The sequence below is a fragment of the Rhodococcus sp. P4_B6 genome (assembly GCF_056402215.1).
Genome location: NZ_JBFUHV010000018.1, coordinates 1 through 107,220 on the forward strand (window position 1 = coordinate 1; position 107,220 = coordinate 107,220).

The following is a 107,220-nucleotide window of genomic DNA, read 5'->3' on the forward strand; positions in this document are numbered from 1 at the left end:
TCGGAGCCGACCGCGGCCAGCGCCAGCGTCGGAGCCGACCGCGGCCAGCGCCAGCGCGCGGCGCACGCCCAGCCGTTCGAGGAGTTCGCGGTCGCCACCGTGCCCCACGACCGTCGGGATGTTCATCGACCGCACGAGTCGCAGGTTCTTGGCGTGGGGGTCGCGCTCGACGCCCACCACCGCGACCCCGAGCGCCTGCAGTTCCCGGCACAGCCGGAGGCCGACCTGGCCGAGACCCACGACGATGACGTGGCCCGACCGGGGCAGGACCCGGCTGCCCACCAGGCCGACGAGCCGGGGGCCGAGCAGGCGCTCGATGATTCCGGCGGTGAACATGGCGGTGAACACCACGGTGAAGAGCATCGCCACCGACGCGAACACGGCGTAGGCGGGGCTGCCGTGGGTGTCGGCTCCCGGGCCCACGGTGGTCACCACGCGGACGGCTTCGTTGAACGCGTCGAGCGGCGCCACGTGCTGACCGAGGATCAGCCACAGCCAGTCGGCGAACAGGACGGCGAGGAGTCCTGCGAGCCCACCGAGCAGGATGCGCGTACCGATGTCGTGCGACCGCAGCAGACCCGTCGCGCCGGTCGCCACCGTGCGCCACCAGTTCCGCCGGGGCAGGTCGACGTGCGCAGCCTCGGGGTGGCCGTCGATCGTCCGGACCGTCAGCATGTGCTCGCCCGCGTGCCGGGCCGCGACGAGTTCGGGGTCCAGGCACGGACCGGCGAGCGTCGGCGCTGCGAGGTCTGCCGGTGACGTCACCGTGCACTGCGGGAGCAGGTGGGACAGCTGGTCCGCGACCGTGCGGTCGAAGATCGTCACCACCAACGGAATCGACGCCGAGATGTGCGCGGCGGCCAGCGCGTACCGCAGAGCGACGACGTCGTCGCGCACCAGGATCGCCATCCCGCGCGGTTCGTCCGCCATCGCCAGGCGCAGTTCGTCGTCGTCGGGGGCGACGAGATGGCGGACGTCGAAGTCCCTTTCGCGAAGGGATGCACAGACCCGTCGGGCCACGGTGGTTTCGCCGATGACGAGATATGAGTCGTTCACGTGTGGTCCTTCCGGCTCGGGATCACGAGAGCGTACCCGAGAAAAACCACAGATCCCACACGAGAACGTCTACCAACGAGTAGCCGGAACACGTTATCGGCCAATGAGTTTGCGATACATCCACCCTACTCGTCGGTAGGAGCGCCCTGGATCGCCAGACGAGTCCGATCACACCGATCCGGACGAGGCCGCCGAGGGCCGCCGGGAACACCGCCTCGGCGACCGTGGTTGGGTGAGACATGACCCTCGATGCGAATGACGACCGGCGTCCACTTCTCGACCTCGTCGCCACACACAACCGGGCCGTCCTCGCGACGGTCAAACGCGACGGACGCCCCCAAATGTCGAACGTGATCTATGCCTGGGATCCCGACACGCAGACGGCGCGGGTGTCGGTGACGGCGGATCGGGCCAAGACCCGCAACGCCGCGCGCGACCCCCGGGTGTCGCTGCACGTCAGCGCGACCGACTTCTGGAGTTACGCGGTGGTGGAGGGCGACGCGGAACTGAGCGCGGTGGTGACGGACCCGCACGACGCGGCGGCGGACGAACTCGTCGAGGTGTTCCGGCAGGCAGCGGGGAAAGAGCACGACGACTGGGAAGATTTCCGCCGCGCAATGGTGTCCGAGCGCAGGCAGGTGCTCCGGGTCCGCGCGACGAATGTGTACGGCATGGCCCAGCTGCCCTGAGTGCGCGGAACGTAGCTGTGGCAGCGGATCGGAGGCGGTGGGACGATTGAGTCGTGCGCAAGAGGCGGTGGCCGGCGGCACCACCGCCTGCCACGGAGGGAATCGTGGTCCACGGGCCGGTCGAGCTCGTGACGAGCCGCGATGTGAGCCTACGTCTGTCGGAGGTCGTCGCCCACCCGAAGGGCATGCTGCTGCGCATCGAGCTGACGGCGAGAGGCAGATCCGCTGATCTTGCGCGTCACGAGACGCGTCCGCTCGACGATCCCGACGACCCCTCGGCGCGCTGGTCGTATCTCGCGGTGAACGTCCGGGTCGACGACCTCGAGGGCGTCGCCGACGCCCGGCACCCGCATTCGACGTCGACGCCCGCGGCCGCGGACGCGTCCGAATATCACTCCGCGCCGCACTACTGGATCAGCGACTACCCGGAATCTGGGACGATCACGCTGACCGCGGGGTGGAAGGAGATCGGGCTGCTGCCGAGGACCCGGACGATCACACTCGGCCCCAATCCGAGTATGCGGCCCACCCGGTAGCACTACGGCCGGTAGAAATACGGCCGGTAGAAATACGAAGGTGCCCTTCGGCGCCGTGGGAGCGTCGAAGGGCACCTTCGTCCTGTGAGGAAACGCAGATCAGGGCAGCGGAACCCAGGTGCCGAAGAACCAGAATCCGTGCGGGCTCGGCGCCGGTGCCTGCTGCTGCGGAGCGTGCTGCTGCTGCGGCTGGGGCTGCGGTGCCTGCTGCTGCTGGGCGGGGGCGGGGTTGTGGCCCACCGGGTCGGCGCTGGCAACGCCGGCTCCGATGCCGAGTGCTGCGAGGGCGATACCACCGGTTGCGACGGCCTTGGTCACGACAGACTTCATGCGGTTCCTCCTGGAACGTATCGGATGCGGTGTCAGAACTTCCTGACACAGATCAGATTGCTCCCCGTCCCTGCCACAACTCTTCGTTCAGCCTGGCAATCTCCTGCACGTCAGCGAGGCTGCTCCGCCAGCTTGGCGGCGATCACCCCGTTGAGTCGCTGCAGACCGCTCGGCGTGATCCCGTGGATCTGGCCCTCGATGCTGCGCACGACATGGGTGTCGCTGAGGACCTTCTCGCTGGACTGGATCAGAACCGTTCCGGCGCCGGTGAAGTCGAACTGCCGCTCCTCCCCGGAGTTGATACCCATCATGTGGGCGCCCGCGGCGAGGAAGTTGCTGATCCATCCCTGGTCGTAATGGTGGCTCGGGGACGGGCAGTCGGCCCACCCGACGAGCGCCTCGGGGTCGATCCGCAGCGGCGGTTCCGCGAACATCACCGGACCGTTGGACGACGCCAGGAACTTCCCGGTCCCGATGAGGGTCAGGAATCCCGGCACGATGGACTGGTTCAGCGACAGACCCGGTTCGAACGCAAGGAGATTCGATGCCCGGATCGTGAGGTTTCCGTCGTCGAGGTCGTACGAGTTGATGTCGTACCCGCGGTCGCCGATGATCAGTTTCCCGAATCCTTCGGCCACCGCGTAGTCGCCCATGTACAGCGGCGCCGAGAACTGGTTGGCGACCATGTGCAGTGCGGCGCCGTGCAATCCGTGGGTCAGCGCCTGAAACTGCATCTGGCCGTAGTACGCGATCATCGCACCCTTGCGGATGAACCAGGGCGCGGTGAGGTCGATGCAGAACGCGTAGCTGTTGTCGGGAATGTTGTCGCTGGCGCCCAGCGTCGACGGATTGTGGATGGCGGTCACAGTTTCTCCTCCGAGGCCTGAACGTAGACGATTCCCTGACCGGTGCACTGCAGTTGCATCGCTTCTCCGACGCCGCGGCCCATGGCCTCGCGCCAGCCGACGGCGGATTTCAGTTCTACCTGGACGCTCCCGTACGTGCCGACGAACGCGTCGGGGTCGACGAACACCGGATTCGGTCCGCCCACCGGGAGTTCGATGAAGCCGCCGTGCGCGAGCAGGACCGCCGACCCGTACCCGGACAGCTGCGTCGTGAACATTCCGGTGCCGGACAGGGCTCCTGCCGCCGCACCGCGCAGCGCGCCGAGCATGCCGCGCCCGCCGCCACCGCCGCCCTGACTCACCACCGAGACCACTGAACTCTGCAGTCCCGCGTTGTGGGCGAGGAGCCGGGACGCCTCGACGCACAGGGTGCCGCCCTGCGACATGTCGACGACGTGCACCTCGAGCCCGGCGTGGCCGTAGTGCACCTCGCCCTGCCCCTGCGCCAGCATCGTGCGTTCGTGCTCGCCCTGCATCATGCGTCCGGCCATCCGGGTGAATCCACCCATGCCCGCCATCGACTGGGAACCGGGCACCTGGTGCGGAGAGAACTGGACCTGACCGGTGTAGAACAGCATCGCGCCGGTGCGGGCCACCACACCGCCTGCGGCGCCGACGTCGACCTTGACGACCTTCGAGTTCACTTTCGAGAAGACCATGGGGCTCACCGCTCTGCCGGTTGGATGGAGACGACGCCGTGACCGTCCCACTTGAGGGAAAAGGCCTCACCGTTGCCCTGGCCGACGGCGTTGCGCCACGACACGTCGGTCACGAACGACTGCGTCACCTGCCCGCGCGCCGAGACGAACGCGTCGGGATCGACTACGAGGGGGTACTGCGGCGACACCTCGAGGTGGATGAGCGGTCCGCCCGCCGACAGCAGGGCCACCTGACCCTGACCGGAGACGGTCGTGGTGAACAGGCCCTGACCGCCGACCCCGCCGCGCAGTCCGGTGAACGTGACGTTGGTGTTCAGGTTGCCGCTCAGCGCGAGAAGTTGCTGCGATTCGACCTGCAGGGTCTCGTTCGCCAGGTCGACGACCGAGACGTACTGTCCGCCCACGGCGAGATACACGACACCGTGGCCGGAGCACTCCATCAGCGACAGCGCCTCGCCTGTGGCACGCCGCTTCATCCCGGCGAGGACACCGTCGCCGCCACCGAAGCCTGCCGACTTGAAACTGACATTGCCCTCGTAGGCGATCATCGAACCCTGAATCGCCCGGATGGTGGTTCCGGCGAGCTGCGCCTCCACCACCTTCTTCGACTTGCCGAGCAGCCGCCCCATGGTGCCCTTTCCAGTGTCGAGCGGCAGTGCCCGTGACCGAGTCACGTGCACTGCCGCTGGATGTGAGTACAGGCAGAACCTAGCCGACGGACACCGGGTTCTGCTCGTCCACGTCGTCTGCCGCTTCGCCGACCGCCGCGGCGGCCTTGCGGTTGCGGACGATGCTGGAGATGAACGCGGCGCCGATGAGGGCGACACCGACGAGGCCGGTGACGTTCTCGTTGACGTGGTAGCCGATGGACACCAGCAGGATCACGGCCAGTGCGCCGATGGCCCAGTGGGCGCCGTGCTCGAGGTACACGTAGTCCGAGAGCGTGCCCTTGCGGACCAGGAACACGGTGATGGAACGGACGAACATCGCGCCGACGAAGCCGAGGCCGAGGGCGATGATGATCGGGTCGGACGTGATTGCGAAGGCGCCGATGACACCGTCGAAGGAGAACGACGCGTCGAGGACCTCGAGGTAGAGGAAGAGGAAGAACCCGGCCTTGCCGGTGGCCTTGGCCAGCGCGGTCGGGCCACCGGTGGATCCTTCGATCGGTTCGCCGTCYTCGTCTTCCTCGGGGGTGTTGAACAGTTCACCSAGACCGTTGACGGCGATGTAGGTGACCATGCCSAGGACGCCGGCGATCATCACSGTGGACACGGTGTCCTCGGGGGCGATGTAGGCGGCGGTGATCAGCAGCAGGACGCCGGCGAGGATGACGGCCAGCTGGTCGAGCTTGCCSGCGCGGGCGAGGGGCTTCTCCAGCCAGGACAGCCAGGTGATCTCRCGCTCTTCSAGGATGAAGCCGAGGAASAGCATCAGCAGGAACATRCCGCCGAACGCCGCGATCTGCGGGTGCGCGTCGGTGAGCAGGGTTTCGTAGCTGGCGCTGCCGTCGGGGAAGTACGCGGCGCCGTCGGCGGGCGGGTTGAGGGCCAGGTCGAGGGCGGCGACGGGRCCGAGGCCGGASGCSAGCCAGACGATGACGAGGGGGAAGACCAGGCGCATGCCGAACACCGCGATGACGATGCCGACGGTGAGGAAGATCTTCTGCCAGAACTCGCTCATGCGGCGCAGGACGGTGGCGTTGATGACGGCGTTGTCGAAGGACAGCGAGATCTCGAGGATCGAGAGGATCACCACGAGGAGGACGGCCTGGGGGCCCCCGTAGATCGCGGCGATGATGAGGGAGATCACCGTCACGGCGAAGGAGAGACCGAATATTCGCAGAACCACGAAGCGTGGCCTTTCTCTAGTGGGCATGCAGGGTGGTTACTGCAGGGGACGAACACCGGGGGAGGGTTTCACGTCGGTGCCGTGAAACCCTCCCCCGGCTGAAGAACGAAACGACTGTCAGACGTTGACGCCGTAGTCGCGGGCGATACCGGCCAGCCCGGACGCGTAGCCCTGGCCGATGGCACGGAACTTCCACTCCGCGCCGTGGCGGTACAGCTCGCCGAAAACCATAGCGGTTTCGGTCGACGCGTCCTCGGACAGGTCGTAGCGGGCGAGCTCGTTGCCGTTGGCCTGGTCGACGACGCGGATGTACGCGTTGCGGACCTGGCCGAACGACTGCGAACGCGTTTCCGCGTCGTAGATCGAGACGGGGAACAGGATGCTCTCGATGTTCGCGGGGACCGCCGCCAGGTTGACGTTGATCACCTCGTCGTCGCCCTCGCCCTCACCGGTGGTGTTGTCGCCGACGTGCTCGATCGAGCCGTCGGGGGAGCGCAGGTTGTTGAAGAACACGAAGTGCTGGTCCGACACGACCTTCTTGTCGGCACCCGCACCGATGGCGCTGGCGTCGAGGTCGAAGTCGGTGCCGGTGGTCGAGCGGGCATCCCATCCGAGTCCGACAGCCACCGCCGTCAGGTTCGGCGCCTCCTTCGTGAGAGAAACATTGCCGCCCTTGGTCAAGCTGACGCCCATTCAGGGGTCCTTTCGAGAGGAGGTGGGTGGACCCTCGACAGCTGTCGAAGTTCCGAGTTCGTCGTGCGACACCACGATAATGAATTTGTCCGACTTGTCCCATCCGTCGATCTGTCCACAGGTTTGTGCACAGGCAATTCCGGTCCACTCGGAGTTGTCGCCCCGACCAGTACGATTCAGGGCGTGACGAGCGGATGGGCGGGACGCTTCCGAGGAAGAGCCCGGGGCGACGACTCGGCTCGTCGCGCCCACGACACGATGGTCGCAGCGTTTCTCGATATGGACAACCGGCAGAGCATTGCCGCCGCGGCCGTGGACGCCTCCGCAGAGCTGACTCCGGAACGCGGAATCCGCCGGGCGTGGGAACCGGTCCGCGACGGGTGCTACCAGGCCGCGACGGCGTACCTCGCGGCGGAAGACCGGTTCGAGAACGTGGAGACGCCGGCGGCCGCCGCCGCGTACGAGCAGGTGACGCGGCAGTTGGTGGCGGCGACGCAGACCCTCGACGAGTTCTATCGCACACATCGCGGCCATCTCGAGGAGTCGACCGCGATGCTGGCGGCCGTACCCCAGGTTGCCCAGCAGGCACTGCAGGTCGCCGCTGCGGCGCAGCGCCGGGTGCAGACCGAGGGCGCCGCCTACGCCGGCTACCCGTCGGTGCGCGACCGGGGAGCCGCACTCGATGCCGCGGTCGTGGCGCTGCAGGGTGCCCGCGGCGCCAACCCGGTCCGCGCCGCGGCGGCGCGGGTGCGGGAGGAGGCGGCGGCGCTCGAGAAGGCGCTGGCCGCGGCTCCGTCCAAGGAGCGGGATGCCGCGCACGCCGTGTCGTCGGTGTCGACGAGGATCGCCGCGGTGCAGACTCGGGCCGAACGGCTCGCGCCCGCCTACTCGGCCCTGCTCCGCGAATTCAACGCGGCCAGTTCGGCGGATCTCGTCCACAACGACCGCGAGAGCCGCACGCACATCGAGCAGGCGCAGACCGATCTGCAGCAGGCGCAGAAGGCTCTGACCGCGGGAAACCCCGAGGGAGCGCTGGATCTGACGGCCGCGGCGCGGACCCATCTCGTCGACGCGGAGGCGAACGTCGACGGCGTCACCGATCGTCTGCTGTTGCTCCGGGAGGTCCGGGAGAACCCGCGGGCGAAGGAGAACGAGATCAGATTTCGCCTCCGCGACGCCCAGATGTTGGCTGTCAATCGTGGGCTCGTGAGGGAATGGGGGTCGGTCCTCGACGCTCAGCTCGAGCGAATTGACCGAATTGCAGGGACACTGACCGGGCGGCATCCCGACTACTGGGCGTACGTCACCCAGCTCGATGCCGTGTCGGCGTTCATTGCCGAGGTGGTTCAGAAGATGAGAGGACACACAGCGCAGCGATGACACGGGGGGACGATGAGCATTAGCGAAGAGACCATGCCGGCGGTGCGGCACGTTCGGCATTTCCACCACCTCGATACCGAGACGCACGGCCGGCTGTTCCTGCACGCTCCGCAGGCGCTCGGGCCGGACGAGGATCGAACGGTGCTGGCCGTCGCGCTGGGCGCGACGCTGTACGTGCCTGCGACGAGGTCCGACCTCGCGGACACCATCCTGCGCCGGTCCGGTGACGGGGTCTGCTCGATGGTCCTGGACCTCGAGGACGCGGTGGCCGACGACCAGGTGGAAGCGGCGCTGCTCAATGCCGTCGACGCCCTCGATCGGCTCGCGGTCCACGGTGGTGCGCGGATGCAGTTGTTCGTCCGGGTGCGGGCCGCCGAGGACCTTCGGCGGATCGCCGACCTGCTGACCACAGGCGTCGAGGTGTTGTCCGGGTTCGTATTTCCCAAGTTCGGAAGTGCGACGGGCGGTGCGTTCCTCGACGAGCTGGCCGCGGCGTCGGAGCGGCTCGGCAAGCAGTTGTATGCGATGCCGGTGCTCGAATCGCCTGCTCTGGTGCACCGCGAGTCCCGAGACGACGAACTCGCGAAGATCGGCGCACTGCTCGTCGAACACCGCGAGCGGATTCTCGCCGTGCGCATCGGCGCCACCGACATGTGTGCCACGTTCGGCATCCGCCGCGACCGCGACCTGACGATCTACGACGTGCGGGTGGTCGCGGACGCGATCGCTGGCATCGTGAATTTCCTGGGCCGCGCCGACGAGACCGGGCACGTCATCACCGGTCCGGTGTGGGAGTACTTCGCCGATCACGAGCGGATGTTCCGCCCGACCCTGCGCGCCACGCCGTTCGAGGAACACGACGAGGTGCGGTTCCGCCAGCAGCTGGTCAGCCGGGACCTGGACGGTCTGCTCCGGGAGATCGCCCTCGACCGCGCCAACGGCATCCAGGGCAAGACGGTCATCCACCCGACGCACGTCGCGGCCGTGCACGCGCTGTCCGCGGTGACGCACGAGGAGTACCACGACGCGCTCGACATTCTCGGCGCCGAGGGCGTCGGCGGCGTCCAGGCGTCGGGGTACCGCAACAAGATGAACGAAATGCGCCCGCACCGCAGCTGGGCCGAGAAGACACTCGTCCGGGCGAAGGTGTTCGGCGTGACCAACGAAGGAATCACGTTCGTGGATCTACTGACCGCACTGGCCGTCCGATGAGTTCACCCACCGCCGTCCGCGCGGTGCCCTGGGCCACGGAGCATCTGGGGTTGACGCTCGCCCACGTGGATTCGAGTTCGGGGCTGACAATCCCCGAACTCGTCGAGCCGGGTCTGCGGCGCAACCCTCGACGTGCCCACCTGCTCGTCTCGACGGTCCTCGGCAAGCACGTGCCCACCGACCCGACTGCGGTAATCGGCGCCGGCGACCGCCTCGGTGATCTGGTCGCCGATGTCCTCGGACCGGATGCGGACCCCGTCGTGCTCGGGTTCGCGGAGACCGCAACAGGTCTGGGCCATTGCGTCGCCGCGCGGCTGCGCGCCCGGTGCTACCTGCACTCCACGCGCCGGGACGTCCCCGAGATCGGGACGTCCGCCGGGTTCGAGGAGGGGCACTCGCACGCGACCAGCCATCAGCTGCAGCCGACGTCCGTCGAGTTGTTCGCGGGCGATCGTCCGCTCGTCCTCGTGGACGACGAGATCTCCACGGGCGCCACCGCGGTCGACGCGATCCGCGCGCTGCACCGGCAGAACCCGCGCAGCCGGTACGTCGTGGCGTCGCTCGTCGACATGCGCGACCAGGGCCACCGGGACGCCGTCGATGCCGCCGCCGCCGAACTCGGGGTGCAGATCGACAGCGTGAGTCTGGCGCTGGGGCGCACCGAGCTTCCCGACGGGCTGACCGACAGTGTTGGTGCGCTTCCGGATCCCGTGCTCAACCCTGTCGGCGCGCGGACCGGGACCGTGGAGCGGGCCGACATTCCCTGGCCCGCGGCAGTTCCGGAGGGCGGGCGTCACGGCTTCCTGCGGGAAGACACCGAGGGGTTCGATGCGGCCGTCGCGTCGGCGGCCGCCGCGCTCGGTGATCGGCTCGACCCGCAGCGTCCGGTGATCGTCGTCGGACACGAAGAGCTGATGTACCTTCCGCTGCGTCTCGCGGACACGCTCGCCGCATCCGGGTTCCGGGTTCGATTCCAGACGACGTCCCGGTCGCCCGCCTACGTGCTCGACCAGCCGGGATACCCGCTGCGCCGCGGATTCCGCTTCACCGCCCCCGAGGACGGGGAAGAACAGCCGCGGTTCGTCTACAACGCGCAGTGGCCGGACGAGGACGCCGTCGTGGTCGCGGTGATCGACGCCGCCGCCGACACCGACCGGCTCACCGCGCGCGGCGGACTCCTCGACGTCCTCACCGCGGCGGGAACCGATGTGCTGCTGGCCGTCGTGTCCGGCGCCGACCCGCGGTCGCTGCGGGCCGCACGCGCGGGAGCCTCGTCGTGACGGCACCGCTGACCGGCCCGGCGTTCGGTTCGTACGCCGCCGACGAGGTGGGCTGGCTGCTCACAGACCTGTCGCACGTCGACCTCGAGGCCGACGTCGCCGAGCGGGAGCGCCGCATCCAGTCGGGTGCAGCCCACTACGCGGAGACGCTGCCCATCGAATACCAGCCCGACGCGGAGTACCGCGAGCTGTTCGAGAAGGTGCTGCAGGACAGCTCCATCCGGCTGGCGCGGGCCGTGGGGACGGTCACCGACCTCGTGCTGGCCGAGCGCGGCCACGACGTCACCCTCGTGTCCCTGGCACGTGCGGGAACCCCGGTGGGTGTGCTCATGCGCCGCTGGGCGCGGGACGTCCACGGGTTGACGCTGCCGCACTACGCCGTCTCCATTGTCCGGGACCGGGGGATCGACGCCGTCGCGCTCGACTACCTTGCGCGTCATCACGACTCGAAAAACGTGGTGTTCGTCGACGGCTGGACGGGCAAGGGCGCCATCGCCCGCGAGTTGTCGCAGGCACTCGCCGACTACCGCGATGCCGGTGGCGCCGAGTTCGACGACGACCTCGCCGTCCTCGCGGATCCCGGGCACTGCGTCCGCACGTTCGGCACCCGCGACGACTTCCTGATCGCGTCGGCGTGCCTGAACTCCACCGTGTCGGGTCTGGTGTCGCGCACCGTCCTCAACGACACGCTGATCGGCCCCGGCGACTTCCACGGCGCCAAGTTCTACGCGCACCTCGCGGGCGAGGACGTGTCCAATCACCTCCTCGACTCCGTCAGCGCGTCCTTCGCGGACGTGCGCGAGCACGTACCCGGCGACGTCGAGGAACTGCTGCGGTCGGACCGGACACCCACCTGGGACGGCTGGAAGTCCGTCGAGGCGGTCCGGGAGCAGTACGGAATCTCGACTGTGAACTTCGTGAAGCCCGGCGTCGGCGAAACCACGCGGGTGCTGCTGCGCCGGGTGCCGTGGCGGGTGCTCGTCCGCGACCTCGACGCCCCCGAGCACGCACACATCCGGCTACTCGCCGCCGCGCGCTCTGTTCCCGTCGAAGAGGTTCCCGGCCTGGCGTATTCGTGCATGGGCCTGATCAAGGATGTGACATGACCGCGCTGATCGCGACCGACCTCGACCGCACCATGATCTACTCGCGCGCGGCGATGGAACTCGCCGTCACCGAGAGCGACGTGGCCGAGCGGCCCGGCGACGAGAACCTTCTGTGCGTCGAGGTGTACGACGGCAAACCGCTGTCCTACGTCACGTCGGCCGCCGAGGCCATGTTGCGCACGCTCACCGCGTCCGCGGTGGTCGTGCCCACCACCACGCGCACCGTCGCGCAGTTCGAGCGCATCGACCTGCCGGGGGCGCCGTGGCGGTACGCGATCACCACCAACGGCGGGAACATCCTCGTCGACGGCGTCCCCGATGCGGGCTGGCGGTCGGGCGTCGACATCGCGATCGCCGACGGTGGAGCCTCTCTCGTGGAGGTCGGCGCCGAGCTGAGTCGTCGCATCGACGACAGCTGGGTGCGGTCGTCCCGGGTGGCCGACGAGTTGTTCTCCTACCTGGTCGTGGACCTCGACGCGATGCCGGCCGGCTTCGTGGAGGAGTGGAACGACTGGTGCGTCGACCGGGGCTGGGGAGCGTCCCGCCAGGGCCGCAAGATCTACACGATGCCCGACGCGGTGTGCAAGAGCCGTGCGGTGGCGGAGGTCCGGTCGAGGCTCGTCGACGACGGAGTTCTCGAGCCGGAAGCGCCCGTGCTCGCGGCGGGGGACGGGGCGCTCGACGCCAACATGCTCAGTGCCGCCGACGCCGCCATCCGCCCCCGGCACGGCGAACTCGAAACGCTCGGCTGGCAGCATCCGACCCTGTCCGTGACCGGAAGCAGCGGGATCGCCGCCGGTGAGGAGATCCTGCGCTGGTTCGCGGACCGCGTCGGGCGGGGTGCGGGGACGACGGCCACCGGCGCTCTTTTGTAGGTTGTAGGCAAACAGGCCAAACGGGACAAACCCGACGCTCCCACAGTGAAGGAACCACCGCAGTGTCCACTCCGCTAGCCAAGGGCCAGAACGGCCCACTGAGCGTCGACGACGTCATCGTCTCCCTGGAGCTGACGGCCGCCGCCGACCTGTCCGCGCTGCTCGTCACGGACTCGGGGAAGGTCCGCTCGGACGCCGACTTCGTCTTCTTCAACCAGCCGTCCGGTCCCGGTGTGCAACTCGTGCCCGGGGCCCCCGGACAGGCGGCGTCGCTGAAGGTGTCCCTCGGCGCGGTGCCCGCCGACATCGCCCAGGTGCGCGCGGTCATCACCCTCGACGACGCCACCAGCAACTTCGGCCGCTCCGCGCCGCCGACGGCCCGGGTCGTCGACGGCGCCGGAAACGCGCTGTACGAGTACCGGATCGACGGACTGAACTCCGAGTCGATCGTCATCGCGCTCGAGCTGTACCGACGCCAGGGCGCCTGGAAGGTGCGGGCCGTCGGGCAGGGTTACGCCGGCGGGTTCGCCGCACTCGTCACCGATCACGGCGTGTCCGTCGACGACGCACCCGCACCCGCGGCCGCCCCGGTCCAGCAGCCGCCGGCACCGCAGGCCGCCCCCGCTGCTGCCTACCCGCCGCCGGCCGCCGCACCGGTGGCACCGCCTGCACCCCCGGCTCCTGCTGCCCCCGCCGCTCCGGCCGAGGTCAGTCTCACCAAGTCGCGGCCGGTCAGCCTGAGCAAGGGCCAGAAGGTCACGCTCCGCAAGGACGGTGGCGTCGCGCTGACGTACATCCAGATGGGACTCGGCTGGGATCCGATCGAGAAGCGCGGCATGTTCGGAAACCGTTCCGCCAACGTCGACCTCGACGCGTCGGCGGTCCTGTTCGCGGACAACAACATGGTCGACGTCGCCTACTACGGTCAGCTGACGTCGAAGGACGGGTCGATCCGGCACCAGGGCGACAACCTCACCGGCGAGGGCGCGGGCGACGACGAGGTGATCCTCGTGGATCTCACCCGCATTCCGCCGCACGTCTCGACCATCGTGTTCATCGTGACGTCGTACCGGGGGCACACGTTCGAGCAGGTGAAGAACGCGTTCTGCCGCCTGGTGGACACCACGTCGAACGCCGAACTCGCCCGGTTCACGCTGCAGGGCGGGATGCCGTTCACGGGAATGGTGATGGCCAAGGTGTACCGGGTGGGCGGCGAATGGAAGCTGCAGGCCATCGGTGAGGGCATCCAGGCCAAGCATGCCGGTGAGGCCGCGCCTCAACTCGCCCGGTTCCTCGGCGTCTAGGGGCGGTTGGTGACGGTCTACCTCGTTCCGGGGCAGAACGCCCCGCTGCCGTCGCGCGTACTGCGTTTCCGCGCGGTCGGCGCGACACCGGTCGATGTCTCGGCGTTGATCGTCGACGGCGATCTCCGCGCGCTGTCCTCGGACTATTTCGTGTTCTACAACCAGCGGCGCGCCGCCGGCGTGGAACTCGACGCGGATGGAACGGTCCGGCTGCACATGGACGAGGTGGACGCCGCCGCGGCGGGCGTGCTCTGCGTGGTCAGTGTCGATCCGGCATCCCCGACCGGTCCGGCGACGCTGGCCCGCGAGGGCCTGTCGGCCACGCTCACCGATGAAAGCGGCCTTACCGTGGTCGTTTTCGACGTCCCTCTGGTCGGCTCCGAGGCTGCCGCGATCTGCCTGGAGATCTACCGCCGCGGCACCGACTGGAAGGTCCGTGCCGTCGGGCAGGGATACGACGGCGGCCTCGCCGAACTCGTCACCAGGCACGGCGTCGACGTGGACGAACCCGCGAATGCTGTCGCCGAGGAGGTTCCGGCGACGGCCGGCCCGGCGGGCATCCCGCTCGACCCGGCCCACTCGTTCGAGAGAGCGTGGATGATCTTCGAGGACGCCGCCCGGTCGGCGGCCTCGTTCCGGTCCTCCCGCGACTACGCGCAGGCGCGGCTGGACGACGAACTGTCCGCGTCGGTGGCCGACCCGTCCACCCGCAACAGTCCGGCGGTCGCGCAGTCGCAGGCCAGGGCGCAGGAGCGGTCCGACGCCCTCGTCGCCGAGGCACAACGCAAATTCGACGGCGAGACTTCGCAACTGGCCGAGGAACTCCGCGTCATCGACCCGCTGCTGCCGCGGTCGCTGGCGACGTTCGAATCCGCCGCGTGGACGAACCCGGTCACGAGCAGCGCCGTGCCGGACGGCCTGAGGCTCGGTGAGTTGTCCGCACCCGACCTCGGCGAACTGCGGGTTCCGTTCTGCGTCCACTACCCGCTGGGGCGTCCTCTGTGGATCGTCGGCGAACCGGCCGAGGCCGCACCGGTGGTCGCGGCGCTGGCCGCGCGCATGCTGGTGGCATCGCCCGCGGCGGCGGGGCGGCTGGAGGTTGTCGACCTCAGCGGCTCGCTGCGCACGTTCACCGACCCCCTCGGGGCGCTCCTGGCCTCGCCCGTCGTGTCCGCGGCCTCCGACATCACCGCCCGGCTCACCGCGCTGTCCGAGAGTGTCGACCTCGCAGAGATGGCGGCCCGCAGCGGAATCCGGGGCACCCTGCCGGAACCGCGGCTGGTGATCCTCGGCGACTTCCCGCACGGGTACGGCGCCGAGGACGCCGCCCGCATCGTGCACCTCGCCGACCACGGTCCCGCGGTCGGAACGTCGCTGATCATCGTCGGTGACAGCGCCGGCGCCGCTTCGGATCCGGGAGTCGCGGTGCTCGAACGCATCGCCCAGCAGGTTCCGACGTCGGGGGTCCTCACCGTCTCCGACCCGTGGACCGGCAACGACTGGATCCTGACCCCCGACCGGCTCCCGGACCACCCCCTCCACCGGGCGTCGGTGCTGGATTCGCTGACCGGCCACGAAAGGTGAGTGCACCGTGACACGTCTTGCGCGCGGCGAGAACGTCGAGATCGTCTGTTCGCCGACGAGTGTCGCGGTCGCCGGTGCCCGCCGAGGCGAGGTCGCCCTGATGGTCTTCCAACTCGGCGCGAACGGACGGGTGCGGTCCGACGGGGATTTCGTCTTCTTCAACAACCCCAGTTCACCCGAGGGGGCCGTGCGGTTGGCAGCGGCAGACGGCGTCGACCTCGATCTCGCGGCGGTGCCCGCCGACATCGACAAGCTCAGTATCGCCGTCGCCCTCGACGACTCGGTGCCCGGCAGTCTCGCCGATCGCGTCGGGTTGGGCGTTGTGATCGAGAACTCCGGAGTGTCGCTGGGGGCGGACGCGTCCGGGCTGAGCACCGAGCGCGCCGCCGTACTCGTCGAGGTGTATCGGCGTGGTTCCGGATGGAAGGTGCGCAACGTCTCGGCCGGGTGGGACGGCGGGCTCGCTGTCCTCGTCACCGAGCACGGCGTCGACGTGACGGATTCCGACTCCGCCGACGATGTTGCCGTGCGAACGGTGCCGGACGAGCTGGGTCTGATGTTCGAGAAGCGGCAGAAGCTCGACATGCGCAAGCGTGAAGTCGCGAAGGTGTTGCTGCACAAGGGTGCAGGTGAGACGCGCGCCCGGGTCGTTCTGGTGATCGACAAGTCGGGCAGCATGCGGCGTCAGTATTCGACCCGGGCGATCAACCGGGTGGTCGAGCGGATGGTGCCGGTGGCCACGCAGATCGACGACGACGGTCGCCTCGAACCGTATCTCTACGCCAAGAACTTCGCGCGCCTGCCCGACATCGCCGTCCACGAGGTCGACAGTTGGTGCGACACGTTCCTGCATCTCGGCGGCGTCCACGGCGGAATCGACTACAAGGCGATCGGCGGCTACAACGACGAACTGCCGATCATGACCGACATCGTCTCCAGTCTGCCGCCGCGGGGCGGGACCCCCACCCTCGTGCTGTTCTTCACCGACGGCGGATTCCAGCAGCGCGCCAAGATCAGCGAACTCATGCGCCGGGCGTCGAGTCTGCCCGCGTTCTGGCAGTTCGTCGGAATCGGCCGCGCCGACTACGGACTGCTCGAGAAACTCGACACCCTCGACGGGCGGACCCTCGACAACGCCGGGTTTTTCGCCGTCGACGACCTCGACAGGATCGACGACGCCGAACTGTACCGCCGCCTGCTCAGCGAGTTCCCCGACTGGCTGCGCGCCGCGAAGTCGGCGGGTGTAGTCGGGTGACGCAACGACACGAGTCACTCGTCGGGTAGTTCCACTCCGAGTTCGCGGGCCTTCGCGGCGACGGCGTCCGGGAAGACGTTGCGGAACAGGAACAAGTCCTGTCCGATAACCCAGCCGGGCGCGAGTTCGGTGGCGTAGCGCTCGAAGTAGCCGAGTTGCTTCCCGAACAGGACGAGTTCCTCCGGGCTGGCGACGTCCCATTTCTTGCCGATGCCGATCAGCGCCATGATGAGTTCGCTGAGCCGCAGCTCGCCGAGGTCCCGGCCCAGCAGGGGGGCGAGGGCGGCGGCCACCTGGAGGCCGATCTCGTCGTCGGTGGCGTCGTTGTCCTGCGCGTAGCCGAGGCTGCGGATTCCGCGGGCCATCCGGGAGAAGTCGCCGTCGATCAGGGTCGCGTAGAACATGTCGCGCAGGATCTGCCGCCACGATTCGGGTAGCTCACCGACGATGCCGAAGTCGAGCATCGCGATGCGCCCGTCGTCGAGGACCCACAGGTTCCCGGCGTGCACGTCGCCGTGGAACGGGCCGTGCAGGATGACCGACTCGATCCACACCTTGACACCGCGGCGGATCAGCATGCGGGTGTCCATGTGGACGAGGTCGGGGAACCGGTCGAGCGGCAGCCCGTACATGCGTTCCATGCAGATGACGTGGGGACCGCAGTAGTCCCAGTACACCTCCGGGGTGGTGACGCCCTTGTTGTCGCCGAAGGCCCCGATGTTCGTCCTGAACCGGGCCTGCCGGTCGGCTTCCACCGCGCTGTTGAGTTCGGTCATCGTGGCCGCGTGGAGATCGCGGATGATGGCGGTGGCGTTGGCGATGCGGAAGAACTCGAAGAGTTTCTCGAGGATCCGCGCACCCCAGTACGCGGTGCGCAGGTCCACCACCATGCGACGGAAGATGTCGGGGCGCTGCACCTTGATGACGGCTTCCCGGCCGTCGGGGAGCACGCAGCCGTGCACCTGTGCGACGGAGGCGGCGGCGAGGGGGACGTCGTCGAACGACGCGAACAGCGCGTCGACGGGATGTCCCAGGTCTGCCTCGATCACCCGGCGGGCTTCCTGCGCGGACACCGGCGGCACGTCGTCGAGACATCGCAGGCAGGCGTTGGCCAGCGGGGCGGGGAACACGCCGGAGGACGACGCCATCAGCTGCCCGACCTTGACGAACGTCGGGCCGAGCACCTCGAATCCGTTGACCAGGCCTTCCGACGCCGCGTCCGCGAGGGTGCGGCCGCGACGCCGGACGGGCCAGGTGACGAGCGCGAGCAGTGTGTAGGCGACGACGACCACGCCGATGACCAGCGCCCGCCACAACTCCGCCGCGCGGAACCGGTCGAGAGTCGCCGAATGCACGGTCAGGGCTGCAGGTGGCGGCCCCGAAGCGTATGGGCCGACCGGACGTGGCGTTGGCTCGTGCACAGTTCCTACCTTGCGTTCAGTCCTGCCTGCCGTTCAGAAGGGGACCATACCCCGACCGTTTCGGCGAACGCTTTTCAGTATGCGGTACCCGCCATCACACTATTTCGTTAGCAGAACTCAGAGTCCCAGCGCGCCCGCGAGTTCCCGCAGCGCAGGGATGGGATCGTCACCGGCGGGCAGCACCTGGATCGCGACGTGATCGGCGCCCGCGTCCAGATGTTCGCGGAGGCGGCCGGCGATATAGGGGGCGTCGCCGTGGGCGGCGAGGGCGTCGATCAGCTCGTCGCTGCCGCCATTCGCGATCTGCTCGTCGGTGTACCCGAGCCGCTTCAGGTTGTTGACGTAATTGCGCAGGTGCAGGTACGGATTCTCGACCGCCGCACGTCCGACGGGGCGCGCCCGTTCCGAATCGGTGTCCAGCACGACCTTCTGCTCCGGTGCGATCACCGCACCGGGGCCGAGCAGCTCACGCGCTTCCCGGGTGTGCTGCGGAGTGGTCAGGTACGGGTGGGCGCCTGCGGCGCGGGCCGCCGACAGCTCGAGCACCTTCGGGCCGAGCGCGGCGAGCACGCGTCGCCCCGCCGGAACCCCGGCGGCGTCCAGGACGTCGAGATACTCCACGAGCGCGGCGTACGGCTTGCTGTAGTTCAGGCCGGGTTGTTCGGGATGGCCGACGCCGATGCCGAGGAGGAAGCGCCCCGGATGACGGGCCTCGAGCCGGTGGAAGGAGGTCGCGATCTCGTCGGCGGGTGCGGTCCAGATGTTCACGATGCCGGTCGCGACGGTGATGGTGGACGTCGCGTCGAGCAGGCGTTCGGCGACGTCGAGGTCGGCCGGCGGCGAGCCGCCGATCCAGATCGCGCCGTAACCTGCCGATTCGATCGCGACACCCACTTCGGGTGCCAATCCGCCGGCGTGACGCCAGACGCCGAACTGTCCGAGCTGCGGGGTTTCTCCTGAGGTATCCGTCATGTGGCGTGCAACCTTCGCTCGCGGACATTCATTCCGGCATCTCGGATCTGGTGGAGCCACGACCGGAACAGCAGCGCGCTCGGCGCGAACAGGACACGGCGAACGGAGTCGGTGGTGAACGGGTTCACCGTGGTCGAGTAGGTCTGGTCGGCAGACGTGGCTCGACGGTATCGGCCGACTCCGCGGCCGCACATCATCCTGCAGAACGATATTCGCCGCCGCAGGCGGTGAGGTCGATCAGCTGCCGGGCGCCCGGTATTGGGCGTCGCGGCGCACCGCGTCGTCCACCTGCTCCGGTGTCAACAGCACCACCGATTCCGACCGTGCCGCCCCGGAGGCGGTGGTGCGGATGCCGAGCGCGGCGGCGGCCACGTCGTCGGGCACGTCACCGATCACGAACAGATCCCGGCCACCCAGTGCGAAGTAGCAGGATTCGACTGTGCCCCCGACGCTTTCGACCATCTGGGTGATCGCGTCGCGTCGTGCAGTGCCGCCTTCGGTGAGCAGTCCTTTCGCGCCTTCGGGTGAGTACGTGACCTGCCAGAGGTATCTCGGCATCGGTGCCTCCTCGATTGTGGGGTCTTCTCATGGTTCTCCCGGGACGGGCCACATGCAATAGGTTCCGGCGCTAGGGTCGGGAGATGGCGCAGGCCCGCGTAGGTATTTCCGGCTGGACGTATCCCGGGTGGCGCGGCGACTTCTACCCGGAAGGCCTCGCGCATCGCAGGGAGTTGGCCTACGCCGCGGGGCGTTTGACGTCCATCGAGATCAACGGTTCCTTCTATGCGTTGCAACGGCCGACGAGTTATGCGAAATGGCGTGACGAGACGCCGGACGATTTCGTGTTCGCCGTCAAGGGCGGGCGCTACATCACGCACATGAAGCGGCTGGTCGGTGTCGAGGCGGCGCTGGCGAACTTCCTCGCCTCCGGGGTGCTCGCGCTGGGCCCCAAGCTCGGACCGCTGCTGTGGCAACTGCCCCCGACGCTCGCGTTCGACGCGGCGAGCCTCGCAGCGTTCCTGGACCAGTTGCCGCGGACGACCGCGGAGGCCGCGACAGTCGCCGCGCGGCACGACGACAAACTCGCCGAAGACCGGACGTGGACCGAAACCGACGCCGACCGCGCCGTCCGTCATGCGCTCGAGGTTCGCCACCACAGCTTCGAGGCGGAGGAGGCGAAGGAGTTGCTCCGCGCGCACGACGTCGCGTTCGTCGTCGCCGACACGGCGGGCCGGTACCCGTTCATGGAGGCGGTCACGAGTGATTTCGTCTACCTGCGGTTGCACGGTGACAAGGAACTGTATGCGAGCGGATACACCGACGAGGCCCTCGACGAGTGGGCGCGGAAGATCGAGCGGTGGCGCGGGCAGGGGCTCGACTGTTTCGCCTACTTCGACAACGACATGAAGGGGTACGCCCCGTTCGACGCGCTCCGGCTGATCGAGCGGCTGCGCTGACTGTCGGTGCCTCGTGGCACAGTGAGTGCCTGATCGACGGATACGAGAAGAGGATCTACCGGATGTGGCCCACTCACTGGCCCGCTGTCGCGCGTGACATCGCCGAAGCGCTGGATGCCGCCATCGTCGCGGCGCGTGCGTCGGATGCAGCGGCGCTGACCGAGGCGACGGAGGAATTGGCGGCCCTGCCTGCGGAGCAGGTCGGTGCGGTGCTGGCGGGGGTGGTCCGGGAACTCCTCGAGACGTTGCACCCGGACGGTCTGACGGGGGAGGACGTGCAGGACGTGCTCACCCGCTGCGCGCGGGCGGCGGCACTCTGGTTTCCGGCCGTCGACGTCGACTCGCTGGTCACCGTGCTGACCGGCGCCCTCGGTGTGGCCGATGTCGAGGAGAACCCGCGCAGACCGGAGCGTGCGGTGGAGGCCGCGATCCTGGTGATCGCCGATCTGCTGAGTGCGGCGGAGGTGCCCGCCGACGGTTACGTCCGCCGGGCGCTCGACGAGATCGCGCGCGCCGAGACCGTGGAGATGCCCTGAGGCGTCAGAGTTCGGTGCGGATGTGGTCGGCGAGCCGACTGATCCGGTCCTCGTTGCGGCGGTAGTGGGTCCACTGGCCGATCCGATGGCTGGTGACCAGTCCGGCGCTCTGTAGGGCGGCCATGTACTGCGAGGCCGTCGACTGGGAGACCTCGGCCCTCGCCTGAATGTGCTTCAGGCATACGCCCACCTCTTCCGCGGGTTCGAGTTGTGGGGGAAAGCTGTCGGGCTCCTTCAACCACTGCAGGATGCGCACGCGGGTCGGGTTCGACAGCGCTTTGAAGACCAGGGCCAGGTCGGTCGGGTCCGGAAGTTCGCTCACAGGCCCATCGTACCGTCATATCGCGATTTTTCGATATATGTGCTTGACTCGGTATATCGCAACTTCGCGATATACCGATAGGAGTCGAGTGATGTCGAAGCGCAGAGTGGCAGTGGTCGTCGGTGCGCGCGGGGTGATCGGCGGCAATCTGATCGAGCACCTCGAGGCGACCGGAGACTGGGAGATCGTCGGACTGTCGCGCCGAGGCGGACCCGACACCGACCGGGTGCGGCACATCGCGGTCGATCTGCTCGACGAGCGTGACGCCGCCGAGAAGCTGGCCGAACTCCGCGACGCGACCCACATCTTCTACGCCGCCTACCAGGACCGTTCGTCGTGGGCTGAGCTCGTCGCGCCCAACGTCGCGATGCTCGTCAACACGGTGAACGCGCTCGAACCCGTGGCCGCCGGGCTCGAGCACATCAGTCTGATGCAGGGCTACAAGGTCTACGGCGCCCATCTCGGGCCGTTCAAGACGCCGGCGCGCGAGAGCGATCCGCCGCACATGCCGCCCGAGTTCAACGTCGATCAGCAGCAGTTCCTCGAGGACCGTCAGCGCGGCAAGAGCTGGACGTGGTCCGCGATCCGACCCTCGGTCGTGTGCGGATTCGCGCTCGGGAACCCGATGAACCTCGCGCTCGTGATCGCCGTCTACGCCACGATGTCGAAGGAACTCGGAGTGCCGCTGCGCTTTCCGGGCAGGCCCGGCGCGTACACGAGTCTGATCGAGATGACCGATGCCGGACTGCTGGCAGAGGCGACCGTCTGGGCCGCGACCACGCCCGAGTGCGCGAATCAGGCTTTCAACATCAACAATGGCGATCTGTTCCGCTGGGACGAGATGCTGCCGAAGATCGCCGACTTCTTCGAACTGGACGTCGCGCCGCCGCTGCCGATGTCGATGGACGTCGTCATGGCCGACAAGGAACGGGTGTGGAACGACCTGGTCGCGAAGCACGGACTGGCGCCGACGCCGTACTCGGACGTGTCGTCGTGGGCGTTCGGCGACTTCGTCTTCGGCTGGGACTACGACGTCATCGCGGACGGGTCGAAGGCGCGCAGGTTCGGTTTCCACCGTCACGTCGAGACCGAGCAGATGTTCCTCGACATCTTCCGCGACCTGCGGGCGCGGAAGATCATTCCCTGACACGGACTACGGGCGCAGTCCGGATTCGACGTTGGCGGCGATCCGCCGGAGCAGACCCGCCAGCACCGCGCATTCGTCCTCGTCCAGTCCCTCGAGGAATTGCCGGTCGCGTTCGACGCGCTGCGGGAATTCGGTGTCGACGAGGGCGCGTCCGGCCTCGGTCAGATGGAGCAGCACGACCCGGCCGTCCCGTTCGAAGGGCAGCCGTTCCACCAACCCCAGCCTGCCCAGGCGGTCGACGTGCTTGGTGGTGGAGGCGCCGCTGAGCATGGTCACGGCGGTGACCTCGCTGGCCCGCAGGGGTCGATCGCTCCGGGCGAGCACGCACAGGACGTCGAACTCGGCCCTCGAGACCCCGCTCGCGTCGAGGGCACGGTCGAGTTGCTGCAGGGCCTGGGATCCGATCCGGGTGATGCGACCCATCACCTCGATCGGTGACGTGTCCACGTCGGGATGGGTCTCCGCCCATTCGCGTCGTACGCGATCGGTGAAATCCTCATCCGGACGTGGGGCAGGGCTCATGAAAACCATCGTAGCGATCAACTTCACACTATTTCACAACTATTTTACTAGTGAAGTATACGGTACGCTGAGGTCATGCAGGCTTCTCCTCGATACGCACCCGACCTCAGCCGGCTCCATCACTCCCGTGGGGCGCTGGCCCACTCGGTGGCGCCGTCGACGTGGCGCCGGGCGTTCGAGGTCCGGACCGCGGACGCCACCATCGCTCCCGCCCTGCGGGTGGGTGCGGCGACGGCTCTGGTGCTGGTGATCGGCGGCCTGCTTGGGCACGGCAACCTCGCCGGCTTCGCGGCGCTGGGTGCGCTGACCGCCGCATTCGGCCGATACGAGCCGTACCCGCGGCTCGCCCGCAAGACGGGTCTCGTCGGTGTCGCACTCGTCGTCTTCGTCGCCGGGGGAGCACTCCTCGGTGCGGCCGGACTGTCCCTCTGGCTGCAGATAGCGCTCATGGCCGTGGCGTCGGGGATCGCCGCATGGCTGCTGGCGGCGTTCCGGATCGCCGGCCCCGGTCCCGTCATCCTGATCTTCGCGGCCACCGCGGCGGCCGGGTACTCGACGCGGCTCGCCGATCTCGGGCCGGCAGTCGTGGCCGTGGCGACCGGTGTCGTCGTGGGCTGGATCGCCGCCATGACCCCCTGCCTGTTCGTTCCCCTCGGTCCCGCGCGACTGGCGGCGGCGCGGGCGCTCGCCGCCGTCGCAAAGCTGGAACGTGCGCACGACGTCTCCGCGATCGCGGCCGCCCGCAAGGCCATCGACAACGCGCGAGACGTGATCGCGCACAGCGGCCGGGGCCGGGACGGTCACTCCCACCAGTTGTTCGCGCTCCTCGCCGAGGCGGACACAGTGGTCGACCGGTGGGCGCACGAGCGTGACCACGACACCCTGCGTGTGCTCGTCGACCACGAGTCGGAGCTTCGTAAGGTGAAGCGCCGCAGCGACCTTCCGTCTTTCGCTGCGGAGGCCGCGGCGCTGCCGAAGCCGGTCGGCTTCCTCGCGGAAGGTGTCCGGGGGCTGCGGTCGCGTGAGGGGATCGTCAATGCCGCCCGCATCGCCGCCGCTGCCGCGCTGGCCGGATGGATCTGTGTGGCAGTGGGATTGGAACATCCGCTGTGGGCGTCGATGGGTGCGATGGCCGCGATGCAGGGGTTCAACTTCAGTCAGACGGTGCAGCGGGGAATTCAACGTCTCGTCGGCAACGTGGCGGGCGCCGTCCTCGCCGCCGGGCTGATCGCCGCGGCGATGGGGTACTGGCAGACCGTCGTGGTGATCGTGGTGCTGCAGACCGTGACCGAACTGGTGGTCATCAAGAACTACGCGTTCGCGTCCGTCGCCATCACTCCCATGGCGTTGCTGCTGACGGGTCTCGGCTCGGCGGTGGCGCCGGACATCGCGGTGAGCCGCGTCGTCGACACGCTCGTCGGTGTGGTGGTCGGTGTGATCGTCTCGGCCGTCGCGATCAGCCGGACGGACCACCATCACGTGGCCTGAGGGCGCTCAGATTCCGGTCGCGGAAACGTAACCGGCGAATCCGATCGCGCACGCGCCCGCGCAGAGGAGGAGGGTCCCGCACGCCACCGGCCACGCGAGCGTGCGGCGCGCGATGCGGGCGATCGTGACCGCGCCGCCCATCACGGTCACCAGTGCCGCGACCGCGAGTGCGACGCACACCGCGATCCACGCGTTCTCGGCGCTGCAGGATTCGGGCGGGCAGTAGTCCGGGAACAGCAGCCAGAAGAACGCCGCGACCGCGGAGATGCTGGCGACCGCGACCGCGACGACGATCGCTGCCGCCGACACCGCCACGTCCCAGCCGTTCAGTGACGGGCGCTGTTCGTCACCGGTGCGTGGATGATTCCATGGTTGTGGCAGAGGCCCCCCTTGCTGCATGTTCGTCACAGTACATCCGCGGCCGGGGGGATCGGCGGCGGCAGCGGTGACCCGTCCGGGCGCAACCCCGCGAGGAACACCGTGATCAGCCGCGGAACGAGATTGGCCGTCGTGTCCTCGAACATCAGCACGTGCGGCCGGGTGAGCATCGCGATCCCCATGATGATCTCGAGCGGCACGACGTCCTCGCGGATGAGCCCGAACTCCTGGAGCCGGTGAATGAGCTCGGTGACCGAYGCCTTCGTCTGCTCCCGCGTGTCGCGCACGTCGGGCGGTAGTTCGTCGAGGCTGTTGACCAGCGCGGGCACCAACGCTCCCATCCGCAGATCGACCACCGCGTCGACGAATCGTCGCCATGCCGCCTCGGGTTCGTCGGCGCACTCGTCCAGCGCCCGGGCTGCGAGTTCGCGGACCTCGGTGAGCGTCGTGCGGGCGACGGCGTGGGCGAGGTCGTCCCGGCTCGGAAAATTCCGGTAGAGGGTGGCGATTCCGACGCCGGCGTGCGCGGCGATGGCGTCGAGCGGCGCGTCGTGCCCGCGGTCGGCGAACACCGCCCGGGCTGCCTTGATCAGGGTGTTGCGGCGTTCCATCGCGTCGGCTCGCATCGGGGGCACCTCTCTCGTTTGACAACCCAGCATAACCGGAGGAATATTCTCCACAAGTAATGGAGGAATTTCCTCCACTTAGTTGAAGGGGAGTCCGATGAGCGTTGCGGATACCGGGACACTCGACCCGCGCATCGAACCCGCCGGGCAGGCGAGCAACGGCCCGTCCGATCCGGTGAAAATGATCGCCGTCGTGCTGGGACTCACCGCCGTGATCGCCGTGATGCTGCTGGCGTTCGCGCTGCCCGCCGTCCACAGCGGCCCGCACGACCTGCGGCTGGGCGTCGCCGGGCCCGACGCGGCCGTCACCCGGATCGATGCCGCACTCGACGCGGGCCGCCCGGGGGTCTTCGCCACCGAGCGGTTCGCGGACGCCGAGGCGGTCCGGACGGCGATCGAGCACCGGGAGGTGGTCGGCGGAATCGTCGCGACACCGGAGGGCATGAAGGTCCTGTCCGCCGGCGCAGGCGGGGCGCCCATCGCGCAGACGATGAACGGTCTCGCGGCGGGCATGAGCGCGACTGCGGGACAGCCTGTTCCGGTCGAGGACGTCGTTCCGTTGACGGCTGACGACCCTGCCGGGGCCGGCCTCGGCGGCATGGCGCTTCCGCTGGTCTTCGGCGGCATGATCCCCGCGATCGTGCTGGTGCGACTGTTTCCGCACAGCGTCACGAGCAGGGTGGCGGGGGCGGTGCTCTTCGCCGTGAGCGCCGGACTGGCGCTGACCGCAATTCTGCAGTTCGGTCTCGGAAGCGTCGACGGCGACTACTGGACGACGTCCGGTGCCGTCATCGTCGGGATCGCCGCCATTTCCCTGACCGTCCTCGGACTCGATTCCGTTCTGGGCATCGCGGGGTTCGCGCTCGGAGCGGTGACGATGATGTTCCTCGCCAACCCGCTGTCGGGACTGGCGACCTCCCCGGCGTGGCTGCCCTCGGGGTGGGGCGCGTTCGGTCAGCTCCTGCCGCCCGGAGCGGCGGGAACCGTGGTGCGGTCGACGGCGTTCTTCGACGGACACGGAGCCGGCGCGGGCCTGCTCGTGCTGACCTGCTGGATCCTGTTCGGGCTCGGCCTGTGCCTGGTATCCGGACTGCGTGAGCGGCGCGCCCCGCAAGAGCCGGCCGTCGCCTGACCCTGTGGTTTGATGGCGGCATGGGGGAACGACGGATCGTCCGCCGACTGGTCGGCATCGGAGCGGGCCTCGGCGCGCTCGCGGTCCTCGTCGTCGCGGCCTCGACGGTGTGGATCTCGCGCGAGGCCGAGGGGCACGTCTACGATGTCGAGGGCGCACCCGAAGCCCCGGTGGTCATCGTTCTCGGTGCGCAGGTACGCGACGGCAAACCCCGGGAGTATCTGGCCGGGCGCCTCGACGTCGCCGTCCGCCTCGTGCAGGACGGGCGGGCGCGGGCGGTGCTCGTCTCGGGCGACGGCGCGGGCAGGTCCGGCGACGAGATCGCGGCGATGACGGAATACCTGGTCGAGAAGGGCATCGACCGCAGCCGGATCGTCGGCGACCGGTACGGGCTCGACACCTACGACACGTGCGCTCGGGCCGTCCAGACATACGGAGTGACCAAGGCGCTGATCGTCACTCAGGGTTTCCACGTGCCCCGCGCGGTCGCGCTGTGCCGCGGCGCCGGGATCGATGTCGCCGGCGTCAACGCCGGGTGCGAATGCCGCCCGATCACGATGGCCAGGAACACCGTGCGCGAATCGCTGGCCCGGCCCAAGGCCGTCCTCGACCTGCTGTCCCGGCGCGATCCGGTGGTGGTCTCCGAACCCGAGGACTCGCTCGGCAAGGCCCTCGCCGCCGGGGACTGACCTCGAACCGCCGCGGTGCGGTAGTCGCGTCGGTAGGCTTCGACGCGTCGACGATCGGGAGGCTCACGATGGTTGCGGGTGCACGACCGGATCCCGGTCCGCGCGAGGTCCGGAAGTGGCGTCGCTACCTCGCCGACGAACGTGCCGAGGCGGCCGTCTACCGCGATCTCGCGAAACGCCGCACCGGTGAGGAACGCGAGATTCTGCTGGCGCTCGCCGACGCCGAGGGACGGCACGAGGCGCACTGGCGTGCACTGCTCGGCGAGCACGTCGGCAAACCCGTTCGCGGTGACGTCCGCACGCGCATCCTCGGAGTGCTGGCCCGGCGGTTCGGATCGGTGTTCGTGCTCGCCCTCGCGCAACGCGCGGAGACCCGGTCGCCATACCTGACCGACGTCGACGCCACCGTCGCCATGGGCGCGGACGAGCGCATCCACGAAGAAGTGGTGCGGGCGCTGGCGGCCCGTGGGCGAAATCGTCTGTCCGGCACGTTTCGTGCTGCCGTGTTCGGTGCCAACGACGGCCTGGTCAGCAATCTCGCCCTGGTGCTCGGTATCAGCGGCAGCGGCGTCGACAATCACATCGTGCTGCTGACCGGGCTCGCCGGTCTGCTCGCGGGCGCGTTGTCGATGGGTGCGGGCGAGTACGTGTCCGTGCGGTCGCAGCGTGAACTGCTCGAGGCGTCGGCGCCGGGGGAGGGGGCTCGCGCGGCAGTGCCGCTCCTCGACGTCGACGCGAATGAACTCGCACTCGTGTACCGGGCGCGGGGCATGCCCGCCGAAGACGCCGAGAAACGCGCCGCCGACGTGTTGAAGAGAGCTGTTCAGCCCGAGGCTGTTTCGGGTTCGGAGGCCGTCGACCAGCACGAGGCCATCGGCACCGGACTCGGTGCGGCGGCGGCGAGTTTCTGCTTCTTCGCGTCCGGTGCGGTGATCCCCGTGCTGCCGTATCTCTTCGGGATGGAAGGGACTGCCGCGCTCGTGGTCGCCGCCGCGCTCGTCGGCGTCGCGCTGCTCGGAACCGGCCTGGTGGTGGGGTTGCTGTCGGGTGGACCCCCGGTCAAACGGGCGCTACGCCAGCTGGCAATCGGGTACGGCGCAGCCGCCGCCACCTACGTGCTGGGCATGCTGTTCGGAACCGGCGCCTGAGAACGTCATCATCACCACGGGTGTGGAATCCGCTCAGGCGGGTGCGGTCGCCACGGCGTCGAGGAGCCCCGGGAAGCGGGCGTCGATGTCGGATCTGCGCAGCTGTGCCATCCGGGAATTGCCGCGGTCGACCTGCTTGATCAGCCCCGCCTCGCGCAGGACCTTGAAGTGGTGGCTGCGGGTCGACTTGGACACGGGCAGCCCGAACGACGTGCAGTGACGTTCCGCGCCTTCGGCCTCGACCAGGAGCTTCTGCACGACCTCCAGTCGCAGGGGGTCGGCGAGTGCGGCGAGCACGGAGACCAGTTCGATCTCGTCGACTGCGGGATGTCCCTCGGCGTCGGGCACTGCGCACCTCCAGGTTCGGGTCTTCGACCACCAGAGTGAAGGTTCGCCTTGCGTCGAACCTCACTCTGGTGCATGGTTCGTATTGTATCGAACCTCTGGTGCACGGGGGGCAACGCACACTTCAGGAAGGATCGACATGACCTCGGAGCTGACCACGTCGGACGCCACGACGCCGACGTCACCACCCGACACGACACCGGCCGACCCGCGACGCGGAAATCTCACCCTCGCCGCGGTCCTCCTGGCTGTGCTCATCGTCCCGATGTCGATCTCCGGGACCGCGGTGGCGCTGCCCGCGATCTCCGCAGACATCGGCGGCGGCGCATCGGGCCAGCAGTGGGTGGTGAACGCGTTCAACCTGGCGTTCGCCTGCTTCACCCTGGTCTGGGGGTCGCTGTCGGACCGCTTCGGCCGGGGCCGCCTGTTCGCCGCCGGGGCCGCCACATTCGCGGCCGGGAGCATCGCCAGTGCGCTGGCCCCGAACATCGTGGTCCTCGACGTCGCCCGCGGCGTCGCCGGTCTCGGTGGCGCCGCCATCTTCTCGTGCGGCGCGGCGATCCTGTCGTCCGCGTTCGACGGGCCCGCCCGTTTGCGCGCGTTCGCCCTGTTCGGGACGACCGCCGGCATCGGTGTGGCGCTCGGACCGACACTGTCCGGGCTTCTCGTCGACACGGCGGGCTGGCGGCCCATCTTCGTGATCCAGGCCGCCGTGCTGCTCGTGGTGCTGACTGCGACCCCGGTGATCGGCCTGGACCGGCCGGCCGGCGACGCCCCCGCGACGTTCGATCTCCTCGGCACCGTCCTCCTGGTCCTGGGTCTGCTCGCCGCGATGGTGGGCATCGTCCAGGGCGGGCCCTGGGGCTGGGGCAGCCCGGAAGTCGTGGCGTCGTTCGTACTCGCCGTCGCGCTGCTTACCGGGTTCGCCCGCGTAGAATCGCGAGGCCCGGCCCCGCTGCTGGATCTCGAATTGCTCACCCACCCGCGGTTCATGGCACTGTGCCTCGTTCCGGTGGCAGCGTCGTTCGGCTTCGTCACGCTGCTCACCTACTTCCCGACCTTCCTCCAGTACGTGGCCGGACAGTCTTCGGCGAAGGCGGGCCTCGTGACCGTGCTCCTCACGATTCCGGTCGTGGTGGGCCCGCTCGCGGCGGGCCGCGCCGTCGGCGCCGGGGTGAACCCGCTCGTCGTGATCTGGATCAGCCTGGGAGCGTTGATCGCCGGCGACCTGGGGCTGCTGCTGGCGGGCCCCGACACGGTGGTCGCGGTCATCGCGGTGCCGCTGCTGCTCGCGGGATCCGGCATGGGACTGTCCGCCGGTCTCGTCGACGGTCAGGCACTCGCACTCGTCCCCGAGGAAAAGGCGGGTATGGCTGCGGGGGTGGTGAACACGATGCGGCTGGGCAGCGAGGCCCTCGCGGTGGCCGTGTACGCGGCGCTGCTCACCGGCCTCGCCACCCGCCGCGTCGACGAAGGGCTGACCGCGGTCGACGCCTACGACAGCGCGTTCCACACGACGCTCGTCGTGCTGGCCGTCGTCGTCGCCGGGTTGTCGGGTCTCATCGTGGTGCTGCTGCGACCCGGGGCGAGCGCGATCAGATCGCGGAGCCGCCGTTCGGGCTGATGGCCTGCCCGACGAGGTAGTGCTCGTCGCTCGCGAGATGCAGCACCGTGGAGGCGTATTCGTCGACCGACCCGAAGCGCCCCGCCGGGCAACTCTGCCAGAGCCGGTTGCGGCCGGTCTCGCCGATCTGCTCGAGGTAGCCGTTGAAGGCGGGCGTCGCGACGCCGCCGGGCGCCATCGCGTTGACGAAGATGTTCGCGCCTGCCACCTCCAACGCCACGGAGCGGGTGAACGCGACCACCGCGCCCTTGGTGGCGCTGTAGTGCGGACTGTGCGCACTGCGCGCCGAGATGCCTGCGATCGACGCGATGTTGACGATGCGCCCGTACCGCTGCGGTTCCATCAGTCGCAGCGCCTCACGGGTGCAGTAGAACACGCCGTGCACGTTGACGTCCCAGTACCGCAACCATTCTTCGTCGGTGATCTCGCTGGTGAACCGGAGCGAGTCGCGTTCCACCGGGGTCTGCAGGTAGGCGTAGAGCGTGTTGCGACGCTCGGTGTCGATCGGCCGGTTGGGCGTCAGCGCGGCATTGTTGACGAGCGCGTGCACGGTGCCGAACTGCTCGACCGCGGCCGCGAACAGGTCGTGGACCTCCGCACTCGACGACACGTCGCAGCGCACGGCGAGGCAGGTGCCACCGGCTTCCTCGATCTCGCGACGGGCCTCGTCCAACGATGCGTCGCTGACATCGCAGATGACGACCTTCGCGCCCTCGTGGGCCAGGGTGACGGCGATCGCCTTGCCCAGGCCCGGTCCGGCGCCGGTCACCACGGCCACTTTGTCCTTCATCCGCATGTTCTTCTCCTCGTGGGTCAGGAGCGCGAGAACGTCTCGCGCAGCTCTCGTTTCAGTACCTTGTGACTCGGTCCCGTCGGCAGCACGTCCACGACGTGCACCTGTCGCGGGTACTTGTGCATCGCGAGACGGGATCTGCTCCATTCGATCAACGTCGTCGGATCGATTCCGGCGGTCGGATCCGCCGGGACGACCACCGCGCAGACCTCTTCGCCGCGGGTGGCGTCGGGCAGGCCGATCACCGCGACCTGCGACACGGCGGGATGTGCCGAGAGAACATCCTCGACCTCGCGGGGGTAGACGTTGAATCCGCCGCGGATGATCACGTCCTTCTTGCGGTCGACGACGGTGACGAAGCCCTCGGCGTCCTTCGTCCCGAGATCGCCGGTGCGGAACCAGCCGTCGACGACGGCCTCGGCGGTCGCGTCCGGGCGGTTCAGGTATCCGGCGAAGATGTTGTGCCCGCGGATGACGATTTCCCCGACCTCGCCGTCGGGAAGCAGTTCGACGGTGAGTTCCCGTTCGGGGTCGGCGATCTCGACGTCCACACCCCACACCGGCCTGCCGACTGTTCCCGGCCGGGTGCCGAACGCGGCCTGGTTCGCGCACGCCACCGGCGCCGTCTCCGACAGACCGTACCCCTCGTACACGGTCGTCGCGAACGTGGCGGCGAACTCGTCGAGCACGTTCACGGGCAGCGACGCGCCACCCGAGATGCAGGTGCGCAGCGACGGGAGGGCGCAGTCCGCGGCCCGAGCGGCGTCGAGCAGTGCGATGTACATCGTCGGCACCCCGTGGAAGACGTCGACGCCTTTCCGGACCATCATCTCGATCGCGGTGTCGCCGGAGAAGCGGGGCAGCAGGACGATCGTCGCCCCCATCCGAAAGGCGGCGTTCATGGTGGCCGTCTGGCCGAACGCGTGGAACAGCGGAAGGCAGCCGAGCACGATGTCCGACTTGCGGACGTCGTTCGCGTCGAGTGCCGACACCGTGGCGTTCAGGACCATGTTGAGGTGGGTGAGGACCGCGCCCTTCGGCGCGCCCGTCGTGCCGCTGGTGTAGAAGACGACGGCGGCATCCTCGGGCGATCGAGACTCGTAACCGACTGTGGCCGTGCCTCCTTCGGAGAGCGCACCACCCGCCGCGACCGCCACGCCGGCCTCGTCGGCGGCGAGGATGGCCACCTCGGTGGTCGGGCCGTGGCAGACGATCAGCTTCGCTTCGCTGTCGCGCAGCACGTACGCCACCTCGGTGGCGGTGAGGAGGAGGTGGACGGGGACGACCACCGCTCCCGCAGCGAGGATTCCGAAGTACACGACCGGGAACTCGGCGACGTTGCCGATCATCAGCGCGACCCGGTCACCCGGCCGCACCCCCTGCTCGTGCAGGGCGGCGGCCACCCGGCGGGCACGGTCCCACAGGTCCCGGTACGTCAGCCGGGTATCGCCGTCGACGACGGCTACGTCGTGCGGGTACTTCCGGGCGGACTCGGCGACGATCGCCGCCAGCGAGAGAGTGGCATGGGGCGCCGAGACAGGCATGGAAATCGGACCTTTCACAGTTCGGAAGGGGCGGCGGAGCGGTGCTCCTGCAGGACGGTGACAGGGATTCCCTTCACCATGACGACGGCGGCGACCATCAGCAGGGCCGCGATGACGAGCAGGGCGTCGTAGAGGTTCCCCGTCGCCGTGGTGATCTGCCCGATGACGTTGGGGGTGACGAAAGCGGCCACACCGCCGATGCTGCTGATGAGCGCGATCCCGCCGGCCGCGGTGGCCGCGGACAGGTACGACGGCGGCACCGTCCAGAACACCGGCAGGGTGCCGAAGCACATCATGGCGGCCACCGTGAGGAGAGCCATCGACCACAGGACACTCGTCTGGGTCAGTGGCAGGGCCGCGAAGCAGAATCCGGCGACCACCAGGGGCACCGCGACGTGGAACCGGCGTTCCAGGCGGCGGTCGGAACTCCGGCCGTTGACGATCATTCCGATCACGGCACCCGCGGCGGGCAGCGTGCTCAGGGTGCCGATCGTCGTGAGGTCGGTGACACCGAGCCCCTCGAGGATGGTGGGAGTCCAGTACGAGAACACGCTGAACCCCGCGTACATGGCGAAGAACACGAAGCCCGCGATGTACACCCGTCGGTCCCTCAGGAGCCGGCGCAGAACGCTACCGGCTGGCTCGCCGGCGTGCCGGGCGGTGTTCTCGGTAACGAGTTCGCTTGCCGTGACGTCTCGTTCACGCGGGGTGAGCCATTTGGCGTCGGCGGGCCCGTCGGGCAGGAGGAACCAGGCGAGGACGCCGAGCAGGACAGCCGGGATGCCCTCGTAGACGAACAGCACCTGCCAGCCGTGCAGGCCGTGCGCACCGTCGAACGTGTTCATGATCCAGGTGGCGAGGGGTCCGCTGAGGATCCCGGCGGCGGGGACGGCGAGGACGAACATCGACGTGATCCGGCCCCGTCGCGCTGCCGGGAACCAATACGTCAGGTACAGGATGATGCAGGGGAAGAAGCCGGCCTCGGCCGCACCGAGCAGGAATCGGAGAATGTACAGCTGGGTGGGGGCGGTGACGAAACCGGTGGCCACCGTGATCAGGCCCCACAGGATCATGATGCGCATGACGGTCGCCCGGGCGCCGATGCGCTGCATGTAGAGGTTGCTCGGCACCTCGAACAGGACGTATCCGACGAAGAACAGCGACGCGCCCAGTCCGTAGGTGGCGGTGCTGAGCCCGAGGTCGTCCATCATGCGGAGTTTGGCGAACGAGATATTCACCCTGTCGATCGAATTGACGATGTAGGCGACGAAGAGGAAGGGCAGGAGGCGGAATGCGATCTTGCGGTACAGCCGGTCGAGTTCGGCCTTCGTCGCCGGTGGGCCGTCACCCCTGCCCGGGGCGCACGACTCCGTGCTCGCGGCGGCACCGCCGCGGGTTCGTGTGATTCTCATGGTGTCTCTTTCACTGGCACGGAATCGTGCGCGTCGGGAGGGGACGGCGGTGGGCGTGTCAGACGCCGACGGCCTGGTTGCGCAGTTCCTGCTCCAGGATCGGCAGGGCGAATTCGTAGGACTCCTGGCCCTGCTCGGCGACGATCCGCAGGACCTCGTCGATTTGTGCGCGGTCGGCGCCGAGCGCGAGCGCGGTCGCGATGTGCCTGCGTGTGCCCGGGGAGTACATGTGGGTCAGCGCGGCATCGCCGGCGATGCAGAGCAATTCGATCCACAGTGGGGGAAGGATGTTGTCGCGCCAGATGCCGGCGCCCATCGCGAGGAACTTCTCGAGCCAGACCCGGTCCCAGTTGTAGAGGGTTTCCCACAGCGGATTGAACTGGTTCTGTGCCCGCAGCCCGTCGCAGACGGGTGTCGGGTGCGTCGATTCCGGGGGAGCCGACTGGCGACCGGCGTGGACGAGTTCCTGGGCCAGGATCGGCACACCGGTTGCGCAGGAGTGGATCCCGATCACCGCCGACAGCTTGATCACCTCGAGCAGTTCCTCGCGGGTGGCGCCGAGTTCGATCGCGGTCTTGATGTGCCTGCGGACGCCGGGCGCGTACAGGTGCGTGGCCGACACGTCGATCTTCAGTCGGACGAAGGCGGCAAGCTTCGGGTCGAGCGTGGAATGATCCATTGCTGCCTACCGATTCAGGCGACGCCGGGGACGGTGAAGCCCCGCTGGCCGACGCGCCGGTTCGGGGCCATGCCCAGCTTCGCGATCGTCTCGTCGGTGCTGCCGTAGGTCTCGCCGATCTTGTAGATCCTGCGGGCCTCCGTGCCGTCGGCGATGTCACGACCGAGTTCGCGGGCGAGGCGCACGGTCTGCTCGATCTGCTCCACCGACGTGATGCGTTCGCCCTTGCGGCCCCACAGGTTGTCCTCGATGCCGACCCGGACGTGCAGCCCCATCGCGATGGCCATCGCGTTCATCGGCAGCACCGCACGCATCGCGCTCTCCACCGTGAGCACGGCTCCGTCGGGGGTGCGGCGGACGAACTCCATGAGGTCGGCCGGGTTGAACCCGGCCGCGCCGCCGCCGATCGCCACGTAGTTGAGGATCAGCGGGCCCTGGTACAGACCCTTCCGGATGAGCCGTTCCACCGACTCGAGCTGGTGGACGTGGCCGAGCATGAAGTGGGGCTGGATCCCCGACTTGGCCAGCCGTTCGAGGTGTTCGATGTAGAAGGAGGGGCGCGCGTCCGACACCATCTCGGTGTACGCCTGGACGTACTGAGGGTTCTCCAGGATCGTGCCCTGGACGTCGTCCTCGGTGAGCAGTTCGACGATGTTCATCTGGCTGGTGTTGACGGCGACGGTCACCTGGTCGGGCGCCGGGTCCAGCTCGGCCAGCATGTGGCGGGTGTCGTAGTCGAGCCACGTGGCGGCCTGGCCCTCGTTCTCGGGTGCGAAGGAGATTGATCCGCCCACCTGGAGGACCATCTCCGGGACCGCCTCGCGGAGCAGGCCCAGCATCTCGTTGAACTTGGACAGCTTCTTGGAGCCCTTGCCGTCTTCCTCGCGGACGTGGACGTGCAGCACGGAGGCGCCGGCATTGAAACAGTCGACGGCCTTCTGGATCTGGGCGTCCATGGTGACCGCGATGTCGTCGGAGTCGGTCGGCAGCCACTGCGGACCGTACGGCGCGACCTGGATGACCAGCTTCTCCTGGTTTTCGGGGTACAGGCTGTCGTYGAGAAAGTGCATGTTCATCCCTCGGGTTCAGGGGCAGATCTCCTGCTCGTCTGCCCTGTCGAGAACTCAAGGTAATGCGCATCACACCTGACTATTTATCTCTACGTAACTACTATTTACCTATGCGTTGCAGCTGGCGAACGGGCAGTCATGGCCGGTGAGAACACGGGCCTGCGGGCCCGGTCGATTCCCGTGGGCGCGCTCGCCAACCTGCCGAAGGTGATGGGCAGTTTCGGCGCGGACGCGTGGCCCCTGCTCGAGTCGTACGGCGTCACCGCGGAACTCCTGACCGGGCAACCCCTGCGGTCGCTGCCGATCGAGACACACGGCCGGATCCTGCACGCCGCGGCGATCGAGACGGGCTGTGACCACCTCGGGCTGCTGCTGGGGCAGTTCGCGTCGCTCGAGAACACCGGGCCGCTGCGATTCCTCGTCACGAATGCCGACACTGTCGGGCAGGCCCTCGACGCGGTGGCCCGGTTCAGCCCCATCTGGTACCGGGGGATCACCGTGGCGCTGACCGTCGAGCGCGGCTACGCCGGCCTGTCGCTCACTCTCGACGGCCTGTTCCCGGGGCGCGAGCAATTGCTGACGGCGTATCTCGCGGCCTACGTGAAGATCCTCGAAATCCTTCTCGCACGGCCGTGGCGGCCGACGTTGGTCCGCATCTCGTACCGTGAGCCGGCGTCGTCCGACGTCTACCGCCGATTCTTCGGTGCACCAATCCATTTCGACGAACCGCGGCACGAGGTGCTGTTTCCGGAAGAAGTGCTGCAGCAGCCGGTCTCGGGAACCGATCCCACCCTGCAGCGCTTCTTCCACGGGCATCTGCAGCAGTTGCAGACCGGGACGGGGAAGGACGTTGTGGGCCAGGTTCGCCGGGCCGTCGAGGAATCGCTGCACGCCGGAGACTGCAGCGTCGACCAGGTGGCGCAGCTGTTCTCCGTCCACCGCATCACCCTGTATCGGCACCTCGCCCGCGCGGGAACGACGTTCGAGGCGGTGGTCGATCAGACCCGCCGCGACCTCGCGGAACAGTTCCTGTCCCAGACGGACCTGCCGCTCGTCGAAGTGAGCCGGCTGCTCGGGTACCGGAACCAGAGTGCGTTCAGCCGCGCGTTCCGGCGTTGGCACGACATCCCGCCGCTGCAATGGCGCCGCGGTCGTCGGGACGACGGGTCACCCGCGGGCGGGCAGTGATGTCGGACACCGGAGGAGAACTCCCGAAGCCTCTGAACCGCAGTGGCTTCGGGCGGATCGCGGCGCGGTGAACGTGCGCCCGGGGATGGAGTCACAGCGGTTTTCCGGATCGGGACGCAAATGTTACCGCCAGGTATGGCGTGTGGTAACCGGCGAGCGTAGAAGGGCGATGTTATGTTCCCCTCGCCGGGTGTGGCCGGAGTTGACGGAGGGGTCGGGGAATGTCGAAGAGGTGGGTCGCGTCGGTCGCGGCTGTGGCGATCGGTTCAGGCATGATCGCCTACTCCAACCAGAACGCCGCCGTCGCGGAACCCGAGCGGGTATCCAACGGTCTTCCGGGCAGCGGACCCTGCGCGAGCGAGGTGTCGAACGAGACGCACTCGCTCATCCCGGACAAGCTCGAGATCCCGATCCCGTACCCGAAGATCACGACGGTGCCCTATCCCGCCCCGGTCACGGACCCCGTCCGCGTCTCGCAGGCGTTGCCCGCCGACACGTGCACCGATCCGTGCCCCGATCTCACCGACGAGACCGACCATGCCCCGGGAAACCTGTCGAGCGAGCTGAACATCCCGGACGTCAGCGTGAAGTTCACGCCCTTCCACTTCGGCATTCCCGTGCCGGGCGCCGACATCCAATTGCCCCCGCCGCCGCCCCTCGTCCACCCCGCGACCGAGGAGGCACCGCGCCGCGCGGCCCCGGCCACCCCGAAGATCGGCGACGTGACCCGCGTGGCGAAGGTGACCGGCGCCGGCTCGGTCAGCCGCACCGACAAGCGCTACCAGGTCAACGGCACCGACCTCGGCATCATCTGGGAGAGCGCCCCCGACCAGGTCGCCGTCGCGTTCGGTGACACCGTCGGCAAGGGATTCCAGCCGCCCGGCGGCCAGGGCGACGACTGGCGCAGCAACGTCCTCGGTTTCAGCTCCGACCGCAACCTGTCCGATGGCATGAGCCTCGACAGCATGGTCCAGGACAGCCGGTGCCACGCGGCGGAACTGCTCGACAGCCGCAAACTCGACAACATCGAGATCACCACCATCCCGACGTCCGGTTTCGCCGTCGGGAACCGGCAGTACATGAGCTACATGTCGATCCGCACCTGGAACAGCATCCCCGCCACGTGGTGGACGAACTACGGCGGCATCGCTTACTCCGACGACGGCGGATCGACGTGGACCAAGGACCCGTACGCGAAGTGGGACAACATCTTCGGGGTCACCAAGTTCCAGGTCGCGTCGATGGTCCCCGCCGGCGACTTCGTGTACATGTTCGGCACCCCCAACACGAGGCTCGGCGCCATCGGTCTGGCGCGCGTCCCGGCCGCCGACGTGCTCAACACGTCCGCGTACCAGTACTGGCAGAACGGTAATTGGACGCCGGTCGGTGGCTACACGGAGGCGACGCCGATCGTGGACGCCCCCGCCGCCGAACTGTCCGTGCGCTACGAGGAAGCCACCGGCAAGTGGCAGATGACCTACCTCGACACGTCCAAGGCGGCCATCGTGCTCCGTGAGTCCGACTCGCCGCAGGGCGCCTGGTCCGGCGGGGCGCCGATGGTCAGCGCCGCCGAATACCCGGAACTGTACGGCGGCTTCATCCACCCGTGGTCCAGCGGCGACGAACTGTACTTCACGATGTCGACGTGGTCGGACTACAACGTGTTCCTGATGAAGGCGGATCTAGGCGCGTAGCACCCGTGCGCCTTTTTGGTAGCTCCCGCAACCAGAAAGGCGCACGGGCGGCGGAGCCGCCTACAGCAGGCCGTGCCGGGGCGGGACGGTGCCCGACAGCGTCCACCGGCCGATGTGCTGGATCTTCCACCGCGTGGGGTCGTGCAGTGTGTGGGTGCGGGCGTCGCGCCAGTACCGCGACAGGTTGGACGTGTCCGACACACTGCGGGTGCCGCCCAGGTCGAACAGCACGCTCGACGCCTCGAGGGACGCGCGTGCGGCAGCGACCTTGGCCGCGGCGGCGTCGATCGACGCGACGGCGGCGGTCTGCTCGGTCAAATTGCGCCGCGCCGCGTCGATGCTGCGGGCACCCTCCCGGAGCAGTGCCGTCGCGGACCGGACGCCGACCGCGGCCTCTCCGGCCAGTTGGATCAGCAGGGGATCGTCGACGGCGTCGGTGACGCCCGCCTCGAAGTAGGGCCTCGCCCGGCGGGCGGCGCGCACGCCCTCGTTCAACGCGGCCGCGGCGATCCCGGCGTCGATGGCGGCGTGCAGGATCTGCGCCTGCGAGCCGTAGGTGGTCGGTGCGTCGAAGATGGGGGAGAACGGCACGACGTGGAACGCGGGCACCCGGACGGCGTCGAGGGTGACGGTTCCGCTCGCGGTGGTCTTCTGCCCCATGCCGTCCCAGTCGTCGACGATCGACAGTCCGGCGGCGGTCCGCGGCAGGTAGGCGACGGCCTTGGCGGGTTTCCCCGCCGGCGTCGTCTTCCCGGGGACCGTGGCCCGCACCGCGATCCAGTCGGCGAACAGCGCGCCCGTGCTGTAGTACTTGCGACCGTCGACGACGAAGTCCCCGTCCTGTTCGGTGAGGGTCGTGGCGTCGACGTCGATGGTCTTCGTTCCGCGCTCGCTCTGGGCGTTGGCGAACTGGCGCCCCGCAAGCACCTCGGAGTAGAAGAACTCCTGCTGCGCCGGTGTGCCCTGATGCCGCAGCACCTCGAGGAACGTGTAGTGGCTGTGCGGGATCTGGGCGATGCTCGGATCGCCCTCGGCGAGAAGCCGGAACACCTCGGCGAGGGTTTCGGTCCGCGCGTCGATGCCGCCGTGCTCGCGGGGAACGCCGAGCGCGAGCAGTCCGGACGCGGCGAGCGCCCGCACCTGTTCGTGCGGCAGCTGTCGCCCGGAATCGCGCGCTGCCGCCTCCTCGGCGAAGTGTGCGGCGAGATCGGCGGCGACGGTGAGGGCTTCGGCCTCGTCGCTGATGCGGTGGGCGTTCTGGACGGCGGTCATGGTTCTCCGTGGCTCGGTGGTGCGGACGCGCCGAATCCGGCCACCGTCGACGGGTGGCCGGACTCGGGGTTCGGAATCGTTATGTGTACCAGGTGGGTTCGGGAAGTTCGCCGGTCAGCAGGTGGCCGCCCACCTCGCGCCGCTTGTACGCGACGGGATCGTGCAGGGTGTGCGTCCGCACGTTCCGCCAGAAGATGTCGAGACCCACCGTGTTGGACGTGGCACGCGCACCGGTCAGTTCGAACACCTTGGTGCCGATCTCGAGGGCGACGTCGGCGGCGCGGATCTTGGCGGCGGCGATACGGACGGCGAGATCCCCGCGCGCCTGTTCGGTGAGGTTCTCCCGCGCGTCGTGCAGTACCGCGTTCGCCTCGCGGTTCACCTGATCGACGAACGCCTCCGCCGCCCACAGCTTCGACTGCAGGTCGCCGTAGCCCTCGCGCAGGTACCACTCGTCGGTCGCCAGTTCCTTGTCGTCGCCGCCGTACGGCCACGGACGGGTCCGGGTCCGGGTGTAGTCGGCCGCGGTGTCGAGTGCGCCGCGGGCGATGCCGACATAGAAGTTGGCGAACACAATCTCGAGCGCGGGGAAGTTCAGCGTGTTGTAGACGAGGGGCTGGAACTCCTTGTCCACGAACCCGGCCGCCCCGGACCAGTCCACCTCGACGTCGTTGATCTCGACCGTGCCGGAGTCGGTGAGGCGTTGCCCGAGATTGTCCCAGTCACCCCGGAACACGATGCCGTCCTGCGCCGTCGGCACGATCGCGAACACGTGTGTGGCCGTGCCCTCGATGATGCCCTCGAGCACGGTGAGGTCGGTGGCGCGGCCGCCCGTCGAGAACGACTTCTCCCCGTTGTAGACGAGCGTATCCCCGCGGTCGACGATCGTGAGGTCGGTGTCGCGCGGGTTGACCGCCCCACCGAACAGGAAGCGGTTGCTCGTGTACAACTCCTCGACGGCCCCGATCTGCGGTGCGGTGCCCACGAGTCGCACGGCCCACGCCCACAGGTAGTGGTAGCCGAGCAACTGTCCGAGGGAGCCGTCGCCGCGCGCGATCTCGCGGACCACCTGGTAGGCGGTCTCCCACGGCTGTCCGGCGCCACCGAATTCGGTGGGCCCGAGCAGGGTGACGAGCCCGCTGTCCTTGAGGAGCCGGACTTCGTCGAACGGTGCACCGCCGGCGCGGTCGCGTTCGACGGCGTCGCGCGCGAGGATCGCGCTCACCTCACGCGCACGCGCGATCCAGCCGTCGGCGGTGGCCGGGGCGTCCGACCAGATCTTCTGTTCGGTGATGACGGTCATGCCTTGTCTCCCTCTGCGCTCGGTGCGGTGCCGATGGCCCACACGTAGACGGGTTCGGTTCCGTTGATCTCGTAGTCGCCGACCACCTTGGCCTTGAACACCACGGGGTTGTGGCTGGCGACGGTGCGTGCATTCCGCCAGAAGCGGTCGAGGTCCCAGTCGCGGCTGACCCCGGACGCGCCGAGTGCGTCGAAGATCGTGGCGGTGGCGGGGACGACGAGCGCGGTGGCGGAGATCTGGCCCTGGGCCGACGCGATCTCGGCGGCGATGTTGGCTGACTTCTCCTCGTCCGGGCTGCCGGTGAACGCGGCCTCGTACGCCCACTGGGCGGGTTCCGCCGCGTGCAGTGCGATCGCCTCGGCGGCATGCGCCGCGGCCGACACCTCGCCCACCACCTGCTGGATCTGCGCGTCCTGCGCATAGGTGGGGGCGTTGCCGTGGCTGAACGTGCGGGTGCGGGCCGCCACCCGGCGGGCGATCACGTCCGTCGCCGCCCGCGCGATGCCCGCGAGCGTGGCGAGGTGGAACAACTGGTAGAACGCGGTCTGATACTTGAACCGGGTGGAGAAGTCGAAGATGTTCTCCGGCTGGACGATCGCGTTCTCGTACGTCGACGTGCCCGAACCGGTGGTCTGCTGGCCGAAACCGTTCCAGTCGTCGCTGTGCGTGACGGCAGGCTGACGCGCCTCGACCGCGGCGATCACGAACGCGCCGGTGTCGGTGCGCTGCGAGTACAGGTCGATCCAGTCGGCGAAGATCGAACCGGTGCTGTAGTACTTCGTCCCGTTCGCGAAGAAGTGGGCCTCACCGGGGACGGGGGACACCTTGGTGTTCGCCTCGCCGAGCGGAACGTCGCCGATCTCGGTCCACGCGTTGCCGACCAGCTGACCGTCCGCGAATCGCCGAAGCCACGTGTCGCGGTCGGGACCGTCGGCGGCGACGAGGCGGTCCTCGACGAACGCGAAATGTCCGCGCAGGGCCTGCGTGACGTTGGAATCCGCCGCGGACAGTTCGACGAGCAGCCGGAACAGCTGGGGGATGCTCGCGCCCGAYCCGCCGTGGGATGTCGGCACGCGCACCGCCCCGAAACCGGCCTTCTTCAGGGCGTCGATCTGCTCGTAGGGGAGGACGTGGTCGCGTTCGCGTTCCACCACACCTTCGGCGATGTCGGCGAAGAGGGGGCGGAACCGGGCGGCGAGCGTGCCGTAGTCGGTCTCGCTCGCGATGGGCTGTGCAGCTCTTCGTTCCTGTACGGCTGTCATGCCGTCGAACCTCACACGGTCCCGCGAGCCCGGTGAAGGGTTGGACGCGCGCTGATTGGAAGGGTGGGCGTCTGCCGGGCCGGCGGGTTCCATGCTGGGTATGTCAACCGAACACATCGCTGAGCAGATCAAGTTCGCCTACTGGGTGCCCAACGTCAGTGGCGGGCTGGTCACGTCCGACATCGAACAGCGCACCAGCTGGGACTACGAGTACAACAAGAAACTCGCCCAGACCGCCGAGAACAACGGGTTCGAGTACGCGCTCAGCCAGGTCCGGTACGAGGCCAGCTACGGGGCCGAATTCCAGCACGAGTCGACGAGCTTCAGCCTCGCGCTCCTGCTCGCCACCGAGCGACTGAAGGTGATCGCCGCAGTCCACCCCGGTCTGTGGCAGCCCGCCGTGCTGGCGAAATTGGGAGCCACCGCCGACCACCTGTCGAACGGCCGGTTCGCCGTCAACGTCGTGAGCGGCTGGTTCAAGGACGAGTTCACCCACCTCGGGGAGCCGTGGCTCGAGCACGACGAGCGGTACCGGCGCAGCGCCGAGTTCCTGCAGGTGCTCCGCAAGATCTGGACCGAGGACGACGTCGACTTCCGCGGCGACTTCTACCGCATCCACGACTTCACCCTGAAGCCGAAACCGCTGAACACGCCCGACCGCCCGAACCCCGAACTGTTCCAGGGCGGAAACTCCGCCGCCGCGAGACAGAACGCGGGCCGGTACTCCGACTGGTACTTCAGCAACGGCAAGGACTACGACGGCATCACCGAACAGATCGACGACGTACGACGGGTGGCGCGCGAACACGACCGGGAAGTGAAGTTCGGGCTCAACGGGTTCATCATCGCCCGCGACACCGAGAAGGAAGCCCGCGACACCCTCCGCGAAATCATCGAGAAGGCCAACAAACCGGCGGTCGAGGGCTTCCGGTCCGCCGTCCAGCAGGCGGGCGCGTCCACCGCCGACAAGTCGGGAATGTGGGCCGACTCCACGTTCGAGGATCTCGTCCAGTACAACGACGGCTTCCGCACACAGCTGATCGGCACGCCGGAGCAGGTCGCCGAGCGCATCGTCGAATACCGCCGTCGCGGAGTCGACCTCATCCTGGGCGGTTTCCTGCACTTCCAGGAGGAGATCGAATACTTCGGGGCCAACGTCCTGCCGCTGGTCCGCGAACTGGAGGCGTCCGAGAGGCTTGCGCCCGTGAGTGGTTAAGGAGTTCAGGGACTCGTTACGCACGCACGGGCGGCGGAGCAGCCTACAGCCGGCGGGCCAGCGCGCGACCTGCGGCCCGGCCGGAGAAGATGCAGCCACCGAGGAAGGTGCCCTCGAGTGCGCTGTACCCGTGGACGCCGCCACCACCGAATCCGGCGACCTCACCAGCGGCGTAGAGACCCTCGAACGGGGTGCCGTCGGGCCGGATCACCTGCGAGTCGAGGTTGGTCTCGAGGCCGCCGAGGGTCTTGCGGGTGAGCAGGTGCAGCCGGACCGCGATGAGGGGACCGTTCTTGGGGTCGAGCAACTCGTGCGGGCTCACGACGCGGGTGATCTTGTCGGCCAGCAGGTTCCGGGCGTTGCGGATCGCCATGACCTGGAAGTCCTTGGTGTAGGAGTTCTTCACCTCCCGGTCGCGGGCCACGATTTCGCGTTCGAGGTCCTCGTACTTCAGCGGTGCGTCGGGGGTGAGGGCGTTCATGCCGTCGACGAGGTCGCGGAGGTTGTCGCGGACGACGAAGTCGGCGCCGTGCTGCTTGAACGCCTCGACGGGGCCGGGGGCGCCCTTCTTGAGTCGTTCGGCGAGGAGTTTGAAATCGCGGCCGGTGATGTCGGGGTTCTGCTCGGACCCCGACAGCGCGAATTCCTTCTCGATGATCTTCTGGTCGAGGACGAACCAGGTGTGGTGGTGGCCGCTGTTCATGATGTGCTCGAGGGTGCCCATGGTGTCGAAACCGGGGAAGTTGGGGCTGGGCAGGCGGTTGCCGTTGCCGTCGAACCACATCGACGACGGGCCGGGGATGATGCGGATGCCGTGGTTGGGCCAGATCGGGTCCCAGTTCTGGATGCCCTCGGTGTAGTGCCACATGCGGTCGCGGTTGACGATGTTGCCGCCGGCGTTCTCGGTGATCTCGAGCATGCGGCCGTCGACGTGCGCGGGGACACCGGCGAGCATGTTCTCGGGGGCCTTGCCGAGTCGTGCGGGCCAATTCTTCTTGACCAGTTCGGGGTTCCCGCCGATGCCGCCGGACGTGACGACCACGGCCTGCGCGGAGAATTCGAACTCCCCGACCGCGGTTCGCGAACTCTTCACACCGCGTGCCTCGGTGGACGGTTCGAGGACGGTGCCGCGCACACCGGTGGCGGCGCCGTCGGTGACGACGATCTCGTCGACCTGGTGACGGTGCTTGAACGTGACGAGTCCCCGCTTCGACGCGGCGACGACGCGGGTGAGGAAGACCTCGACGACACCCGGGCCGGTACCCCAGGTGATGTGGAAACGCGGAACGGAATTGCCCTGCCCGAGAGCGGATCCGCGTCCGCGTTCGGCCCACCCGACGTTCGGCATCAGGCGCAGTCCGAGGTCGTGGAGGTACTGCCGCTTCTCGCCGGCCGCGAATTCGACGTACGCCTGCGCCCACAGCCGCGGCCACTGGTCTTCGCGCTCGCGGTCGAAGGCGGCGGTGCCCATCCAGTCCTGGATCGCCAGTTCGTACGAGTCCTTGATGCCGAGGCGCCGCTGTTCGGGGCTGTCGACGAGGAACAGGCCGCCGAGCGACCAGAAGGCCTGGCCGCCGAGGTTCGCCGAACTCTCCTGGTCGACGACGAGGACTTTCCGGCCGGACTTGACCATCTCGTAGGTGGCGACGAGTCCGGCCAGTCCGGCGCCGACGACGATCACATCAGCCTGTTCGGTCACGAGGACCCCTCTTTCCGGTGTGTGTGGGTGTGGGTGGTGTCGGGTTCGGTGTAGGCGGTTACGACTCGGGTGAACAGTTCGAGGCGCAGTTCCCGGGCGGCGGCGTTCTCGTCCTCGATCAGGCACTGGACGCTGGTGCCGTCGTGCAGCGCCACGAGCGCGCGGCCGAGCACCCGGGGATCGCCGGCGATGCGGCGCCCGAGTCTGTGCAGAGCTTTCTCGAGGATGGGCACGATGGTGTCGAGAATCGTGTCTTCGCGGGCTGCGAGTGCCTTCTTCAGCGACGGGTTGCGCAGGGCGTGGGCGGTGAATTCCGCGTTGATCCGGTACCACTGGTCGTCGACGGGGACGACGCCGAGCACCAGTTCGGTGCCGGCGCGCAGTTTTTCGGCAGGCGTGAGCCCGGAGAGGTCGATGCTCGACGAGTCGGCGGCCAGCCGGATCTGCGCGAGCATCGCGCTGGAGCGCTGTTCCCACATGGCGAAGAACATCTCGTCCAGCGACGCGAAGTTGGAGTAGAAGGCGCCGCGGGTATAGCCGCCGCGTTCGCAGATCTGCTCGACCGTCGACCGTCCGAACCCGTTTTCGGCGAACACCTCGACGGCGGCGTCGAGCAGTCGCCGCCGAGTCTGGCCGCGCCGTTTCGTCACCTTCCGGGGTGTGCTGGTGGCAGGCTCGGAGGAGTGCGCCGGTGACGTCGGCATGGCCTCTCCTCCGATCGGGTCGACAGCAACCGTCGATACACTAGCGTATCGGATACACTGGTGTATCGAACATGGCCGTCAGAGCCCGTTCGGAAAGTTGGGCGGTCTCAGAGGTAGAGGTCCTGCTTTCGGATCAGGGCGGTCGCCACGACGCTGACGACCGAGGTGGCGGCGAGGTAGCCGCAGGCCAGCCAGGGGGTTCCGCCCCCGACCGCGATGAGGGCGGTGAGGATCATCGGCGTGACGCCCGACGCGTAGATCCCGGAGAACTGATACACGACGGACAGTCCGGTGTAGCGGATCTCGGTGGGGTAAAGGCTCGCGTACAGCGTGCCCTGCGCGCCGTAGAAGAGGGCATGGATGACGCCGAACACCAGCACCATCGCGACGCCGAACAGGACGAGGTTCTCCGTCCCGAACAGGGCGAACGCGGGGAAGACCGCGAGTCCGTAGGCCCCGATCCCGATGAGGTAGATCCGTTTGGCCCCGTACCGGTCGACCAGCAGGCCGGAGAAGGGCAGGAGCACCGCCATGACCGTCGCGGCGACGGTGACGACGAGGAGGACGGGAATCTTGGCGAATTCCAGGTTCTTGGTGGCGTAGGTGATCGCGAAGACGCCCCAGGTGTTGAACGCGGCGCCCTCGCCCCAACGCGAGAGCAGGCCGAGGACGGTGCCCCGGCGCACCCGGCCGCGGAACACATCCTTCAGCGGAGCGGAGGAGCGCTTCGAGAGGTCGTGAACCTCCTGGAACGCGGGAGTCTCCTCGACCTTCAGGCGGACCACGAATCCGACGAAGACGAGGATCAGGCTCAGCAGGAAGGCAATTCGCCATCCGTAGGTGAGGAACTGGCCGTCGTCGAAGATCACCTGCAGTGCGGCGAAGACGCCGGTGCCCAGGGCCAGGCCCAGCGCCAGGCCGATCTGGGGGATGCTGCCGAAGATGCCGCGCTTCTTCGCGGGGCTGTGTTCGACGGCGAGGAGCACGGCGCCCGCCCATTCGCCGCCCAGTGCGAATCCCTGCAGGATGCGCAGCAGGAGCAGCAGGATCGGCGCGATCACCCCGACCTGTGCGGCCGTCGGCAGCACACCCATCAGGGCGGTGGCGACGCCCATGATGAACATGGTGAGTGCGAGCGTCTTCTTCCGTCCGATGCGGTCGCCGATGTGGYCGAAGACGACTCCGCCGATCGGCCGGACCACGAAACCGACCGCGAACGTGGCGAACGCCAGCATGGTGCCGACGAACGAACTCTGATCGGGGAAGAACAGCTGGTTGAAGACCAGGCTGGCGGCCGTCGCGTAGAGGAAGAAGTCGTACCATTCGACAGTCGTCCCCAGCAGGCTGGCGGCGACGACGGTGCGGAGCCGCTTGCGCCGTTCGAGGTCGGATTCGTTCGAGGATGTGTACGGGGCGTCGGACAGCGTAGTCATAGCGCGGCGACCGTAACCTTGCCGGCTGCGGTCGAGCACTACTCTGAATCACGGTGATCGAAACCCTCGCGGCCCGGCTCCGTCGTTGATGAACTGGCCTGCGCTGCCCATCTGTCGTCGACAAGAGGATCGCGCGTGTCTCTGCATTTCCACTGGTTCCTTCCCACCTACGGTGATTCCCGCAACCTGATGGCGGGTGGTCACGGGAGTTCCATGGCAGGAGACCGTCCCGCGACGCTGCGATACCTCAATCAGATCGGCGCAGCGGCGGAGTCGAACGGTTTCGAATCGGTCCTGACGCCCACCGGTGCGTGGTGCGAGGACGCCTGGCTCACCACGGCCATGATGCTGGAGACCACCGAGACGCTGAAGTTCCTGGTCGCRCTGCGCCCCGGACTGCTCAGCCCCACCCTGGCAGCGCAGATGGCGGCGACGTTCCAGTGGCAGTCGCAGGGGCGGCTGTTGCTCAACGTCGTCACCGGCGGTGAGGACCACGAGCAGCGCACCTACGGGGACTACCTCGACAAGAACCAGCGCTACGCCCGCTGCGGCGAGTTCCTCGACGTCATCCGAAAGCTGTGGGAGGGAACCGGACCGGTCGACTACGCGGGCGAGTACATCCGGGTGGAGAACGCCCAGTTGCAGCGCATCCCCGACCCGGTGCCGCCGATCTTCTTCGGCGGGTCGTCGCCGGCGGCGGGCACCGTCGCGTCCCAGTTCGCCGACACCTACCTCACCTGGGGCGAGCCGCCGAGTGCCGTCGCCGGGAAGATCGCCTGGATCCGCGACCTCGCCGACGTCCAGGGCCGCACCCTCGACTACGGCATCCGGCTGCACGTGATCAGCCGCGACACGTCCGAGGAGGCGTGGGCCGAGGCCGACCGCCTGCTGTCCGCTCTCGACCCGGCAACCGTCGAGCAGGCGCAGCAGAGCCTGGCCCGCTCGGGTTCCGAGGGCCAGCGGCGCATGCGCGAACTGCACGGCGGCGGTGCCGCCTATTTGCGCAGCGGTGGGAGCGCCTACTCGAAGGACGCCGGCGCACGCGCCCTCGAGGTGGCCCCGAACCTGTGGTCCGGGGTCGGCCTGGTCCGCGGCGGCGCGGGCACCGCGCTGGTCGGCTCCCACGAGGAGGTCGCCGACCGCATCGCCGAGTACGCGGCGCTCGGACTCGACCACTTCGTCCTCTCCGGCTACCCGCACCTCGAAGAGGCCTTCAACTTCGGCGAAGGGGTGCGGCCGATCCTCGAACGCCGCGGGGTGGTGCAGTCCCGCACCCACCGTCCCGGCGATCTGTCGGGGTCGACGGCGTTCCTGTCCTCGAGTCGGTAGTCGAGAAGCGGGAGTACACGGGGAGGATTTCGCACACGAGTCAGCGCGCCCGGTGACGTCGTACGGCGTCCCGGTTCGCGCACTTGGGTGAGCAGTACCGTTGACGGCCGTTGCGCGAGGTGTCGGCGTAGATGGCGGTGCACTCCTCGAGCGCGCAGCGGCCGAGACGATGCATGCCGCGGCCGACGAGGTGCAGCGCGGTGCCGACGGAGAACAGTGCCTCGAGGACGCCGGCGAGGGACTGCTGGTCGTCGCGGTAGTGGAGGTGCCAGCCGTCGCCGGCGTGGTTGGTCAGCCGCGGGTAGGCGGACGCCTTCGTGAGCAGGAGGTTGACCTGTTCGGCCCGGGTTTCGTCGCTCGTGGCGTCGGCGATCGCCGACCACCGATCGAGCATGGCGAGCACGTCGGCGAGGTCGGCGTCGGTGACGGGGAAGTCGACGACGATGCCGGCGTCGACGCATCGGCCGACGAGTTCGCCGGTCGAGGCGGGCGGGTGATTCGCGAGGTCGGCGGCGAGCGTGACCGCATACTCCCCGTAAGGGTTGAGATGCACAATGCCATTACATCACGCTGGGTGCATGAGCGAACATCACGAACACGACTGGCAGGAAGTATCCCGGCATCGAACGAGCACGGGCGTGGTCACCTACCTCGGCTGCGCGTGCGGCCGGTGGCAGTTGTCGCTGGTCGAGGCATCGCTAGGGGAATCTAGCCGTATCTACGTTCGATCGCAGATCTGAATAGATTTGCATACGGTCCGCGGGTTTCCGGGTCGAGGGTCTGGCATTTTCGGCACGAGGCGCACATAATCACCCCGTGAGCCAAGTTACTGTTACTCCGAGTTCACTCATTCTCGCCCAGTCGGGCGGAGAGGGTGGCGGTGCGGCATTCGACCAGATCATCGGAATCACGGTGGCGACGGCGATCATCACCGTGGGTCTGCTGTGGATCGCGTACCTGCATCGCACACGCAAGATCACGTGGCTGCAGACGACCGCCGACGCGGCGTCGCGCGCACTCGACCGGCCCCCGTGGGTGGCCCTGCCCCTGGTGACGTTCGTCGGGACCATCCTGACGGCGTTCTTCGGTTTCATCTGGGACGTCAGCCTGCACATCGGGCGGGGCCGCGACGACGGGCCGCTCGCGAACCCCGCGCACTACTTCATCCTCGTCGGGCTGTTCCTGCTGTTCATCACCGGAATGCTGGCGATGATCCTGCCGCGCGACGAGAAACCCGGTCCGGCGGCGATCAAGATCACCCGCACCTGGTACGTCCCGGTCGGCGGCGTCCTCGTGGCCGGAGCGGGTCTGTATGCCCTCATAGGGTTCCCGCTCGACGACGTCTGGCACCGGATCTTCGGTCAGGACGTCACGCTGTGGGGACCGACGCACCTGATGCTGATCGGCGGTGCGGGACTGTCGCTGATCGGCGTCCTGCTCCTGGACTACGAGGGCCGGATGGCGACCCCCGGGGAGGTCAAGCCGGACAGCAGGCTCATCTGGTTCCTGCGGTGCGGCACGTTCGGCGGCCTGCTCATCGGCCTGTCCGTCTTCCAGATCGAATACGACTTCGGCGTCGAGCAGTTCCGGCTCGTCCTGCAACCGATGATGATCGCCGGAGCGGCCGCCTTCACCCTGGTGGCGGCGCGCATCGTTCTCGGACCGTTCGCGGCGATCGTGGCCGTGGCGGTGGCAGGCGTCGTGCGCGCCATCACGGCGCTGATCGTCGGACCGGTTCTCGGTGCCCCCACCAACGTGTTCGAACTGTGCCTCGGCGCCGCGGTGGTGATCGAATTGCTCGCGCTGACACCGCTGATCAAGAATCGGGTGGCGTTCGGTGCCATCGGCGGACTGCTCGTCGCGACGGTCGGGCTGTGGCTCGAGTCGCTGTGGATCGACGCCGTGTACATCTACCCCTGGCCCACCAGCATGTGGCCGGAGGCCCTGGCCATGGCCGTGCCCGTCGCCATCGCGGCCGGAGCCTGCGGCGCCCTGCTCGGGCGGGTGCTCCGATCCGAGGGGCTTCCGCGCCCGGCGATCAGCCGCACCATCGTCGTCGCCACCGTCGTGGTGATCGCCGGCGCCACGGCCAACGGCCTCGTCGCCACGGTCCCGGACAACGCCACCGCGGCGATCGCTCTCACGGAGGCCACCCCGGACGGCGGCCGCATGGTCGACGCGGAGGTGCGCATCGACCCACCCGATCTCGCGAGCGACGATCCGGCGTGGGTGTCCATCCTGTCCTGGCAGGGCGGCCCCGGACTGGGCAACGGTTTCACGGTCGACCGGCTCGAACGCACCGGTCCCGGCACCTACCGGACGCACGAGCCGGTCCCGGTTCACGGAACATGGAAGACGTTGCTGCGCGTGCAGGACGGGCGCACGATGACGGCCGTCCCGATCTACCTGCCCAGCGACCCGGGCATCGGCGCGGAGGAACTGCCCGCAGTCGCGTCCTCGACCCGCGACTTCGTCCCGGAGATCACCATCCTGCAGCGGGAGCGGAACTTCGACCACCCGTCCTGGCTGTTCGGCGCAGCATCGCTGGTGGTGCTCGTGTGCACCCTGGCGCTGATCACCGCGCTGGCGTGGGGAGCGGGCCGGATCAGCAAGTACACGCAGGGGCAGGCGGCCACCGGCACCCGCGAGGACGTGACGGTGACATGAACCCGGTGCACGATCCGGACGTCGTCTACCTCGCCGATCATTCGGTGCTGCTGGCGATTCCGGCGTTCGTCCCGGCGTTCCTGGTGGCCGGACTGGTCATCTACCTGGCGGTCCGGGACCGCAAGGCGGAAGCCGCCGAGAATGCCGAGAACGCGAAGCACGCACCGAGCGAGAACGAAGAGGAGAACTAGGTGATCAGGCGGTGGGCCGGAATTGTGGTGATACCCGCTGTCGTCGTCGCCCTGGTGTCGGGCTGCGGAGGCGACGACGACACACCGGCCACGGAGGACGGCGTCGTGATCGACGTCGTGATCGAGAACGGCACGGTCACACCGGGCAACGAACGTATCGAGGCCACGGTGGGGGAGAACATCACGGTGCGGATCGACRGCGACGCCGACGACGAGTTGCACGTGCACGCCGTTCCGGAGCACTCGTTCGAGATTCACCCCGGAACGCAGGAAACCCAGTTCTCCGTTGATGTTCCGGGTCAGGTGGCGATGGAATTGCACGACACGGGTAAGACGGTGGCCACCCTGCTCGTGCGTCCATGACCGCTGTTCTCGCGCACGGGCTCGGCGGATCCGCCGACCTTCCCATCCCGTTCACGTATGCGCTGGTCGGGGCGAGTTGGGCGCTCACCGTCTCCTTCGTTGTGCTGGCGTTCGCGTGGCGCACCCCGAAGCTGGATCCGGACAACCCGGGGCGCGAGCTGCCCCGCTGGGTGACCCGGTTCGCCGACGCGCCGGTCACGCGGAACGTGCTGGCCGCGGCCGGTGTGGTGTTCGCGGTGTGGGTGGCCCTCGCCGCCTTCTTCGGACCGTCGGCGTCGTCGGAGAACGCACTGCCGGGCGTGTTCTACGTGCTGCTCTGGGTGGGGCTGGTCGCGGCGTCGCTGGCGTTCGGGCCGGTCTGGCGGGTGCTGTCCCCGGTCCGCACCGTGCACCGGTCGGTGTGCGCGGCGATCGGCCGCTCACCGGCGGAAAATGATGCGCGGTACCGCAACTCGTGGGGTTACCGGCCCGCGGTCGCGGGACTGTTCGCCTTCGTCTGGCTCGAACTCGCCTCCGGCGACCCGGGTTCCGTGGCCGCGGTGCGCACGTGGCTGCTCGTGTACGTCGTGGTCACGACGGCCGGGGCGTTTCTGTGCGGCGAGCGCTGGTGCGAGCGGGGCGATCCGTTCGAGGTGTACAGCACGCTGGCGTCGCGGCTGTCTCCGCTGAGCCGGGACCGGCCGAGCGGACGGATCGTGCTGCGCAACCCGCTGGACCACCTGGGGTCGATGCCCGTCCGGGCCGGCTCGGTCGCATTGATGGCAACCCTGCTGGGGTCCACTGCCTTCGACAGTTTCTCCGCGTTCCTCTGGTGGTCGCGTCTGGTGGACGGGATCGGTTCCCCGATCGGCGCCACCCTCGTGCGCACGGCCGGGCTCCTGGTCTTCGTCGGCTTCGTCGGGGTGTCGTTCTGGGTGGCCTCGCGGGCCACCGGGGGACTGCGGCCCGAGCAGCGCGCCGCTCTCCCGGGGCAGCTGTCGCATTCGCTGATCCCGATCGTCATCGGCTACGTCTTCGCGCACTATCTGACGTATCTGGTGGAGAAGGGGCAGGCGACGGTGATCCTGCTGGCCGACCCGATGGGGCGGGGCTGGAACCTGCTGGGACTCGGCGACGCCGAGGTCTGGTACGTGCTGTCCGAGCACCCCGCCGCCTCGGCGTCGATCAAGGTGCTGTTCGTCCTCGCCGGGCACGTGCTGGGAGTGATTGCGGCGCACGACAAATCCATGAGGCTTCTGCCGCGGGGCCATCAGCTGACCGGGCAGCTGGCACTGCTGCTCACCATGGTCACCTACACGTTCGGTGGGCTGTACCTGCTGTTCGGTGGCTGACGGCCCCCAGTGTGCGTCAGCGTGCGAGGACGACTGCCGCCTCCGCGGTGAGCGAGGCGAACGTGAACGTCTCCTCGAGGTAGAGCGTGACTTCGTCGGCGGTGTGGCTGTCGTAGCCGATCGACAGGTCCGTGCCGAGGGTCAGCTGGTTGTCGCCACCACGCGTGGACAGCACGTATCCACCGCTGATCGCGGGTGCCCAGATGATGTCCCCGGTGACCAGGTCGCGCAGGTGGTGGAACACCGGATGTCCCTCGTCGCGGGTCTCGCTGACCGCGGTGTACGCGTCGGCGTCGAGCACCACCGAGTACGGTCCCTCGACTCCGGCGAGTCGCAGCGCCGACAGCGCGGAGGCGACGGCGTCGGGGATCAGCAGCGGATCCTCCGGCAGGCTGAGAACCGGGTTGTCGCTGGACGGTCCGAGTCCGCGGATGCCCGCCTCGTCGAATCCCTGGAAGATCGACTGGTCTTCCGCGAACGCGACCGCCTTCGCGGCGTCCTTGACGGGCTGCCAGTCGGAGTCGAGGGAACCGCGGGCGACGTCGTCGACCTCGGCGCGGCTCAGGGTGAACGGGAACCGGAGTTCGACGAGCGGGTCGACCTGCCGCTGCTGGGCGCGGATCCTGCTGTCGGAAGTGTTGATCGGGTTGACCCGGCCGAGGTTGTGGGCCGAATAGGAGTATCCGAACGGTCCCGCGACGTCGACCACGCGCCGGCCCGCGACGTGGCGCTTGAACGTGCGGGTGGCCTCTTCGCCGATCTGCTGCCAGGCCGCCTCGGTGACGGGTGCCAGGTTGCGGTGCAGATTGCTCGAATCACTCATTGCGATACTCCTTTGAGACCACCGATTTTCAGGGACAGGTCGTACGGGTCGGCCGCGGYGGGCTCGACCGGGTCTTCGGGCGCCGACTCCGCGACGGCCGGTGCGTCGCCGAGCGATTCGAGCACGTCCCGGCTCGGCACGAAGAACAACGTGCCGGTGGCCGCCGTCGAGAAGTCGAGGATGCGGTCGTAGTTTCCGGGCGGCTCACCGAGAAACATTCTTCGCAGCATCAACTCGGTGACGGCGGGGTCCTTCGCGTACCCGATGAAGTAGGTCCCGTACTCGGCCTCGCCGAGGCTGCCGAATGCCATGTTGTCCCGCAGGATCTCGTGCTCGACGCCGTCTTCGTCGACGATGCTGTTGAGGGTGACGTGCGAATTGCTCGGCTGGACGTCGTCGTCGAGTTCGATGTTGTCGAGCTTGGTGCGCCCGATGACCCGTTCCTGTTCCTCGGTGCTCAGCGTGCTCCACCCACCCATGTCGTGCAGGTACTTCTGCACGATCACGTAACTGCCGCCCCGGAAGTCGGGGTCCTCGTCGCCGATCAGCGCAGCGTCGGATGCGTCGTCTTCGGTGGGATTCTCGGTGCCGTCGACGAATCCGAGGAGATCGCGGGAATGGAAGTAGCGGAAGCCGTGCACCTCGTCGACGACGGTGGCGGCGGACCCCAGCGCGGAGACGATCTGGCGGCCCAGTTCGAAGCACAGGTCCTTGCGCGAGGCTTTGATGTGGAACAGCACGTCACCGGGTGTGGAGGGCGCGCTGTGGGCCGGTCCGGACAGTGTGACGAACGGGTGCAGGTGGGCAGGCTTCGACGACGCGCTCACGCGGTCCCAGAACTCCGCGCCGACACCGACCACGCAGGACAGGGAGCCGGCGAGTTCGCGGAATCCCACGGCCTTGAGCGGTCCGTCGATGCCGGAGATCACGTCGCACACCGTCGCGCGGTCTTCGTCGGAGGGGCCGGCGAGGAGCACCAGGAACAGGGCGGCAGGGCTGGGCGGAGTGAGGACTGCTTGGGGTGCCAATCTCGCGACTGGGCCTGGCATCTGTGTCTCCGTTCACTCCGACGTACGACGCTGCACTGTCCGGAACCTCAGGTCCCATCTAACCGTTTCGGACCGCCAGGTTCCATTCGATCGGCCCGCGCGCCGCCGCGGACCTCCGGAATCTGTCGGCGGTGACTCCGAGTGCTACCTCGCGCCGGAGAAGGTCGACGCCTCCCACCTGAACGCGAGGCCGGTTCCGGCCCGCGACCGGAAATGAAAGCGGTATCTACCCGCATGTAGCCGGGAAACATCGGTCATATTGCTGTGAACTGTGTGAACGGGAATTGCGCCGCCGGAGCTGAGAAAGCGTTTACAAACTCGGTGACGTGAGTCATAGTAGTCGGGTTCCGGCAGTTCCTTTCCACAGTCAGGAGTTCTCGATGGGCATGACCGAACTCGGCACCGAGCGGTCGACCGCGGTGCCGCACGGGTCGGCGGGACAGCAACGCCGCCGGGTGATCAAGGCGAGCGCGGCGGGAACCGTGATCGAGTGGTATGACTTCACGCTCTACGGTCTCGCGGCCGCCCTCGTCTTCGGGCCCCTCTACTTCCCCGGGGCGGGATCCCTCGCCGGCACGATGGCCGCCTTCGGGACGTTCGCCGTCGGCCTCGGCGCCCGCCCGATCGGTGGGCTGGTCTTCGCGCACTTCGGTGACCGGATCGGCCGCAAGCCGATGCTCCTCATGACCCTGCTCGTGATGGGCGCCTCGACGACGCTGATCGGGGCACTGCCCACCGCGGACGCGATCGGCATCTGGGCGCCGATTCTCCTGATCGTCCTCCGCCTGTTCCAGGGCGCAGGCGCGGGCGCCGAGTTCGCCGGGGCGATCACGATGGTCACCGAATCCACCGACAGTTCCCGGCGAGCCCTCTCCAGTGCGTATCCAGGCGCCGCGATCTACGTCGGAACCGGCGGCGCCACCGCGATCTTCGCGTTGCTCACGCTGATGCCCGACGACCTCTTCCTGTCCTGGGGCTGGCGTATTCCGTTCCTGGCCAGTGCCGTCATCGTTCTCGTCGCCGGCTACCTGCGACTGAAGGTGAACGAGACGGCGGTGTTCGAGGAGGCCGCCCAGCACGGTGAGGTCGACCGTGCACCGCTGGTCGAGGCGGTCCGCAACCACTGGCGGCAGATCCTGTGCGGACTCGCCCTGTTCAGCTTCGTGATTCCGTGGGCCTACGTCATGCAGGTCTTCGCGCTGTCGTTCGTGACCAAGACCCTGGGGGTCGATTCCACCCAGGCCCTGATCGGATTGATCGTCGCCGAGTTCTGTGCCATCCCCGTCATCCTCGGCTTCGGCCGCCTGGCCGACCGGATCGGCCGCAAGCCGGTCCTGTTGTCCGGCGCGGTCTTCGGCATCGTCTTCCCGTTCCCGATGTTCATGATGCTGGACACCCGGTCGCCGTGGATGGTCGGGCTGGCGCTGATCCTCGGTATCTGCCTCGTCCAGGGCACGACGTCGGGCCCGGGCGGCGCGCTGCTCTCCGAACTGTTCCCCACCAAGATCCGCTGGAGCGGTATCGCGATCTCCCGGGAGATCCCCGCCGCGGTGGTCGGCGGCACGATCCCGCTGGTCGCCACGGCCCTCGTCGCCGTCGCGGGCGGAACACCCTGGCTCGTCGCGAGCTACCTCATGGGCCTGAGCGTGGTGGGTCTGATCGGCATCGCCCTGCTCCCCGAGACTCTCGGCCGGAGCGTGGGTGCGCGCACCCACGTCGAGGCGGCATCGTGACCCGTCGTGTCGTGGTGGTCGGCGCCGGTCTCGCGAGCGCCGCGCACCTCACGGCCCTGCGGGCGGTCGGCGCCGACGTGGTCGGTGTGGTGACGCGCGACGAGACGAGGGCGGCCGCCGCCCACCGGCTGGCACCGGAGGCGCGGATCCTCCCGAGTCTCGACGCGGCAGCGGCCCTGGACGCCGACACGGCGGTGGTGGTCACGCCGCCCTCGAGTCACCTCGCGGTCGCGTCGGCGCTGGCCGAACGCGGTCTGGACCTGGTGATCGACAAACCGTTGGCGGCCTCGCTGCCTGATGCGCAGGCGATCGTGGACGTCGCGGAGCGGGCCGGTGTCCGGGCCGCGGTCACGCTGCAACACCGCTACAAGGAGGCGGCCGTCCGCGCACGGCAACTGCTCGCCGACGGCGCGATCGGCACGCTCCGCTCGGCGACCGTCACCGTCCCGCTGTGGCGGCCGGACTCCTACTATGCCGAGGCCGGGCGCGGCACCTGGGACCGCGACGGCGGCGGAGCGCTGATCACCCAGGCCATCCACACCCTCGACCTCTACCTGTCGCTGACCGGACCGGCGCGCAGTGTCGTGGCCGCGTCCTCGACCAGCCGTGGGCGGCTCGAGGCCGAGGACACGATCCACCTGCTGATCGACCAGGGCACACATGCGGCGTCGGTGACGGCGAGCACGGCGGCCTGGCCGGGCGGGGCCGAGACGATCCACCTCTTCGGCGACGCGGGACAGCTTCGGCTGGTGGGCGATTCGCTCGTCCGGATCGGCGACGGTGCCCGCACCCTCGTCGACGGGACCGTCGACGCGTCCGGACCCGACCCGCTGTCGATGTCGGCGTGGTTCCGGTCGTTGTACGAGGACGTCTTCACCAGTTGGGCGGCAGGGGCAGCGCCGCTGTCCGACGCCCGGTCCGGGTTGCGCGTGCAGTCGGTGATCGACGCCGCCTACCGGTCCGCCGCTGCCGGCACGACACCGGAAATCGTCTCCGAGGAAAGGGAAAGTGCATGTCAGTCTTGAGTATTCGGGTCGACGGTCCGAACTCCTATCGTCTCGACCGCGGTGACGTCGCGGAACCCGGTGAGGGGGAGGTGCTCGTCGCTCTCGACTCGGCCGGGATCTGCGGCGGCGACCTGTCGCATCTGCGTGGCCGGAACGCCGTCGCCGCGTACCCCACGGTGCTGGGCCACGAATGCGCCGGACGCGTGTCGCGGGTGGGCCCGGGAACGAGTCTCACGGTCGGGCAGCCGGTGATGGTCTACCCGACGACGGGATGCGGCCGATGCCGCGCCTGCCGCGACGGCAGGATCAACAACTGCCCGAGTATCCGGGTGTTCGGGCTGTCCGATCCGCGCGGGTGTTTCAGTGAGGAATTCGTCGTCCCCGAGACGCAGTGCGTGCCCGTCAGCGACGCGGTGCTGGTCCGTTTCGGGGCCCTCGTCGAACCGCTCGCGGTCGGCGTTCACGTCGTCCGCCGCGCCGCCGTGTCGGCGGGGGACACCGCGCTGGTCGTCGGGACCGGGGCGATCGGTCTCGCGACCACGCTGGTGGCCCGGAGCCGGGGCGTCCGGGTGCTCGGCGTCGATCGCTACGCCGAACGGGAGCGGCCCGCCCTGGCATGCGGGATGAGCGATTTCACGACGGAGTCGGGCGACGCGCTCGAGGGCTGGCTCCGAGACCGGACGGAATCGGTCGACCTCGTCTACGACACGGTGTGCTCCCAGGAATCCGCTCGGCTGGCGCTGCGGGTCCTCGCTCCGGGCGGCCGGTACGTGGCGATCGCGTCCGCGAAACCCGGGCACGAACTGACGCTCGACTACAGCGCGCTCTACGCCCGCGAACTGTCCGTCGTGGCCTGCCGGAACTATGTGCGGCAGGACTTCGTCGACGCGGCCGAACTGCTCGAGTCGGGGCAGGTGGACGCGTCGCCGCTGCACACCGCGACGTTCGCGCTGGACGAGTTCGGCCGCGCGGTCGAGGAGCTCGAATCGAACGGCAGCAGGCACGTCAAGGTGCTGCTGACGTCGCGGAAACTGCTCGGAACGCGCGCGTTGTTGCACGGGGAGTGAGCGTCCGCGTGATCCGGGGCCGCCTTCGCGCTACGCTGTAAGCGTTTCCACCCTTCACTGGGTGGACGAGGCAATGGCGACGAGAGATGCAGAGGCAACGATGGCGGATCAGACCCGAGTGCCCGCGAGCCGTCGCGTCACGATCAACACCGTAGCGAAGGCCGCCGGCGTCTCGATCGCGACCGTCTCCCGCGTCATGAGCGGCAGCTCGTCGGTGACCCCGGACCTCGCGGCCCGGGTGCACAAGGTCGCCGACGAGCTGTCCTACCGGCCCAGCAGCGCCGCCCGCGGACTCGTCCTCGGGTCGCTGAGAAACATGGGCGTGATCCTGCCCGACCTGGCCAACGCGTACTTCTTCGACGTCGTCAAACAGATGCACCACGGCGCCACCGCCGACGGATACCGCATGCTCGTCGCCGACTACTCCGGTGACGCGGCCGACGAACTCGCCACCGCGCTCGACCTGCTCGGCCAGGTCGACGGTCTCGTGCTGCTCTCGTCGAGGATTCCGACGAGCGGGCTGAAGGAACTCGCCAGGCAGTCGACGCCCGTCCTGCTCGTCAACCGGGTGGAGCTGGGGGTCGATCTCCCCATGGTCGCGGTCGACAACTTCACCCCGATGATGGAGCTGTGCGGGCACCTCGCGAAGCTCGGCCACCGCCGGATCGTCTACGTCAAGGGTTCGGACCTGGCCTGGCAGAACCGCGAGCGGTGGCGGGCCATCGAAATGGCGAAGGTGCTCGGGATCGAGGCGACGGCGGTGCCGTCGGACGGGACCATCGAGGGTGGCTACGACGTGGTGGAGGAAGCGCTCACGCACGAGCCGACCGCCCTCGTGTGCTTCAACGACCTGACGGCGCTCGGCGTCATCTCGAAACTGCGGGAGCGGGGACTCCGTGTCCCCGAGGACATTTCGGTCACCGGTTTCGATGACATCGACATGGCACGCCACCTGGCGCCGCGCCTGACCACGGTCGTGAGCCCCAAGATCGATCTGGGCGACCAGGCGTGGTCGCTGATGCGCGCCGCCCTGAACAACGAGACCACCACGTCTCCGCCGCTGATCTCCGCGGACGTCGTCATTCGCGAGTCGACGGGCCCCGTCCCGAGCTGACCCCGGCGTTTTCGCTCGGACGATAGAGGCGGGGTCGGCGACAGAGCCGTCGATCATCCAGGTCACCCCGGCGCACAGTGCTGCGCCGGTGCGGTGAAGCAGCCCGACGCGGCAGTCGTCGGCGAATCGTGTTCTTCCGATAGCCGGATCAGTCTCGGGAAAATTCTGTAACCGCTTTCTTGATGTTGTTCAGCTCACAATATAGTGTGTCAATAACCGAGGTACATGGCGTTCATGGACCGATTGGCCAAATGTAAGCATTTACAGGAGCGGATATGACACATCCCGGACCGGGTGCCGCGGCGAGGCGCTGGACACCGACCACCGCGACACGAGCCGTGAGCGGCATCGCACCAGGATCGACGATCGCCCTCACCGGTTCGGGCGGCGGAATCCTCGAACCGGACACTGTGCTGAAGGCGCTGGAGGAGTGCTTTCTCGCGACCGGATCGCCCAGGGACCTCACGATCGTGCACGCTCTGGGCATCGGTGACCGGGTGCGCCGCGGAACCAACCACCTCGCGCACAAGGGCATGATCAAGCGGGTCATCGGCGGGCACTGGACGTGGTCGCCGACGATGATCGAACTCGTCCGCAACGACGAGATCGAGGCGTACGCATGGCCCGGCGGCGCGATCAGTCAGCTGCTGCGGGAGATCGGCGCGCGCCGTCCCGGCCTCGTCACCGCCACCGGTCTCGACACGTTCGTCGACCCGCGGCACGGTGGCGGCAAGTTCACGCCGTCCGCCACCGAGGACCTCGTCGAACTCCTCGCGCTGGACGGTCGTGAGTATCTGCGCTACAAGCCGTTTCCCGTCGACGTGGCCATCGTCCGCGGCGATTCCATCGACCCGTCCGGCAACGTCACGTGCTCGGGGGAGGCCGCGCAGCTCGACGCGCTGGCCGTCGCTCAGGCGGCGAAGGCCTGCGGTGGCCGGGTCATCGTCCAGGTGAAGAATCTGCTGGACCGGCCGATCGATCCACGGCTCGTGCACATCCCGGCGGTCCTGGTCGACGACGTGGTCCACGCGCCAGCCCAATGGCAGACGTACGCAGGCGAATTCGACCCGGAACTGTCCGGCGACGCGGCGAACGCCGGCTTCGACGCGACGGACCACGACCCGATCCGCATGCTGATCGCCCGGCGGGCCGCCGCCGAGGTTCGGGACGGCGACGTCCTGAACGTCGGCTTCGGGGTGTCCGCGCTGGTCGTGGACGCGCTCGCCGAACAGGACCGCCTGGACGACGTCACCCTCGCCATCGAGCAGGGGCTGATCGACGGCATCCCCGTCTCCGGCGACCTGTTCGGGGCCGCACGAGGACCGAAGGTCGTGCACTCGTCGACCACCCAGTTCGACCTGTTCTCGGGCGGATTGCTCGACGTCAGCTGCCTGGGCATGGCCGAGGTCGACGTCACCGGCGCCGTCAACGTCAGCAAGATCGGCGGCGGCATCGTCGGACCGGGCGGGTTCATCGACATCTCCCAGAACTCGCCGCGCGCCGTGTTCTGCGGAACCTTCACCGCGCGCGGACTGGACATCGAGATCGTCGGGGGAGAACTGGTGATCCGGCGGGAAGGGTCGGTGCCGAAGTTCGTCGACCGCGTCGACCAGGTCACCTACTCCGGCGCTCTCGCCGTCCGTGAGGGACGCGAGGCGGTGTACGTCACCGAACGCGCCGTCTTCGTGCTCACCCGGGACGGCCTCGAACTCACCGAGGTCGCTCCCGGAATCGACATCGATCGGGACATTCTTCCGCACATGGGATTCCGTCCGATCATCAAGAACCCACGCCTGATGGACGCGGGGCTGTTCGCCCCCGTCGCCGTACACATCTGAGGAGAGAACCACATGCCAACCGGAAACAGTGTCATTCCGTCGTCCGTGCTCGGAACCGACGAACGCAAGCTCGTCGCGGAGTTCGTCGACGAACGGATCCGGCCGGTCGCCGGCGAACTGGACGAGACCGAACGATTCCCCGAAGAGATCTACGCCGAGATGGGCAAGATCGGGCTCTTCGGCATCACCGTGCCCGAGAAGTTCGGCGGATTCGGCGGCACCGCCCTCGACTACCTGTTCGTCATGGAGTCGCTGTCCTACGGTTATGCGTCGGTGGCCGACCAGTGCGGGCTCGTCGAGATCCTCGGCAGCCTGCTCGGCAACTACGGCACCCCCGAGCAGCAGGAGCAGTACCTGCGCCCGATGCTCTCCGCCGAGAAGCGCTGCGCCTACGCGCTCACCGAGCCGGGTTCCGGTTCCGACCTCGGGTCGATCACCACGCGGGCGGTGCGCAGCGGCGACGGCTGGGTGCTCAGCGGCGAGAAGATCTACATCCACAACGCCCCGGTCGCGGACTTCGCGGTCGTGCTCGCCGTCACCGACCCCGAACTGGGGAAGCGCGGTGGCATCTCGGTGTTCCTGGTGGATGTCGACCAGCCCGGCGTCAGCCGCGCCTACCACGAACACAAGATGGGGCAGCGGGCGTCCCAGGTCGGCGGTCTGGTGTTCGACTCCGTCCGGCTGTCGTCCGACGCGCTCCTCGGTGAGGAGGGCAAGGCGTTCGGTTACATGATGAAGGTGCTTGCCAAGGGCCGTCTCGGGATCTCGGGACTGAGCCTCGGCATCAGCCGCGCCGCACTGGACGCCGCCACCCGGCAGTCCCTCGACCGCAGCCAGTTCGGCAAGCCGATCTCCGCCAACCAGGGCATCTCGTTCTCCCTCGCCACCGTGGCCACCGAACTGCGGGCCGGCACCGCGCTGTCGGTCGAGGCGGCGCGGGCCCTCGACACCGGCGCGGCGGACGCCGAGACACTCTGCTCGATGGCCAAGCTGTACGCGTCCGAGGGATGCGTGCGCCACGCCGACGCCGCCGTGCAGGTGTTCGGCGGCAACGGCTTCATCCGCGGGTACGAGGTGGAGCGCCTCTACCGCGACGCCCGCATCACGAAGATCTACGAAGGCACCAGCGAAATGCAGCGGCTCATCATCAGCCGGGCCGTGCTGAAGGGTGCCGCGGGCACCGGCTCGGACGAACGATGACACCGGCGAACCGATCGGTCAGGGCGGCGGCCCGGGCCGTCGGCGTTGCCGCGGCCATCTCCGTCATGGCGAGTTCCGCCGTCGCCTGCTCGACGGGATCGGAACGGACCGAGCGGGAAGGCGCCACCGTCGACCGCGGCGACATGGTGATGGTCTCCGAGGTCCGGTCGCTGACCAACCCGTACGAGGCCGCGTGGGTCCAGGGCAGCCGCGCGTACGCCGAATCGCTGGGGATCGAACTGAAGGTGATCGTCTACGGCGGCGATTCGCAGAACGCGCTGTCGCAGTTGCAGTCTGTGCTCGCCGCGGGAAAGACCGTCCTGCTCAACATCAATCCGAACACGAGCGCCGACACCCCGGCGATCGTGCGTGCCGTGCAGAACAGCGGCGGGTGCGCGGTCACCCAGTGGAGCAAGCCCTCGGACCTGCACCCCTGGGACGTCGGCAACGGGTGGGCGTCCTACGTCGCCTACGACGGGGTCCAGCAGGGCGCCGACACCGGGAAGGCGCTCGTCGATTCGCTCGGCGGCACCGGCGGCGTGATCGCGCTGCAGGGGTTGCTCGCCAACGAGATCAGCCAGACCAGGTTCCAGGGCCTCCAGCAGGCCATGGACGGACAGTCCGGCGTCACCCTGCTCGACGACCAGCCCGCCGACTTCGACCGCAACAAGGCGTACACCACCACGCAGACCCTGCTCAACAAATACGGCGACCAGGTGAACGGCATTTGGGCCGCAACCGATTCCATGGCCCTGGGTGCGCTGCAGGCGGTGCGTGAAGCGGGCCGGGCGGGCGAGATCAAGATCGCCAGCGCCGCGGACGCCACCCCGGAAGGGCTGGGCGCCATCGCCGACGGCGAACTGCTCTCCACCTACACGACCGACCCCTATTTCAACGGAGCGATGGGCCTCGCCATCTGCTACCAGGCCATGACCGGGGAGATCGACGTCGCGTCGCTGCCCCGCGAGAACCGCGAATTCTACGTCGAGCAGTCGCTGATCACCGCGAGCAACGTCGACCGATTCCGCACCGTGCCGAGTGACGAGGAGATCGTGCGGTCCGTGCAGGATCCCTTCTCCCGCATCACCGGCCCGGTCGCCCGGTAACCCCTCACCATTCACGAACCACACAATCTTCCGAAGGAGTGACGATGTCGACGACCGAAATGACGGGGGAGGTGACGACTCCCGCCGAAACTCGCCCGCCCACGCGCACCACCAGACCCCGCGTGCGACGGTTACTGTCCACCGCAGGCCCGCTCACCGCCCTGCTCGGACTGTGCGCCGTGTTCGCCGCACTGGCTCCCGGGTTCGCGACGGCGAGCAACGCGATGGCGATCGTGGAGCAGGCCGCCATTCCCGTGGTCCTCGCGATGGGCGCCACGCTGGTGGTCCTGGTGGGCGGCGTGGACCTGTCGATCGAGGGCGTGATGGCGGCCAGCGGGCTGACGTTCGTCCTGCTCGCCGCGAACAGCGTCAACGGCAACGACCTCGGACTCCTCGCGGTCCTGATCGCGCTGGGCGTCGGTCTGCTCTTCGGGGTGGCCAACGGGGTGCTGCACGTCGTCGCGCGGGTGCCGTCCTTCCTCGTCACCCTGGGAACCTGGTTCGTCGGGCTCGGTGTCGCCACCGTGCTCTTCGGCACCGCCACCCCCCAACTCGCCGACCCGTCGCTCGCCGCCTGGGCGGGTGGCCACTGGCTCGGACTTCCCGTCGTCGTGGTGTTCGCGCTCGCCGCCGTGGCCGTGACAGTGGTGCTGTGCAAGGGAACCCGGCTGGGCATGCACACCTACGCGATCGGCGGCGACGAGTCGACAAGCCGCCTGGCGGGCGTCCCGGTCGGGCGCACCAAGGTCATCCTGTTCGCGGTGGCCGGACTGCTGTCCGCGCTCGGGGGAGTGCTGGCCACCATCCGGCTGGGTGTCGGCGACGTGAGCGTCGGATCGGGAAGCCTGTTCCTCACCCTGTCCGCGGTGGTCGTCGGCGGCACCCTGCTGTCCGGTGGTCGCGGTGGGCCCCTGCACTCCCTGGTGGGTGTGCTGCTCCTCGTGGTCCTCGGCAACGGGCTTCTCCTCTCGGGCGCCAGCCCGTACATCCAGCAGGGCGCGCAGGGACTCATCATCGTGGTCGCGGTGATCGCGACCGGGTGGCCCGCCCGCAGTCGATTGAGGGTCGTGAAATGACATCTCTCCTGGAACTCCGCAACGTCACGAAGAAGTTCGGGCCCAACACCGTCCTCGACGACGTGAGCCTGTCCATCGCTCCGAACGAGGTGGTGGGACTGATCGGCGAGAACGGCGCCGGCAAGTCGACACTGCTCAAGATCCTCGCGGGAGTGCACCGCCAGGACGGCGGCCGGATGGTGCTCGGGGGGCGCGAGGTGAGCTTTTCGAGCCCGGCCGACGCCGCCGGCCACGGGATCGGGGTCGTGCATCAGGAGCAGTCGCTGCTGCCGAACCTCACCGTCGGCCAGAACCTGATCCTCGGGCACGAGGGCGACACCGCCCGTGCCGGATTCCTCCGCCGGCGCCGGATCCGCGCCCGCGCCCAGGACATGTTGTCCGTGGTGGAGTCGACGGTCGACCCCGGTGCGCTCACCGAAACGCTCGGTTTCGCGCAGCGACAGATGGTGGAGGTGGCGCGCGCCGTCGCGTCCAGGCAGTCCGAACACCCGCCGCTCCTCATCCTCGACGAGCCGACATCGGTGCTCGAACCCGAGGATGTCGAGGTGCTCCACCGCCGGGTCACCGCTCTCAAGGAGCGTGGTTCCGTCATCTTCGTCTCGCACCGTCTCGACGAAGTCCTCCGCTTCTCCGACCGCGTGTACGTGCTGCGCGACGGCAAGGTCGTCGGCGAGCGGATCGCCGCGGCGGCAACCGAATCCGAGCTGTACCAGCTGATGATCGGCAAGGGTGCGGCCGAGGAGATCTACTCGTCGGAGCGCAAGCGCGCCGTCTCCCGGACCGGCACGCCTACGCTCTCGGTCCGCGACCTCACGTGTGGCGGCAAGGCGACGGGCGTCTCGCTCGACGTCCACGCCGGCGAGATCGTGTCGGTGGTGGGGGTGGTCGACTCCGGCCGCGAGGAGGTGGCCCGCGCCGTGTTCGGCGCCGTCCCCATTGATTCCGGAACCGTCGAGATCGACGGGCAGCGTTCGGCGCCCCGATCACCGGCGGACGCCGTGCTGTCCGGTGTCGCGTACGTTCCCGCCGAGCGTCGCGTCGAGGGCATGATCGCCGGGGCGACCGTCGCGCAGAACATCGCGACGGTGCATCCGGTGAAGGCGGGCGGCGGCCGCATCTCCTCCGGCGCCCGAGTGCAGGAGACGGCGCGCACCTGGATCGACACACTCGGCATCCGGCCCGCCGACCCCGACGCCGACATCGCGCGACTGTCGGGCGGCAACCAGCAGAAGGCCGTGGTCGCCAAGTGGATCCTGGGCGACGGCCTGAAGGTGCTGGTGCTCGACCACCCCACCCGCGGGCTCGACATCGGCGCGAAGGAAGACCTGTACGCACTGTTCCGCGATCTGTCCGAGCGGGGAGTGGCGATTCTGGTGCTCGCCGACACCCTGGACGAGGCGATCGGCCTCGGCCACCGCGTGATCGTGATGCGCGACGGTGAGATCACCGCCGAGTTCGACTCGCCGCCCGGAAACCCACCCAGCAAACTCCAACTCCTCGAGAAGATGATGTGATCGCCGTGGCAACAGAAACTTTCACCGAGAGGACTTCCGCCGAGACGCGCGCACCCGGGGGTGCGGCGGCCGCGGTGTCCCGGACGACGCGGGACCGGCTGCGCCTGGCGGGACCGTCGGTCGTGCTGGTCGCGCTCGTCCTCCTCGTCGCGCTCGCCGAACCGAACTTCCTGTCCGTGAACGCCCTCGCCGTGGTCTCGGCGCAGGCGGTCCCGATCCTGCTGCTGGGGCTGGGGCAGATGTTCGTCATCCTCACCGGCGGCATCGACCTGTCGGTAGCGGCGCTCGCGTCGCTCGCCACGGTGATCCTGGCGACGGCGATCGGGTCGCTCGGCCCGCTCGCGGTCGTCGTCACCCTCGTGGCGCTCACCCTGATCGGTGCGCTGACCGGTCTGCTGATCGTGTTCGGGCAGGTCCCGTCGTTCGTCGTCTCGCTCGGTGCGCTGGGATTCTGGGGTGCGGTCGCGCTCGTCGCCTCGGGATCGACCACCATCTACATCAGCGAAGGCTACGACGCGATCTTCTGGCTCAGTTCGTGGACGGTGCTCGGACTGCCGATGGCGGTGTGGGCGGGCGTGGCCGCGGTCGCCGCGGTGTTCTGCGCGATGCGGTTCTCGCCGCGGGGCAACGTCTTCCACCTCGTCGGGCTGGGGGAGATCGCGGCGATGATGAGCGGCGTCCGGACCCGGGTCGTCCGGGTCGGAGCCTTCGCCCTGTCCGGCTTCTTCGCGGGAGCCGCGGGTATCGTGTTGTCGGCCCAGCAGCAGAGCGCCGCACCGCAACTCGCGGATTCGCTGCTGCTTCCCGCGATCGCGGCCGTGCTGGTCGGCGGTTGCGCCATCACCGGTGGAATCGGTGGCGCGTGGCGGGTGCTCGTCGGCGCCCTGGTGGTCACCGTCCTCCGGGTGGGCGGTTCGGTGGCCGGCATCGATCCCAGCTTTCAGCAGATCGTGTACGGCGTGGTCGTCATCGTCGCGGTCGCCGTCACGCTCGACCGCAGCCGGCTCTCGATCATCAAATAGGACTCTGTGTGAGTGTGAGATTCGAAGGAGAACGATGAGTACGACGGCACGCGGTGCGGTGATTCACGAAGTGGGCGGCAAGTGGGAGGTCGACGATCTCGTCCTCGCCGAGCCCGGTCCCGGAGAGGTGCGGATCAAGGTGATGGCGTCCGGGCTGTGCCACTCCGACGATCACCTCGTCACCGGCGACATCCCCAACACGCTGCCGCTGGTCGGCGGTCACGAGGGTGCCGGGGTGATCGACGCGGTCGGTCCCGGGGTGACCCGGCTCGCCGTCGGTGATCACGTCGCCACCGCCTACCTCCCCGCCTGCGGAACTTGCGCCTGGTGCGCGCAGGGGATGCAATATATCTGCGATACGGGGGCCGGTATGGAGGCTGGTTTCATGCTCGACGGAACGGCGCGGTTCGCCACACAGTCGGGGCGGCCGATCGGCGCCATGCAGCGCCTCGGCACGTTCGCGAACTACCTCGTCACCTCCCAGGCCCAGGCCGTGAAGATCGACGCGGACATCCCGTTCGACGTGGCCTGTCTCGTCTCGTGCGGGGTTGCGACCGGCTGGGGCTCCACCGTGAACGGCGCGGGCGTCCGTCCCCGGGACACGACGCTGGTCGTCGGGGTCGGCGGTGTGGGGATCAACGCGGTGCAGGGTGCCCACCACGCGGGGGCCGCGCACGTCGTCGCCGTCGACCCGGTGGCGTTCAAACGCGAACGTGCCCTCGAACTCGGCGCCACCCACGCGTACGCGTCGATCGACGAGGCCATGCCGTTCGTCCGCTCGGTCACCAACGGCCAGGGCGCCGACAACGCCGTCGTCACCGTCGGCGTGGTGGACGGTCAGCTGATCGCCGACGCGTTCGGCGCCGTCCGCAAGGAGGGCACCGTCGCGGTCGTCTCGATCGGCCAGAACGCACCGGGGATCCCGATCAGCCCGCTCGAACTGGTGGTCTACGCCAAGCACCTGCGCGGGGTCCTGTTCGGCAACTGCAACCCCACCCGGGACATCCCGGCGCTCCTCGACTACTACAAGTCGGGACGATTGAAGCTCGACGAACTGATCACCAGGCGATACGCCCTGGACCAGGTGAACGACGCCTACGCGGACCTGCACGCAGGGCTCAACCTGCGCGGCGTCCTCATCCACGAACACTGACAAGGAACGGCTCCAGATGTCGACAGTCGAAGCAACACACCTCCGCACCTACGGGCACTTCATCGGTGGCCGGGCGGTGCCCCAGTCGGACACCACGTTCGAGCGGATCAGCCCGGCCGACGGCCGCGTACTCGCGACGTACACCGCGGGCACGCGCGCCGACGCGCTCGACGCCGTCGCCGTCGCCCGCACGGCGTTCGACGAGGGTGAATGGCCGCACTGGACCGCGATGGACCGCGGCCGCGCGCTCCTGCGCTGCGCTGGGCTGATGCGCGAACACGAGGAACACCTCGCCCGCATCGACGCCGAGGAGACCGGCAAGCCGATCACCCTCGCCCGCGGTGACGTCGCGGCGAGCATCGAGTTGTTCGAATACGCGGCGGCCCTGGCCATGACGATGCACGGTGAGGCACACACGGCGCTGGGCGACGACTGCACCGCCATGGTGGTCCGCGAGCCGGCCGGTGTGGTCGGCATGATCATTCCCTGGAACTTCCCACTGCTCCTGCTCGCGCAGAAGCTGCCGTTCGCGCTCGGCGCCGGCTGCACCGCGGTGATCAAGCCCGCGGAGTTCACGTCCGGCACCGCACTCGAACTGGCCCGGTTGCTCACCGAGGCCGGCGTCCCCGACGGCGTGGTGAACGTGGTCACCGGTGCCGGTTCGGTGGTCGGCGCACCCCTCGCGGAGAGCCCGTTCGTCGACATCCTGTCGTTCACCGGGAGCACCGAGACGGGCAAGCGCATCGTGGAGGCGTCCGCGGGCAGCGTCAAGAGGCTGTCGATGGAACTGGGCGGCAAGGCCGCCAGCGTCGTGTTCGCCGACGCAGACCTCGACGACGCCCTCGACGGGGTGCTGTTCGGGGTGTTCTTCAACCAGGGCGAATGCTGCGTGTCGGGCGCCCGGCTCCTGATCCAGGATTCGATCGCGGACGCTTTCCTGAGCCGCCTCGTCGAGGCCGCCGGCCGCATCACGGTGGGCGGTCCGCTCGACGAGGCGAGCGAACTGGGTCCGATGATCGACGCGGGCCACCTCGCGAACGTGCTCGGCCACATCGACGCGGCGCGGCGCGACGGTGCAACCGTCCTGACCGGTGGTGGACGGCTCGACGGCGAGAACTGGGGACGAGGGCATTTCGTCGCTCCCACGATCCTCGACGGCGTCGGCGAAGAATCCGCCGCCTTCCAGGAGGAGATCTTCGGCCCCGTCCTCACCGTCACCCGGTTCAGCGACGTCGACCACGCCATCCGGCTCGCGAACGCCACGGAGTACGGACTGGCCGGGTCGATCTGGACCAAGAACATCGACAAGGCACTGCGGGTGGCCCGCGAGATGCGCAGCGGCCGGGTGTGGGTGAACACCACCATCGACGGCGCCCCGCAACTGCCTGCCGGCGGCATGAAGCAGAGCGGGTTCGGCCGCGAGATGGGCCAGGCCGGCTTCGACGAGTTCACCGACGTCAAGACCATTCAGATCCGCACCGGACCACGCACCCGCGTGTTCCCGAACTGGACCGGAGGCAACCGATGAGTGCAGGCACCTACGACTACGTCATCGCGGGCGGTGGCACGGCGGGCTGTGTGCTCGCCGGGCGGCTGACCGAGGATCCGACGGTTCGGGTTCTCCTGCTCGAGGCCGGCGGCAACGACCGGCATCCGTTCATCCACGTGCCCGCGGGATTCGCGAAACTGACCGCGAGCAAATACGACTGGGGATTCTCGAGTGTCCCCCAGGAGCATTGCAACGGGCGCGTCATCCCGCTCGCTCAGGGCAAGGTCATCGGCGGGGGCGGCTCGATCAACGCCCAGGTGTTCACCCGCGGCGCGCACGAGGACTACGACGAGTGGGCGCTGAAATACGGTTGCGCCGGATGGTCGTTCGACGAGATCCAGAAGTACTTCCTCCGGTCCGAGGACAACGAACGACTGTCGGCGCCGTACCACGGGACCGACGGGCCGCTCGGAGTGTCCGACCCGATCAACCCGCACCCGCTGTCGAAGTCGTTCGTCCAGGCGGGGCAGGAATTCGGCCTGCCGTTCAACGGCGACTTCAACGGCGATCACCAGCACGGTGTCGGCCTCTACCAGACGACCACGAAGAACGCCCGCCGGTGCAGCGCCGCGGTCGGGTACCTCGCACCCGCCAGGAAGCGTCCCAACCTGACGGTGCGGGAGAACGTCGCCGTGTCGCGGGTTCTGCTCGACGGCGGACGCGCCACCGGGATCGAGGTGCTCACCCCGCACGGTGTGGAGACGTTCCGCGCGTCGCGCGAGGTGCTCGTCGCCGCCGGCGCGTTCGGATCGCCGAAGATCCTGCAGCTGTCCGGGATCGGGCACCCGGACGATCTGCGGGACGCGAATGTCGAGGTGGCCCATGCCCTTCCGGGGGTCGGCCGGAACCTGCACGATCACTGCGATCTCGACGTCATCTACGAACTCCGCGAGTACCAGAGTCTCGACCGCCTGAACCTGATCCGTCYGGCCACGGCCAAGGCGGGACTCGAGTACGCCGCCTTCCGGCGGGGCCCGCTGGCGTCGACGGTCGTCGAGGCCGGTGGGTTCAGCTTCGGGCACGCGCAGGAGTCGATCCCGGACCTGCAGTTCCACTTCCTGCCCGCCGCCGGCGTCGAGGCAGGCGTCGCGGCGGTCCGCCCGGGGTACGGCTGCACCCTGAACTCGTACGCGCTGCGGCCGGAGAGCCGCGGTACCGTGAAGATCAGGTCGAACGATCCCACCGCCCAGCCGCTGATCGACCCGAACTTCCTCGCCACCGACTTCGACCTCGAGTCGAGCATCGAGGGGCTGCGGCAGAGCCGGGAGATCATGGCGCAGTCGTCGATGGCCCGGCACATCAAGGCGGAGCACCTGGCAGGCGGCCTGTCGGTGAACACCAAGGACGACTACGTGAAGTTCGTTCGCGCGTACGGCCGCACCTCGTACCACCCGGTCGGCACGTGCGCGATGGGCGTCGGCGACGACGCCGTGGTCTCACCGGAACTGAAGGTGAGGGGCATCGAGGGTCTGCGGGTGGTCGACTCGTCCGTCATGCCGCGGATCGTCAGCTCCAACACGCAGGCTCCCACCGTGATGATCGCCGAGAAGGCCGTCGATCTGATCCGTGGGGAAGGATGACCGGATGACCACATTTTCCGGACTGACCGCAGACGTCGCCCGTGAGGCCGTCGAACTCGCCCTCCCGTCGATCGAGAACCTGTCCCACGGAAGCCCGGGGCACCTCGTCGTGCTCCGGCCGGGCGTCGCCCCGTCCGCCGATGCGGAGTTGCCCGTCATCTACCGCCGCAGCTGGGGTGAGAAGAAGGACTGGCGAGGGCCGTACGACGCGATCGCCGAGTCGAAGGCGCGGATCAGCTGGACCACCGGACTGCCCTCGCACGCCGTGCAGCAGCTGCACCCGTACCTCTACCAGCAGGGGTGGACCAAATGGGGTGGCAGCGCCGTGGGCGAGGGCGGGCTCGTCGTGGCGTACAGCGGCGACAAGTGGTTCCACGACCAGTTCTACTCGGAGCTCGTCGTTTCGGCGATCAAGGTGGTGTGCCTCCGCGAGATGGACGCCGTGCTGCGCGACCCGGGCACCCTGTTCCTCGGCAACGGAAGTGAGAATCCATGAAGGTGAACGACACTCGGAGATTCGGGCGCGCCGGCTTCGGCGTCACCCTCCTCGGCTACGGCGGTGCGCCCATCGGCAACATCTTCCGGCCGATCCCCGAGGTGGACGCCCAGGCGCAGATCGCCGAGACGTGGAACATGGGTGTGCGGTCGTTCGACACCGCACCCATGTACGGGCACGGACTGTCCGAGCACCGATTGGGCCACGCACTGCTGACGGAGGACCGCGAAGGCTACGTGTTGTCCACGAAGGTCGGGCGCACGCTGACACCCGCGGCGCGTGGGTCGTTCGACACCGGGATCTGGGTGGACACCCCGCCGTTCCGGGCCGACTTCGACTACTCGTACGACGCGGTCCTGCGGCAGGTGGAGGACAGTCTGCAGCGCATGTGCCAGGACCGGTTCGACATCCTCTACGTGCACGACGTCGACCGGTACACGCACGGCGACGCCCAGCCCGCGCGGTTCGCGGAGGCGCTCGCGGGTGCGTTTCCCGCACTGATCCGGTTGCGGGACGAGGGTGTGGTCCGGGCGATCGGTATCGGGGTCAACGAGGCCGACGTCTGCGTCGACGCCCTCGAACGCGTCGACCTCGACTGCGTCCTCCTCGCGGGAAGATACACACTGCTCGAGCAGGATCCGGTGAAGGGCCTGCTGCCCCTCGCCGCGGAACGCGACGTCGCGATCGTGCTCGGCGGTGTGTTCAACTCGGGTGTCCTGGCCACCGGCGCGGTGCCCGGCGCCAAGTTCAACTACCAGCCGGCGCCGGAAGAGGTGCTCGGCCGGGTACGCGACTTCGAGAAGTTCTGCGCGCGCCACGGGGTTCCGTTGGCGGCCGCGTCGATTCAGTTCGCGGCCGCGCATCCCGCGGTGCGGGAACTCCTGCTGGGCGCCAGGAGCTGCGACCAGTTGCGGCAGAACGCGGCCTGGCTCGAACACCCGATCCCGGCCGAATTCTGGCAAGACCTGCGCGCTGCGGGGCTGATCCGGGAGGAGGCGCCCACCCCGACCTGACCGCCGGTCACATCGTGTACGGAGACGTCGAGTTCTGCAGTTCCTCCAGGAAGTCGGAGGGGACCGTCGGCCGGTCCGGGGGCCAGTCGCCGGCCAGTTGATCGGCCCGCAGATCCGCGACCAGTGCGACGACGAAGGGCCCGCCGTCGGGAAGTACCCGGTGGAGTCCGCGCGCCGCGCAGATCGAGGCGATGGACGCGAGTGCCTGCTTCGCCTCGTCTTCGCGGCCCGCCGCGGCGAGGCACGCCACCCGGAGGCGTTCGGCCAGCAGGTGGCCGCGGTTGCGGCCGGTGCCTGCCAGCCGGTCGGTCCACTCCTGCGTCCACGCGCACGCCGTCTCGATGTTCTCGCGGGCCCCGGTGGCGAGCAGCATCCGGACCGCGGTGGCCTCCTCCACCTGCGCGACGATCTCGTCGATGCCCGCGACCGGGCGCCGCCGGTTCTCGTAGCGGACCGGGTCCGGTGCGCCGAGGGTCGGATGCGGGGCGATCCCGAGTCGCCGGCGTTCGTTCTCGACGCGGGCCCGCAGGCGGGCGAGGGAGAAGGTCCCGGCCACCTCGAGTCCGGCGTGGAGGCGTTTCGTCGCTTCCTCCCGGTCGCCGCGCAGCGCCTTGACGTGCGCTCCGGAGACGAAGCGGGCGACCTTGAAGTCCACCCCGCCGGTCTCGATAGCCAGGGTGTATCCGTCGTCGAGGAGACGCTCCGCCTCCTCGACGTCCCCGCGTTCGTAGAGCACCTCACCGAGCAGCGACCCCGCGAGCCGGGCGGACGGTGCGCGCGGCCCGCCCAGTTTCCGGCCTGCGCGGCGGGCGCGCCGGAAACGGTCGACGGCATCGTCGATGTCGAGTTGCTCGTACGATGCGACACCCAGATAGCTCTGGCCGTGAACGACGTTGTGCGGTCCCTTGTTCCGCTCGTAGAAGGGCCGCGCGACCTCCTGGATCCTGCGCACTTCCGCGAAGTCGAAGCGGTACACGGCGGCGAACGTGGTGACGTTGAACGCGGCGCACACCACCCACGGGTGCAGCGACTCCGGCCGGGCGAGGCAGTCGCCGACGAGTTCGTCGATCCGTTCGGTGCGGTCGTTGCGCAGTTCCGCCACGGCACGCACGACGCCCGCCTCCGCCCGCAGATCCGCCGTGTCGCCCGCGCTCGCGTCGCCGTGGGCGAGCGCCCGTTCGGCTCGTTCGAGGGCCCGTTCGGCGGCCGTGGTCCGGTTCGCCATCGCGTTCGCCCACGCCGTCGTGACCTGCAGCCGGGCGCTCGCGGCGACGAGACCCGGCGGCAGCATGTCGACCACCGCGGACAACGTCGCCGACTGCGACTGCTCGAGCAGCAACAACCCGTCGGCCTCGACGAGTTCCACGGCACGTTGCTCTTCGCCGCCGGCGAGGGCGTGCTCGACGGCTTCGCGGAGCAGGCTGTGGTCGCAGAACCAGCGGGACGCGGCGCGGTGCAGTTCCCGGATGCGGTCGGGCTGGTCGCGTTCGAGCCTGCGGCGCAGGAACTCGGCGAACAGGGTGTGGTAGCGGAACCACGTTCGCTCGTCGTCGATGTGGCGCAGGAACAGGTCCCGGTCCTCGGCCGCCTCGAGCAACGCCTGCCCACGGGCGGTGCCTGCGAGCGTGCCCGCGAGACTGCCGCACGTGCGTTCGGTGATCGAGGTGGCCAGCAGGAAGTCGAGCATCTCGGGTTCGAGGGTATCGAGGACGTTCTCGGCGAGGAATTCGCCGATCGCGTGGTGGCGCCCGGACAGTCCGGCGATCAGCTCCGACGGATCGGCCCGCCCGCGCAGCGACAGCGACGCCAGTTGCAGCGCCGCCACCCAGCCGTCCGTGGAGTCGCGGAGTTCGGTGACGTCCTCGCTGTCGAGGGGCAGGCCGCCGAGGTCGACGAGGAACGACTGTGCCTCGGAATCGTCGAAACGCAGTTCCGAATAATCGATTTCGACGAGTTCGTCCTTGACCCGCATCCGGCTCATCGGCAACCCGGCCCGGGTCCGGCTCGTCACCACGACCTGAAGGTGGTGGCATCCGTTGTCGAGGAGGAACTCCAGGGCGGCGATCGTCGCGGGTTCCGACACCCGCTGCCAGTCGTCGATGATCAGGGCGATCCGTTCGCCGCTCTCGTGGATCTGGTTGACGAGCGAGGTGAGCACGTACCGTTCGGCCTCGTCGTCGTGCTCCTCGAGGACTTGGCCGAGTTCCTTCGCCAGGTTGGGGCGCACGCGGCGGATCGCCTCGATGAGGTGCGCGACGAACCACACCACGTTGTCGTCGTCGCTGTCGACGGTCAGCCACGCGACCGCGACCCCCTCGTCGGCGAGGACGTTCCGCCACTGGGCGGCGAGGGTGCTCTTGCCGAATCCGGTGGGACCGTGGATCACGGTCAGCAGGCGACGGCGGCCGGCCCGCAGCAGGTCGATCAGCCGGCCGCGCTCCACGAGTTGCCGGGTCGCGGCGGGCGGCCGGAACCGGGTGGCAGGTGCGGGCGGCGGCGTCGACGTATATTTCGCCCTTCCGGTCGTGGAGGTCCGGAACGGACCGGAGACGGTCGAGACCGTGCCGTGCGAGGGGTCCTCGCCGTGATGGACACCGGGGTCGACGGGCATCGCCATCTCGTCCACGGCCAGACCGTGGTGGCGCTCGACCTCCCGCAGTTCGTCTCCGAAGGCGGCGGCGGACGCGGGGCGATCTTCCGGTTTCCCGGCCATCGCCCGCTGGATCACGGCGCTGAGGTCCTCGGGGAATCCCTCGCTGCGCAGGTCCGGGACGGGCTGGGTGGTGATGCGCAGGAACTGCGCGATCACCTCCTCGCCGTTGTGCCGTTCGAACGCGGCGTGCCCGGTGATCGCGCTGAACAGGGTCGCGCCGAGGCTGTACACGTCGGACGCGGCGGTCGGGGTCCGCCCCGACAGCACCTCCGGCGCGGTGAACGCGGGGGACCCGGTGACGGTGCCCGCCGTCGTCTCGAACGCCCCCGACATCCGGGCGATCCCGAAATCGGTGAGTTGGGGTTCGCCGTACTCCGTGAGCAGGATGTTTCCCGGTTTGACGTCCCGGTGGAGAATGCCGACCCGGTGCGCCGTTTCGAGGGCGCCGGCGAGTTTCACCCCGATGCGCACGGCGTCGCTCCAGGGGATGGGACCGCGCCGCCGGATCTGCGCGTCCAGCGAATCGTGGGGGTGGTACTGCATCACGATGTACGGCCTGCCGGTGTCGGTGGTCCCGACCTGCATGATGTTGACGATGTGCGGGTGGCCGCTCAGCCTGCCCATGGCGCGCTGCTCCCGCAGGAAGCGCTCGAGGTTCTCGGCGTCGAGCGCGGAGGTGAGAACCTTCACCGCCACCGTGCGGTCGAGTTCCGGTTGCGCGCACCGATATACCACCCCGAACCCACCGTGCCCGATCTCCTTGGCGTCCTCCAGCCCGACCGCGGACAGCTCGGCCGTGAAGGTCGCAGACACCGACTCACGCTGGGTGGCGAGCGGGTCGAAATCGGTCATGCCACCACCTCTTCGCTCGCCATCGAGCATATCGCGGCAGGGGTGACGCCGAGGCCGGACAATCGAGCGATGCCACACGTGCGGAAAGTCGTGGATCTGTCCCACACCATCGGGCCCGGGATGCAGGTGTATCCCGGCGACCCGGTGCCGACCCTGATCCGGCACTGCACCCTCGAGCGCGACGGCTACAACGTCCTGGACGTCCGGATCGGTTCGCAGTCCGGGACGCACGTCGACGCCCCGGCGCATCTGAAGGCGGGGGCGGCGACCATCGACCTGCTGGCGCCGGAGTTGTTCGTCGGCCGCGGCGTCGTGTTCGACGTGCGCGGGGTCGGTGCGCGGCAGCGGATCACCCCGGACCTGATCGGGTCCCGGACGGACGACGTGCGGCCGGGCGACATCGCCGTGTTCCATACCGGGTGGTCTCGCCTTTACGGCACGGATGCCTATTACACGCATCCGTTCCTGGACCCCGCGCTGTGCGCACTGCTGCTCGACCGGGGAGTGCGGACGTTCTGCCTCGACGCCCCGAGCGTCGACGAGACACCGGACGATGAGCACACCGATGCCGGATATCCGGTTCACCATCTGATCGCCGACGCAGGCGGCGTGATCGGCGAGAACCTGTGCCGGCTCGACCGGATCGACTTCCCCGACCCGCTCGTCAGCCTCCTACCGATCGCGCTGGAGGCCGGCGACGGAGCCCCCACCCGGGCCGTGGCGATGCACCTGGCCGACTAACGTGCTCAACCACCGGCGACGGACTGCAGAATCTGCAGTTCCTGCCCGGGGGTCACCGCGGTGCCGACGCCGCCGAGGAGCCGGACGTCCTCGCCGTCCACGTAGACGTTGACGTACCGCCGCAGGGCGCCGGTCTCGTCCCGAATCCGGCGGCCGAGAATCGGGAACTCTCCCGCCAGGACGTCGAGCACCTGGGAGACCGTCGAAGCGGAGTCGAGGGGCACGTGCACGGAGCGCTCCCCGCCGACGATCGACGCCAGCGCCCGCGGAACCCGAACGGTGACACCCTCGCTCATGATTCGATCACCGCGGCCCGCACGCACAGCACGTCGGGCAGGTGCGCCGCCACCGTGCGGAAGGTTGCGCCCTCGTCGGCGCTCCCGTAGACCTCGCCGCCGCGCGTGCCGAAATACACGCCGACCGGGTCGGCGGTGTCCACGGCGGCGGCGTCGCGGAGCACCACGTTGTAGTCGCGGTCCGGCAGCCCGCTGTCGAGGCGCGTCCAGCTGTTCCCGGCGTCGTCGCTCCGGTAGACGGCCGGCCGGCCGTCGGGCGGGATGCGTTCACCGTCCGCCTCGATCGGAACCACCCACACCGTTCCCTCGCGGCGGGGATGGGTGAGCATCACGAACCCGAAGTCCGTCGGCAGTCCGTCCGCGATCGACTTCCACGTGTCGCCGCTGTCGTCGGAGCGGTAGACCCCGTGATGGTTCTGGGCGTACAACCGGTCGGGGACGACGCCGTCGCGGGCGATCTTGTGGACGCACTGGCCGAACTCCGGGTTCGGGTCCGGGAGGAAGTAGGCGGTGATCCCGGTGTTGCGCGGCTCCCAGGACACACCCCCGTCCGTGGTGCGGTACACGCCTCCGGTGCTCATCGCGACGTGCACGGTGTTCTCGTCCTGCGGATGCGGGACGACGGAATGCGCTGCGGCGCCGCCGTATCCGGCCCCCCACTCGGGCCGGTGCGGATGGTCCCACAGTCCGCGTTCGAGGTCGAAATGCTCGCCGCCGTCGACCGACCGCCACACCGAGATGGGCTCACACCCCGCCCACACGACACCGGGACGGTTGTCCGTGTCGGGCCGGATCTGCCACACCCGCTCGAGTGCGGCGCCGTCGCCGTCGCCGAAGTGGATGGCGCCGTGGTCCGGTTCGGTCCAGGTGGCGCCCAGATCGTCGGAATGTGCGACGGTCGGACCCCAGTGTTCGGACCGGACCCCGACCAGGATGCGGGTGCGTCCACTCCGTGTGTCGATCCCGATGCTCGGAATCTCGTTCATCAGGAAATGCGGGCCTGACAGCGACCAGGTGTCGCGGTCGCAGCTGGTGGCGAGCCACAGGCCCTTCTTCGTTCCGATCGCGAGCAGGACGGTGTCGGCTGCGCTCATGAATCCATCGGACCACTCGGTCCGCCGGATGGCAACGACCGGGCGGGAACCTCTCAGCGCGAGGGTCCGTGCCCGATCCGCGCCCGCAGGTGGCTCAGTGCCCGGTGCTGCGCGACGCGGACGGCGCCCGGTGTGGTGTCCAGGACTCGCGCGGTCTGTTCGGCCGACATTCCCACGATGACGCGCATGAAGAGGATCTGCTGGTGCCGGACCGGGAGGGTCTCGACGAGCAGTCCCATCTCGCCGCGCAGTTCGTCGCGCAGGACGTGATGCTCGGGGCTGTCCTCGACGTCCACCACGTGATGCGCCGCGGCGGCGCGCGCGGTCGGCGGTACGGACATCCGGGTGGCGCGTCGCCGCGCGTCGGACACCTTGTGTGCGGCGATGCCGAAGATGAACGACAGCAACGACTTTCCCTGGTTCTGATACGTCCGCAGGGCGCTCATCAACGCGAGGCACACGTCCTGGGTGACGTCGTCGGCGGTCGTGTGCGGGTGATCCACCGATTCGAGCCGGGTGGTGCAGTAGCGGTGCACGAGCGGGTGCGCAATGCGGAGAACCTCTTCGACGGCGTCTTCGTCGCCCGTCGCTGCGTACGGCGCGAGTCGTTCCAACTCGGCTCTGGCGTCCAATTCGATCATGGTGTTCTCCCTGTTCCTGCGGCTGTATCCAGCCTCGGGGGAACACGCGATCGTCGATAGGCACCGCAGGGTGCGGAAGTCACCACCCCGGCTACGACTTCATAGCGGGATCTAGGACACGCGCTAGATGAGCGCAGATTCGGCAACAGAGGTTGTTACCTTCGTGGTCATGGACCCTGTCCGTAACCCCTATGCACCCGGCGCGGGGCAACGCCCGCCGGAGCTCGCGGGACGAACCAGGCAGCTCGACGCGTTCGACGTGGTGCTCGAGCGGATCGCGCGCGCTCGACCGGAACGCAGTGTGATGCTGACGGGTCTGCGCGGGGTCGGGAAGACGGTCCTGCTGAACCACCTGCGGTCGGCCGCCATCTCTCGGCGGTGGGGAACCGGGAAGATCGAGGCCCGCCCCGATCAGGATCTGCGGCGGCCGTTGTCTTCGGCGTTGCACATGGCGATTCGGGAGATCGCGGGCTCGCACCGCGACCCCGACCGGGTGGAGGAGTTCCTCGGCGTCCTGAAGTCGTTCGCCCTGCGTGCGACAGCCGACAAGGGCATGCGGGAGCGGTGGCAACCGGGGATCGACGCGCCCGCGGTGAAGGGTCGCGCCGATTCCGGGGACATCGAGATCGATCTGGTGGAATTGCTGCTCGACGCGTCGTCCCTGGCCCGCGACGTCGGGGTCGGGATCGCACTGTTCATCGACGAGATGCAGGACCTCGGCGCCGCGGACGTCTCCGCGGTGTGCGGGGCCTGCCACGAACTCAGCCAGGACGCGGCCCCGCTGATCGTGGTCGGCGCCGGACTGCCGCACCTGCCCGCGGTGCTGTCGGCGTCCAAGAGCTATTCGGAGCGGTTGTTCAGCTACCACCGCATCGACCGGCTGGACCGGGTGTCCGCGGACCGGGCGCTGATCGCGCCCGCCGAGCGCGAGGACGTGAAGTTCACCGACGAGGCGCTCGACGCGTTGTACGCGGCGGCCGACGGCTACCCCTACTTCGTCCAGGCGTATGGCAAGGCGACGTGGGACGTGGCCGCGGCGACGCCGATCACGGAGGAGGACGTGCGGGTGGCCGAGCCGACCGCGGAGGAAGAACTGGCGGTCGGGTTCTTCGGTTCGCGGTACGAGCGCGCGACGCCGGCCGAGCGGGAGTACATGCGTGCGATGGCCGATCTCTCCGGGGACGACGGCCCGGTCGCGACGGCGGCGATCGCGTCCGAACTAGGCCGCAAACCCGCGTCGCTGTCACCGGCGCGGGACGGGCTGATCAAGAAGGGCCTGATCTATTCGGCCGAGCGCGGGTCGATCGGATTCACCGTGCCGCACTTCGGCAGATATCTGCGTGCGCAGAACGACTAGCAGAATCTAGCTCTCTCTACGGATTTCAGTAGAGAATCGAAGATTGTCCTGTCGAGTCCCGGACGTGTGGTTCGGGCGCTGGCCCTCGCCGTGGCTCCGGCGCATGCTGGAGGTACGACGAAGGGATCAGCGATGTCGGACACTGTCGCCCGCAAGGTCATCGGTGCACACCTCCTCGACGGCCGGATGGAACCGGGAGAGGAGATCTCGATTCGGATCGATCAGACCCTCACCCAGGACGCCACCGGAACCCTGGTGATGCAGGAACTCGAGGCGCTCCACCTCGATCGCATCAAGACCGAGTTGAGCGCGCAGTACGTCGACCACAATCTGCTGCAGGCCGACGAGAAGAACGCCGAGGACCACGAGTTCCTCCGCACCGCCGCCCTGCGGTACGGGCTGTGGTTCTCGAAGCCGGGCAACGGGGTCTCTCATCCCACCCACATGCAGCGCTTCGGTGTTCCCGGCAAGACGATGATCGGTTCCGACTCGCACACCCCGGCAGCCGGATCGCTGGGCATGCTCGCGATCGGCGTCGGTGGGCTCGAGGTCGCCATGGCGATCGCGGGTCAGCCCCTGCACCTGCGGATGCCTCAGATCTGGGGTGTGGAGTTGACCGGCAGGCTCCCCGACTGGAGTTCGGCGAAAGACGTCATCCTCGAGATGCTCCGCCGCCATGGGGTGAAGGGTGGGCTGAACAGGATCATCGAATACCACGGGGAGGGGCTTGCGACGTTGACGGCGATGGATCGTCACGTCATCGCGAACATGGGCGCCGAACTGGGCGCCACGACGTCTATCTTTCCCGCAGACGACGCCGTCCGCGATTTCCTGCGCTCCGAGAGCAGGGAGGACGACTTCGTGGAACTGCTCGCCGATGCAGGCGCGGAGTACGACGTACACGAGTACCTCGACCTGTCGACGATCGTGCCGCTGATCGCGAAACCGTCTTCGCCGGGAAACGTGGTGCCCGTCCGGGAGGTCGCCGGTGAGGACGTCAGCCAGGTGGTGATCGGGTCGTCCGCCAATCCCGGACTGCGCGACTTCGCGATCGCTGCGGCCATGGTGTCGGGTAGGCAGACCGATCCGAGCGTGAGCTTCGACGTCAATCCGAGTTCGCGGGAGATCCTGGCCGATCTGACCAAGATGGGCGCCACGCTCGAACTCGTCGTAGCAGGCGCGCGAATTCACCAATCCGGGTGCATGGGCTGTATCGGCATGGGCCAGGCGCCGGCGACCGGGCGGAATTCTCTCCGGACGATGCCCCGCAATTTCCCGGGGCGTTCGGGCACCCGCGAGGATTCCGTGTGGCTGTGTTCACCGGAGACGGCGGCCGCGTCGGCTCTGACCGGGGTGATCACCGACCCGCGGGACTGGGCGGAGAAAGAGGGGATGCCGTACCCGGAGATCACACTTCCGGACCACGCGACGGTCAACACGGCCATGCTGGTGGCTCCGCTGCCGGAGGAAGAGGCTCGGCACGTCGAACTCGTGAAGGGACCCAACATCTCGTCCCTGCCCGAGTTTCCACCCCTGCCCGAGCGCATCGAGGCTCCGGTACTCCTGAAGGTCGGTGACAACATCTCCACCGACGAGATCTCTCCGGCCGGGGCACGGGCCCTGCCGTTCCGCTCCAACATTCCCAAGCTGTCCCGGTTCACGTTCACCCAGGTCGACGAGACCTATCCGGCGCGCGCGGAGGAGACGGCGAAGACCACCGGGCATTTCATCGTCGGCGGCGACAACTACGGGCAGGGGTCCTCGCGCGAGCACGCCGCGATCACCCCGCGCTACCTCGGATTGCATGCGGTGATCGCCACCTCGTTCGCCCGTATCCACTGGCAGAACCTCGCCAACTTCGGTGTGCTTGCGCTCGAATTCGAGAACCCGGACGATTACGACACGATCCGGCAGGACGACGTGCTGGTCCTCGACGGAGTGCGGGAGGCCATTCGTTCCGGCCCCCATCTGACCCTGTTCGACTCGACCCGTGACGTGGAGATCCCGGTGCGTCATCGGCTGTCCCCACGTCAGGTCGACGACGTGCTCGCGGGCGGATTAATTCCCCAGCTGGCACGCAGGGAGTGATCAGCCGGTCGCCGTACACTCGGCGCCGATGAATGGACTTCACTCGTTGTGGGAGCGCATGAGCGCCGTCAGCCCCGCGCCGGCTCCCTGGATCGTTCAGGTCACGGCGGTGGTGGCCGTGATACTCGTCCTCGAACCACACGCCTGGCGAATCACCCGCAATGTGGTGACCATCGTGCACGAGGGTGCGCACCTGGTGGTCGCCCTGCTGTTCGGTCGCACGTTGAAGGGGGTGCGGCTGCACTCGGACACGTCGGGTGTGGCCATCTCGTCCGGTAAACCGACCGGGATCGGCGTGGTCCTCATGACGTTCGCCGGCTACGTGGGTCCCGCCGTTCTGGGTCTCGGCGCGGCCTGGGTGCTGGGCACCCAGCACGCGGTCGCTGTGCTGTGGATCGGTGTCGTGGCTCTCGCGGCCATGCTGGTCCTCGTCCGGAACCTGTACGGATTGTTCTCCCTCACGGTGGTCGGGGCGCTGCTGTTCGGGCTCGTGTGGTTCGGCACGCAGGACCAGCAGGTGGCCGCGGCCTATCTGATCACGCTGTTCATGCTCGTCGCCGCCCCGAGACCGGTCCTGGAACTGCAGCGTCAACGGGCCCGCGGCGCGGCCCCGGAGTCGGACGCGGATCAACTGGCGCGGCTCACCCACGTTCCCGGCATCGTGTGGGTGGGATTGTCCCTACTCGTCACGCTGAGCTGTCTCGCGCTGGGTGGCTGGTGGATTCTCCGTCCCGTCGGCGGCTGAGATGCAGTCGAGGTAGCCGGCCAGGATCGGTCCGATGACGGCCAGCGCCTCCGGGTCGGTCATCTGCGCGTGCGGGCGGTCGACGGTGTGGGCGATCACGTCCCCGCCGATCCACGGGCGCCACGTCGCGCACGCGGCCGTGGGCCGGGAGCCGTCGCCGGCCGCGCCGAAGAACAGCAGGCTGCCGTCGAAGTGCCCGGGCACGAAGTCGGCGGCGGCGTCGATAACGTCGACGTAGTCCTCGTACAACCGGGCCAACTGTTCCGGACCCAGCTGTTCCGATGCGCCGCCCCCGAATTCCGCGAGCAGTTCCGGCAGTGTCGGTACCGGGACGTCCCGCTCCGCCGACGCGTAGCTGTCGATCATCGCGAGCACGCCGACGTCCTCGCCGCACGAGCGCAACTCGACCGCCATCGCGTGCGCGATCACGCCGCCCACGGAGTACCCGAGCAGGTGGTACGGCCCCCGCGGCTGCACGCGGCGGATCTCCCGCACGTAGCGGGCGGCGCGAGCCGTGATCGTCGTCAACCGGTCGCCGCCTTCGGTCACGGCGGGGGATTGCACACCCCAGACCGCGCGGTCGGGGCGCAGATGCGCGGTCAATCCCGAATAGCACCAGGCCAACCCGACGGCCGGATGGATGCAGAACAGCGGCTCCCGTTCGCCGTCCGCTCGCAGCGGCAGCAGCACCTCGAGCGCCGCGGAGGCGTCGGAGGCCGCGGCGAAACTCGACGAGATCCGCGCGGCGATGCTCTCCGCGGTCGCGTCGGTGAAGAACCAGTCGAGGCGGACCTCGACGTGCGTCGATGTGTGCAGCCGCGACGCCGCCCTGGTCGCGGACAACGAGTTGCCGCCCAGCTCGAAGAAATTGTCGTCCAGCCCCACCAGACCGGTGCCCAGCACGTCCGCGAACACCGCGGTGACCAGTTTCTCGGTGCGGGTCGTCGGGGGACGGAACCGCTGCGCCCGTGGCACACCCGGATCGGGGAGCGCCCGCCGATCCAGTTTGCCGTGGGGTGTCGACGGCAGTGCCTCCAGCACCACGATCTGGTTGGGCACCATGTACCGGGGCAGTCGCTGTGCCAGTTCCGCCGACACGGCACGGGTGTCCACGTCCGCGCCCGGACGCGGCACGACGTAGCCGACCAGCCGGGACCCCGTGGCCGGGGATTCGTAGACGGCCGCCGCGGACTGCGCGACGGCGGTGTTGCGGCGCAGCGCCGTCTCGATCTCCTCGAGTTCGACGCGCTGACCTCGGATCTTCACCTGGAGATCCCGCCGGCCGAGGTAGTCGATCGTGCCGTCGCGCCGGCGACTGACCACGTCGCCGGTCCGGTACATCCGCTGACCGGGCGGTCCCCACGGATTGGCCGGGAATCGGGAGGCCGTCGTCCCCGGCTGTCCGAGATACCCACGGGCCAACTGGGCGCCCGACAGGTAGAGCTCACCCGGGACGCCGGCAGGCACCGGATGCAGCCGCGAATCCAGCACGAGTGCACCGACACCGTTCTGCGGCACACCGATCGGGACGGTCGTATCGACAGGACCGACGACCGTGCGGGTCACGGCGACGGCCGTCTCGGTCGGGCCGTACTCGTTGTAGAGCACCGTGTCCGGGCACCGGGCGTGGAAACTGTGGGCGGTGTCCGGCGGCAGAACCTCGCCGCCGCAGGACACCTGCCGCAGTGACGTGAGATCCGCGTCGGGGATCGCGAGGATCTCGGCCAGCATCAGCGGAAGGAAGTATCCGGCGGTCACCCGGTGCCGACCGATCAGCTCGGCGAGATGCCGGGGGTCGCGGTGGCCGTCCGGGCGGGCGATCACCAGCCGCGCACCGGCGATCAGCGGCCACCAGAATTCGCGGACCGAGGCGTCGAACGTGTACTGCAACTTGAGCATCACCGTGTCGCCGGCGCCGAGCGGGTCGGTTTCCTGTCGCCAGGTCAGGAAGCTCACGACGGCCGCATGGGTCACGACGACCCCCTTGGGGGTGCCCGTCGATCCCGACGTGTGGATCACGTACGCGGGGTTCTGCGCCCTCAGGGGAGCGGTCCGGTCGACGTCGGAGACCGGCGACGGATCGACCCCGGACAGGTCCACCCGGTCGACGACGACGAGCCGTGTGTCCGCGGGCAGGACGTCGGCGAGGTCGAACCGATCGCGTTCGGTGGTGAGGACGACCCGCGCGTCCGAGGCGCGGATGATCTGGGCGTTGCGCTGCGCGGGCTGGTCGGGGTCGATCGGCACGTACGCCGCGCCCGTTTTCGCGACGGCATACATTGCGACGAGGAGGTCGGCGGAGCGGCGAATCGCCAATCCCACCAGAGACTCCGGGCCTGCACCTGCGTGGATCAGGTGGCGGGCGAGCCGATTGATCTGACGGTCGAGTTCACTGTAGGTGAGCACGCGGTCGCCGGCGACGACGGCGTCCGCGTCCGGCGACGTGGCGACGTGGCGTTCGAACAGATCGACGAGGGTATCACCGGGGGACGGCGCCGCGGCGGGGACATCCGGGTCCGGACCGACGAGGGCGAGGTCGCCGACAGCCCGATGCGGGTGCGCGACAGCCTCGCTCAACGTCCGGAGGAAACGTTCCCCCAGGTCCACGACCGTGTGATGGTCGAACAGATCGGTGGCGTAGGTGAACACGGCCGTGCGCCGGGTGCGTTCCGTCGACGGGCCGGGATCGGCGGTCACGGTGAGTTGCAGGTCGAATCGGGCCGACCGGGTGGGGGGAGTCGTCGCCGACACCCGTAGTCCGGGCAGGGTGAGCGGGGTGTGGTCGAGGTTCTGAAACGCGAGGGCCACCTGGAACAGGGGATTGCGGGCGCGTGACCGGGTGGGGTCGAGCGCCTCGACCACGGTTTCGAACGGGACGGTGGAGTGCGCGAACGCGTCGAGGTCGTCCTCCCGCACCCGGCCGAGCAGGTCCGCGAAGCTTTCCGCGGGACTCACCTCGGTGCGCAGAACCAGGTTGTTGACGAACATGCCGACCAGTTCGTCGAGCGCCTGATCTCCGCGTCCGGCGACGGGGGTACCGATCACGATGTCCGTGGACCCGCTCAGCTTCGCGAGCAGCACGGCGAACACGGCGTGCACCACCATGAACGGGGTGACGGCGCACGTCGACGCGGTGTGCTCGACGGCGCGGTAGAGCGCGTCGTCGAGCGCGAATTCGACGGTGCCGCCGCGGTGCGACGCGATGGCCGGATGCGGCCGGTCGGTGGGTAGCGACAACTGTTCCGGCGCACCGGACAACGTGTCCTTCCAGTACGACAGTTCCCGCGCCGCGACGGACCGCGGATCGTCGCTCTCGCCCAGCAGTTCGTGCTGCCACAGGGTGTAGTCCGTGTACTGGACGGGCAGTGGGGCCCACCGCGGCGCCTCGCCCGCGACCCGGGCCTTGTAGGCGGTCATCAGATCGTGGACGAGCAGCGCCACCGAGAACCCGTCCGCGCTGATGTGATGGACCATGACGGCGAGCACCCACTCGTCGGTGGCGAGAGCGAACAGCCGGGCGCGGATCGGCGGTTCGGCGCCCAGGGTGAAACCCTGCGACGCGAACGTCGCGACCCGCGCGGCGACGTCGCCCCTGGCCACGGATATCGGCCGGAGGGACGGGGTGGCCCGAGCAACCGGGACCACCTGCTGGTACGCGACGCCGTCACTGTCGGGATACAGGGTGCGCAGCGGTTCGTGCCTGCCGACCACATCCGCCACGGCCGCGGTGAGGGCGGCGACGTCGAGTGTTCCGTCGAGCCGCAGCGCCATCGGGATGTTGTATTCGGGGGAGCCGGGTGCGAGGCGGGCGAGGAACCACAGTCGTTGCTGCGCAGGCGACAGCGGCACGCGGGGCGGGCGCGGACGCACGGTCAGGGGCAGGTGCGCCGCGCCGTCGGTCTGCTCGGTGACGGCCGCCGCGAGTGCGGAGACGGTCGGGGTGTCGAAGACTGCGCGCACCGGCACCGACGTCTCCAGCGCGGCACCGATCCGGGAAACGGCGCGTGTCGCGGACAGCGATGTGCCACCGAGGGCGAAGAAGTTCTCGTCGCGTCCCACGAGGTCGAGCCCGAGGACCTCGGCGAACGCTGTCGCCACCACCCGCTCGGCGGGTGTGTGCGGGGCCTCGAAGTCGGTTGCGGCCGGAACGGGGTCGGGCAGCGCCGAGCGGTCCAGTTTCCCGTTGACGGTGAGCGGCACGGCGTCCACGACGACCACGATCGCGGGTACCAGTAGTGCGGGCAGGCGCGTCGACGCAAAGCGGATCAGCTGCTCCGGATCGACCGTCTCGCCCCGCTCCGGGAGCACGTACGAGACGAGTGCGTCGACACCGTCGCGCAGTTCGCGCACATCCGTCGCCGCGAACCGCACGCCCGGGTGGGTGAGGAGGGTCGCGTCGATCTCGCCGAGTTCGATTCGCACACCCCGCAGTTCGATCTGGGCGTCGTTGCGGTACAGGTACTCGATCGACCCGTCGCGGCGCCACCGGCCCACGTCGCCCGTCCGGTACATCCGGTCCCCGGCGCTGCCGAACGGGCAGGCGACGAACCGTGCGGCGGTGAGCGCGGGCCTGCGATGGTAGCCGCGCGCGACGCCGGGACCGCAGATGTAGAGTTCGCCGGCCACCCCCGTCGGAACCGGGTGCAGGCGCGCATCCAGCAGGACTATCGCGGCGCCGCGGACCGGGTGGCCGATGGTGACCGGCTGATCGGCCACCAACGGGTCGCTGATCGTCGTCATCACCGTCGTCTCGGTCGGGCCGTATCCGTTGAACAACGACATGTGTCTCAGCGGCGCCCACACTTTCACGAGGTCCGGCGGGCAGGGTTCGCCGCCCACCACGACCACCTGCAGGTCGTGCAGGCCGCGGGGGTCGACCGTCGCCAGCACCGTCGGCGTGGTGAACACGTGGCTGACCCGCTCCCCGGCCAGCACGTCCGTGAGCGGATCGTCGCCCTGCACCGTCGGAGGTGTGAGCACCATGCAGGCGCCCGCACCGAGAGCGAGCAGAATCTCCAGCACCGCGCCGTCGAAGCCGGGGGACGACGCATGCAGTGTCCGCGAGGCCGCCGTCACCGCATAGCGCTCCCGCTGTTCCACCGTGAAATCGGCGAGACCGGTGTGGGTCACCGCCACGCCCTTGGGTTTTCCCGTCGAACCGGACGTGTAGATCACGTACGCGGGGTGGCGCACCTCCAGCGGCCGCGAACGTTCGGAGTCCGCGATCGCGGCCGAAGAGTAACCGCGACATTCGGTTCGGAAGTCCGGGGAGTCGAGCAGCAGCCAGTCCGTCCCGTCCGGCGGGGCCGCGCGCTCCGCGACGGTGGTCAGCCCGAGTGCGGCGCCGGAGTCGCCCAGCAGGTACTCGATCCGCGCGGCGGGGTAGCGCGGGTCCACGGGCACGAACGCGGCCCCCGTCTTCGCGACGGCCCACACCGAGACGACGGACAGCGCCGAGCGCGGCAGCGCGAGAGCGACGATCGTCTCGGGTCCGGCCCCGCGCCGCATCAGCGCCCGGGCGAGACGATTCGACGCGGCATCCAGTTCGCGATACGTCATGGTCCGGCCGTCCGCCGTCAGCGCCGGACCCGCCGGATTCCGTTCGGCGGCCGCCGACATCAGGTCGGGCAGCGTCCGCGGCGGCAACGACGGCGCACCGGCGTGGCGTGTCGCCTTCTCCTCGCCGCCCCGGACGTCGATGTCACCGATCACCACGCGCGGATGGGCGAGTGCGGTGTGGAGCACCCGCCGGAAGCGGTCCGCGAACCCGGAAACGGTGGCCTCGTCGAACAGGTCGGTGGCGTAGGTGAAGACGCAGGAGAGGGGTCCGGGGCCGCCGTCGCCGTCGAGCGATTCGGAGACGGTGAGCTGGAGGTCGAATTTCGCCGTGTGCGTGTCGATCTCGACGACAGCGGCGGTGACCTCCGGCAGATCGACCACGACCGGTGCCGTGTTGTGATAGGCGAGCGCCAGCTGGAAGAGCGGATTGCGACCACGCGACCGCTCCGGCGCGACCGCCTCCACGATCTCCTCGAACGAGACGTCCGAGTGGGAGTAGGCGGCGAGGTCGACGTCCCGCACGCAGGCGAGGGTGCCGGCGAAYGAGTCGTGGAGTGCGAGGTTCGTCCGCAACACCAGGGTGTTGACGAACATCCCGACGAGGTCGTCGAGTGCGCGCGGCCCGCGCCCCGCGATCGGAGTGCCGATCACGACGTCCGCGGTACCGCCGAGCCTGGCCGCGAGAACGGCCAGCGCCGCGTGCACGACCATGAACGGAGTGGCGTCGTGGGTGCGCGCGAGGGCACGAATCTGCCGGTGTGTCTCCGCGTCGAGGGTGAACGCGACGTCGGCGCCGCGGTGCGTCGCGACCGGCGGGCGGGGACGGTCGAACGGCAGGGTGAGCAGTTCGGGCATCCCGGACAGGGTCTGTCTCCAGTACGCCAGACCCGGTTGCCGGTCCCGCAGTTCACGCTGCCAGAGGGCGTAGTCGGCGTAACGGACCGGCAGTGGCGTCCACACCGGTGTGCCACCCTGCACCCGCGCGCGGTACGCCGTCATCACGTCCCGGGCGAGCGGTCCCAGCGAGAACCCGTCGGCACTGATGTGATGGACGACCAGGGCGAGCACCCACTCGCCGGCACCGACCGTGAGAAGTTCGGCGCGTACCGGGGGTTCGGCGGTGAGGTCGAATCCCGCCGACAGCAGTTCCCGCACCCGGCCGGCCGGGTTCGGCGTCTTCCACACCGTGCACGGCGGAACGGCGGTCGCGGGGAGAACGTGCTGGCACGGTATCCCGTCGTGCTCGGGATAGACGGTGCGCAGGGGTTCGTGGCGGTCGATCACGTCACGCACGGCCGCACACAACGCCGTTTCGTCCACGGTGCCGGTGAGGCGGAGCACGACGGGAATGCTGTCGGTGGCCGAGAGTCCGTCGAGCCGGTTCAGGAACCACAGACGTTGCTGGGCGAGGGACAGCGGCACGTGGGCGGCCGGGGCGCGGGCGACCAGCGGAGCCTGCGCGGTCTCGTGTGCGCGATCCGCGAGATACGCCGACAGTTCCGCGACCGTCGGGTGGTCGAACAGTGCACGGAGGTCGACGGTGGTTCCCAGCGCCGCTCCGACGCGGGCGGCGGCCTGCGCCGCGGTCAGCGAGTTTCCTCCGGCGGCGAAGAAGTTGTCGCACCGTCCCACGGACGCGGTGCCGGTCACCTCCGCGAACACGAACGCGATCACGTCCTCGGTGGGTGTGGCCGGCGGATCGGACGCAGGCCTCGCGGGCGAGGGTTCCGGCAGGGCGGCGCGATCCAGCTTTCCGCTGGACGTGACGGGCAGTTCGGGAAGCGGGACGAAGGCGGACGGAATCATGTAGGCCGGGAGCAGTCCGGCGAGACGGCCGGCGATCCGCCGCTCGTCCGGCGGTGCACCGTCCGCGGCCACGATGTACGCGATCAGCCGGTCTCCGGCGTCCCGGTCGCGGTGCACGGTGACCGCCGCTCGGGTCACCGCCGGGTCGGACGTCAACGCGGTTTCGATCTCGCCGGGTTCGATGCGCTGGCCGCGAAGTTTGACCTGGAAGTCGCTGCGCCCGAGGTACTCGAGCCTGCCCGCCCCGTTCCACCGCACCACGTCGCCGGTGCGATACATCCGCCCGCCCGTTCCGCCGAACGGTTCGGCGACGAAGCGTTCGGCCGTCAGGTCGGGGCGTCCGGCGTAACCGCGCGCCAGGTACGCACCGGCAAGATACAACTCGCCGCTCGTCCCGACCGGCACCGGTCGCAGCCGGCGGTCGAGCACATACGTACGTACGTTGTGGACGGGACCGCCGAGGGAGACCACCGCGCCGATCTCGTTGCCGTCGATCGACTCCGACGTCGCCACCGCGACCTCGCACGGGCCGTACCAGTTGTACAGCGCAGCCGCACTGCGTTCCGCGAATCGTGCTGCCGTCGCCGCGGACAGCGACTCGCCCGCCGAATACACGCGACGCACAGTCGAGGGCACCTGCGGCCCGCACTGCGCCAGGAAGGCGTCGAGCATCGACGGAACGACGTGGAGCGTCGTGATCGACTGCTGCGCGACGGTCCGCGCCAGATAGGCGGGGTCCTGGTGTCCGCCGGGTTCGGTGACCACCACCCGTGCGCCGGTGTGTAAGGGCCAGAGCAGTTCCCACGCGGAGATGTCGAACGTGAGCGGGGTCTTGTGCAGCACCGCATCGGTGCCGTCGAGCGGCGTCAGCGTCTGCGCCCACCGAAACTGGTTGACCATCATCTCGTGCGTCACCGTCACGCCCTTGGGCCGTCCCGTGGAACCGGACGTAAAGATGACGTACGCGGCGTTCGCCGGGCGCAACGGTGCACGTCTCTCGGAATCGGTGATCGGTCGTGGGTCGTACCCGGCGACGTCCAGCCGGTCGAGGTCCACGACAGCGACTCCGTCCGGGACCGTGCCGTTCCCGGCACCGGACGTGAGGACCAGTGCTGTCGAGTCGAGTACGAGGGCGGTCCGTCCGGGCGGGTGCCCGGGATCCACGGGTAGATAGGCGCCGCCGGCCTTCAGCACCGCGTGCAGCGCGACGAGAAGCCGAATCGAACGGGGAACCGCCACCCCGACGACGCTTTCCGGTCCGACGCCCCTCGCCACGAGATACCGGGCCAGCCGGTTCACCCGTGCGTCGAACTCCGCGTACGTCAACCGATCCGCGCCGAACTCCACCGCCACGGCACCGGGCGAACGCTGGACCTGCGCGTCGACCAGATCCACCAGGGTGGTCGAGGGCACCGGTGCGTCCGTCGCGTTCCAGGTGCGCAGCACCCGCTCCCGCTCCGCCGCACCGAGAAGGTCGAGGCTGCCGAGGGCGACGTGCGGATCCCTGCCCATGCAGTCGAGCACGCGGCCGACCCGTGCGAGCAGGGCCGCGCCGTCGTAGCGCGGTGACCGGCATTTCGCCGTCAGCCGCAGGGTCGGGGCCGCCGTCACCGCGAGCGTCACGGCGTAGTGCGAGGCGTCGTGTGCGTGAACGCCGTCCAAGGTCAGTCCGTCCGTGGGTTCCGGCAGCGCGGTGCGGTCCACAGGGTACGACTCGAACGCGACCAGTGTGTCGAACAGGGGCGCGACCCCGACCGCCCGCTGAATGTCTGCGAGGCCCAGCCAGTGGTGTTCGAGCAGGTGAACGTGCTCGGCCTGCAGGCGGGTGAGCAGCGCGGCGACGTCGATGCCGGGATCGAGGGGGATCCGCACGGGGACGGTGTTGACGAACAATCCCACCGCGCTCTCCACGCCGGCGAGTTCCGGGGGCCTGCCGGAGACGGCCTCGCCGATCACGACGTCGTCGCGTCCGGTCGCCCGCCCGAGGACGATTCCCCAGGCCGCCTGGACGATGGTGCTCAGCGTGACTCCGAGTTCGCTCGCGCGGGCCGTCAGCCTGCGGGTGTCCTGCTCACTCAGTTCCAGCACCGACTCGGACGTGGTGGGGGTGTCGTCCGCCGGCGCGGCCGGCTCGGTGATGCCGTCGAGCGCCGCGACCCACGCCCGCGCCGAGGCGTCGGTGTCCCGCGCCGCGAGCCACTCCAGGAAGTCGCGATAGGGGCTCGAATCCGGCCGCTCGGTGCGGGAGTCACCGCCTCGATAGGCGGTGAGGAGTTCACGCACCAACAGCGGCATGGACCAGCCGTCCAGCACGATGTGGTGGGCGGTGATCGCCAGTTCGGCACGGTCCGGACCCCGCGACAGCAGTGTGAACCGAATCAGCGGTGGGGCCGACAGGTCGAAGCGCGCGGCGCGGTCGTCGAGCAGGATCTGCTCGGCACCGGTATCGGTGACGTCGACGTGCCGCCACCGCGGCGGCACGTCGCCGAGTACGAGTTGCACCGGGACGCCGCGACCGTCGCGCACGAAGGCGGTGCGCAGATTCGCGTGCCCCGCGAGGACGGCGCCGCACGCGCTTCGGAGCCGGTCCCGGTCGAGGTGCCCGGACAGGGTCAGGACCACCTGCATCGCGTAGGGATCGCCCTCCGCGCCTGCGAGCGCCGCGTGGAACAGCAGCCCCGACTGCAACGGTGTCAGCGGCCACACGTCGAGCAGACCCGGACGGTCGCGTTCCCATTCCTCGATGTCCTCGCGGTCCACGGCGACCAGCGACAGGTCGGACGGCGTGAGCCCACTCGTGTGTGGGGAACGCGCCACCGCGGCGAGGGCTGTCAGCGCCTGCTCCCACAGATCGGCCAGAGCCCGTACGTCTTCTGCCGCAATCGCACCCGTCGGAAAGGCGAACGTGGCGTCGAGGGCGCCGTGGGTGGTGAACGCGGTGATGTCGATCAGCGCGGTGACCGGCATCGACGGTTCGGCGGAGGAGAACACGGCGGGGCCGTCCCGCACCGGCCGCCAATCACGCTCGGAATCAGTGTTGTCGAGCCGTCCGAGGTAATTGAACGCGATCTGGCCGGTCTCGTCCCCCGGACGACGCAGCAGGCCGTAACCGATGCCCTTGTCGGGCACCGCCCGTAACTGTTCCTTGACCACCGTGATGGCGGTGCCGGCGTCGTCCAGGTCGAGGTCCCCCAGGTCGAGGCGGATCGGAAAAATACTGGTGAACCACCCGACGGTGCGGGACAGATCGGCGCCGGGCAGCACCGCCTCCTCGCGGCCGTGGCCCTCGAGCCGGATCACCGGCACCGTGGCCGGTCGTCCGCGGCGGCGTTGCCACTGCGCGAGGGCGAGGGCGAGGGCGGTGAGCAGTGCGTCGTTGACCTCGCAGCGGAAGGCGGCCGGAACGTCGGTGAGCAGCGCGTGCGTTGCCGATGTTCTCGTGTGGATCCGGTCCACCGTCGAATTCATGTCACGTCGTGGGTCGAGTGGCCGGGTGCCGAGCGGCGGATCCTCGACCGACGTCGTGGCGCGCCAGAACGACAGTTCGGACCTGCGGCCGGGGCGCTGCGCCTCCTCGGCCAGTCCGTGTGACCACCGGCGCAGGGACGTGCCGACAGGAGAAAGGCTGGGCGACGCTCCGGCTTCGAGTTGCGCCCACGCCGCGGCGAGGTCGCCGATCAGGATCCGCCACGAGACCCCGTCGACCACCAGGTGATGCGCGACGAAGAGCAGCCGTCCACGACGCACGGTCTCTTCCGGTCCGGGATCGAGCCAGACGCACTGCATCATCACGCCCGCAACCGGATTCAACCGTCGAACCGCCGCCTCGTGCTGGTCCCGCGTCCGCTGCGCGGGGTCCGCGTCGGCGGGCAGCGTGACCCGCGTGATCGTGCCGTCCGGCAGCGGTGCGCCGGCCGGGCTCACCGTGAGGAACGCGGTCCCGTCGGAGTGGCGTCCGAGGCGCGCCCGCAGCGCGTCGTGCCGATCGACGACGGCGCCGATCACCGTGTGCAGTTTCTGCGCGTCCACACCCCGCGGCAATTCCACCACCACAGCCTGTGCGTACCGGTCGACGACCCCGACGCGGTCGAAGAGGAACCGGGCCGCCGGGGGGAGTGGCATCTCGCCGATCCCACCGCCGGGGAGTTCCTCGAGGGTCGGTCCACTCGGGTCGTCGCCGGCGACGACGCCGAGTCGGGACACTGTCCGCTGCTCGAACACGTCGCGCGGGGTGAACGACATTCCGGCGCTCCGCGCCCGGGCGGCCAGTTGAATCGCCATGATGCTGTCGCCGCCGAGCGCGAAGAACGACTCGTCCACACCGAAATCGGACGTCCCGAGGATGTCGGCGTAGAGGGCGTGGAGCGTCCGTTCCCGGGCGCCCTCGGGAGCGACCCTGATCGACGGCCGGGCGTGCGGCTCGGGAAGGGCAGCGCGATCCAGCTTGCCGGACGGGGTCAGCGGAAGGTGGGGGAGCACGACGACGTCGGCAGGCACGAGATGCGGGGGCAGTTCGGCGGTGAGGAACGACAGCAACTCCCGCTCCGCCACGGCGTCGGCGCCCACGTACGACACGAGCTGATCACCGGTGGCCTGCGAGCGAATCACGGTGACGGCGAACCGAACCGCCGGATGTCGGCGGAGCGTGGCGTCGATCTCTCCKGGTTCGACGCGCAGGCCCCGCAGGTTCACCTGCGCGTCACTGCGGCCGAGGTACTCGAGTTCGTGGTCGCGGGTCCAGCGGACCGTGTCGCCGGTGCGGTACATGCGGGTACCCGGTGGTCCGTACGGATCGGCGACGAACCGTTCCGACGTCTGCCGGGCCCTGCGGTGATACCCGCGGGCGAGGGCCGGTCCCGCGACGTACAGTTCGCCGGCCACGCCGACGGGAACCGGGCGCAGCCGGTGATCGAGGACCACTACCCTCGTGCCGTCGATCGGCCGGCCGACGGTGACCAGTGCGGAGCCGCGGAGGGGACCACTGACGGTCGCCATCACGGTGGTCTCCGCCGGGCCGTAGGCGTCGATCATCCGGCACCGGGACGCCCACCGCGACACCAGTTCCGGTGGGCACGCCTCCCCGGCGACGACCAGGGTGCGCAGACCTTCGACCTCGGCGGGCTCCATCGACGCCAGCACCGACGGGGTGAGGACCGCGTGGGTGACTGTTTCGGCGGTCATCAGCCGCGCCAGCGGGGATCCGCCGTATGCCGCGGGCGGGGCGACGACCAGTGCGGCACTGGAACCGAAGGCCATCAGCATCTCGAAGACCGAGGCGTCGAAACTCGGCGACGCGACGTGCAGAACTCTCGCCGACCGGTCGAGGTCCAGTCGGGTGCGCTGCGCGGAGACCAGATTCGCGATCCCACGGTGCGTGACCACCACCCCCTTGGGGGCGCCGGTCGACCCGGAGGTGTAGATGAGATACGCGGCGTCGTCGAGTCGTGTTGCCGGCGTGCCGAAACTGGGGCTTCCGGAGCGGGCGGCCTCGTCGAGCAGCAGCCATTCGGTGCCGTCCGGCAACGTGGAGACGAACTCCGCGGAGGTCAGCCCGATCGCCGCGCGGGAGTCGTCGAGCATGTGCCGAACACGCGGCGCCGGGTACGTCGGGTCCACCGGCAGGAATGCGGCACCCGTCTTCGCGACGGCCCAGACCGCGCAGAGATAGTCGAAGGACCGTGGGAACGCCAGCGCCACCACGTCGCCGGACCCGACGCCGAACCGTGCCAGCGTCGATCCGATCCGATCCGACCACTCGTCGAGTTCCCGGTAGGTGACCTCCCGGCCGGCGTCGACGACGGCCGTCGCGTCCGGGTCCCGGGCGGCAGCAGCGCGGAACACGTCGGCGAGAGTGACCGGCACACTGCCCGGCGGTCCGGGGCAGGGGACCAGCGCCGCGGTTTCGTTTTCCATGAGGACGGGGAGATCACCGATCGGGTGCGCGGTCTCGGCGTCTAGGAAGCGCTCGAAATACCGCAGGAATCTGGTGTGGTGACCGTCCAGCTCGTCCTGCGAATACAGTCGCGGATTCGCCTTGAAGTCGAGATGCACGCGTCCGTGGGGACCGGAGCGGTACAGGTTCACCAGCAGGTCCTCGATCGGACCCGAAGACAGCACGTGCAATTGACTCCGCAGGGAACCGAGTTCGAGTTCCTCCGGGAACAGCATGATGTTGACGGCGGGGCCGAACAGCCGCGGCCCGGACAGAGCGTCTCCCACATCGGCGCGGATGTCCTCGTGCCGGTACCGCTGATGCCGCAGGGCACCCGACATCACGAGACGCGTGCGGGCCACCAGATCACCGACGGTCGCCGTCCCCGCACCCGGGATCCGCAGCGGCACAATATTGGACACCATCCCGCCGGACCGGCGCAGCGCCGCCGTCGTGCGAGCCGACACCGGCAGGCTGAGCGTGACGTCGTCCTGGCCGGTCGTGCGCGCCAGAAAGCCGGCGACCGCGCAGACCGTGAGTGTCGCAGGATTGACCCCGTGCGCCGCCGCGCATTTCTCGAGCCGATCGACCAGTTCGGTGGACAATATTCCGCTGACGTCCCGGGAACCGGCGGCCGCAGGCGCGGGGCCGCGCGCGAGGGTGCTTGGGTGGGTGACGCCACGCATGGTGTCGGTCCAGTACTCCCGGTCGGCGTCGCGGCGCGCCGAGTCGCGGTAGTCGATCTCGAGGTCGTGAATGCGTCGCAGGCCGAGGGTCCTGCTCGCGGGCGGCGGCAGTCCGTGCACCGCGGCCGTGTAGAGCGCGGCGATCCGGTAGACCAGCGTGATGGACCCGAAACCGTCCATCGCGACGTGGTGGGCGCGCGAATACCAGAAGTAGTGATCGTGCCCGACGTGGAGAACGTACGAGACGGTCAGGCGGTCGCGCCGGACGTCGATCGGTTCGGCGGACTCGGCGCGCATCCACGCGTGCGCCGACGTCTCGGGGTCCGGGACGTCGCGGAAGTCGACGTAGCCGACGGTCGCGTCGAGGTTCGGGTCCACCCATTGCCGCGGCTGACCGCCGACCTCGGTGATCTGCAGGAAGAACGACTCGAACTCGGCGGCAGCGCGAGCACACGCCGACGCGAGAGCGCTACGGTTCAGCGCGCCGCGGATGTCGACGTACTGGGCGACCGACACGGGAACGGCAGGGTCGACGCGCTGCGCGAGCCACATCCCCATCTGTGCGGGCGACAGCGGATAGGCGCGCGCCGGCGAGTCTCCGGGACCAATCGGGGTCGGTGAACTCATCGCTGACTTCTCTCACGCATCCGTCCCCGCACGACGCTGCTCGCTGGGGTGCCTCCCTTCAGGAGTCTGCCCCAGTTTTCTAGGAGATTGCTTAGAAACGTCTAGATAGTGCTACTTCCGGTTGCAGTTGTGCGATCACGCCACCTCGTCCTCACTGCCGGCAGCGACTTTCCGCAGGCCACGGTAGGCGCCTTCCGGCGTCTGCCGTCCGGCGACGACCGCCTCGACCTCCGCGGCGATGGGCATGTCCACGTTGTAGTCGCGGGCCAACTCCATCACGGTGGGGGCGGTCTTGACGCCCTCGGCCACCTGCCCCAGCTTGGCGACAGCCTCCTCGACGGTCATGCCGCGGGCAATGAACTCGCCCACCCGCCGGTTGCGGGAACTCGGGCTCATACACGTGGCGATGAGGTCTCCGACCCCGGTGAGCCCGGCGAACGTCCGCGGGTTCGCGCCCATCGCCTCACCCAGCCGGGTCATCTCGGCCAGCCCGCGTGCGAGGACCATCGCGCGCGTGTTGTCGCCGACATCCAGCCCATCGGCCATCCCCGACGCGATGGCCACGATGTTCTTCAGCACACCGCCGAGTTCGCAGCCCAGCACATCGGTGTTCCGGTACACGCGGAACACCGCCGACGCGAACAACGGCTGCAACGCGGTCRCCACCCGCACGTCCTGGGTGGCGACGACCGACGCCGCCGCAAGTCCGTCGACGATCTCCCGCGCAATATTGGGACCGGCGAGAAGCCCGACCGGATGCCCCGGCAGGCACTCGGCGATCACCTCGGTGGGCCGCAACCGTGTTCCCGGCTCCAGCCCCTTCGCCAGCGACAAGACCGGCACCCACGCCCGCACCTCGTTGGCGATCTGAGTAAGCGTGCTGCGGACCGCGTGCGACGGCACCCCGACCACGAGAACGTCGGCTTCCTGCGCCGCTTCCACCAGGTCGGCCGTCGAGCGCATTGAGTCGGGGAGTGCCCGCTCGCCGAGGTAGCGGGAGTTGCGATGCGCGGTATTGATCTCGTCCGCGGTATCCGAATTCCGCGCCCACAGCAGGGTCGGTGTGTTGTGGGCGGCGAGACCGGCCACCGTCGTTCCCCACGAACCGGCGCCGAGCACGACGACGCGCACCGGCCGGGCCATTACCGATCACTCATCGACTTGATGCTGTCCATGGTCTCAAGCGTGGCACTTGTGAAGCGTTCACGAAGCTGATTCGGCAAGTCCCGGCGGTCGGTGTCGTCCAGGCGTGATCGCGCTGTCACGACGCACGCACGTGTGCGATGAGCACCGCCTCGACCTCGGATTGCCGCGCGGCGGCCGGGAGTGGTGGTGCCGCAGATCGGTAGTGGTGCCCGGTCGGGGTGCCCAGGTCGACGAGGTGGGTGCGGCCGGGTCTGTGGACGGGGCGGGCCGTCCAACCGTCGCCTTCCTTCGCGTAGTTGCACGCCTCGCAGAGGCCGGATCCGTTGTCCGCCGTCGTGGCACCCCGCCGCCGCCGTGAGCGGATGTGGTCGTGGTGTCGGATCGGCGCGTCACACCACGGGGTGCGGCACGTCTGATCCCGCAGATCGATCAGTTTTCGCAGACCTTTCGGGAACGTACGGGACTGCGATTCCATCGCCGTCAACGACCCCGACTGCGGGCACGAATACACGCGCTGCAACGACGTCTCGGTGTCATCATCGAGGGCGTCGGCCACCAGCTGTCGCGCGATCCCGGCCGGCACCGGCCCGAACCCCTGAAGCTGCGCCGCCTCGTGGCCGCCTGCCAGCAGCGTCTCGTCCGAGAGCACCAGGTTCACCGTCACCGGCACACCCGACGCCACCGACGCTCCGGTGCCGCGTTCGAACAACAAGTCCACCATCAGCTGATTTCGGCTGAGACCCCGCCCCTTTCCGGTCGCGATGAGACTGTCCGCATCCCGACCCAGCGTGGCCTGCAGGCACACCGCTTGCTCCACCGGCATCAGCGCACTCAGATAGGCCATCGAATCCGGGGCCGGACGGGTCGTGACCCGACGCTCGGACACGGCCTTGCGATGCCGCCGGACGACCGAGGCGGCGTCGAGTTCGACCGCCAGGGCCTTGGCCCGCGCGATCAGACCGCGGTCGCCGACGCCGTCGAGTGTTGCTGGGTCCGAACATAACTGACGATCGACGATAGCCCGATCGGTCGCGGACAGGCAGGCTGTCTCCCGGACCAACAGAGTGGCTCGCCATTCGTTCAGCCGACCGGTCTGCAGCATGGCCAACGTATGGGGCATTTCGTGCACCAGCGCCTGCGCGAACCCCAGATGCCGGCCGCCCCGGTTCGGGGATTCTCTGCGCGCCAGCGCAATCTGCGACGCGATACCCCGACCCCACTCGGATCGTGGACGTTTCCGAGCCCTGCGGTCCGCACGGATGCTCGTCGCGACATCGTCGGTGATCACCGCCTGTACCGCGCACCCGACCGATTTCAACGTCTCGATCGCATCGAGCAGGTCGATGCCCAACCCCGGATCCCCACTCGCCGCCTCGGCGCACTGCAGTCGCGCCGTGAATGTGCGCAATTCCTCGAGAAGCATTGCCCCCACAACCAACCTCCCCCAAGGTCATTCGAATATACGTTCGATTGTAGCTGGAGACGCGAGGCAGGGCAATACCCGAATCGCAGGCGCTGCCCCCGCGGAGGGGCAGGCGCTGACCGTCGGCCCACGCGGATGCCCTTGTCGGCGAGGAATTGGCGGGCTCTACCCGGAACACCGAAGAGGGCGGTCATCCGGGTCAAGAGCCGGGTCATGGTCCGCAACGGTGCCGACGAGGGATGCGAGAACAAGGGCTTCGACATGTACTGCAACCAATTTCGGATTCCACTTCGACCACATCGACTCCGTCCACATCGACTGGATCTGACTACTAGTCGATTCGGCCACCGGTCGCCGGCGCAGGCCGCCGCCCGGCCCTGTGTGTCGCGGCGTTGACGTCTTCGGTCAGGGGGTGTTCGGCCTGGGCAGGGCGTAGCCGAGTTTGTGTAGGGCCCTGCGGAACTTCGGTTCGTGTTCGACGGGGACCGCGAGGTGGCGGTCGCCGATCGGACGGCACAGTGTGCGGAGTGCGCGGTCGCGGGTGATGAGCGCAGCGAGTGCGGCATCGGTGCATTCGATCACCCGGGCGTGGCCGTGGTCGGTGAGCTGGGTGGCTCGGCGGGTGACGTCGTCGATGACGGTCCGCAGCGTGCCGGGCAGCTCATGGTCGGTGCGCGCGGCGAGGAAGGTAGTGAGGTCCTCGAGGTGGTGGCCACCGTCGATCGCGGCCAGCAGGCTCGCGGCGGAGAGGGTCCAGACCCGGTCCGCGGTGTGCTCGGCGTAGCCGGACAGCAGTAGCTGATCGCCGGGGGACAGGGTTCCAGTGGCGACGATGTCGAGGTTGGGCAGGACCTTCAGAACCCGGGGTGGAGGTAGTCGAGGTCGAGCAGGCCCAGCGTGCCGGCGTACTCGAACAGCACCGCCATCGTGTAGCGGCCCTCGAGGATCTCCCACCGGTGGTAACCGTCGTAGCCGAGACTGCCGTACTGCGGGTCGACGAGATAGAGCTTCCACAGTGCGCGCTCGCTGCGTGCGACGTTGGGGCTCATGCCTTTCCGTCGCATTGCCGTGAACAGTGAATCCATGCCGATCCACTCTCCGGGTGGGCAGCCGGCCAAAGCTGCAGCGACGGTCTGCCGGCGGGTCCGGGCCGAGGTGAGGACGTTGTGTGCGCGCTGACCCTTGATCTGTTCGATTCGGCTGAACTCGTCGATCACCGCGTGGGTGAGCCAGCGCCGCCACAGTTGGGAGATGGCCTCGGCCGCCGGCCGACGCAGGGCGGTACGGCCCTTCGGGGTCAGCCGCAGGCGCCCGCTCTCGATCGTGGCGAGCCCACCGGCCTGGATGATCAGCGGCCACGCGAACGACGCGATCGGGTCGTCGAGGTAGAAGTCGCCGTGCGCGAGCTGTGAGCCCACGGCAGCGACCGTCGCCGCGGAGGGGCGGTGGGTCTTCTCGCTGCACCGCAATTCACCGGCCGCGCAGAGGTGCAGCACCGTGTGCAGATTCGATATGGCCTCCTGTTCGGTCATTCGTATCCGGTGCTCCCCGGTCGCGCTCGGGGGTGCGGTGTCGCCGGTGTTCATGCTCGTGTCCTCACCTATCTCAGCCAGTGGCGGTATGCCTCGATCCACTCGGCACCGTCGGGTGGCGGTGCCGGCAACGGCAGGTCGAGAATTCGAAGGCGTTGTCGTGACCGGCCGCGGGTGCAGATCACAACGATGTGGTCGTCGATCAGGTCGATGCCGGACACGGTGACCTGGGCACCGAGCACACGGGTGTGGAACGGCAGGTCGAGGTTCTCGTGGAGCATGGTGTAAAAGCCGGTGACGCATTCGCTGTCGTTGTAGCAGTCGATCGTCGCCTCCGCGACCATGGCCTCCAGTGCGTCGCGGTTGGGTGATCTCACGGCGACGAGGATAGCCCGAAGCAACCCGGAGTCGGACTCGCGTTCCCGCTGCTGCCGGGTTCGCGGCGCGCGCTGGGGGTGTTCGCGTTGCCCGATGACCTGCGGATCCTCGACCTGGATGATCCGGTGGAGTTGGTGCCTCCAGCGCTTCGTGATGTAACCGGTCACGGGTGCGCGGTCCGGTGTTTCGCCAGCTGGTGGTCCAGGGCGCGGGACCGGCCAGTGCATCGTCGAGGTGTATGACATTCGGCAAGTCCCGGCGGCGGCTGCCACCGGGACTTGCCGAGTTGATGTGGTCCGGCGAGACCTAGACCTTCGCCGCGGCGGCGGCGCTCTGCGCCGCGAGCTTCGCGAGCCCGGCCGGGTACATCCGCTTGCCGAGGAACAGGGCCACGATCGCCAGCACGTACACCAGCGGTGCCAGCTGCAGTGCGCCGAGCAGGCCGAGGCGGTCGGCGAGGATGCCGATGACGAAGGGTCCGGTGGCCAGGCCGAGGACGTTGTTGGTCACGGTCAGGCTGCCGAGGGCCGAGGCCCGCACCGACTGGTGGGTCAAACCCGCGACCATGGCGGCGGTGGGGCCGGACGAGCCGGCAGCGAAGAAGGCGCCGATACCCAGCAGAATCAGCTGGGATGCACCGGTTTCCAGCTGGAGTGCGATTCCGAGCGAGACCAGCGAGATCGTGCAGTAGGTGATCGCGCTGGTCCACTTCGCGGCCGCGTTGTTGCGTCCGACCCGGTCTGTGATCATGCCGCAGACGATCATGCCGATGGCGATCAGCAACACGAACCCCGACGCGACGGCACCGGCCTTGTCCGGGGCCATGCCGTAGTAGCGGTTGAAGTAGCTCGGGGCCCAGGCGAGCAGCACGGCCGCGTTGAACATCTGCAGTCCGCCGCCGAGGTACGCGCACCACACGGTCGGGTTGGTGAACAGTGTCGACACCGGGACGCGGATCGCGGGTTCGTCGGGGCGGGCGGATTCGGAGGTGTCGTCGGTCGCGGCGTGCTCGGCCAGGCGGCGTTCGGTGACAATCGTGCGGAATGCCAGGACCAGGATGAGTCCGAGGACCGCCATTGCGGCGAACGACCAGCGCCAGCTCAGGTGTACGGCGATGACCGCGCCGAGCGAGACGCCGACGACCGAGCCGAAGGAACCGCCGGCCATGAACGCGCCGCTGAGTGTGGAGTGGACCCGTGGCGCGAAGACGCTGAGAACCACGGCGATTCCGACACTTCCGTACGCGGCCTCGCCGACACCGACGAGGAAGCGCGCGGCGAGCATCTGCTCGTAGCTGGAGGCGATCGCGCACAGCAGGGTCGCGACACTCCACAGCGTGGCCATAAGCACCAGGGACTTCACGCGCCCCCATCGGTCGGCCAGCAGGGACAGCGGGAGGGTGAGCAGCCCGACCATCAGCGCGACGATGCTGGTGAGGGATGCGAGCTGGGAATCCGTCAGTGCCCAGTCGGCCTTCAGGAACGGGAAGACCGCACTGAGAACCTGGCGGGACATGTAGTCGGAGAGCAGCAACGCGAACGCGAGGGCGAAAACGAGCCAGGGGTAGAACGAGGAGCGTCGGGTGCGGCGGTCGGCGGTCGGCACGGAACTCGACGGGGCGGCGACTGCGATCTCGAGTTCGGACGTGGTGGGATTCGGTCCCATGGATGCTCCTGAGGGTGCGGGTGGAGAGGGAGAGAGTGTGGGAGCGGCGTTCAGTGTGCCGGGCGCCGGGACTCGTACGCGTCGAGTTCCTCCGCGAGGATCGGCACGCCGAGGTTGCAGGCGTGGATCCCGAGGACGCTCACCATCTCGAGGACGGTGAGGATCTCCTCCTTGGACACACCGAGTTCGAGTGCGGCCCGGATGTGCCTGCGCACTCCCGGCGCGTACATGTGGGTGGCGGCGGCATCGATGGCAATGCTGAGCAGTTCGACGAACTCGGGCGTGAACACCCCACGCTGCACGGGAGTGGCGTTCATGGCCATGAACTGCTCGGTCCACTCCGGATCCCACTGGGACAAGGTGTCCCACAGAGGATTCCAGCTTCCCGCACTCTTCATTCGGTCGAGTGTCGGGGTGGGTATCGGCTCAGCGGTCATGGCGGCTCGTTTCACGGAGAACGAATCGGGTGTGATGCGGGCTACGGCCCGACCCGATAGTGGCCTGCATCACGCTACGTGGCCGGTGAGGTGATTAGTTGCCCCTACGGGACGGAATTCTTTGCATTTCGGGACATCGGTCGCACGGCCACCTATCCCGTGGTTTGTTTGCGCCACTCGCGAGGACTCATGCCGAACTGCTGATGGAACCACCGGGAGAAACTGCTCGGCGTCGAGAAGGCGAGCATCTCGGAGATTTCCGTCAACGAGTAGCGCCGCCCGGTGACCATGCGTTTCGCGAGTTCGGCGCGGGTGGAGTCGAGGACCGAGGTGAAGGTCTCTCCCGATTTCGCGAGGTGCCGATGCACCGTCCGGCGGTCGACGCCGAGGCTGCGGGCGACCTGCTCGATCGAGCAGCGCCCGCTCGGCAGCAGCAGTTCGACGAGTTCGCGCACGCGATTGGTGAGGGTGGGTTCCTCTGGCGTGGTGAGCGTGTCGAGGATCTGTTGCGCATAGGACCGCAGCAGCGGGTCGGACAATCTGTTCGGCTCGTCCAGATCGCCTGTGTAGACCAGGATTCCGGAGTACTCGCCGTCGAAGTGGAGTGGCGCGCCGAAAACCTGCCGGTGCGTCGAGTCGTCGGCCGGTCGTCCGTGTTCGAAGCTGACGGACACCGGATGCCACCGCTCGCCCAGCAGCTGCCGCAACAGCTGGTGGGTCACCGCGACCGCCAGTTCGACGGACTGCCGCACCGGCACGGGTTCGCCGGGGTCGAAGCGGATTCGTATCGTCGCGACGCCGTCGCGCTCGGAGAGCCGGATGTGCAGCGCTTCGTTGTACGTGTGCTGGAAGCGGATCAGCATCCGGAGTGCGCTTCGCGCGTCGGGCTCGTCCCGGATGCCGACGCTCAGTGGGCCGAGGGTGGACAGGCGCCGCCGCTCGGCCAGCTTCAGGGCGAAGTCCTGGCGACCCGACGTCGCCGCGGACAACTCCAGCAGACGGGCGACCGACGACGCGGGCACCCAGCGGTCCTGCAGGTCCAGCCCGGCCGGGTCGAGTCCGACGCTCGTCAGCAGCTTCACCGGGTCGAGTGAGAGTGTGCGGCCCAGTTCGACGAAGCCGGTCAGCGCGGCATACCGGGCGAGGGGCTTGGCCATTCGCGTCACCTTCCGTCGCAGGCGTCCCACTCGGCCGGGGTGTCCCGAACAGGAAACAAATATGTCCCGTCAGGGTAAGTCTGGATGGCATCCCGTGGCTACCGTTATGTCAGCTGAGTCACAGTCCCGCCGTCCGCAATCTTTTCGAACGGAGAACACCCATGCATTTCCACGACGACGCCCTCTTCCCCGAGAACCAGGAGAAGTTGGTCATCACGTGTGCCCCGTACGGTCCGGAGTGGGAGCCGGACGACTTCCGCGAGGACCTGCCGCTGACGATGGACGAGCACGTGCAGAAGGCGGTGGACTGCTACGAGGCCGGCGCCACCGTGCTGCACATCCACGTCCGTGAACTCGACGGCAAGGGCTCCAAGCGGCTGTCGAAGTTCAACG

Annotated in this window: 88 protein-coding genes; 46 read left to right on the top strand and 42 right to left on the bottom strand. The window is 68.8% G+C overall.

All coding sequences use genetic code 11. The annotated features are described in order from the left end of the window. Window positions 1-1,056, bottom strand: a 1,056-nt coding sequence (locus AC1DWT_RS11410) for an NAD-binding protein (RefSeq protein WP_477920620.1), incomplete at its 3' end; no start/stop codon positions are given. Window positions 1,057-1,295: 239 nt separating this feature from the next. Here AC1DWT_RS11410 and AC1DWT_RS11415 point away from each other — a divergent pair. Both AC1DWT_RS11415 and AC1DWT_RS11420 read left to right on the top strand, forming a co-directional pair. Beyond that, complete coding sequence (locus AC1DWT_RS11415) at window positions 1,296-1,745, top strand: PPOX class F420-dependent oxidoreductase (protein ID WP_206013409.1); 450 nt, start codon at window positions 1,296-1,298, stop codon at window positions 1,743-1,745. Window positions 1,746-1,798: 53 nt separating this feature from the next. Further along, the gene (locus AC1DWT_RS11420) at window positions 1,799-2,281 is read left to right on the top strand and encodes a hypothetical protein (protein ID WP_206013408.1); all 483 of its coding nucleotides are present in this window, start codon (window positions 1,799-1,801) and stop codon (window positions 2,279-2,281) included. Window positions 2,282-2,380: 99 nt separating this feature from the next. On the opposite strand, the gene AC1DWT_RS11425 is transcribed toward AC1DWT_RS11420, so the two are convergent. From AC1DWT_RS11425 to AC1DWT_RS11450, 6 genes are all read right to left on the bottom strand, one after another. Then, complete coding sequence (locus AC1DWT_RS11425) at window positions 2,381-2,611, bottom strand: hypothetical protein (protein ID WP_072946376.1); 231 nt, start codon at window positions 2,609-2,611, stop codon at window positions 2,381-2,383. 110 nt (window positions 2,612-2,721) lie between these two features. Then, window positions 2,722-3,477 carry an AIM24 family protein gene (locus tag AC1DWT_RS11430; protein WP_012689382.1) on the bottom strand — a complete coding sequence of 252 codons (756 nt, stop codon included), beginning with the start codon at window positions 3,475-3,477 and terminating at the stop codon, window positions 2,722-2,724. Beyond that, entirely contained in the window at window positions 3,474-4,175 is a 702-nt protein-coding gene (locus tag AC1DWT_RS11435; RefSeq protein ID WP_072946374.1) for an AIM24 family protein, read from the bottom strand. The genes AC1DWT_RS11430 and AC1DWT_RS11435 overlap by 4 nt, the downstream gene beginning before the upstream one ends. 5 nt (window positions 4,176-4,180) lie before the next feature. Beyond that, entirely contained in the window at window positions 4,181-4,804 is a 624-nt protein-coding gene (locus AC1DWT_RS11440; protein WP_072946373.1) for an AIM24 family protein, read from the bottom strand. Window positions 4,805-4,883: 79 nt separating this feature from the next. Beyond that, entirely contained in the window at window positions 4,884-6,026 is a 1,143-nt protein-coding gene (locus tag AC1DWT_RS11445; protein ID WP_072946372.1) for a DUF475 domain-containing protein, read from the bottom strand. A gap of 117 nt (window positions 6,027-6,143) precedes the next feature. Beyond that, window positions 6,144-6,719 carry a TerD family protein gene (locus tag AC1DWT_RS11450; RefSeq protein WP_072946371.1) on the bottom strand — a complete coding sequence of 192 codons (576 nt, stop codon included), beginning with the start codon at window positions 6,717-6,719 and terminating at the stop codon, window positions 6,144-6,146. 258 nt (window positions 6,720-6,977) lie between these two features. Between AC1DWT_RS11450 and AC1DWT_RS11455 the strand changes: the two genes are divergently transcribed. The 8 genes from AC1DWT_RS11455 (at window position 6,978) to AC1DWT_RS11490 (ending at window position 16,715) form a co-directional block, all read left to right on the top strand. Further along, window positions 6,978-8,099, top strand: a complete 1,122-nt coding sequence (locus tag AC1DWT_RS11455; protein WP_072946370.1) for a hypothetical protein — start codon at window positions 6,978-6,980, stop codon at window positions 8,097-8,099. Between the two features lie 12 nt (window positions 8,100-8,111). After that, entirely contained in the window at window positions 8,112-9,311 is a 1,200-nt protein-coding gene (locus AC1DWT_RS11460; protein WP_072946369.1) for an HpcH/HpaI aldolase/citrate lyase family protein, read from the top strand. Further along, a complete protein-coding gene (locus tag AC1DWT_RS11465; RefSeq protein WP_206013406.1) occupies window positions 9,308-10,591 on the top strand; it encodes a phosphoribosyltransferase family protein in 1,284 nt (427 codons plus the stop codon). Before AC1DWT_RS11460 ends, AC1DWT_RS11465 begins: the two co-directional genes overlap by 4 nt. Continuing rightward, window positions 10,588-11,697, top strand: coding sequence for a cysteine protease StiP family protein (locus AC1DWT_RS11470; protein WP_206013404.1), 1,110 nt, complete (start codon window positions 10,588-10,590; stop codon window positions 11,695-11,697). The genes AC1DWT_RS11465 and AC1DWT_RS11470 overlap by 4 nt, the downstream gene beginning before the upstream one ends. Then, window positions 11,694-12,572: an HAD family hydrolase gene (locus AC1DWT_RS11475; RefSeq protein WP_095862332.1), complete on the top strand. Its 879-nt coding sequence runs from the start codon at window positions 11,694-11,696 to the stop codon at window positions 12,570-12,572. The genes AC1DWT_RS11470 and AC1DWT_RS11475 overlap by 4 nt, the downstream gene beginning before the upstream one ends. Window positions 12,573-12,634: 62 nt before the next feature. Next, on the top strand, window positions 12,635-13,876 hold the full coding sequence (locus AC1DWT_RS11480; RefSeq protein ID WP_206013402.1) for a TerD family protein: 1,242 nt from the start codon (window positions 12,635-12,637) through the stop codon (window positions 13,874-13,876). Between the two features lie 9 nt (window positions 13,877-13,885). Beyond that, a complete protein-coding gene (locus AC1DWT_RS11485) occupies window positions 13,886-15,460 on the top strand; it encodes a TerD family protein (RefSeq protein ID WP_072946364.1) in 1,575 nt (524 codons plus the stop codon). Between the two features lie 7 nt (window positions 15,461-15,467). Further along, a complete protein-coding gene (locus AC1DWT_RS11490; protein ID WP_206013400.1) occupies window positions 15,468-16,715 on the top strand; it encodes a vWA domain-containing protein in 1,248 nt (415 codons plus the stop codon). Window positions 16,716-16,729: 14 nt separating this feature from the next. Here the strand turns inward: AC1DWT_RS11490 and AC1DWT_RS11495 are convergent, their stop codons facing one another. The 3 genes from AC1DWT_RS11495 to AC1DWT_RS11505 form a co-directional block, all read right to left on the bottom strand. Then, a complete protein-coding gene (locus AC1DWT_RS11495; protein ID WP_095862334.1) occupies window positions 16,730-18,136 on the bottom strand; it encodes an ABC1 kinase family protein in 1,407 nt (468 codons plus the stop codon). A 117-nt stretch (window positions 18,137-18,253) separates the two neighbouring features. Then, window positions 18,254-19,108 carry an LLM class F420-dependent oxidoreductase gene (locus AC1DWT_RS11500; RefSeq protein WP_095862335.1) on the bottom strand — a complete coding sequence of 285 codons (855 nt, stop codon included), beginning with the start codon at window positions 19,106-19,108 and terminating at the stop codon, window positions 18,254-18,256. A gap of 237 nt (window positions 19,109-19,345) precedes the next feature. After that, on the bottom strand, window positions 19,346-19,666 hold the full coding sequence (locus tag AC1DWT_RS11505) for a GYD domain-containing protein (protein WP_072946360.1): 321 nt from the start codon (window positions 19,664-19,666) through the stop codon (window positions 19,346-19,348). A gap of 83 nt (window positions 19,667-19,749) precedes the next feature. Here AC1DWT_RS11505 and AC1DWT_RS11510 point away from each other — a divergent pair, with 83 nt between their 5' ends. Continuing rightward, window positions 19,750-20,565 carry a DUF72 domain-containing protein gene (locus tag AC1DWT_RS11510; protein WP_206013398.1) on the top strand — a complete coding sequence of 272 codons (816 nt, stop codon included), beginning with the start codon at window positions 19,750-19,752 and terminating at the stop codon, window positions 20,563-20,565. A gap of 62 nt (window positions 20,566-20,627) precedes the next feature. Beyond that, window positions 20,628-21,101: a hypothetical protein gene (locus tag AC1DWT_RS11515; protein WP_011595172.1), complete on the top strand. Its 474-nt coding sequence runs from the start codon at window positions 20,628-20,630 to the stop codon at window positions 21,099-21,101. 4 nt (window positions 21,102-21,105) lie between these two features. On the opposite strand, the gene AC1DWT_RS11520 is transcribed toward AC1DWT_RS11515, so the two are convergent. Next, window positions 21,106-21,423, bottom strand: coding sequence for an ArsR/SmtB family transcription factor (locus AC1DWT_RS11520; protein WP_206013396.1), 318 nt, complete (start codon window positions 21,421-21,423; stop codon window positions 21,106-21,108). Window positions 21,424-21,514: 91 nt separating this feature from the next. Between AC1DWT_RS11520 and AC1DWT_RS11525 the strand changes: the two genes are divergently transcribed. After that, complete coding sequence (locus tag AC1DWT_RS11525; RefSeq protein ID WP_373560144.1) at window positions 21,515-22,570, top strand: SDR family oxidoreductase; 1,056 nt, start codon at window positions 21,515-21,517, stop codon at window positions 22,568-22,570. 6 nt (window positions 22,571-22,576) lie between these two features. On the opposite strand, the gene AC1DWT_RS11530 is transcribed toward AC1DWT_RS11525, so the two are convergent. Beyond that, entirely contained in the window at window positions 22,577-23,101 is a 525-nt protein-coding gene (locus AC1DWT_RS11530) for a MarR family winged helix-turn-helix transcriptional regulator (RefSeq protein ID WP_072946355.1), read from the bottom strand. A gap of 66 nt (window positions 23,102-23,167) precedes the next feature. Here AC1DWT_RS11530 and AC1DWT_RS11535 point away from each other — a divergent pair, with 66 nt between their 5' ends. Further along, a complete protein-coding gene (locus AC1DWT_RS11535) occupies window positions 23,168-24,580 on the top strand; it encodes an FUSC family protein (protein ID WP_206013395.1) in 1,413 nt (470 codons plus the stop codon). 6 nt (window positions 24,581-24,586) lie between these two features. On the opposite strand, the gene AC1DWT_RS11540 is transcribed toward AC1DWT_RS11535, so the two are convergent. Both AC1DWT_RS11540 and AC1DWT_RS11545 read right to left on the bottom strand, forming a co-directional pair. Continuing rightward, entirely contained in the window at window positions 24,587-24,979 is a 393-nt protein-coding gene (locus tag AC1DWT_RS11540; protein WP_241031331.1) for a hypothetical protein, read from the bottom strand. A 5-nt stretch (window positions 24,980-24,984) separates the two neighbouring features. Further along, the gene (locus AC1DWT_RS11545) at window positions 24,985-25,584 is read right to left on the bottom strand and encodes a TetR/AcrR family transcriptional regulator (RefSeq protein WP_206013393.1); all 600 of its coding nucleotides are present in this window, start codon (window positions 25,582-25,584) and stop codon (window positions 24,985-24,987) included. Between the two features lie 97 nt (window positions 25,585-25,681). Between AC1DWT_RS11545 and AC1DWT_RS11550 the strand changes: the two genes are divergently transcribed. From AC1DWT_RS11550 to AC1DWT_RS11560, 3 genes are all read left to right on the top strand, one after another. Then, a complete protein-coding gene (locus AC1DWT_RS11550; protein WP_206013391.1) occupies window positions 25,682-26,716 on the top strand; it encodes a GumC domain-containing protein in 1,035 nt (344 codons plus the stop codon). 20 nt (window positions 26,717-26,736) lie between these two features. Further along, the gene (locus AC1DWT_RS11555; protein ID WP_072946351.1) at window positions 26,737-27,405 is read left to right on the top strand and encodes a SanA/YdcF family protein; all 669 of its coding nucleotides are present in this window, start codon (window positions 26,737-26,739) and stop codon (window positions 27,403-27,405) included. 68 nt (window positions 27,406-27,473) lie between these two features. Next, complete coding sequence (locus AC1DWT_RS11560) at window positions 27,474-28,553, top strand: VIT1/CCC1 transporter family protein (protein ID WP_095862345.1); 1,080 nt, start codon at window positions 27,474-27,476, stop codon at window positions 28,551-28,553. A 33-nt stretch (window positions 28,554-28,586) separates the two neighbouring features. Here the strand turns inward: AC1DWT_RS11560 and AC1DWT_RS11565 are convergent, their stop codons facing one another. Beyond that, a complete protein-coding gene (locus AC1DWT_RS11565; RefSeq protein WP_072946420.1) occupies window positions 28,587-28,901 on the bottom strand; it encodes an ArsR/SmtB family transcription factor in 315 nt (104 codons plus the stop codon). 136 nt (window positions 28,902-29,037) lie between these two features. Between AC1DWT_RS11565 and AC1DWT_RS11570 the strand changes: the two genes are divergently transcribed. After that, entirely contained in the window at window positions 29,038-30,522 is a 1,485-nt protein-coding gene (locus AC1DWT_RS11570; RefSeq protein WP_206013388.1) for an MFS transporter, read from the top strand. On the opposite strand, the gene AC1DWT_RS11575 is transcribed toward AC1DWT_RS11570, so the two are convergent. The 5 genes from AC1DWT_RS11575 to AC1DWT_RS11595 are packed head-to-tail and all read right to left on the bottom strand — an operon-like array spanning window position 30,494 to window position 36,020. Beyond that, the gene (locus AC1DWT_RS11575) at window positions 30,494-31,318 is read right to left on the bottom strand and encodes an SDR family NAD(P)-dependent oxidoreductase (protein WP_072946349.1); all 825 of its coding nucleotides are present in this window, start codon (window positions 31,316-31,318) and stop codon (window positions 30,494-30,496) included. The two genes, AC1DWT_RS11570 and AC1DWT_RS11575, sit on opposite strands and share 29 nt — an antisense overlap. A gap of 17 nt (window positions 31,319-31,335) precedes the next feature. Beyond that, window positions 31,336-32,859 (bottom strand): long-chain-fatty-acid--CoA ligase, encoded by a 1,524-nt coding sequence (locus AC1DWT_RS11580; RefSeq protein WP_206013386.1) that lies wholly within the window; start codon window positions 32,857-32,859, stop codon window positions 31,336-31,338. Between the two features lie 14 nt (window positions 32,860-32,873). Beyond that, complete coding sequence (locus AC1DWT_RS11585; protein WP_206013384.1) at window positions 32,874-34,271, bottom strand: MFS transporter; 1,398 nt, start codon at window positions 34,269-34,271, stop codon at window positions 32,874-32,876. Between the two features lie 58 nt (window positions 34,272-34,329). Then, on the bottom strand, window positions 34,330-34,950 hold the full coding sequence (locus tag AC1DWT_RS11590; protein ID WP_072946348.1) for a carboxymuconolactone decarboxylase family protein: 621 nt from the start codon (window positions 34,948-34,950) through the stop codon (window positions 34,330-34,332). 14 nt (window positions 34,951-34,964) lie between these two features. Then, complete coding sequence (locus AC1DWT_RS11595; protein WP_477920632.1) at window positions 34,965-36,020, bottom strand: beta-keto acid cleavage family enzyme; 1,056 nt, start codon at window positions 36,018-36,020, stop codon at window positions 34,965-34,967. A gap of 138 nt (window positions 36,021-36,158) precedes the next feature. Between AC1DWT_RS11595 and AC1DWT_RS11600 the strand changes: the two genes are divergently transcribed. Both AC1DWT_RS11600 and AC1DWT_RS11605 read left to right on the top strand, forming a co-directional pair. Then, window positions 36,159-37,208 carry an AraC family transcriptional regulator gene (locus AC1DWT_RS11600; RefSeq protein WP_072946347.1) on the top strand — a complete coding sequence of 350 codons (1,050 nt, stop codon included), beginning with the start codon at window positions 36,159-36,161 and terminating at the stop codon, window positions 37,206-37,208. A gap of 221 nt (window positions 37,209-37,429) precedes the next feature. Beyond that, a complete protein-coding gene (locus tag AC1DWT_RS11605; RefSeq protein WP_072946346.1) occupies window positions 37,430-38,902 on the top strand; it encodes a DUF4185 domain-containing protein in 1,473 nt (490 codons plus the stop codon). A gap of 60 nt (window positions 38,903-38,962) precedes the next feature. Here the strand turns inward: AC1DWT_RS11605 and AC1DWT_RS11610 are convergent, their stop codons facing one another. From AC1DWT_RS11610 to AC1DWT_RS11620, 3 genes are all read right to left on the bottom strand, one after another. Then, on the bottom strand, window positions 38,963-40,174 hold the full coding sequence (locus AC1DWT_RS11610) for an SfnB family sulfur acquisition oxidoreductase (protein WP_206013383.1): 1,212 nt from the start codon (window positions 40,172-40,174) through the stop codon (window positions 38,963-38,965). A 79-nt stretch (window positions 40,175-40,253) separates the two neighbouring features. Next, window positions 40,254-41,477, bottom strand: coding sequence for an acyl-CoA dehydrogenase family protein (locus AC1DWT_RS11615; protein WP_072946344.1), 1,224 nt, complete (start codon window positions 41,475-41,477; stop codon window positions 40,254-40,256). Then, window positions 41,474-42,739 carry an acyl-CoA dehydrogenase family protein gene (locus AC1DWT_RS11620; protein ID WP_072946343.1) on the bottom strand — a complete coding sequence of 422 codons (1,266 nt, stop codon included), beginning with the start codon at window positions 42,737-42,739 and terminating at the stop codon, window positions 41,474-41,476. The genes AC1DWT_RS11615 and AC1DWT_RS11620 overlap by 4 nt, the downstream gene beginning before the upstream one ends. Window positions 42,740-42,839: 100 nt before the next feature. Here AC1DWT_RS11620 and sfnG point away from each other — a divergent pair, with 100 nt between their 5' ends. Then, complete coding sequence (gene sfnG, locus AC1DWT_RS11625; protein ID WP_072946416.1) at window positions 42,840-43,955, top strand: dimethylsulfone monooxygenase SfnG; 1,116 nt, start codon at window positions 42,840-42,842, stop codon at window positions 43,953-43,955. A gap of 43 nt (window positions 43,956-43,998) precedes the next feature. Here the strand turns inward: sfnG and AC1DWT_RS11630 are convergent, their stop codons facing one another. The 3 genes from AC1DWT_RS11630 to AC1DWT_RS11640 form a co-directional block, all read right to left on the bottom strand. Continuing rightward, on the bottom strand, window positions 43,999-45,654 hold the full coding sequence (locus tag AC1DWT_RS11630) for an FAD-binding dehydrogenase (protein ID WP_206013381.1): 1,656 nt from the start codon (window positions 45,652-45,654) through the stop codon (window positions 43,999-44,001). Further along, a complete protein-coding gene (locus tag AC1DWT_RS11635; protein WP_095862353.1) occupies window positions 45,651-46,358 on the bottom strand; it encodes a TetR/AcrR family transcriptional regulator in 708 nt (235 codons plus the stop codon). The genes AC1DWT_RS11630 and AC1DWT_RS11635 overlap by 4 nt, the downstream gene beginning before the upstream one ends. A 107-nt stretch (window positions 46,359-46,465) precedes the next feature. After that, window positions 46,466-47,791 (bottom strand): MFS transporter, encoded by a 1,326-nt coding sequence (locus AC1DWT_RS11640; protein WP_477920638.1) that lies wholly within the window; start codon window positions 47,789-47,791, stop codon window positions 46,466-46,468. Between the two features lie 135 nt (window positions 47,792-47,926). Between AC1DWT_RS11640 and AC1DWT_RS11645 the strand changes: the two genes are divergently transcribed. Further along, a complete protein-coding gene (locus tag AC1DWT_RS11645; protein WP_206013380.1) occupies window positions 47,927-49,120 on the top strand; it encodes an LLM class flavin-dependent oxidoreductase in 1,194 nt (397 codons plus the stop codon). A 40-nt stretch (window positions 49,121-49,160) separates the two neighbouring features. Here the strand turns inward: AC1DWT_RS11645 and AC1DWT_RS11650 are convergent, their stop codons facing one another. Then, on the bottom strand, window positions 49,161-49,673 hold the full coding sequence (locus AC1DWT_RS11650; RefSeq protein WP_095862355.1) for a CGNR zinc finger domain-containing protein: 513 nt from the start codon (window positions 49,671-49,673) through the stop codon (window positions 49,161-49,163). 263 nt (window positions 49,674-49,936) lie between these two features. On the opposite strand from AC1DWT_RS11650, the gene AC1DWT_RS11655 reads away from it, so the two are divergent. The 4 genes from AC1DWT_RS11655 to AC1DWT_RS11670 are packed head-to-tail and all read left to right on the top strand — an operon-like array spanning window position 49,937 to window position 53,672. Continuing rightward, the gene (locus tag AC1DWT_RS11655) at window positions 49,937-51,787 is read left to right on the top strand and encodes a hypothetical protein (RefSeq protein ID WP_206013378.1); all 1,851 of its coding nucleotides are present in this window, start codon (window positions 49,937-49,939) and stop codon (window positions 51,785-51,787) included. Further along, a complete protein-coding gene (locus AC1DWT_RS11660; protein WP_206013376.1) occupies window positions 51,784-51,978 on the top strand; it encodes a hypothetical protein in 195 nt (64 codons plus the stop codon). Before AC1DWT_RS11655 ends, AC1DWT_RS11660 begins: the two co-directional genes overlap by 4 nt. Next, window positions 51,979-52,341 carry a hypothetical protein gene (locus AC1DWT_RS11665; protein ID WP_477920641.1) on the top strand — a complete coding sequence of 121 codons (363 nt, stop codon included), beginning with the start codon at window positions 51,979-51,981 and terminating at the stop codon, window positions 52,339-52,341. Beyond that, window positions 52,338-53,672 carry a hypothetical protein gene (locus tag AC1DWT_RS11670; protein WP_206013373.1) on the top strand — a complete coding sequence of 445 codons (1,335 nt, stop codon included), beginning with the start codon at window positions 52,338-52,340 and terminating at the stop codon, window positions 53,670-53,672. Before AC1DWT_RS11665 ends, AC1DWT_RS11670 begins: the two co-directional genes overlap by 4 nt. A gap of 16 nt (window positions 53,673-53,688) precedes the next feature. On the opposite strand, the gene AC1DWT_RS11675 is transcribed toward AC1DWT_RS11670, so the two are convergent. Beyond that, a complete protein-coding gene (locus AC1DWT_RS11675) occupies window positions 53,689-54,495 on the bottom strand; it encodes a family 1 encapsulin nanocompartment shell protein (protein ID WP_206013371.1) in 807 nt (268 codons plus the stop codon). Beyond that, window positions 54,492-55,544 (bottom strand): Dyp-type peroxidase, encoded by a 1,053-nt coding sequence (locus tag AC1DWT_RS11680; protein ID WP_477920643.1) that lies wholly within the window; start codon window positions 55,542-55,544, stop codon window positions 54,492-54,494. Before AC1DWT_RS11680 ends, AC1DWT_RS11675 begins: the two co-directional genes overlap by 4 nt. A 380-nt stretch (window positions 55,545-55,924) precedes the next feature. Here AC1DWT_RS11680 and AC1DWT_RS11685 point away from each other — a divergent pair, with 380 nt between their 5' ends. The 15 genes from AC1DWT_RS11685 to AC1DWT_RS11755 all read left to right on the top strand — a co-directional run bounded on the left by AC1DWT_RS11685 (window position 55,925) and on the right by AC1DWT_RS11755 (window position 74,012). Next, the gene (locus tag AC1DWT_RS11685; protein ID WP_072946331.1) at window positions 55,925-57,277 is read left to right on the top strand and encodes an MFS transporter; all 1,353 of its coding nucleotides are present in this window, start codon (window positions 55,925-55,927) and stop codon (window positions 57,275-57,277) included. Further along, entirely contained in the window at window positions 57,274-58,302 is a 1,029-nt protein-coding gene (locus tag AC1DWT_RS11690) for a Gfo/Idh/MocA family protein (RefSeq protein ID WP_072946330.1), read from the top strand. The genes AC1DWT_RS11685 and AC1DWT_RS11690 overlap by 4 nt, the downstream gene beginning before the upstream one ends. Next, window positions 58,299-59,351, top strand: coding sequence for an alcohol dehydrogenase catalytic domain-containing protein (locus AC1DWT_RS11695; protein WP_206015994.1), 1,053 nt, complete (start codon window positions 58,299-58,301; stop codon window positions 59,349-59,351). Before AC1DWT_RS11690 ends, AC1DWT_RS11695 begins: the two co-directional genes overlap by 4 nt. A 100-nt stretch (window positions 59,352-59,451) precedes the next feature. After that, complete coding sequence (locus tag AC1DWT_RS11700) at window positions 59,452-60,465, top strand: LacI family DNA-binding transcriptional regulator (RefSeq protein ID WP_072946328.1); 1,014 nt, start codon at window positions 59,452-59,454, stop codon at window positions 60,463-60,465. A gap of 275 nt (window positions 60,466-60,740) precedes the next feature. Continuing rightward, the gene (locus tag AC1DWT_RS11705; RefSeq protein WP_095862360.1) at window positions 60,741-62,303 is read left to right on the top strand and encodes a CoA-transferase; all 1,563 of its coding nucleotides are present in this window, start codon (window positions 60,741-60,743) and stop codon (window positions 62,301-62,303) included. 12 nt (window positions 62,304-62,315) lie between these two features. Continuing rightward, window positions 62,316-63,503, top strand: a complete 1,188-nt coding sequence (locus tag AC1DWT_RS11710; protein ID WP_072946326.1) for an acyl-CoA dehydrogenase family protein — start codon at window positions 62,316-62,318, stop codon at window positions 63,501-63,503. 65 nt (window positions 63,504-63,568) lie between these two features. Next, window positions 63,569-64,609, top strand: coding sequence for a sugar ABC transporter substrate-binding protein (locus tag AC1DWT_RS11715; protein ID WP_206015992.1), 1,041 nt, complete (start codon window positions 63,569-63,571; stop codon window positions 64,607-64,609). A gap of 44 nt (window positions 64,610-64,653) precedes the next feature. Further along, a complete protein-coding gene (locus AC1DWT_RS11720; protein WP_206013368.1) occupies window positions 64,654-65,685 on the top strand; it encodes an ABC transporter permease in 1,032 nt (343 codons plus the stop codon). Then, window positions 65,682-67,199 (top strand): sugar ABC transporter ATP-binding protein, encoded by a 1,518-nt coding sequence (locus AC1DWT_RS11725; RefSeq protein WP_072946325.1) that lies wholly within the window; start codon window positions 65,682-65,684, stop codon window positions 67,197-67,199. Before AC1DWT_RS11720 ends, AC1DWT_RS11725 begins: the two co-directional genes overlap by 4 nt. 5 nt (window positions 67,200-67,204) lie before the next feature. Further along, entirely contained in the window at window positions 67,205-68,221 is a 1,017-nt protein-coding gene (locus tag AC1DWT_RS11730) for an ABC transporter permease (RefSeq protein WP_072946414.1), read from the top strand. 34 nt (window positions 68,222-68,255) lie between these two features. After that, on the top strand, window positions 68,256-69,374 hold the full coding sequence (locus AC1DWT_RS11735; RefSeq protein WP_095862361.1) for a Zn-dependent alcohol dehydrogenase: 1,119 nt from the start codon (window positions 68,256-68,258) through the stop codon (window positions 69,372-69,374). A 16-nt stretch (window positions 69,375-69,390) separates the two neighbouring features. Next, window positions 69,391-70,902 carry an aldehyde dehydrogenase family protein gene (locus AC1DWT_RS11740; protein ID WP_072946323.1) on the top strand — a complete coding sequence of 504 codons (1,512 nt, stop codon included), beginning with the start codon at window positions 69,391-69,393 and terminating at the stop codon, window positions 70,900-70,902. Next, the gene (locus tag AC1DWT_RS11745) at window positions 70,899-72,503 is read left to right on the top strand and encodes a GMC family oxidoreductase (RefSeq protein ID WP_477920646.1); all 1,605 of its coding nucleotides are present in this window, start codon (window positions 70,899-70,901) and stop codon (window positions 72,501-72,503) included. Before AC1DWT_RS11740 ends, AC1DWT_RS11745 begins: the two co-directional genes overlap by 4 nt. Before the next feature lie 4 nt (window positions 72,504-72,507). Beyond that, window positions 72,508-72,999: a hypothetical protein gene (locus AC1DWT_RS11750; protein ID WP_206013364.1), complete on the top strand. Its 492-nt coding sequence runs from the start codon at window positions 72,508-72,510 to the stop codon at window positions 72,997-72,999. After that, window positions 72,996-74,012 carry an aldo/keto reductase gene (locus AC1DWT_RS11755; RefSeq protein ID WP_206013362.1) on the top strand — a complete coding sequence of 339 codons (1,017 nt, stop codon included), beginning with the start codon at window positions 72,996-72,998 and terminating at the stop codon, window positions 74,010-74,012. The genes AC1DWT_RS11750 and AC1DWT_RS11755 overlap by 4 nt, the downstream gene beginning before the upstream one ends. A 7-nt stretch (window positions 74,013-74,019) precedes the next feature. On the opposite strand, the gene AC1DWT_RS11760 is transcribed toward AC1DWT_RS11755, so the two are convergent. Then, complete coding sequence (locus AC1DWT_RS11760; protein ID WP_477920648.1) at window positions 74,020-77,517, bottom strand: protein kinase domain-containing protein; 3,498 nt, start codon at window positions 77,515-77,517, stop codon at window positions 74,020-74,022. A 69-nt stretch (window positions 77,518-77,586) separates the two neighbouring features. Here AC1DWT_RS11760 and AC1DWT_RS11765 point away from each other — a divergent pair, with 69 nt between their 5' ends. Further along, window positions 77,587-78,258, top strand: a complete 672-nt coding sequence (locus AC1DWT_RS11765; protein WP_206013356.1) for a cyclase family protein — start codon at window positions 77,587-77,589, stop codon at window positions 78,256-78,258. 5 nt (window positions 78,259-78,263) lie between these two features. Here AC1DWT_RS11765 and AC1DWT_RS11770 read toward each other — a convergent pair whose 3' ends face one another. From AC1DWT_RS11770 to AC1DWT_RS11780, 3 genes are read right to left on the bottom strand one after another with little or no spacing between them, the layout of a single operon-like run. Continuing rightward, complete coding sequence (locus AC1DWT_RS11770) at window positions 78,264-78,554, bottom strand: MoaD/ThiS family protein (protein WP_072946317.1); 291 nt, start codon at window positions 78,552-78,554, stop codon at window positions 78,264-78,266. Then, window positions 78,551-79,648 carry a WD40/YVTN/BNR-like repeat-containing protein gene (locus AC1DWT_RS11775; RefSeq protein ID WP_206013355.1) on the bottom strand — a complete coding sequence of 366 codons (1,098 nt, stop codon included), beginning with the start codon at window positions 79,646-79,648 and terminating at the stop codon, window positions 78,551-78,553. The genes AC1DWT_RS11770 and AC1DWT_RS11775 overlap by 4 nt, the downstream gene beginning before the upstream one ends. Window positions 79,649-79,701: 53 nt before the next feature. Further along, complete coding sequence (locus AC1DWT_RS11780; RefSeq protein WP_206013353.1) at window positions 79,702-80,289, bottom strand: sigma-70 family RNA polymerase sigma factor; 588 nt, start codon at window positions 80,287-80,289, stop codon at window positions 79,702-79,704. Between the two features lie 169 nt (window positions 80,290-80,458). On the opposite strand from AC1DWT_RS11780, the gene AC1DWT_RS11785 reads away from it, so the two are divergent. From AC1DWT_RS11785 to AC1DWT_RS11795, 3 genes are all read left to right on the top strand, one after another. Further along, on the top strand, window positions 80,459-81,646 hold the full coding sequence (locus tag AC1DWT_RS11785; protein WP_206013351.1) for an AAA family ATPase: 1,188 nt from the start codon (window positions 80,459-80,461) through the stop codon (window positions 81,644-81,646). 132 nt (window positions 81,647-81,778) lie between these two features. After that, window positions 81,779-83,734 (top strand): aconitate hydratase, encoded by a 1,956-nt coding sequence (locus AC1DWT_RS11790; RefSeq protein WP_072946313.1) that lies wholly within the window; start codon window positions 81,779-81,781, stop codon window positions 83,732-83,734. A 28-nt stretch (window positions 83,735-83,762) separates the two neighbouring features. After that, window positions 83,763-84,479 (top strand): M50 family metallopeptidase, encoded by a 717-nt coding sequence (locus AC1DWT_RS11795; RefSeq protein WP_206013349.1) that lies wholly within the window; start codon window positions 83,763-83,765, stop codon window positions 84,477-84,479. On the opposite strand, the gene AC1DWT_RS11800 is transcribed toward AC1DWT_RS11795, so the two are convergent. The 9 genes from AC1DWT_RS11800 to AC1DWT_RS11840 all read right to left on the bottom strand — a co-directional run bounded on the left by AC1DWT_RS11800 (window position 84,414) and on the right by AC1DWT_RS11840 (window position 106,827). Next, window positions 84,414-99,089 carry a non-ribosomal peptide synthetase gene (locus AC1DWT_RS11800; protein WP_206013347.1) on the bottom strand — a complete coding sequence of 4,892 codons (14,676 nt, stop codon included), beginning with the start codon at window positions 99,087-99,089 and terminating at the stop codon, window positions 84,414-84,416. The two genes, AC1DWT_RS11795 and AC1DWT_RS11800, sit on opposite strands and share 66 nt — an antisense overlap. Window positions 99,090-99,224: 135 nt before the next feature. Continuing rightward, window positions 99,225-100,232, bottom strand: a complete 1,008-nt coding sequence (locus AC1DWT_RS11805; protein ID WP_477920653.1) for an NAD(P)H-dependent glycerol-3-phosphate dehydrogenase — start codon at window positions 100,230-100,232, stop codon at window positions 99,225-99,227. A 118-nt stretch (window positions 100,233-100,350) separates the two neighbouring features. Next, the gene (locus tag AC1DWT_RS11810) at window positions 100,351-101,667 is read right to left on the bottom strand and encodes an HNH endonuclease (RefSeq protein WP_420855113.1); all 1,317 of its coding nucleotides are present in this window, start codon (window positions 101,665-101,667) and stop codon (window positions 100,351-100,353) included. Between the two features lie 396 nt (window positions 101,668-102,063). Next, window positions 102,064-102,612: a helicase-associated domain-containing protein gene (locus AC1DWT_RS11815; protein WP_241031329.1), complete on the bottom strand. Its 549-nt coding sequence runs from the start codon at window positions 102,610-102,612 to the stop codon at window positions 102,064-102,066. Next, window positions 102,513-103,244: a hypothetical protein gene (locus tag AC1DWT_RS11820; protein ID WP_241031328.1), complete on the bottom strand. Its 732-nt coding sequence runs from the start codon at window positions 103,242-103,244 to the stop codon at window positions 102,513-102,515. Before AC1DWT_RS11820 ends, AC1DWT_RS11815 begins: the two co-directional genes overlap by 100 nt. A 14-nt stretch (window positions 103,245-103,258) precedes the next feature. Continuing rightward, complete coding sequence (locus tag AC1DWT_RS11825; protein ID WP_241031327.1) at window positions 103,259-103,735, bottom strand: calcium-binding protein; 477 nt, start codon at window positions 103,733-103,735, stop codon at window positions 103,259-103,261. A 139-nt stretch (window positions 103,736-103,874) separates the two neighbouring features. After that, complete coding sequence (locus tag AC1DWT_RS11830) at window positions 103,875-105,233, bottom strand: MFS transporter (protein WP_206013344.1); 1,359 nt, start codon at window positions 105,231-105,233, stop codon at window positions 103,875-103,877. 50 nt (window positions 105,234-105,283) lie between these two features. Then, entirely contained in the window at window positions 105,284-105,670 is a 387-nt protein-coding gene (locus AC1DWT_RS11835) for a carboxymuconolactone decarboxylase family protein (RefSeq protein ID WP_072946305.1), read from the bottom strand. A 152-nt stretch (window positions 105,671-105,822) separates the two neighbouring features. Then, window positions 105,823-106,827, bottom strand: coding sequence for an AraC family transcriptional regulator (locus AC1DWT_RS11840; protein ID WP_206013342.1), 1,005 nt, complete (start codon window positions 106,825-106,827; stop codon window positions 105,823-105,825). 161 nt (window positions 106,828-106,988) lie between these two features. On the opposite strand from AC1DWT_RS11840, the gene AC1DWT_RS11845 reads away from it, so the two are divergent. Further along, the coding region (locus tag AC1DWT_RS11845) for a 3-keto-5-aminohexanoate cleavage protein (RefSeq protein ID WP_477920658.1) at window positions 106,989-107,220 on the top strand (232 nt) is incomplete at its 3' end.

Coding starts and splice junctions, on each gene's coding strand:
- AC1DWT_RS11415 (WP_206013409.1), top strand. CDS start 1,296: ATGACCCTCGATGCGAATGACGACCGGCGTCCACTTCTCGACCTCGTC.
- AC1DWT_RS11425 (WP_072946376.1), bottom strand. CDS start 2,611: ATGAAGTCTGTCGTGACCAAGGCCGTCGCAACCGGTGGTATCGCCCTC.
- AC1DWT_RS11435 (WP_072946374.1), bottom strand. CDS start 4,175: ATGGTCTTCTCGAAAGTGAACTCGAAGGTCGTCAAGGTCGACGTCGGC.
- AC1DWT_RS11440 (WP_072946373.1), bottom strand. CDS start 4,804: ATGGGGCGGCTGCTCGGCAAGTCGAAGAAGGTGGTGGAGGCGCAGCTC.
- AC1DWT_RS11450 (WP_072946371.1), bottom strand. CDS start 6,719: ATGGGCGTCAGCTTGACCAAGGGCGGCAATGTTTCTCTCACGAAGGAG.
- AC1DWT_RS11455 (WP_072946370.1), top strand. CDS start 6,978: ATGGTCGCAGCGTTTCTCGATATGGACAACCGGCAGAGCATTGCCGCC.
- AC1DWT_RS11460 (WP_072946369.1), top strand. CDS start 8,112: ATGAGCATTAGCGAAGAGACCATGCCGGCGGTGCGGCACGTTCGGCAT.
- AC1DWT_RS11465 (WP_206013406.1), top strand. CDS start 9,308: ATGAGTTCACCCACCGCCGTCCGCGCGGTGCCCTGGGCCACGGAGCAT.
- AC1DWT_RS11475 (WP_095862332.1), top strand. CDS start 11,694: ATGACCGCGCTGATCGCGACCGACCTCGACCGCACCATGATCTACTCG.
- AC1DWT_RS11500 (WP_095862335.1), bottom strand. CDS start 19,108: ATGACGGATACCTCAGGAGAAACCCCGCAGCTCGGACAGTTCGGCGTC.
- AC1DWT_RS11505 (WP_072946360.1), bottom strand. CDS start 19,666: ATGCCGAGATACCTCTGGCAGGTCACGTACTCACCCGAAGGCGCGAAA.
- AC1DWT_RS11510 (WP_206013398.1), top strand. CDS start 19,750: ATGGCGCAGGCCCGCGTAGGTATTTCCGGCTGGACGTATCCCGGGTGG.
- AC1DWT_RS11515 (WP_011595172.1), top strand. CDS start 20,628: ATGTGGCCCACTCACTGGCCCGCTGTCGCGCGTGACATCGCCGAAGCG.
- AC1DWT_RS11525 (WP_373560144.1), top strand. CDS start 21,515: ATGTCGAAGCGCAGAGTGGCAGTGGTCGTCGGTGCGCGCGGGGTGATC.
- AC1DWT_RS11530 (WP_072946355.1), bottom strand. CDS start 23,101: ATGGTTTTCATGAGCCCTGCCCCACGTCCGGATGAGGATTTCACCGAT.
- AC1DWT_RS11535 (WP_206013395.1), top strand. CDS start 23,168: ATGCAGGCTTCTCCTCGATACGCACCCGACCTCAGCCGGCTCCATCAC.
- AC1DWT_RS11540 (WP_241031331.1), bottom strand. CDS start 24,979: ATGCAGCAAGGGGGGCCTCTGCCACAACCATGGAATCATCCACGCACC.
- AC1DWT_RS11550 (WP_206013391.1), top strand. CDS start 25,682: ATGAGCGTTGCGGATACCGGGACACTCGACCCGCGCATCGAACCCGCC.
- AC1DWT_RS11555 (WP_072946351.1), top strand. CDS start 26,737: ATGGGGGAACGACGGATCGTCCGCCGACTGGTCGGCATCGGAGCGGGC.
- AC1DWT_RS11560 (WP_095862345.1), top strand. CDS start 27,474: ATGGTTGCGGGTGCACGACCGGATCCCGGTCCGCGCGAGGTCCGGAAG.
- AC1DWT_RS11570 (WP_206013388.1), top strand. CDS start 29,038: ATGACCTCGGAGCTGACCACGTCGGACGCCACGACGCCGACGTCACCA.
- AC1DWT_RS11575 (WP_072946349.1), bottom strand. CDS start 31,318: ATGCGGATGAAGGACAAAGTGGCCGTGGTGACCGGCGCCGGACCGGGC.
- AC1DWT_RS11580 (WP_206013386.1), bottom strand. CDS start 32,859: ATGCCTGTCTCGGCGCCCCATGCCACTCTCTCGCTGGCGGCGATCGTC.
- AC1DWT_RS11585 (WP_206013384.1), bottom strand. CDS start 34,271: ATGAGAATCACACGAACCCGCGGCGGTGCCGCCGCGAGCACGGAGTCG.
- AC1DWT_RS11590 (WP_072946348.1), bottom strand. CDS start 34,950: ATGGATCATTCCACGCTCGACCCGAAGCTTGCCGCCTTCGTCCGACTG.
- AC1DWT_RS11600 (WP_072946347.1), top strand. CDS start 36,159: ATGGCCGGTGAGAACACGGGCCTGCGGGCCCGGTCGATTCCCGTGGGC.
- AC1DWT_RS11605 (WP_072946346.1), top strand. CDS start 37,430: ATGTCGAAGAGGTGGGTCGCGTCGGTCGCGGCTGTGGCGATCGGTTCA.
- AC1DWT_RS11610 (WP_206013383.1), bottom strand. CDS start 40,174: ATGACCGCCGTCCAGAACGCCCACCGCATCAGCGACGAGGCCGAAGCC.
- AC1DWT_RS11615 (WP_072946344.1), bottom strand. CDS start 41,477: ATGACCGTCATCACCGAACAGAAGATCTGGTCGGACGCCCCGGCCACC.
- sfnG (WP_072946416.1), top strand. CDS start 42,840: ATGTCAACCGAACACATCGCTGAGCAGATCAAGTTCGCCTACTGGGTG.
- AC1DWT_RS11635 (WP_095862353.1), bottom strand. CDS start 46,358: ATGCCGACGTCACCGGCGCACTCCTCCGAGCCTGCCACCAGCACACCC.
- AC1DWT_RS11660 (WP_206013376.1), top strand. CDS start 51,784: ATGAACCCGGTGCACGATCCGGACGTCGTCTACCTCGCCGATCATTCG.
- AC1DWT_RS11670 (WP_206013373.1), top strand. CDS start 52,338: ATGACCGCTGTTCTCGCGCACGGGCTCGGCGGATCCGCCGACCTTCCC.
- AC1DWT_RS11675 (WP_206013371.1), bottom strand. CDS start 54,495: ATGAGTGATTCGAGCAATCTGCACCGCAACCTGGCACCCGTCACCGAG.
- AC1DWT_RS11685 (WP_072946331.1), top strand. CDS start 55,925: ATGGGCATGACCGAACTCGGCACCGAGCGGTCGACCGCGGTGCCGCAC.
- AC1DWT_RS11700 (WP_072946328.1), top strand. CDS start 59,452: ATGGCGGATCAGACCCGAGTGCCCGCGAGCCGTCGCGTCACGATCAAC.
- AC1DWT_RS11705 (WP_095862360.1), top strand. CDS start 60,741: ATGACACATCCCGGACCGGGTGCCGCGGCGAGGCGCTGGACACCGACC.
- AC1DWT_RS11710 (WP_072946326.1), top strand. CDS start 62,316: ATGCCAACCGGAAACAGTGTCATTCCGTCGTCCGTGCTCGGAACCGAC.
- AC1DWT_RS11715 (WP_206015992.1), top strand. CDS start 63,569: ATGGCGAGTTCCGCCGTCGCCTGCTCGACGGGATCGGAACGGACCGAG.
- AC1DWT_RS11720 (WP_206013368.1), top strand. CDS start 64,654: ATGTCGACGACCGAAATGACGGGGGAGGTGACGACTCCCGCCGAAACT.
- AC1DWT_RS11725 (WP_072946325.1), top strand. CDS start 65,682: ATGACATCTCTCCTGGAACTCCGCAACGTCACGAAGAAGTTCGGGCCC.
- AC1DWT_RS11735 (WP_095862361.1), top strand. CDS start 68,256: ATGAGTACGACGGCACGCGGTGCGGTGATTCACGAAGTGGGCGGCAAG.
- AC1DWT_RS11740 (WP_072946323.1), top strand. CDS start 69,391: ATGTCGACAGTCGAAGCAACACACCTCCGCACCTACGGGCACTTCATC.
- AC1DWT_RS11750 (WP_206013364.1), top strand. CDS start 72,508: ATGACCACATTTTCCGGACTGACCGCAGACGTCGCCCGTGAGGCCGTC.
- AC1DWT_RS11755 (WP_206013362.1), top strand. CDS start 72,996: ATGAAGGTGAACGACACTCGGAGATTCGGGCGCGCCGGCTTCGGCGTC.
- AC1DWT_RS11760 (WP_477920648.1), bottom strand. CDS start 77,517: ATGACCGATTTCGACCCGCTCGCCACCCAGCGTGAGTCGGTGTCTGCG.
- AC1DWT_RS11765 (WP_206013356.1), top strand. CDS start 77,587: ATGCCACACGTGCGGAAAGTCGTGGATCTGTCCCACACCATCGGGCCC.
- AC1DWT_RS11770 (WP_072946317.1), bottom strand. CDS start 78,554: ATGAGCGAGGGTGTCACCGTTCGGGTTCCGCGGGCGCTGGCGTCGATC.
- AC1DWT_RS11775 (WP_206013355.1), bottom strand. CDS start 79,648: ATGAGCGCAGCCGACACCGTCCTGCTCGCGATCGGAACGAAGAAGGGC.
- AC1DWT_RS11780 (WP_206013353.1), bottom strand. CDS start 80,289: ATGATCGAATTGGACGCCAGAGCCGAGTTGGAACGACTCGCGCCGTAC.
- AC1DWT_RS11785 (WP_206013351.1), top strand. CDS start 80,459: ATGGACCCTGTCCGTAACCCCTATGCACCCGGCGCGGGGCAACGCCCG.
- AC1DWT_RS11790 (WP_072946313.1), top strand. CDS start 81,779: ATGTCGGACACTGTCGCCCGCAAGGTCATCGGTGCACACCTCCTCGAC.
- AC1DWT_RS11795 (WP_206013349.1), top strand. CDS start 83,763: ATGAATGGACTTCACTCGTTGTGGGAGCGCATGAGCGCCGTCAGCCCC.
- AC1DWT_RS11820 (WP_241031328.1), bottom strand. CDS start 103,244: ATGAACACCGGCGACACCGCACCCCCGAGCGCGACCGGGGAGCACCGG.
- AC1DWT_RS11830 (WP_206013344.1), bottom strand. CDS start 105,233: ATGGGACCGAATCCCACCACGTCCGAACTCGAGATCGCAGTCGCCGCC.
- AC1DWT_RS11835 (WP_072946305.1), bottom strand. CDS start 105,670: ATGACCGCTGAGCCGATACCCACCCCGACACTCGACCGAATGAAGAGT.
- AC1DWT_RS11840 (WP_206013342.1), bottom strand. CDS start 106,827: ATGGCCAAGCCCCTCGCCCGGTATGCCGCGCTGACCGGCTTCGTCGAA.